This is a genomic window from uncultured Cohaesibacter sp. (genome assembly GCF_963556055.3).
Taxonomy (GTDB): domain Bacteria; phylum Pseudomonadota; class Alphaproteobacteria; order Rhizobiales; family Cohaesibacteraceae; genus Cohaesibacter.
In genome coordinates this window covers 346,029-460,627 of sequence record NZ_CAUVYE020000008.1, presented here as the reverse complement: position 1 = coordinate 460,627, position 114,599 = coordinate 346,029, and the positions used below count along the sequence as shown (strand labels likewise).

Here is a 114,599-nt window from a genome sequence, read left to right as displayed (position 1 = left end):
AGAAAAATGAAACCCGTTACCGCCCGGCCACAGAAATGGTGCATGGGGGCGTGACACGCTCGCAGTGGGGGGAGACATCCGAGGCTCTGTTTTTGACGCAAGGCTATGTCTATGACAATGCCGAAAGTCAGGAAGCCCGCTTCAAGGGCGAAGAGCCGGGCTATGTCTATTCTCGCTATGCCAACCCGACCGTTTCGATGTTCGAAGACCGGATGGCGCTGCTCGAAGGAGCGGAAGCTGCGCGCGGCACGGCGTCTGGCATGGCGGCTGTCAATGCGGCGCTTCTGTCCTGCGTCAAGGCAGGGGATCATGTGGTGGCGGCAAGTGCGCTGTTCGGTTCCTGCCTCTATATCGTCTCGGAATTGCTGCCCCGCTTCGGTGTGGAATGCACATTGGTGGATGGCACCGATCTTGAGGCATGGAAAGCGGCGATGCGACCCAACACACGCGCCTGCTTCCTTGAAAGCCCGACCAATCCCGTTCTTTCCGTGATCGACATTGCCGCCGTTGCCGATATCGCCCATGAAGCGGGCGCCAAACTCGTGGTCGACAATGTCTTTGCCACGGCCCTCTGGCAGAGCCCCCTGGCGCTCGGGGCCGATGTGGTCATCTATTCGGCGACCAAGCATATCGATGGTCAGGGGCGATGTCTGGGCGGCGTGGTCCTGTCCTCGGAACAGTTCATCCTCGAAGAATTCCAGAATATCTATCGCCACACAGGCCCGTCGCTCTCGCCTTTCAATGCCTGGCTGATGCTCAAGGGTCTTGAGACCTTCCCCTTGCGCGTCAAGGAGCAGACCGCAAGCGCGGCCATTTTGGCAGACCGGCTTGCAACCCACAAAGCCATCGATCAGATTTTTTATCCCGGTCGGGATGACCATCCGCAGGCGGAGATTTGCAAACGCCAGATGCGTGGTGGCTCGACCATGGTGGCGCTCAATGTCGCGGGCGGCAAGGGCAAGGCTTTCGAGCTTGAAAATGCCCTCAAGGTGATCAAGATTTCCAACAATCTGGGCGATGCCAAGAGCCTGATCACCCATCCGGCAACCACCACGCACCAGCGTCTTGATGATGATCAGCTCGCTGCTGCCGGGATCGGACAGGGAACGCTGCGCCTGTCGGTCGGGCTTGAGGATGTCGAGGATCTCTGGGAGGATTTCGAGCAGGCACTTGCTCAGCTCTGATTTGCAACTCAGCATGAACATGAACAGATTATTGGCAGGGCTTTCCTCAAAGTCCTGCCTTTGTCTTGAAGCTGTGGTCAATCCTCGTTTAGACTGGGACCAGTATGTCCAAAAGGCAGATTGAAATGTCCCCAGTCCTCCCTCCGGAAAAAGATCCCACCATTCCCTTTGAAATGCCGATCCAAGTGCAGCCTTCTGATATCGACATGATCGGCCATGTCAACAATACCGTCTATCTGCGCTGGGTGCAGGAAGCGGCCACCAGCCATTGGGACGCCGTTGCCCATGAGGATGATCACGCGACGATGTTCTGGCTGATCACGCGCCATGAAATCGACTATAAGCGTCCGGCCTTTGAAGGAGAAAAACTCATCGCCCGCACATGGGTGGGCTATTATGAGCATCACAAATGCGAACGCTTCACGGAAATCATCCGGGTGAGTGACAATCGCATTCTCATCAATGCGCGAACGATCTGGTGTCCGGTCTCGCAGGAGACCAAACGCACGGTTCGCCTCACTGAGGAGCAGATTGCTCGCTACTCCAAGGGGCACAAGCCTGACTAACCCGGCCGCACTGGCCCTCTCCTTCCAAAGTCAATCCCAGGATCCGGGCAGACAAGTCTCCGCCCGGCCATCGGTGTAATCCTGTCGCAGCACCCCCGTCACTTGGCCGGCGGCACCAGCGCACAAAAGGCCGCGTTCGAGGCTTCTCCCGAGCCAAAGGCAAGGGCTGCGGGCGCAGCATATGGGTTGAGAGCGGTGCAGTTCCCAAGATCGAAGATCACAAGCGCGAACAGCACAAGCAAGGTTGCAAAGGCGGGCACAGCCCGTTGATTGAGACGTGTCATTTCAGCCCTCCAGTCCGAGTGGTTTTCGCAGGCGAATGCCAAGGAAAGACCCGGCAAAGGCAGCGATGAACCATGCCCAGCCATGCAGACTGCCGGTCGAGATGCCTGAGAAGAATGCCCCGACATTACAGCCAAGCGCCAGGCGGGAGGCATACCCCAAGAGGAACCCGGCAAGAATGGTTGTGACCCATGCCTTTGCGGGCAATCTGGGCAAGCCGGACTTGAGATCCGAGCGCCACAATGCAACGAGGAAGGCCCCCAATATGATGCCAAGATCGCTGAGCGAGGTAACATCTGTCAAAAGGCTTTGCTGCAAGCGCTCCTGATGAACCGCGTTTGCCCAATAGGCGGACTGGGTGAGATCGGCCCCAAGGGCCGTTGCCAGCTTGGCGCCCCACAGACCCAGACCATAGACAACACCCCAAGGCTGACCGGAGACCACAAGATTGGCAAGGGCAAGGGTAGCCAGCAGCAGAGCTGCAATCACGAGCCGCCGCGGAATCCGTCGAGCAGATGGCGGCGCAAGCCACCAGACAAAGGCGGCGATGGCACCAAGCGCGGCGAGCGTGATGACAAGCCCCGAATTGCCTTCGAACACAATGAGTGGCAGGGCACCCAGTCCCGTCCACCACAACAGATGATAGGATCCGGCGAATGCCCCGATGATGAAGAAAGGCAAGGCCACAACGCTCACCGGATTGCCGCTGCCCGCATTGACCAATGTGCCCGATCCGCAACCAAGCACCAATTGCATGGCTGCGCCAAAGACAAAGGCCCCGCCAACCATGGCCCAGCCAATCGAGGCATGGGCACCGATCAGTTCGGGATGGTCGCCAGCCAGCCACGGGAACGCAAAAAGAGCGACCAGAGCGATAGCCCCGAGCTGGGCAATGAGACCGGCAGGCTCGCGGCGCAGGATCATTGCCCGCCACGGTCCGGCAAAGCCGAAACGCAGACCTTCAAGGGTGAGGCCAAACCCGATGCCGATGGCAAGGATCAATCCATAGCGCACACCGGCAGCAGCCATCAGAGCCAGAATGGAAATCAGGGAGAGCCCGCTGAAGAAGGCAACGCCCAAAAGCCGAGACCCCTTTGCAGGGGTCTCGATTGCAGTCACACTATCAGCCAAAGACTCAGCCCCCGGTTACCTGATTTATCAGGTTCTTGACGAGGCCCGGCGTATTCTCAAGTTTGTATCCCTTGTTTGAATAGCCGACCAGAGATTCAGGATAGAGTTTGACATTGTCAAGTTCGGCAAGCTCGGACAAGGCAAACCAGTTGGTTGCCGCCCAATGGCCGGTGTTGCAGAAGCTGACCAGTTCTTCTCCACCGGTAAAGCCTGCCTTGTTGGCCAACGCCTTCACTTTGCTCGCATCGGCAATAACGGGTTTGTTGTCAAACCAGCTGGAATGAACGAAATATTCCGATTGCGGCAAGGTGCCGGGGCGGGCTGCTGCGGGGTGTTTTTTCTCACCTTTCCAGAATTCTTCGGGACGCGCATCGACCAGACGGGCCTTTTGCTTTCCATCAACGATGTTCAGGATCTCGTCCGTGGTAGCGAGCCAATCGCTGGAAAAACTGACGTCGATCGTCGTCTTTGCAGGTGTTACCGCTCCGGTTTCAAGGGCGAGCCCCGCTTCGGTCCAGTTATTGATGCCGCCATTGAGCAGCGAGAGGTCTTTGAAACCGGCAGACTTGAGCGTCCAGTAGACGCGGGCAGCCGAGCCGAAATCAGAGATGTTGGCACCCTGATAGACAACCACGGTGGCGCGATCCTTGTCGGCCCCGATATCTCCGAGCACTTTTTCAAGCTGCTCTTCGGTCACCAGTTCACCGGGATTTTCCTTTGGGCCGCGAAACAGGGCATAGGGAGCGTTGACGGACCCTGCTATGTGACCCTGTTCGAACAGGCTCGCACCCTCTTTGGACTGACCGCGAATATCGATGATCAGGGGAGAAATTGCGGCAGATTGAGCGGAAAGCTCTTGTGGTGTTACAAGCGGGCCAAAGCTGGAGGCAAAGGCCGGAATGGCAAACAACCCGAAGGCTGCGGTGGCAAGGGATAGAAGTCGTTTCATAAATGGCTCCATGATCCGCAAGCCCGGAATCCTTTTTCATTCTTTGAGGCTTGCACTTTGTTTTATCCTTGCGGTTCAATCGAAATCTGCTGCGACCCCGAATGTCCGACATTGGCCACAAGTGTGCTGTCTCTGCCTGGATTTTGAAAGAAACCGCATCTCAAAGTTTTTTCCATTAGAAGAAAATCTTCCCATCATTCCATGTCAAATAGACAATTTATTACCACCCTCACCAAATGAACGAGCTGATTGTAAAAATAATTTCTACTCTCTCACTTTACCCGCGGATAAAGTGCCGCCCTATTTTCTCGCACCAGTTCTGCTAAACTCAAAGCGAATCATGTTGCTTGTCATGGAGGCACCAAATGGATCCACGTATTTCACTGATCACCCTGGGAGTTCGCGAACTTGAGCGGTCCGTGCGGTTTTATCGCGACGGTCTCGGCTGGCCGACAAGCTACGAGCCGGGACAAGGCGTTGCCTTCTTTAAAAGCTGGGGAACGGTTCTTGCTCTTTATCCAATCGACAAGCTGGCCGAAGAAATCCCCGATGGCAGCTATCAGCCTCAACCGGGTGGTTGCGGCATCACCTTGGCCCATAATTGCCGGGAAAAAAGCGAAGTGGATCAAGTGCTGGATATGGCGCGCAAGGCCGGAGCGACCATACGAAAAGACGCGTCAGACACTTTCTGGGGTGGTTACAGCGGCTATTTTTGCGATCCTGATGCCTATTTGTGGGAAGTGGCCTATGGTGCCTTCCCCATCGGGGAAGACGGCCATCTGATTCTGCCCTGAAGTTGAAACCGGTGTGCATTCCCATTCGGGATGCGGGATCATTCTGCGCAATCGTCCGACCCGGTCTGGACAGTCCCGAAAAGCTTGATCGCGAGCAGAATACGGGAAATTGTCGTCACAGACGTAATCGCTGCGAACAGATAGGCAAGCACGGGAAAATGACCCGGTAACAGGCAGAAAGCGGCGAAAAAGGCAAAGGTTTCGCCTGCTTCTGCCAAACCTCCGGTAAAGTAGAGCGACTTTGACCCGTGACTCGTGGTCGAGATCTGACGCTTCTCGGCCATGATGGCAAAGCTTAGGAAGCTGGCTCCATTTGCATAGAAGGCCATGAGAAGAACGGCCGCGGGCAAGGCATTCACACTCCGATCCGCCAGTGCGAAACCGAGCGGGATCAATCCGTAGAAAATGAAGTCGAAGACGATGTCCAGATAGCCACCAAGATCGGTCTTCTGCCGGGCGCGGGCAACGGCGCCATCAAGCCCGTCCATCAGGCGCGAGATGAGCAGAAACAGCAAGCCCGCCAGATAGGCCTTTGCCACGATAAGGCCAGCTGCCAGACACCCCAACAACAACCCCGCAACAGTGATCTGATTGGCCGTGACGCCAACTCCGGCAAGGGCTTTGCCAGCTCTGTCCAGCACGGGGTCGATATGTTGTTTCAATTTGGCATCAAACATGGATGGTCTCTGGCCAGATGCTGACGCTTCATTTTAAAGCATCAGGAGTTTCAAGGTGAGTTATCAGTCAGGAAAGCTAACAAGTTTAGGTAATTGTAAAATACTCTTATAAGTTGTTATCTTCTCAAGCCCGCGACTTTTCTATATATGTATATGGGTGTTAATATGGCAAATCACGTCAAATTCTTGCGAGATTTGTTTGATACCCCGCTCGAAGCGGGATTGCTCAGTTCTTATCTGACATTTGACGTCAGTCGGCACCCTGAGGGATCAAGAGGACCAAGTGCGGAAATACACAGCGATCACTGGATCAATACAGGTCAAGGTGGAACCGGAATACAAGCCGGATCAGTCAACTCCAGACAGAGGACAGCATGTCTGGGCCTATCACGTCGAAATACTCAATATGGGTCAGTCGGACATCCAGTTGCAATCTCGCTATTGGCGCATTGTTGATGCACAAGGGCGTGTTCAAGAAGTTCATGGCAGAGGCGTTGTTGGGGAACAGCCGCTCATCGAGGCTGGCGAATGCTATAGCTATAGCTCGGGCTGCCCGCTTGAAAGCCATTCGGGATTCATGTCGGGGCATTATGAAATGGTCTTTGATGACGGGACACCCTTCACGGTCACGATTCCAACTTTCTCGCTCGATATCCCGGATCAGGTGGTCACTCTCAACTGAGTTGGGCTCATCGCAAAGTGTGGAACGCCATACCACCCGCTCTGCCTCCCACTCTACCACCGGCATCTGGGCGGCCGCAAACAGGCAAAGTGATCGGTTGCGGCGATCCAAGCTCCGAGCGACAGGATCGCTCCCTTCAAGGCTGCGCAGGCAGACAGGTGAAACGGGGCCTGTTTCATCCACATCAAAAAGTTGCCCCCCCTGTGGTCGGCAGAATGGCAATTTCCCGCTTTTGTCATGCTTCTGTCACCGCCTTGTGGCCTAGCTCTTTCTCTATGTGCGCCCAATTTTCCATGTGTGCCAAAGAAACACCGGTACTTGTTCTTCAGACATCGAAATGGAACAATGTTCTTATATACATCTTTGTCGCCAAATGATTGATAGTGGCACCGCACCTGTAAATGTGTAAGGATTCACCCAGCCAAGGCTCTTTTCCCCCGCCAGATCAGATTAAGTGGAACGAAAGATGGCATTTGAAAATGGCAGACTCAGCCAACTGAAAAGCAGCGAGATGGATCGGCTGATCGCCGCCGGGCCGGTCACCCGATTGTATTTCGCACGCTGGACGTTGCTCATTACCCTATTGGGACTGATCTGGCTCCATAATACGGAGATGGCACTTTGGCGCGTGATTCTGATCCTGATCGCAATCATCCTTACAACGATGCTGTTTCCACGTCGACGCAAGGTGACCCGCCTCAAGGCTCGGGCAGAAGCCCGGCGCAAGACCATCGTGCCAGACATTCACATGCGCAAGATGGCGTCAGCCCTGCCCGACCCCTGCTTCATTCTGGATCGCCGCGGTATTGTCCGCTTCACCAACCAGGCCGGTTCAACGATCTTTGGCAGCGTCAAGGAAGGGGATCCGCTGTCCTTTCGGATCCGCCAGCCCGACATGCTCGCAGCGCTGGACAATGTGCTGGACGGCGGTCCGATCGAGAAGGTGGATTATTCGCTCAAGAGTCACAGCGAGCGGTTTTACGAGGCCTGGGTTACCCCCATTCATCTGACCAATGATGCGGCACGGCCCGACTTCATCCTTCTGTTGCTGCACGACCAGACCGAACAGAAGAATATCGCGCGCATGCGCGCTGACTTTGTTGCCAATGCGAGCCATGAACTGCGCACGCCGCTTGCCTCGGTCATCGGCTTTATCGAGACGCTGCAAGGCCCTGCCAAGAATGACGCCGAGGCAACAGAACGGTTTCTGGGCATCATGCTTTATCAGGCCGAACGCATGTCGCGGCTGGTGTCCGATCTGTTGTCTTTGTCGCGAATCGAAATGCGGGCCCATGTCCTGCCCGATTCGGAAGTTGACCTCAGCAAAATCCTTCGCCATGTGGTCGACAGCCTTTCTCCACTGGCATCAGACCTTGGGGTGGAGATTCGTAACACGATTTCCGACCAGGAATTCTGGGTCTCCGGCGAGCGGGACGAGTTGGTTCAGGTTTTTGAAAACCTGATTGAAAATGCCCTCAAATATGGGCAGGACGGCAAGGCAGTCGACTTGTCCAGTGAACAGGTCATCGATCCGGCGGACGGGCTGCGCTATTTTGCGATTTCCGTCAAGGACTACGGACCGGGAATCCCTCAGGAACATCTGCCCCGCCTCACCGAGCGCTTCTATCGCGTCGACGTGGCGTCCTCGCGGGAGCAAAAGGGCACCGGCCTCGGGCTTGCCATTGTGAAACATATTCTCACCCGGCATCGCGGCAAGCTGCTCATCGAGAGCAAACCGGGCGACGGAGCAACCTTCCAGGTCCGGCTTCCTGTAAGCACAAATGCAGATTTGTGACACCTTTTTGAAAGCTGAAAATTTTACCCTGCAATTTCAGTTGCTTGCAATGTCACAAAACTGAAACACATATGTCATATACCCATCACATCCGAGGGATAGGTTCGCGCATGTCCCGGCCTTCTGATCAAGGCGCTCGCACATATTGGTGAAGGGTGTCAGGAACGGTCGGCATATTCATGAGCGAACCTTCGAAACCAATTATCTGGCTCGTTTGCTCGAAAAATACTGACTTATGGAGAGGTCAAGTGAAATTCGCATCTTTTGCTAGTGCAGCTGCCATTGCTGCAACCGCCGTTCTCGCTGGTACCGCAGCACAGGCTCGTGACCAGGTTCAGGTTGCTGGTTCTTCCACCGTTCTTCCTTATGCAACCATCGTTGCTGAAGCTTTCGGCGAAAACTACCCAGATTTCAAAACCCCAGTTGTTGAATCTGGCGGTTCTTCTGCTGGTCTGAAAGAATTCTGCAAAGGCAACGGTGAAGAAACCATCGACGTTGCCAACGCTTCTCGTAAGATCAAAGACAAAGAGATCGCAACTTGCGCTGAAAACGGCGTGAAAGAGATCATGGAAGTCAAAATCGGTTACGATGGCATCGTGTTCGCTTCTGACGTAAACGGCCCAGACTTCGCTTTCGAACCAATCAACTGGTTCAACGCTCTGGCTCCGAAAATCGTCAAAGACGGTGCACTGGTAGACAACTCCAACACCAAATGGTCCGACGTTGACGCTTCTTTCCCAGAGTGGGAAATCGCTGCTTACATCCCAGGCGAAAAACACGGTACTCGTGAAGTTTTCGAAACCAAAGTTCTGGAAGCTGGCTGTAAAGCTGCTGGTGCCTACGACCTGTATATCGCTTCTGGTCTGGACAAAAAAGCAGCTGAAAAAGAATGCTTCAAAGTTCGCAAAGACGGCAAATCTGTTGACATCGACGGCGACTACACCGAAACCCTCGCTCGCATCGACTCCAACAAAACCGGCTTCGGCGTCTTTGGTCTTGCTTTCTATGAAAACAACACCGACAAGCTGAAAGTTGCGACCATGTCCGGTATCGCTCCTAACGCTGCTGTTATCGCTGACGGTTCCTACCCTGTTTCCCGTCCGCTGTATTTCTACGTCAAAAAATCTCACCTCGGTGTTATCCCTGGCCTGAAAGAATATGTTGACTTCTTCATGTCCGACGATATGACCGGTGAAGGTTCCCCAACCGTTGAATACGGTCTGGTTGCTGCTCCAGAAGCAGAACGTGAAGCAATCAAAGCTGCTATTGCTGAAGGCAAAACCCTCTAAGGTTTAGACTTCCCCGGCCATGCGCGGCTTTACTCCGCGCATGGCCTTTTTTTTAAAAATTCGTCAGGTGCGTTTGTTTGTCTCTGGCTGGCTTTTAAATGAACAAGGCCCTGTCTTCTTCTGGCGGAATGGCTTTTGACGGCGGGGTGGATCAAGTCGATTTTCTCCGTTGGTTCTGACTTTCTCATCCCAGAAGAAAGCCGCGACAAATACGCCAAGAAAATCCTTTAATTTCTAATGCGATATTGAAATCGCTTAAGGGGCAGATCGCTATGAGCCCGTTATGGCTTCTAGCAGCTATCATCATCGTTGCACTGGTCGGTGCCTTTTTGGGGCGGACACGTGCTATTTCGAGCGTCAACGGAAATGTAGCTGCACTTCACTCGCGTCCTGGATATTACGGTTCCTATGTTTTGATCTGGACCGCACTTCCGGCAATTTTCTTTATGATCGCTGTGCTCATCGCGCAGCCTTTTTATAATCATTCGGTCATCGACAAGGAACTGCGCACCGGTTACACCGAAGCCTGCGCCACGGAAATGTCCCGGATTGCTGATGATACCGATGCAGAACAGCCTCAGATCTGCGCCGATAAGGAAGAGTATGAAGCTCTTGAAACACGCCGAGGTCTGATGCAGAGCGTGGTCGGGAATGTCGCCACAGGCCTTACGCTGCTGGACGCGGAAACGAACAAGAAGCTCCATACCGGTCTCGTGGCAGTTCGCCCCACTCTCAAGACCGTGGGCGTGCCTCTTGCCGAGGACGTGCCGAAATCCGTTGTTGATGCCGCCTATAAACTCAATAGCACCAAGGCAACCGGCAACTTGATCCTGATGATTGGTGTCGGCGTTCTTCTCGTTGTCAGCCTTGTCTTTTCCTATTTGCGCATTTCACCGAAATTGCGTGCCAGAAATCTGGTCGAAGGCAATATCAAGGTCGCGCTGATCGCGGCATCCTCGATTGCCATTCTGACCACGATCGGCATCGTGCTTTCGATGCTGTTCGAAGCCTTGCATTTCTTCCAGCATGTCAATCCGCTCGACTTCTTCTTCGGCACACAGTGGGATCCGCGTTTTACCTCCGCTGGTCGCGAAGGTGGTGGCGACGGCACATTCGGCTTGCTGCCTCTGCTGTGGGGTACTCTTTATATTTCAATCGTGGCTCTTGTCGTTGCGGTGCCGATTGGTCTGTTCGCGGCCATCTATATGGCTGAATATGCGACAAATACCGTGAGGGCCCTCGCCAAGCCGCTGCTTGAAATTCTCGCCGGTATTCCGACCATCGTCTACGGTTTCTTCGCGATGGTAACGGTTGGCCCGTTCCTGAGGGACGGCGGTGCGCTGATCGGCCTTGATATTTCGGCTCGTTCGGTCCTGACCGCCGGTTTTGTCATGGGCATCATGCTGATCCCGTTCATTTCCTCGCTGTCTGACGATATCATTACCGCTGTACCGCAAGCCTTGCGCGATGGCTCTCTTGGCCTTGGAGCAACCCGCTCGGAAACAATCAAGAGAGTTATCCTGCCTGCCGCTCTGCCCGGCATCGTCGGCTCGATCCTTCTTGCCGCCTCTCGCGCCATCGGTGAAACGATGATCGTGGTTCTGGGGGCCGGGGCTGCCGCCAATCTCACAGGCAATCCATTTGAAGCCATGACGACCGTGACCGTCAAGATCGTCAACCAGCTCACAGGTGACCTTGAGTTCAACTCGCCACAAACCCTTGTGGCCTTTGCGCTCGGTATCACCCTGTTCGTCATTACGCTGGGGCTGAACATTTTCGCTCTGCACATCGTGCGGAAATATCGGGAGCAGTATGACTGATGACTGATGTAACTCAAAATTCGGGCAATGTTGTTGCGTCGAACCACCACCGTGATCTGGGATTGAGATCCCGTTATGGTTCTGAACGTCGCTTCCAGTCCTATGGCGTCATCGCAATCGGCCTTGGCGTGCTTTTCCTGATCCTTCTGTTCTGGTCGATCATTTCCAAGGGTTATACTGCCTTCCAGCAGACCAAGATTAATCTTGAACTGGAGCTGAGCGAGCAAATCCTGGATCCCTCGGGCAACAGAGCTCGCGAACAGTTGCAGATGGCAATCCGCTATAACAAGATCATCGAGCCGGCATTCTACAAGGCCCTTGGCATCAACCCCAAGGACAAGACCAAACGCCAGGACATGAAGGAAGCCAAGAAACTCATTTCTCGCGGGGCCTCGATCGAACTGCGCGACATGGTTCTTGAAAATCCTGATCTGGTCGGCCAGACGATCAATATCTGGATTGTTGCCGACGGTGACACCGACAGCTTCGTCAAGGGACAGATCCCGCGCGACGTGCCTGAGTCTCGCCGCCAGATTACCGACCAGCAGATCGGATGGATCGACAGCCTGATGGAACAAGGCGTCATGGCCAAGAAATTCAACTGGGGCCTGTTCACCTATGGGGCATCTTCCCGCGCGGAAACCGCCGGTATCGGCGCGGCTGCTGTCGGGTCACTCTTCATGATGCTGATCGTGTTGGTTCTTGCCTTGCCAATTGGTGTTGCCGCCTCGATCTATCTGGAGGAATTCGCTCCCCAGAACCGCTGGACTGACCTCATTGAGGTGAATATCAACAATCTGGCAGCCGTTCCCTCCATCGTGTTCGGTCTCTTGGGCCTTGCGGTCTTCATCAACTTTGCTGGTCTGCCCCGTTCCGCCTCGGTTGTGGGGGGGCTTGTTCTGACGCTGATGACCCTGCCAACGATCATCATCGCAACCCGCTCTGCCCTCAAGGCTGTGCCTCCTTCCATTCGCGAAGCCGCCCTCGGGATCGGAGCCTCCAAGACCCAGGCCATTTTCCACCATGTGTTGCCACTGGCCGCTCCGGGCATCCTCACCGGTACCATCATCGGTCTGGCCCAGGCACTTGGTGAAACGGCTCCGCTGCTGATGATCGGCATGGTGGCCTTCGTGAAGGACTATCCGGTTACCCCGCTTGATCCTGCGACCGCGCTGCCGGTTCAGATCTACATGTGGGCAAACGCTGCGGAACGTGCCTTTGTGGAACGGACCTCGGCCGCGATCATGATCCTTCTGGCATTCCTTGCCGTGATGAATATTTCTGCGGTGCTTTTGCGTCGCCGCTTCGAGCGTCGCTGGTAGTCAGCGGCGCATTGAACATTTTTGGTTTATACGGTCGGCGCGTCGCTTCATGAGACGTGCTGGCACATAGGACAAGAAAGCATTTAACCATGCAGGATACCAACAAAACCCTTCAGGATAGCAATATCCGCTCCAACCCGATCAAAATGTCGGGCGAGAAAGTGACCGTTCACTATGGCTCCAAGCAGGCTCTGTTTGATGTTGATCTGAAAATTGAAGAAAATCAGGTCACCTCGCTCATCGGCCCGTCAGGCTGCGGCAAGTCCACTTTCCTGCGCTGCCTCAACCGCATGAACGACACGATTGACGTATGTCGCGTAGGCGGCACCATCAAGCTTGGCGACAATAACATCTATGATCCCGATGTCGATGTGGTCGAGTTGCGCGCTCGCGTTGGCATGGTATTCCAGAAGCCGAACCCGTTCCCGAAAAGCATTTTCGAGAATGTCGCCTATGGCCCACGGATCCACGGTCTTTGCCGGAACAAGTCGGAAATGGAAGAAATCGTCGTTTCCTCCTTGCAAAAGGCAGGTCTGTTCGAGGAAATCAAGGACCGTCTTGATGAGCCGGGCACAGGCCTGTCCGGTGGTCAGCAGCAGCGTCTGTGCATCGCACGCGCGATTGCCGTGAGCCCGGAAGTCATCCTGATGGATGAGCCCTGCTCCGCGCTTGACCCGATTGCAACCGCGAAAGTCGAAGAACTGATTGACGAATTGCGTGAGAATTACACCATTGTCATTGTGACCCACTCCATGCAGCAGGCTGCCCGCGTGTCCCAGCGCACGGCCTTCTTCCATCTGGGCAATCTGGTTGAAGAGGGTCCGACCGACCAGATCTTCACCAACCCGGTTGATCAACGGACCCAGGATTATATCACCGGCCGCTTTGGCTAAGCATTTCGTTCGCCTTCTGCTGATGGGAAAAACATTTATCCTGTCGGCAGATGCGCGAATGCAAGGAGAGATTCGAAATGACTCAACATACCGTCAGCTCTTATGATGACGACCTTCGCGACCTGACCGGTCGCATCGCCGAAATGGGCGGACAGGCCGAACGCATGGTGGAAGAATCCATCAAAGCCCTTGTGCGTCAGGACGTGAATGCGGCCCATGCAACCGTCGCCAAGGATTCGGCCATCAACCGACTTGATCAGGAAATCGAGGAAAAGGCTGTCCTGATCATTGCGCGACGCCAACCGGTTGCTCAGGATCTGCGCCAGATCGTTGCCGCCCTGCGAATTTCCACCGATCTGGAACGGGTTGCCGACCTTGGCAAGAATATTGCCCGGTCCACTGTCGCTCTGGAAGGCAAGACCCCTCCCAAGCAGCTCTTGCACGGTATCGAGCATATGGCCGAAATCGCGCTTGATCAGCTCAGAATGGTGCTTGATGCCTACACCGCTCTTGACGAGAGTGCCGCGATTGCCGTGGTCAAGCATGACGATGAAGTGGATGCGCTCTACAAATCCCTGTTCCGTGAATTCCTGACCTACATGATGGAAGACCCGCGCAACATTTCCTATTGCGCCAATCTTCTGTTTGCAGCCAAGCATCTGGAACGCGTTGGCGACCACGCGACCAATATCGCCGAGACGATTTACTACATCAAGACCGGTAAAACGATGGAAGACCGCCCGCTTTAGTGCCGGGTGGATTTGACGGTTCGGGCTGCCTCAGCCCGGACCATTCGTCCGTTCCCTTCAGGGAACATTCCTCAAGAGCATTGGCCCCGATCGGTCATGTGCTCTCATCGAAGGCCAGATCCGAGCGACAGCCCTTTTTGTCTTGTCAGCCGTCCGGATCCAATAATGCGGAAAAATGGTTATGAGCCCCAAAGTCATGATCGTTGAAGATGAAGAGGCCCTCAGTCTTCTTCTTCGTTACAATTTGGAAGCCGAAGGTTATCAGGTCGAAGTGATCGCCCGTGGCGACGAGGCCGAAAACCGTCTACAGGAAACCCTGCCAGATCTGCTGTTGCTGGACTGGATGCTGCCCGGCCTCTCGGGCATTGAGCTTTGCAGACGTTTGCGCGCAAAGCCCAAGACCGTCAAATTGCCCGTCATCATGCTGACGGCACGAGGCGAGGAATCCGAGCGGATCCGTGGCCTTTCCACCGGCGCAGACGACTATGTGGTCAAACCCTTTTCCGTGCCGGAATTGATGGCCCGTGTGCGCGCGATTCTCAGACGTGCAAGTCCCGATCTGGTGGCCACCATTCTCAAGGCCGGAGATCTGGAACTCAATCGCGAAACACATCGCGTCAAGCGTAATAATCGCGAGGTCAATCTGGGCCCGACGGAATATCGCCTGCTTGAATTCCTGATGCAGAATCCCGGTCGTGTCTATTCGCGCGAGCAGTTGCTTGACGGCGTCTGGGGACATGATGTCTATGTCGACGAACGGACCGTCGATGTGCATGTCGGACGTCTGCGCAAGACGATCAACAGAGGCCGCGCCAAAGACCCGATCCGAACTGTGCGTGGCTCCGGTTACAGCTTTGATGATCAGTTTTCCGCCGAGTGACTGAAAGCAAGCCAGACTGTCTTTCTTTCCTGACGGCCTCTCGGCGACCTTTAGGCACCTGACCTTTCGGCACCCATATGAAAAGAGCCCTCATCCGGTAAGGATCGGGGCTCTTGTCGTTTCGCTCGTCAGTTGTCTGTAGGAGCACAATGCTTGCAGGATCTGGTAACCATAGGCCCTGCCGGATGTTGTTCATCTGCACGTGGCACAGTGAACATAGCTGATGTCTTCCTTGCCTCCCCAAGCGGGCCGAGATCACTCTTCGCTGCTGCGACGGATCAGGGAGAAGATGGTCTTGCGCTTGGGCTTGTCTGATGTGCTGGTGCTGGTTGCGACCTTCACGGGCTTTTTCTTGACAACTCTTGACGCGGAACTGACGGCTGCTTTTGACGGCATCCGCGTTTTTGTCAGGACAATGAAATCCGTCCCCACATCGGTGGTCTCGCGACTCATGCCACGGTCGGAAATCGTGATGGATGATCCGCTTTTGACCAGATGATTGATCTGGGCGCGAATTTCATCGGGAATGACCAATCGGTCGAGAACCTCTCCGGTATCGACCAGAGCATCCTTTTCAGGATCGAACTGCAAGCCGAGCTGCTCGTTAAGGGAAGCGGAATAGCGATCATAGAGATTGACCGAGAGCCAATCGAGTTTGCCCGCCTGTTCGAGAGACCGGTTGGCGGTCAGCAGATGGGCGCCCAATGGTCGGCTCGGATCCTTGATCGTGATGGGGGCATCAAACAGCGGTTTGAAATTCGAGCGGACATAAATATGCCCGGTCGGCACTTCGCCTTCCCCGGCAGCGGTATAAAGAGATGCAAGCAACTGTTTGTTGATCACCGCCTTCATCGACATTGTACGGGATTCGATGCTGCCTTTCTTGGCGTCAAGAAAGGCCCGGATAGCGCCATAGGTTGCTGATCCGGCCAAACCATCAGGCTCACCGGCATCAAAACCCAATTGATTGAGCTTGACCTGAATATCGCGCACGAGGTTGCCCTTTGGCTGGCGCGTGATGAAAATGCGGATCGGTGCGTCGCTCTGCTTGACCTGATCAAGCATGTTCAGGCGCAGCGCCACCTGTTCGGCAATCGGGTCACCCGTTGGTCGGTCCGAGAGCAGGGAAATCTTGCCGTGGGCTCTCAAGGGCTTGACCGGGCCGAGGCTGAGGGATGAAATCTTGTTTGCAAGATCCGTCAGCTCCGGCTGGAACAGATTGCCGCTTTCGATCCGCATCGGTTCAACCTCACGGCTGGCGATGATCACATGAGCGCCACGTTCGGTGAGCGAAAAGAGCTCTTTGGCGAATGCCGCTGGCAGCCTTACGCAGCCATGCGAAGCAGGATAGTTGGGAACCGAATTGGATTCGTGCAAGGCAACGCCGGACCATGTGAGGCGCTGCATATAAGGCATTGGTGCACTGTTATAGAGGTTCGAAAAGTGGGTCCGCCGCTTTTCCAGAATGGAAAAAACACCGGTTGGAGTCGAGTGTCCGGCCTTGCCAGTCGAGACCCGTGAGGTTGCGATCACCTCTTGCCCACGAAAGACCCGCAGGGTCTGGTCCTTGCGAGAAACGATGATCTGAAGCGGTGCGTCCTCCGGCTCAATGGCAATCGTGCTTGCCCCGGCAGCCCCCGGCTCGGCAATCGAGATCTGGTTTAAAGGTGCCTCATTGGCCAGTGCCAGATTCGAGCCAGCAAGAACGACGGCACAAGTCAAAAATAATTCGCTTCGTAATGTCATTTGTTTCCTCGGATACCCCACATGCAACACCTGAAAACACTATGAATAAAGGATCCTACCATTCCGTTATGGTTACACTAATACAAAGGCCATCCCGGCGCGAGCGCGTTAATCGGCCTAATCTTCAAATCAATTCACGAAATCTTGATCGCTCATATCCTGCAAAGCTGTCATTCTGCCAGCGACGACTTGCCGCCGGTCTGTCACCCTTATGTTGGGTATTCGCATGAATGAGCACCTTATTTCCGCCAAGAATGAGCCCTAGACTCGCTAACACTCTTTCTACTTGCCTCTATGGAAAGAAACAAGACCAAAGACTTGGGCGCCAGTAAAAATTAAGTACTAGCAAACTCAAGTCAACTATTGGCATTTCTCATCGCAGTTCAGAAAAGTATCTGCAACGAAAGTGACCATCTGACTCAATAAAATGCAGATATTTTAGGCATTTGGATTTTTTGAAAGTTTTTTTGTTTATTTCTCCGAAATTCTCACTATTTTTTAGAACTTCTTAAGTCATGATGTCGGCTGACCCTCCCACAGCTTAACGCAGTCAGCCGGGTCATGGACCCCCAGCGCGAAAGGAACGCGCAAAAAACAGGGCCATATTGTCAAACCGGGCAAGCCCGCCCGGAGGCAATGGCTCAACTATGGAGACCGGAATGACAATAAAAATCTCCCCCACCGGCATTGAAAAACGATTTGGTGATTCCGAAATTCTTGTGAGCAGAACGGATAAAACTGGCCATATCACCTATTGCAACGCGTTTTTCCGGGATTTCACCGGATATGAAAGCCAGTCCCTTCTGGGACAGCCGCACAGTTGCATGCGCCACCCAGACATGCCGCGCGCAATTTTCAAGATCATCTGGGATACGCTGGAAGCCAACACGGAGGCTTTCGCCTATGTCCAGAATCTGACCACCAGTGGTGATCACTATTGGTGCTTTGCGCATATGACACCACTATATGACGACAAGCTCGAGCTCTCAGGTTATCAGGCTTCGCGCCGGGTGCCGAACCATACAGTGGTGCGCGATACCATCGAGCCGCTCTATCAGGAACTTCGAACCATAGAGACGAAAATCAAGGACAAGAACGAGGCGCTTCAAGCCAGCACCGAGCATCTCGAAACCCTTCTCAAGGACAAATCGACCTCCTACAGAAACTTCATCCTCTCGCTTTAGGCGGAAATGACAGGGGATTTGCCCCAAGGGTAAGCAGTTTGAAGACCGGCATACTCAATGCCGGTCTTTTTTGATGATTCCAAACAATGCCCTTGGACAATATCGAGCATTTTACGTACTTCCGTGATTGACTTCACCGGCAGGTTGCTTATGGTCTGCGGCGAATACCAAGGCATTCGAGACCCGTCTTCCCATCTGGTCGATTGCCGTTCCCATTGAAACAACCATTTGATTATCGAAAGCGAATGACATGACCCCTGTTGACTTGACTGCGCTTCAAAATGTGATCGAAGAGGGATTTGACGCCCGCGATACCATTTCGAACAATACCACCGGTGAAATTCGCGATGCGGTCGAAAAGGCCCTGACACTGCTCGACAATGGCCATTTGCGTGTCGCCCAAAAGGAAGCTGACGGCGAATGGGTTGTCAACCAGTGGCTCAAGAAAGCGGTTCTGCTTTCTTTCCGCCTCAATGCAATGGAAGTCATCAAGGGTGGTCCGAATGATGCGACCTGGTGGGACAAGGTGCCATCCAAATTCGAAGGCTGGGGCGGTCTGGACTTCGAGAAGGCCGGTTTCCGCGCTGTCCCGAACTGCACCGTTCGTCGCTCGGCTTTCATCGGCAAGGGCGTGGTGCTGATGCCGTCCTTCGTCAATCTGGGGGCCTATGTTGATGAAGGCACCATGGTCGACACCTGGGCAACGGTCGGCTCCTGCGCCCAGATTGGCAAGCATGTGCACATCTCGGGTGGTGCTGGCATCGGCGGCGTTCTGGAGCCGCTTCAGGCCGGTCCCGTGATCATCGAAGACAACTGCTTCATTGGTGCTCGCGCCGAGGTGGCCGAAGGTGTGATCGTGCGCGAAGGCTCCGTTCTGTCGATGGGCGTCTATCTTGGTGCCTCCACCAAGATCATCGACCGGACCACCGGTGAGCTCTTCATGGGCGAAGTTCCGCCCTACTCTGTTGTCGTCTCGGGCACCATGCCGGGCAAACCGCTGCCTGATGGCACACCGGGCCCGAACCTCTATTGTGCCGTTATCGTCAAACGCGTCGATGAGCGGACCCGCTCTAAAACCTCGATCAACGATCTTCTGCGCGACTGACCTCTGCAAAAACCAATCATGCCGTTCATCCCGCCTTCCCTTGAAGGCGGGATTTTTTTTGAAGTCTGCTCTTGACCTAGAGTGCGCTCTAGCAGCTAAATAGTTTTGTCGGTACTTCCACTGATTTCTTTCAGGAGACAATGATGACCGACATCAAGCTTTCTGGTCTGACCGATCCGGCCGCAATGCTCGCCATTGCCTACCGGCCCGGCATGCGGGCAACGCGCGCCTTTTCGCCACCTGCACCCAACAGACTTGCGACCCGCTCCGCCGGGCAAGCACCAAGCTGTGACCATTCTCACGCTTGCCCGTCCCTGCCCCTCACACCTTCGAGAGATTGCCTGGAGACCCTTTATGAAAATTGGAGATCTGTCCCGCCATTGCGGTTTATCGATCCATAGCATCCGCTATTACGAAAAGATCGGCCTCCTTCCTCCCGCGCATCGCGATGCAGGAGGCCGCAGGCAATATAGCATGGAGATTGCCGGCTGGCTGTCATTCCTGAAGTCTCTCAAGGCAACGGGGATGGGCATTTCAGACATGGTGCGTTATGCCCAGCTGCGCGAAATGGGACCTCAGACGGCGCGTGAACGCCGGCAGATGCTTGAGCGTCAAAGGATCAAGGTTCTTCGGCAGATCGACACTCTCAAAGCAACATTGCCTGTTCTGGACACCAAGATTGAAACCTATCTGGATTTGGAAAAAGCCAGCATGATGGAGGCTGATCATGAACAGCAAACAAACACAATCCCTCTTGTCGGCAGAGCAAAATGACGCTCTTTCGAGAGGGCGGGCCTATTGCGCGGATCATCATCCGCATCTGGAAGCGATGCTTTCGGACTGGTTCGATGACATGCTGCCGGACTTTTCCGAAAGCCTCATCGAATGGGCCTATGGGCGGCACTATTCGCGTCCGGGGCTCGATACCAGGACCCGCCAACTTGCCACGCTCGCCGCGCTTACAGTTCTGGGCGGGCAGACCGCACCACAATTGAAAATCAATATCGAACACAGTCTCGCAGTCGGTGCGAGCAAACGGGAAATCGTCGAGGTCATTTGGCAAATGGCCGTCTATGGCGGACTGCCTGCGGCGATCAATGGCCTATCCGTTGCAAAAGAAGTCTTTGCCGAACACACGCCTTGATCGGACAATGGCCAAAAGGGCTGGCGCCCTGCATTTTCTTTCGAATGCGGGGCGCTTGGCTGACCTCTCGGCATGCTTGTCCCCCTCACTTTTGTCTAGCATGGCCTTAAAGACTTTGGCTTTCATTGCCCAGCACCGCACCACAGGCTACGATGACAGCCAACGGCAGGATATGGCTGCTGGTCGCATTGCCGTAATGGCGCAATCTCAGAGCATATGCGGGGGGTCTGGCATGACATTTGACGGCTTGTTGTTCGACAGCAGGGGAGAGATCGGGCGCAAGGCCTTCTGGCAGGCGCATCTGATCCTGTTTCCCATGGAAGCGTTCGCGGCCGTGCTGTTCCGCGTGCATGAAAATGCCCTGTGCACGCAGGACCCCGCGACAGCACTTGGCAAGGTCTATTATGGCGCACTTGGCGTCATGGCCCTCACTTTCCTGTTCATGTGGTATTGCGTCGTGATCAAGCGCCTGAGGCAGATGGGCCGGGGACATGCGAGCTTCTTCGCCTATGCGGTCCCGATCCTGCTGACGCTTTCCGCTCTCGCCCCGCATGTGCCGCTTTCCTGTTCCGTCGGCTTTTCAGACCGGTTGATCTATCTCACTCCGATCATTCCTTTCTGGCTGATCTACTTTTACGATCTGGGCGTGCGCACGCGCAAGACACGCCAAAGTGAACAGTCCGATAGCCAAAGTGAGTTAACGGCCCCACCCGAAAATGATAGGGATGTGCCCAACGCAAACGGGACACAGGAGGCTTAAGTCAGACTATGAAACGCAGAGACTTCATTGGCTACATGTTCAGTGTGACGGCAAGTGCTGTCTTGACCCCACGTGGCGCCGTCGCGGCTCCGTCGGAGGCGTTCGAGATTGAAAAATCCGAAGAGGAATGGCGCAAGATCCTGACGCCGGAGCAATTCGCGATCCTGAGGGAACAGTCGACCGAGCGTGCCTTTTCCAGTGTGCTTAACGACGAGAAGCGAGACGGCACGTTTCATTGCGCGGGCTGCGATCTGCCGCTCTATTCCTCCAAGGCAAAATATGACAGCGGCACCGGATGGCCCAGCTTCTATGAAGCTTTGCCCGATGCGATTGGCACATCGACCGATTTCAAGTTGATTTACCCTCGAACAGAGGTGCATTGCCGGCGCTGTGGCGGGCATTTGGGCCATGTGTTCAATGACGGGCCGAAACCGACAGGCAAACGCCATTGCATCAACGGCGCTGCCATGACCTTCAAGCCCGCCAACCAGTCGTGACGCCGGACATGTAATGCGCGGCATTCACACAGATAAATTGAGTGGCGCGCGTTTGTCCGCCCCCTCTGTGAACCGGCGTTGCCTCGGCACAAGGGCCCTGGGCGTGAAGGCCATGCACTCGGAAAGTCCCGCCTATATTGTGTCAATAGGTCTGCATTTGGTGGAAAGCGAGTTGAAGCTTTTTCAAAGCTTGCTATGCTCTGGGTAAAATCGGCTCCCAAACCACGTGGGGAGCCTTCTTAGTTCATGTCTATAGATTCCCCCCAAATCGAGTGCTTCCACGTCATGACCAACACCCCTTCTGCAACCGACCTTGCCATTTCGCTCATCCAATGCCCAAGCGTAACCCCCAACGAGGGCGGCGCTCTGGCTTTCCTTGATCGGGTCCTTTCCCCTCTGGGGTTTGAGGTGCACCGTCCAACATTTTCCGAAGAAGGTTATCCGGACGTCGAAAACCTGTTTGCCAAGATCTCCGAGGGAGACGGCCCGCATCTGACCTTTGCCGGGCACATCGATGTGGTGCCCACTGGCGATGAAAGCCTGTGGAGCCTTCCACCTTTTGGCGGAGAGATCAAGGATGGCATGCTGTATGGCCGGGGTGCGGCAGACATGAAAGGCGGTGTGGCGGCCTTCGTTGCGGCAGTGCTGAAATTCATCGAACGCCATGGCGAGCCCAAGGGCACGGTTTCCTTTCTGCTTACCGGCGATGAGGAAGGACCGGCCCGCAACGGAACCGTCAAGCTTCTGAAATGGTGCAGCGAGCGGGGCGAACGCTTCTCAGACTGCGTGCTCGGTGAGCCAACCAATCCGGACAAGCTTGGCGAAATGATCAAGGTCGGTCGCCGGGGCAGCCAGTCGGGCACTCTGACGCTGGTCGGCAATCAGGGTCATGTGGCCTATCCGCATCTGGCCCATAACCCGCTGCCTGTTCTGGCCAGAATTGTCGAGCATGTCAGCAAGACACCGCTTGATCATGGCACCGATTTCTTCCAGCCATCCAATCTGGAATTCATTTCCCTTGATACCGGAAACCAGACATGGAACCTCATTCCCAAAGCTGCCACCGCCCGCTTCAATGTGCGCTTCAATGATTTGTGGGATGCCCAGAAGCTGGAGGCTTTTGTTCTGGCGGAAGCGGAAAAATGCCTTCCATCCGATGACTTCAAGCTCAGCATTGCCGTGGAGCCGGACGGCAGCGAGGCGTTTCTGACCAAGTCGGACCTGCTGATCAACCGGTTTTCGGATGCGGTGAAAAGCGTCACCGGCATGACGCCCGGAAAATCCACCGACGGGGGCACCTCGGACGCGCGTTTCATCAAGGATTATTGCCCGGTGATCGAATTCGGCCCCGTGGGCAAGACCATGCACATGATCGACGAACATGTTGCGGTGGAGGATCTTGAACGCCTTTGCGATGTCTATTACGAATTTCTGGTAAATTACTTCCTGCTCAAGGGCGAGAAGTAGAAAAGACACTTCCTGTGCGTGGGGGGGGGCTTGTCTCCCCAACGCTCACATCGCGATCGATCATTCAGGACATTCCGCTCACATGGCCTATATTCTTTATCATCTGGAACTTGTCTGGAGCTTTGTGCGCGGGGATGACGAGGCACTTTACCGGATTGATTCAACACCCCGCGGTGTCGTGCTGTCTTTTCTGGCCATGATCATTGTCGAACCACTGAGCCTGTTTTATGCGTTTCTACTCGGCTTTCTGGACAAGGTGCTGTTCTTTCGCGATGGTGGCCTGCCCTACTATTTCCTGCAATTGCTGCTCGATTGGGGGCTCGCGCCCCTGGTGCTTTATCTTTTCTGCATCCTGTTCGGCTTCCGCGACCGGATCATCCCGCTTATCGTCAGCTACAATTGGCTGAGCGTCATCGTGCTGATGATCACGATCCTGCCCGGCGCTCTGATGACATCGCAACTTGTGGCGGCCCCGATGGCTGTTCTTCTGATGCTCGCAATCTATGGCTTTGCACTCTGGATCGCCTTCCGGCTCTATCGCTTCGTGCTCGCCTGCCCTGCCTCGATGGCCGTGGGGCTTGCCGTCCTGATGCTGATCATCGGAATTTCGTCGGCGGTGTGGCTACAGGACCTGGTGAGCAACAGCCTCGGGGCATGAAGCGCTCTGGGCATCACCCACCATTCCGGACAGACGCAGACACAGTGACACGGGCAAACTGACACGGGCAAAGGATCAGTCCTTCCTGTGCCCCTTCCATGGCTCTTCCGCAATCACGTAATCAACGTCTTCGGGGTAATCGACCTGAGTGAGATAAAGGCCGTCAGGGGGGGCAACCGGCCCACAGGCGCGGCGATCCCGCGCCTCAAGGATCTCGGTGATCCACTCGACCGGCTTGCGCCCGGCACCAACCTCGACCAGCGAGCCAACAAAGGAGCGGATCTGGTTATGCAGGAAGGATCTCGCCATGGCGTCGAGATAAACCCATTCCCCTTCGCGGCTGACGCAGAGTTTTTCCATCGTCCGCCAAGGGCTTTTGGCCTGACAGGCGGTGGCGCGGAAGGTGGTGAAATCATAATGGCCGACAAGACGATCCGCACCCTGTTGCATCACCTCGATATCGATGGGGAAGCTATATTGCCAGGCGCGGCCCATCTCGAAGGTAAGCGGCGCGCGGCGATTGCAAACCCGATAGCGGTAATAGCGCTTTTTTGCCAGAAAGCGGCTATCAAACTGCTCGGTCACCTTCCAGACCTTGAGGACAGCCACACCGGTTTCCTTGAGAAAGAAATTGAGAGCCTCGGTGATTTTCTGGCTGTGCCAGTCGCGCTCAAGATCGAAATGAGCCACCTGCCCGATAGCATGAACACCGCTGTCCGTGCGACCCGCGCCAAACAGGGTGACCCGTTCATGGCTGAAGGTGAACAGCGAATCCTCGATGAGCGCCATGACGGAGGGGGCATTGTCCTGCCTCTGCCACCCTGAAAAGGGTCGTCCGTCATATTCGATCAATAGCTTGTAGCGTGGCATTCTGGCTAAGCGCCCTGTTGTTAGATGATGGTGTCGCCAACCTTGAGATCGGCACCACGCAAGAAGTCATTGGCCTTCATGGCGCCCTTGCCTGCCCGCTGCAATTCGGTGAGCCGGATCGCACCCTCGCCGCAGGCGATGGTCATTGCGTCATCAAGCAGGGTACCTGGCTCGCCTGCTCCATCGGCCAGTTCCGAGCGCAGCAGCTTGACGCGCTGGGCCTTGCCGCGGATCACCATTTCAACCCAGGCACCGGGGAAAGGAGAGAGGCCGCGAATGAGATTATGGATTGTCGCTGCCGGTTCGGCAAAATCAATGCGGGCCTCGGCCTTGTCGATCTTTTTGGCATAGGTCACCCCGTCCTCGATCTGAGGCTGGCACCCCAGCGAGCCACGGGAAAGCGCGGCCAGCGCCCGGACCATCAGGTCGGCACCAAGCACCATCATGCGATCATGAAGATCCTGTGCTGTCATCTGATCCGAGATGGCAATGGTCTCGGACATGCAGATATCGCCAGTATCAAGCCCCTCGTCCATGCGCATGACCTGAACACCGGTTTCCCTGTCACCGGCCATGATCGCACGCTGAATGGGGGCAGCACCGCGCCAACGCGGCAGAAGCGAGCCATGCAGATTGAGACAACCTTCGCGCGGCGCATCGAGAATGGCTTTGGGTAGCAACAGGCCGTAGGCCACGACCACAGCCACATCGGCATCAAGGGCGCGAAAGGCTTCCTGCTCTTCCTCGGATTTGAGTGATGCGGGAGTGAAAACCGGAAGGCCAAGCCGGTCTGCGGCCTGGTGCACCGGGGTCTTGCGCTCTTCCATGCCGCGCCCGGACGGGCGAGGCGGCTGACTGTAGACGGCAACCACTTCGTGGCCCTGTCCGACAATTTCCATCAGGGTCGGGACGGAAAAATCCGGGGTTCCCATAAAGACGACACGCAACATGCTCGGACCTCCGGTCGTTGAAAAGAATTCGATATCCCTGGCGAATGCCCTGTGCTGTTCTGCCGGGCACGTGCCGCTCAAAGGATGTTCTTTTCTTTCTGTTTGGCCAGTTTGGCAAATTTCTTGATCACCCTATCCCGACGCAGCTTGGACAGATAATCGATGAACAGGGCACCATTGAGATGGTCGAATTCATGCTGGGCGCAGGTTGCCCCGACTTCGTCCAGCTCCATCTGCTGTTCCTTGCCGAAGCGATCCAGAAATTTCATAGTGACGATTTTTGGGCGCTCGACCTCGGCATAATAATCGGGAATGGAAAGGCAGCCTTCTTCATGCACATTCAATTCCTCGGACCGGGTAATGATCTCGGGATTGATCATGCAAATAGGATTATTTTCCTCGCGCGAGACATCCATCACGAAGAGACGACGGTCGACGCCAACCTGTATACCCGCAAGGCCGATGCCCGGGGCTTTATACATTGTCTCCAACATGTCATCGATCAGACGGCGCAGATCATCATCAATGCGCTCAACCGGCAGAGACTGCTTTCGCAGGATCGGATCCGGCAATGTTATAATATCCATCACAGCCATGACAGGTGATGTAAGGGTTTCAGCGAAGGGCGTCAATCACAAAGGCGCTCATTTCAGGCGAATTGCAGCTCTTTTCCATGAATAAGCTTACCGATCAAATTTTTGGATTTGTTCCTACTTTGTTTCTTCTTGCGTTCGAATCACCCTATAGTCCCTGGCATGAACGAGATTGTCATTACCCTTGGCCAGCATGGCCTTAGCTTTTTCGAGGTCCTGATGGGGGCGCTGGCCCTTGTCGGGCTTTTGCTCATCTGGCTGCTTGTCAGCTTTTCGCGACAAAATCATGTGCGCGAACAGGAATTGTTCGACGCCCAGCAGCAGGCAAGGGCGCAGCAGGCGCAAGTCGAGGAATTGTCCCGCCTGCAAGCGGAAATGACGGGCCGGATGCAAACCATGTCGGAGATTTTTTCCAGCAGGCAAAGCGAGATGGCCCAGGCTCTGACAAATCGCATGGACGGCATGGGCCATCGCCTGACACAGACCGTGACCAAAAGCCTTACCGACCAGCAGAAGGCGACGGGGGAAAATCTGCGTGCCTTGCATGAGCGGCTGGCGGTCATCGACAAGGCGCAGGGCAACATCACGGAACTGTCTGGCCGGGTTGTCGAATTGCAGCAGATCCTTGCCAACAAACAGACCCGTGGCACCTTCGGGCAGGGGCGGATGGAAGCGATCATCGAGGATGCACTGCCACCGCAATCCTACGATTTCCAGTTCACGCTTTCCAACAAGAACCGGCCCGATTGCGTCATCCATATTCCCAATGACAATGCGGTGTTGGTGATCGATGCCAAATTCCCGCTCGAAGGCTGGACGGCGGTCAAGGAAGCGGCCAATCCGGACGAGGACAAGGCTGCGCGGACGCGGTTCCGCAATGATGTGAAAAAGCATATCAAGGATATTTCCGAGCGCTATTTCATTCCCGGTGAAACGCAGGATACCGCTTTCATGTTCGTGCCTTCCGAAAGCCTGTTCGCCGATCTTCATGAACAGTTTGACGATGTGGTGCAGATTTCCCACCGGGCGCGGGTGGTGATCGTCTCACCTTCTCTGCTGACCCTGTCGATTCAGGTGATTCAGTCGATCCTGAAAGACGCCCGGATGCGCGAGCAGGCTCATATCATTCAGCGTGAAGTGACCTTGCTGGTGGAAGATGTGATGCGGCTTGATGATCGGGTGAGCAAGCTCCAGAACCATTTCACCCAGACCCAGAAGGATGTCGACCAGATTCTCACGTCAACCGGCAAGATCGTCAAACGAGGTCGCAAGATCGAGGAGATCGATGTCAGCGAGGCCGAGCTTGCAGCCATTGCCAAGGAGCTGGAAGAAACGGCCAACGCGAAGCAGGACGAAGGGATCGCAGAGATCGACAAGGCCCTTAGTGCGCCGCTTGCCGCCTCGTCGCAAGCTTCCAAGGCCCAACAGGGCCCTTACGGGATTGCAGGGCCGAAGCCAGAGACAAAAAGCCTGTTTGGTGAGGAGTGACGGAGGCGCAAGCATTGCGCCTGGCAGCAGCTTTCAGTTTACCGTTACTGGAATTCCTTGCGGCTTCTGATCGCCTGCAACAGAGTGCCTTCGTCAAGATAGTCAAGCTCGCCACCGATGGGAACGCCATGGGCGAGTTGTGAGATCTTGATCGGCTCATAGTCGGGATGACTTGCCTTCATTTCCCTGGCCTGCGCCTGTAACTGGTCGGTGATATAGTGCGCGGTGGTCTGGCCTTCGACGGTGGCATTGACCGCCAGAATGATTTCCCTGATTTCGCCGCTGGCGGTGCGTTTGAGGAGACCGGCAATGTTGAGATCATCCGGGCCTACACCATCAAGGGGCGAGAGGGTTCCCCCCAGCACATGATAGGGCGCATTGATGACCGATGCGCGCTCGAGGGCCCAGAGATCAGAGACATCCTCCACGACCACAAGGACAGAAGGATCACGGCGGGCATCTGTGCAGATGGTGCAGGGGCTGGCGCTGTCGACATTGCCGCAAATCTCGCAAACGCCGATTTTCTCGACCGCGGTTGCCATGGCCTCCGAAAGCGGGACCATCAATTGGTCCTTGTTCTTGATCAGATGCAGCGCCACGCGTCGGGCCGAGCGCGGGCCCAGCCCCGGCAAGCGCGACAACAGCTTGATCAGTTTTTCAATTTCCGGACCAGCAACAGAATTGGCCATGATGTTCTTTCCTGCTTTCAGTGAACCCTTTCGGGCATTCACTTTCTGCCAAGAGTACGGCGGTGGGGCGATTGCTGCCCCCTGATTCGCTTGGCAAAGCGCATCAGAATGGCAGATTCATGCCCGCTGGCAGACCCAGATCGCCGGCCATTTCCTGCATCTTTTCCTGCATCATGGCTTCGGCCTTGGCTTTTGCGTCATTGTGGGCAGCGATGATGAGATCTTCCAGAATTTCGGCATCGTCGGCGTTGATCATGGACGGATCGATGGAGAGACCTTTCATTTCGCCCTTGCCGGTCAGTATCACCTTGACCATGTCACCACCGGCAACCCCGGTTGCTTCCATCTGGGCAACCTGTTCCTGCATTTCGGCCATTTTGGATTGCATCTCCTTGGCCTTCTTCATCATTTTCATCATGTCCATGGGACTGTCCTCTTAAAGTCTGTGCTTTTTGGATTGTTCGATAGAATGTCGTTACCGAGCGGGGGGGTCACCGGTCTTCGTCAATACCCAGATCATTGGCATCATCGACCAGAAGCACGGCATCGCCCTCTTCTTCGGGATCTTCAATGACGGGAGCGAGAAACTCCTCTTCGAATTCCCTATTGATTCGCACGTCAACAACCTTGGAGCCGGGGAACATGTCCCTCACCGCATCAACGAGGGGATGGTGGTCGGCCTCTTCGCGGGCCTGCCTTTCCCATTCCTGCTTGCGTTCATGGACGGTGGCTCCGCCGCCATCTTCGACGAGATCGACATACCATCGCTCGCCCGTCCACTCTGCCAATTTGCGCACGAGCTTGTTCTGCAAGGTCTCGCTATCCGCCCCGTCATAGGCGATGACCACGCGCCCCTGTTCGATCTTGACCGGGCGCACGGCCGATTCCAGCGAGTATTTCAGCGCGATATCACGATGCTGCTTGGCGAGCGAAATAAGATCTTCAAAGCGACTGATCACGGGCTTGAGATTGGGCTCCTCTCCGAGCCTGTTCCCGGCGCGGCCCTTGCCCTGATTGGCCTGTCGCGCCATTTTCAATTCGCTCTGACTGGAAACAAGGCGCAAACGGCTGCCGTCTGCCCTGGCTGGCGCGGCCTCGGTGTTTGAAGGTGTGATCTCTTCGGATTGCACCGGCTCGACCTTGCCAACGAGTCTTTCATCCTGTTGGCTGGCACCTTGTGCGCCACCGACCTGCAACATGGCTCTGGGACCACCTTCATCGGGTGGAGAAGCCGGACCTGTTTGTTGTCCCATGGCTTGCGGGGGAGCATTCTTTGCCGGCGGAATGATGGCGTCGGGTGGCGTGGAAGGACCAGACCCGGCCCCGGTGGGCATGGGTGGCCGAAAATCGCGATTGGCGAGCAGGCGCAGAGCTTCATCCGGGCTCGGCAGATCGGCAACATAGGCAAGGCGCACCAGCACCATTTCGGCGGATGCCAACGGACGGGGGGAGGATTGCACCTCGGCCAGACCCTTGAGCAGCATCTGCCAGGCACGAGAGAGAACGCGCACGGAAAGCTTGCCTGCAAAATCGCGCCCCCGGGTCTTTTCCGCCTCTGTTGCCGCTGCCTCGGATGATGCATCGGGGGTCAGCTTCAACCGGGTGACCAGATGAACGAAATCGGCCAGATCCGACAGCACGACGGACGGCTCGGCACCAATGTCATATTGGGCCTTCAATTCTTCGAGCGCCTTGGCGATATCGCCTTCCATGACGGCCTCGAACAGATCGATGATGCGGGCGCGGTCTGCAAGGCCGAGCATTTGCCGGGTGGTCTCGGCGGTGATCTTGCCAGCCCCGTGGGAAATGGCCTGATCCAGAAGAGACAGCGAGTCGCGGGCCGATCCCTCACCGGCCCTTGCAATCATCTGAAGGGCATCTTCCTCGATTTCGACATTCTCCCGGCCGCACAATTTGAGCATATAGTCCGCCATTTCGTGGGCATTGATGCGGCGCAGGTCAAAGCGCTGGCATCGGGAGAGCACCGTGACAGGAACCTTGCGGATCTCGGTCGTCGCGAAGATGAATTTGACATGCTCGGGTGGCTCTTCCAGCGTTTTCAGCAGCCCGTTGAAGGCTGCGGTAGAGAGCATGTGAACCTCGTCGATGATATAGACCTTGTAGCGCGCGGTTACCGGCTTATATTGCGAAGCCTCGATAATCTCGCGAATGTCGTTGATCGAGGTATGTGAGGCGGCATCCATTTCCATGACGTCGACATGATTGCCTGACATGATGGCCTTGCAATGGGTGCCTAGCGCAGACATCTCAATCGTCGGTTCGCTGATTTCGCCGGGAATTTCATAATTGAGCGCACGGGCCAGAATGCGGGCAGTGGTGGTTTTGCCAACACCACGGACACCGGTCAGCATATAGGCCTGAGCAATGCGCCCGGTCTTGAAGGCATTGGTCAGGGTGCGCACCATCGGCCCCTGCCCGATCAGATCGTCAAAGCTCGCAGGGCGATATTTTCGCGCCAATACGCGGTAGCCTTCAACGCTCTGGTGGTCCTGACCGTCCATCTGGGAAATCCCTAAGTGTTCTTGAAATCATGTTGTTGGCTATCCATAGCAGAGGAGAGCGCACCCCGTCACCCATCTTGTCACCTTCAATGCCCCTGTTGTTGACAGGCATCAGCTTGCCAGCCCATCTGCAAGGGAGCAATGCGCAATACAGGAATGGAGTGAGAAGAGACAAAGGGCTAATATTCTCTTCACAATGAAGAGCTAAACCACACAGAACAAGGAGGGAAGTGGAAGGCTGAACAGATGACCCGCTCAAAACTCGTTAGGGCTGCTTCCTTCCGGACCTGACCCGGTTGGCGAGGGGAACGTCCATTGCCAACCTTCCGCCTGTTCATATGTCATTTGTTTGACCGATATGCAAGAGCTAGAAGAGAATCAGTGTAAAAATGCTTCGAATCTTTTACCCGCCCGTCTCTGACAAATTGCAGTAAAACTCTGTAATTAAAAACATATATTCTCCAAGACCGGTTATTTTCCGTGTCATTGGATGCGTCATATTTTGGTAGTAGGAGGACCTTTCATGGCCACATTCACACTCGATCCGCAACTGGAAGCCGACAGCCTGCCGCTCGCCGACCTTGAGCTTTGCACCGTGCGGCTGATGAATGACGCCAACTTTCCATGGCTGTTGATGGTGCCCCGCTGTGATGGCCTTGCCGAACTCATTGATCTGGACCGGACCAAGCAGCATATCCTGATGGACGAGATCGCGCGAATTTCGTCGGCGCTCAAATCGGTTACCGGCTGTGACAAGCTCAATGTTGCCAATCTTGGCAACCAGGTTCGGCAATTGCACATTCATGTCATCGCCCGATTCGAGGGCGACGCGGCATGGGCCGGGCCTGTCTGGGGCAAGCTGCCAGCCAAACCCTACGAGGCAACGGCAGCCGAAGAGCTGATCGAGGCGATCCGCAACGCCCTTGACTGACGCCCTGGATCCCGTCTTTCGACCTTGAGAAAGATACGCAACCATAAAGCGGTCAAACATTTAGAATTGGACCCGTGCCACCATGGACGACTTTTGTTTTTCTGATACAGACTATTTTTCCTCCACCCGCTCCCTGCCCTCCTTTGAAGGGGTCGGCTTTCTCGACAATCGCCTCGATCGCGATACCGAACACCGGACCGAGACCTGCCTTGACGACAATCTGGCTCACAAACAGGCGGGGCTCTATCTTCTGTCGGGTGACACATTGCTGCTGAAGGAGACCGAGACCGGGGGACGTCATCAGGCCATATTCAGCCTTGAAGACGCAAAGGCGCTCGGTGCCGACCTTGACTGTGCCATTTTGCTTGGCACGGATCCGGCCGAAGCGGATGCACCAAGGCTCGCAGCCCCCCTGACAGAGGACGCGGTTACGCGTCTTGAGGGCGAGAAGGGCCAGGCGAGCCTTGAGCTCATGAGCATTCGTCATGTCGGCCTCAACGGCCTTTTGCCGCCTGACCAGTTGGGAGCCGTTGCACAGGCCCGCAGCCTTCTTACCTGGCATGCCAATCATGTCTATTGCGCCAATTGCGGTTCGAAAACCGTGGTCTCCCTCGGTGGAGCACGGCGAGACTGTCCATCCTGCTCGGCCATGCATTTCCCGCGCACGGATCCGGCTGTGATCATGCTGGTCCTTCATCGTGACGAAGAGGGAGTAGAGAGATGCCTGCTTGCCCATCACACCCGTTTCAGCGGACCGATGTATACGACGCTTGCGGGCTACCTGGAGCAGGGTGAGACGATCGAGGCGGCGGTGCGCCGTGAGGTTTTCGAGGAATCCGCGATCAGAGTGGGCGCGGTGCGCTATATGGCGAGCCAGCCATGGCCTTTTCCCTCTTCTCTGATGATCGGCTGTTATGCCGAAGCCCTTTCGACAGAGATCACGGTAGATCCAACCGAGCTGACCGATGCCCGCTGGTTCACGCGGCAGGACGTCCGCACCCTGATGTCCCGGCATGTGGGAGCGGAAGAGCCGCATATTCCGGGCCGCTTTTCCATCGCTGCATGGCTGATCGGAGGATGGGTTGAGATGGGCGACTAGTTGTGAGACGCAGCTGTTCCACGCTCGATGATTTTGGAGTCCCTTGCAGGTGAACGCCGCACCAATGCCAGAATGATCTGGCGGCAAGGGGCTTCGAAATATTTCGCGGACAGATATGCAGTCGTGACTGAAACAACAATCGCGAATATCATCAAGGGAGTGAAGCCGCCGATCTGGCGCGGCTCCAGAAAGTGCATCCATCCCAGCCCGAAAATCGAAATTGCAAAGACCGGGTGCCACATGTAAATCCCGAAAGAAACAAAGGAAATGGGCATCAGGGGCTTTAGATAAGCGGAGCTTTTGGGCGCATTGATTTCCACCTGTGCCGCGATGTAAAGCGCGAAGGCAATAGCGAAAATAGACCAGTATCCCCACGACAGGTCTGCCAACATGACGCCAATGGCCAGTGCCAGTGCCGCCCAGGCAAGCACGTGACTTTTTATCGTCAGCAGCTTCTTAAATGCAAGATTGGCAATGATGGCCCCCAGAACAAAGTCAGCGAAGACCCGATAGGCCCCCCATGTATTGGCTTCCAACCATGTCGGGAATGGCATCAGGCCCCAATAGGTGAGACCTTCCAGAAGGGCCACGACCACAAGCAAAAGAGCCACAAGCCCCTTGAGGCCCGCTTTGCGAAACAGAAAGACAATAAGGGGAAACAAGAGATAACAGAACCACTCTGCCGAAAGAGACCATGACACAAAATTGAATGTCAGGCTGTCGGAAAACCCCCATGCATTGACGAGAAGGAGCTGTTTCATCAGTTCCGACAAGGAATAGTTTTCAACCAGGTTTGTCTCGACAATCCCCGTCGCGGCAACAGCCCAGGCCAAACAGAAGACGGACAGGGTGGCAATGTGAAGCGGATAAAGGCGCGCCAGTCTTCGCAGCACAAACACGCGATAATCTGCCCAACTCGTCAGTTTATCCGAATAATGCACCCAAATGAGCAGGCCGGAGCCGATGAAAAACAAGTCGAGCAAGGGGGAAAGACGTATCATGCTGTCACAGAAGCTTTTCCACGCCGGAGGACCGAATTCGCCGAAATGAAAAAACATCACAAGCAATGCTGCCAGGAGGCGCCAGACCGCAAAAAGCGCAAAAACCGGCCTTTCCTTTTCACTCACCGGCATGCATGTTTCTGATTGTGTCGCGTTCTCAACCACTGGATTTCACATCCCTTCTGGAGCGTGTATCAATATTTCCCACAATTACAAATAATTGCTTTGAATAAAGTTAAGCGCTGACCAGAAAAAGCGGATAAAGGCAGACACATTCTTTCCTTGCACATCTTGAACCACGAAATGCCTTGAACTCGTGGCCAAGCTGCAAACTAGGCAACGTGATTATTTTGGACTTGCACTGAAAGCTGAAGATGATGCTTGAGGAAATCATCCCGGTTCATGGGTTTGGAGAAGGCGTATCCCTGAAGACGGTCAACGCCCATGATACGCAGAATCTCAGCATGCTCCATGGTTTCGATGCCTTCGGCCACTGTGCCAATACCAAGGGTCCTGCCAATATTGATGATGGAGTGGACCAGCTCACGCTGATTTTCGTGGCTGGTGACCGGCAAGATCAATTCGCGATCGATCTTGAGCCGGTTTGGCAGCAAATGTGTCAGGCTGACAATCGACGCGTAGGCTGTGCCAAAATCATCGATTTCGATATCGATCCCCATGTCCCGCAATTGACGGATGTTGGCGGCCACCTGCGCATCGCTTCTATCCAGGAATGTCGATTCAACCAGTTCGAAGGTGAGACCCGTCGGATCGAAATCAAGCTTTTTCAAACTGGGTATCAGATCCGGGTTGCCAAGCCGCTTGGCCGACACATTGACTGAAATCCGTTTGATTTCCAAGTCCTGTTCGGCCCAGTAGTTTCTGGCTTCAAGCGCCTGATCCATGATCAAGGCATCAATCTCGCCGGTAATGCCCATACCTTCGGCCAGTTCGATAAACTGGTCCGGGAAAATCAGCCCGCGCGTTGGATGGTTCCAGCGCGCCAGCGCTTCCGCCCCGATGAGCTTATGGGTCTTGGCGCAATATTGTCCCTGGAAATGAGCGACAAACTCTCTTTCCTCGATACCGCGCATCAGATCGTCGGTCAGTTTCTTGTGATCGCGAGCCTTGTTGAACAGCGGCTGACTGAAGAAGGTATAGCGTGCCTTGCCGCTTTGTTTGGACTGATATAGGGCCAGATCGGCATTGGACCGCAATTTGTCAGGATCGCCCTTCGCATCTGCCCAGTTGGCAATGCCAACGCTGGCGCTCAACCGACAGGCCAGCCCCTTGTAATAATGGGGTTCCTGCAACTCCTGAATAAACTGTTCGGCCAGTTCCTGAGGGCGCTTGCGATCGGTTTTGCTATCGCACAGGAGGACAAATTCATCCCCTCCGACGCGGGCGATGAATTCTCCTTGTCTGCTGATGCGACGCAGGATGTCAGCGGCAAGGATCAACATCCGATCACCAGCGGCGTGACCGAAGCTGTCATTGATCTCCTTGAATCCGTCAAGATCGATCTTGAGGACCCAGCTGTCCGGATCGGGCCCCACGAGGTGGCCCTCTTCCCCTTCCCCGTTCAGATACTGATCAAGATAGCGACGGTTCGGCAATCTGGTCAGGAAGTCATGGCGGGAATTGAATTCAATTCGTGTCTTGGCCTGTTCAAGTTCTCGATAGCGGCGTTCGCTCTCCCCACGCGCCTCGCTCAAGGCCTTTTCTCGTGCCACCTGATCGCTGATGTCCCAGTTGACACCGATGAATTTCTTCAATCCATCGGGACCAGTCCAGCAGAAAGCGGCAATCTTGACGGTCTTGTGTTTTCCATCCGGCGTATGAATGCGGAAAACCGAGCTGAATTGCTTGCCTTGGCCGAGCAGCTTGAAGCCATGCATCGCCACCCTTTCAAGGTCTTCGCCAAGAAATTGTGTTTTCCAGCTACCATTATTGGGATCGTAACTCTCTGAGCGCCCGAAGATCTTCTTCATGCGCAAATCCCATTCGAGATGTTTGGTCGATGCATCATATTCCCAGATGCCCAGCTGCACGGCATCAACCACCAATCCGAGCCGCGTCGTCATCTGGTTCAATTCCGTCTGGCTACGGATGTGCTTGTTCAAATGAGCGACACGTTCCCGCATCAAGCTCGTTACAAACCCGATAGGAACAACGACCAGCAAGAAGGCGATGCAGGCAACAGACCTGATCAGCCAGAAGACACGCGACGGAACGACCCATCCCTCTTTTGGAACCGCAAGCAGCTGCCACTCGCCATAGGCAAGCCTGACTTTCACATAGACCGGATTTTGGTCAAGAATGGCACTGGTGCCAAAAAACAGATCACCGTCAACCCCCTTGCCATCCTTGCCCAGGAAGGCAAAATCGAGATCGTTGTTTCTATAGATACCGGCAAAGCGGTAGATGTTGTCCATGTCAATAACGGAGGACACGACGCCCCAGAAGCTCTTCTCATCTTCCCCGTTTTTTGTAAAGACCGGATACCGGATGATGACTCCACTGCCGCCTTGCACAAGCTTGACCGGGCCTGCAAGGGTGACGCTGCCGGTATCCCTTGCCTTCAGGACCATGTCGCGTTGTTCCTTTGCCTTGCGATAGTCCAGGCCAATTACCCCCTCATTGCCCATGCGTGGGTAAATCTTGTCGACAACCAGGTTCGGAGCCGTTGCGATGGCCCTCATTGACGAATATTCATGAAACAGGCGGCTCGCAAGCTCGTTGAAGCGCTTCTCATCCATGTTCGGCTCTGTCGCAACAACACTGGAAAAGACGCGACCGCTTTCGAGATTTGCGACGAAAGCTCCCCCCAAGGTCAAAGCAATCTCATTTACGCGTTCATGAACATCATTGCGCATCATTTGAAGATATGTTTTTTTACTTAGATTTTCCGCAACCACAGTCACCACGAGAATGGCAATGGTTGCTATCAACACAGGCAGGCTGGCTACATTCCAAAGACGATGTTTAATATTTGACCAGCTTTGAAAGACGGTTTTACTTCTGAATTTCATCTGTTCTTTGGCCCTGTTTTTTTATCTAACTTCGCAGGGTAAGATTAAAAGGTTGAAAAATTGTGAGTTTCACAATTCTCCATGGAAACCGCCCTTTTTACAGCCGTTAGCATGCTGTTTACTTGTAATAATATTTGGTAAATATTTGATTTTGTGCCAGTTTCATTTGCTTTGGCTATAATTATTCTACTTGTTAGTTTTAACTAACAATCACTACAACTTTTTAGTTAGTCTTCAATCAACTTCTCTTTTCAATTTCTCAAGACGCCGGATGAAGACAGAAATCGCCATCCAAAGGTTGGCTTGTGCGCCATTGCGGTACTGCTCCCGCTGCAAACTCGATCCTCCATCGGGTGCAACCGACATTCAAGGCGTTGCCGACCCGGCGGTGTCTCTGAAACAGGTCATGCCAGACACCTGTTTCGTGGGCGTTTTGTCACCGTGTCAGACAAATAGATATCTCAAGATTTCTTCTTGTTTCTGCGTGTGCATGATAATCTGGCCATATTGGTTTGGCTTCAAAGGAAATGGCCCGATGAAATTGCATGGATTAACATTTAGACACTTTTCAAGTTTGCCTGCACTGCTCGCCCTGATCATCCTGTTTTCCGGTGGTGCATTTGTCAGTTCGGCCAAGGCGGATAGTTGCTGGTGGCATAATGGCTCGCTCATGCGGCTGGTCGCCAGCGGCAATCAACGCTGGTTCTATTATGAAAGGCCGCGGGCAGGCCTTGCCGTACAGCCTGGCACGCTGCTGTTCAACGGCACGAACCGGAATGGCTATTATGTCGGCACCGCCAGAGTTTTCTCCAAATACTGCCCCGGCACACCTTTGGCCTATGCTGTCGAAGGACCTGTTTCGCCCGATCAGCTTGGCGTCTTCATGCGCGGCAATCGCGAAATCCATAACCGTTGCAGACCGACCGGACGTTGGACCACGGACAATCTGGAATTCCGCTATTCCCATCGCTGCTGATTACGCTGCGATGTCATGATGTTTGCAAGATCGGACATCGCTTCAGGGTGATGCGAGCATCTTGCATGAAATTCCGACAAACAGACAAAGGCCCCGAGAGCCATCTTGCAGGTCTCGGGGCCTTTTGGTTTATCGAAGTCGCCTTCCGGCAGCGAACAGCTCAGAGATCTGGGCTTGGCCGCAATTCTCGGTTTGCTTCCGGTTCCTGATTGGTCTGACGATACTGGTGAGCGGGGTAGATGCCGAGGATCTTCAACTCGGCGGAGAAAAAGCGAAGCTCTTCGAGCGCCAGAGCCACACCGGGATCATCCGGGTGGCCTTCGATGTCGGCATAGAACTGGGTTGCAAAGAACTTGCCGCCGGTCTGATAGCTTTCCAGCTTGGTCATGTTGACACCGTTGGTGGCAAAACCGCCAAGCGCCTTGTAAAGTGCAGCCGGCACGTTGCGGACTCGGAAGACGAAGGTGGTGACCACCATTCCGTTGCCCCGGTCTGCCTTGATCGGGTATTTGGACAGAATGATGAAGCGGGTGGTGTTGTGGGTCTCGTCTTCGATATCGGCCTTCAGGATATCGAGATCATAAATCTCTGCTGCCAGCTCCGAGGCAATCGCCGATTGGGATTTGTCGCCTTGCTGCGAAATCTGATGGGCCGAACCTGCGGTATCAGCTCCGACAATGGCCCGGAAGCCCTTCTCCCTGATGATCTTGCGACACTGCCCAAGGGCCATGACATGGCTTTGCACCGACTTGATGTCTTCAAGCTTTGCGCCGCGCAGGCCCAGCAACTGATGATGAATGGGCAGAAAATACTCGCCGATGATATGCAGATCCGATGTCGGCATCAGATGATGGATATCGGCGACCCGACCGGCAACCGAGTTTTCGATCGGGATCATGGCAAGATCGGCCTTGTCATTCTGAACAGCATTGAAGCAGTCTTCAAAGGTTGCCATCGGAATCGCTTCTGCGTCAGGAAAAACATTGTTGCAGGCCGTGTGTGAGTTGGCGCCAGGTTCTCCCTGGAAAACAACTTTCTTGGCAATCATGATGGCTCCTTACCGGGCTCCACACAGAGCCCATTTTTAATACTGTTTCTTCTCGTTATACTGCGTTCTTGTCAATTTTGCGGATTTTCATGCGCATGGATCAGGACTTGCCGTCGAGCATGGTCCGCGCTTTTTCCAGATCATGTCTGGTGTCGACACCCAGCGGGATGTCATCCACCTGCACCACCTCAATGCGCATGCCCGCTTCGAGCGCGCGCAGCTGTTCGAGCTTCTCGCGCTTTTCAAGAGTGGAGACAGGCAGAGAGACATATTTCTCGAGCGCCCGACGACGATAGGCATAGAGGCCGATATGGTGATAAAGCGGGCCATCACCATAGGGGGCGGTGGCGCGGGTGAAATAGAGTGCGCGCATATGGCCATAACCCGTCGGCGTGCCGACGATCTTGACCACGTTCGGATTTGTCTTTTCCACTTCATCGGTGATCTCGACGGTCAGCGTCGTGATGTCGACCTCCGGGTTCGAGAAAGGCTCAAGGCAGGAGCGGATCGTGGTGGGATTGATGGTCGGCAGATCCCCCTGAACATTGATGACAATGTCGAAGTGCTTGTCGGGATCGAACTTCTCGACCGCTTCGAAAATCCTGTCCGATCCGGATGGATGATCCGGATTGGTCACCACCGCATTGCCGCCCGCATCGCGGATTGCCCCGGCAATTTCCTCGCCATCGGTCGCCACGACAACCGGCGCAATGTCGGCTTCTATCGCGCGCCGCCAGACCTGCACAATCATCGGTTCACCAGCAATGTCGAGCAATGGCTTGCCGGGCAAGCGGACGGACGCCATGCGAGCAGGAATTAAAATGATCGGATTTGTCCTATTCTTGCTGGTGGACATAAGCATTCCCCCTAATGTTGTTGAAAAGGGCCCGATCTATTGCGAAAGTCGAGCCATCTTAGCCGCTATTCCTATGGACATTTATCTCGAAAAGCTAGTAGTTTTGCGCAAAGCAATCTATTGCATTCGCAAGAAATTTTGCTTGGAGACCTCAAGCAACACGTCCTTCAATAGACCGGGAGCAAGGACCAATGAACTTTTCAGAACTGAGCAAGCTTGCCGTCATGATTGTCGGAGCTGTTGTTATGGCCCTGATTTTTGTCGGTGTGACCGGTGCGGCAACCGGCTTTATTTTCAAGGCTGAAACGCCAGAAAAGCCTGGATATATCATCGAAGTCGCCGACGCATCGGGTGCTTCCCCTGCCAAGGAGGAAGAGAAAGAAGCGGACTTTGCCACCCTGCTGGCATCAGCCGACATCGAAAAAGGCGAGAAAGTCGCCAAGAAATGCGTTGCCTGCCACAGCTTCGAAGCCGGGGGCGGCAACAAGACCGGGCCAAACTTGCATGGCGTTGTTGATCGCGCCGTTGCAACGATTGGGGATTTCAAATATTCCGAAGCGATGACTTCCTTCGGTGAAGGCAAGAACTGGACCGCCGAACAGCTCGACGTCTATCTGGCCAAGCCCAAAGACCTCGTTCCGGGAACGAACATGGCTTTTGCGGGTCTGAAGAAGGTCAGCGATCGTGCCAATCTGATTGGCTATATCTCGAGTCTTTCGAAATAGCTTGAAGAGCATCCTTGAAATGAATTTGACAGAAGGCCGGATAATCAGTCCGGCCTTTTTGTTTTTGTGCAAGCCTCAACTGGTTTTTGTGTCCAATTTTTGCTTTATTCAAGGGAGCTGTCTTTAGCGTTTAAAGGATCCTGCCATGGACATTTCTGTGCACCACGCGCTCATTATCATCGACGTTCAAAATGATTTCTGTCCGGGAGGGGCACTTGCCGTGCCGGGCGGCGATGCGGTCGTCGCTCCCATCAACCAGATGCAGCAGGCATTTTCGCACATCATTTTGACCCAGGACTGGCACCCTGTCGGTCACAGCTCCTTTGCTTCCAGTCATGACAACAAGTCGCCCTATGACATGGTCGAAATGCCTTATGGACCTCAGGTCCTCTGGCCCGATCATTGCGTGCAGGGCAGCGACGGAGCAGCCTTTCACAAGGATCTGGAAACCGTCCGGGCCGACCTCATCCTGCGCAAGGGGACAAATCGCGAAATAGACAGTTACTCGGCCTTTTTCGAGAATGACCGCCAGACGGCAACCGGCCTTGAAGGCTATTTGCGTGAACGGGGCATCATTTCTCTGAGATTGGTGGGACTGGCAACCGATTTCTGTGTTCGCTATTCAGCGGTGGATGCTGCCAAGCTCGGCTTCGATGTCACGGTCGACCTCTCCGCCTGCCGGGCGATTGATCTTGATGGCTCGCTCGCCGAGGCGCTTGAAGACATGCGTCGACATAATGTGAGCATTCTCGGCGCGTAAGAGATCAATGCAGTGTGAGTCGTGCCTGTAAAAAAAACTTGCAACCGACCCGCTGCTGGTCCAGCCTAGGCGCACCATTCTGATTTTGCAGGTTAATTCATGACCATAGATCTCGCCTCCCGCGTTTATAGCCACCGCTGGAAAATTGACCCGATTGTTCGCTCTCTGATCGACACCGATTTCTACAAGCTGCTGATGGCGCAGCTCGTCTTTCACTACAAACCGGATGTTCAGGTCACATTCAGCCTGATCAACCGCTCCAGGCATATTCCGCTTGCAGACCTCATTGACGAGGGCGAGTTGCGTGCGCAGCTTGACTATATCCGCGGACTCAAGCTTTCACGCGGAGAAAGCACCTGGCTTCGCGGCAACATGTTTTATGGCAAGCGGGCGATGTTCCACCCCGATTTCATGGAGTGGTTCGAAAATCTGACCCTGCCCCCCTATCATCTCGAACGGGTTGGCGATCAGTATGAACTGACCTTCGAGGGCTCTTGGCCTGCGGTCATGCTTTGGGAAATCCCTGCCCTGTCGGTGATCATGGAATTGCGCTCCCGCGCCGTGCTGCACAAGATGAAGCGGTTCGAGTTGCAGATCCTTTATGCCCGCGCGATGACACGGCTCTGGGAAAAGGTGGCACGCCTGAGAGAGGTCGGCGATGTCAAGGTTGCCGATTTCGGCACCCGGCGACGCCATTCCTTCCTCTGGCAGGACTGGTGTGTGCAGGCGATGCAGGAAGGGCTTGGCGAGAATTTCATCGGCACATCGAACTGCCTCATCGCCATGCGGCGTGAAATGGAGGCTATCGGCACCAACGCGCACGAATTGCCGATGGTCTATTCCGCACTGGCTTCGAATGACGAAGAGCTGGCCTATGCCCCCTATCGCGTGCTGGAAGACTGGCAGCGCGAACATGACGGTAATTTGCGCGTCATCCTGCCCGACACCTATGGCACCGAGGGCTTTCTTGAGCGGGCTCCGGACTGGCTCACGAGCTGGACCGGTATCCGTGTCGATAGCGGTCAGCCTGAAAAGGCGGCAGAGACGGCCATCGATTGGTGGACGTCACGGGGCGAAGATCCAAAAGACAAGCTGATCATTTTTTCCGATGGTCTGGATGTCGATGAGATCGCTTCGCTCTATGAGAGTTTTCACGATCGGGTCCGCGTCTCCTTCGGCTGGGGCACGTTGCTGACCAACGATTTCCGCGATCTGGTTCCGGACAACATGCTTTCGCCTTTCTCGCTTGTCTGCAAGGCGGTGGCTGCCAATGGCCGACCAACTGTCAAGCTTTCGGACAATCCGAACAAGGCAATGGGGCCAGAGGACGAAATTGCGCGCTACAAACGCGTCTTCAAGGTCGGTGAGCAGGAAGCCATCGACGTTATTGTTTAACACAATGGATTGATTTTACTATATTTTCAAATTTCGGAGTTTACCAGAAAATGGCAAAGAAGAAGAGCTCGAAGGATCGGGTTCAGGAAGCACTTGTTGCTCTTGGACTTGAGAGTGAAGTGGTCACGATGCCCGCGACCACCCGCACGGCAGAAGATGCGGCCAAGGCCTGCGGCTGCGAAGTGGCACAAATCGTCAAGAGCCTCATTTTCGAACGGCATGACACGCACCAACTGGTTTTGCTGCTGATTGCAGGCAACAACCGGGCGGACATGGATCTGGCGGCGAAGGTCATCGGATCAACGCTCGACAGGGCCGACCCCAAGAAGGTCCGCGCCGAGACCGGGTTTGCCATTGGCGGGGTTGCACCCGTCGGCCATCTTTGCGAAATGGCCGTCTATATGGACCCCGACCTCATGGCATTTGATGATGTCTGGGCCGCGGCAGGCGCCCCCAATGCGGTCTTTCGAATCGACCCTCATTCCCTGTCGCAGGCAACAAAGGCCGAGCCCCTGGCGCCATCTTGATTCAGAATAGGCTGATTACGCTTGCTTTGTTGATTTTCCTTACGAAAATTTCATAATTTCTGCGTGATTGTTGCCATAATGCAGTCCAAATGATCATAAATCTTGCGGCCAAATGACAATCCATTTTGGCTCGTCCCTGAAAGACCGATTTGGACATCGTGAAGGTGACCCGACACGCCATTATCTTGTGCTTGCAAAAACCGGCAAGCCGAACAGACGTGAAGATCGAAACCGCACTCTTGCCCGTCGCACGAAACGGATGTGACCAGAGGAGAAAAGCCGTGCCCAATTTCCCGCTCTCTCATTGCCTTCAGATGGTGAAGGTTCCCCTTTTGGCGCTCATGCTGGTGGGGACCGGGGCCCTTGGGGCCCTTGATGGAGACGGAAGGGCCATGGCAGTGCCATTCGAGACATGGGTCAGCGGTTCCTCGCTGATGGGAGAGCCGAAATATCAACCGGGCTTTGAGCATTATGAAACCGTCAATCCGAACGCGCCCAAGGGCGGGACGGCTCGGCTTGCCACGGTTGGCAGCTTTGACAGTTTCAATCCCATCCTGCCCAAGGGAGAAGTGGCAAACGGTATCGGGCTGCTTTATGAGACCCTGTTCACCTCTTCTTTTGAAGAACCATCAACCAGTTATGGCCTTTTGGCAGAAGCGATGTATGTGGGGCCCAATTTCTCCTACGTCAAATTCCGCCTGCGCGAAAATGCCCACTGGCAGGATGGCGAGCCGATCACACCGGAAGACATGCTCTGGTCCTATGAACAGCAAACGACGCTCAACCCGCAAAGAAAATTCTACTATAGCCACGTCAAGTCTGCCGAGATCAGCGGCGAGAGGGAAGTCACCTTTACCTTCGACCAGACTGGCAACAGGGAGTTGCCTTTCATCGTTGCCGAATTGATCGTATTGCCCAAACACTGGTGGACAGGCAAGGATGCCAAAGGCAATCAGCGCGATATCTCCAGCGCGACACTTGAGCCACCATTGGGATCAGGCCCTTATAAAATAAAGGATTTCTCTGCTGGCAAATATGTCGAATATGAACGGGTGAAAGACTATTGGGGCAAAGATCTCAACGTCAATGTGGGCTCGAACAATTTTGACCTGATCCGCTACGAGTTTTTCCGTGACGATACCGTGATGTTCGAGGCCTTCAAGTCAGGGGCCTATGATTTCCGCATTGAAGCCGTCGCGAAAACCTGGGCAACGGGGTATGATTTCCCGGCGGTCAAGGATGGTCGCGTGGTGCAAAACCTGTTCCCCGATACTTCATCGGGTCTCGGCCTTGGCTTCATTCCCAATCTTCGGCGTGCAAAATTTCAGGATCTCAACGTCCGCAAGGCCATGAATTATGTCTTCAATTTCGAGGAAATGAACCGAACCCTGTTCTATGGTCAATATAGCCGCGTCAACAGCTACTATTTCGGTTCGGAGCTTGCTTCCTCGGGCAAGGCCGAAGGCGATGTGCTCGCCCTGCTTGAGCCCTTGCGCGACCAGATCCCGGCCTCGGCCTTCGAAGACTATACCAACCCCAAGGTGGAGAGCCGCGAAGATCTGCGCGACAATCTCAAAAAGGCGCTTGAGCTGTTCAAGAAGGCCGGTTGGGAACCCAAGACCGAGGTTGACAAAGACAAGAAGGAAACCGGATTTTTCCATCGCCTGATGGTGTCGGTCGGACTTGCCAGTGACCCCACCAGAATTGTCATGCGCAATGAGAAGGGCGAACCGTTCGAAATCGAGTATCTTCTCAATGGCCAGTCATTCGAGCGTGTGGCGCTGAGGCTTCAGGCTTCTTTCGAGCGGGTCGGAATCAAGCTGATCCCGCGCGTCGTTGACAGTGCCCAATATGTCAACCGAATCCGCAGCCGCGATTTTGACATGATCTATCTCGGCTGGGGACAGAGCCTGTCGCCGGGCAACGAACAGCGCGAATATTTCGGCTCGGTTGCGGCCGACAGAGACAGCTCGGCCAACTATGCCGGAATCAAGAATCCGGCGATCGATGCTCTTATCGACAAGGTGATCTATGCCAAGGACCGCGAAGGTCTCATAGCGGCCACCAAGGCGCTTGATCGGGTTCTTCTGGCCAATCACTATCTTATTCCGGGCTGGACCATGGCCGCGCATCGGCTGGCCTATTGGGACAAGTTTGGCCATCCAACCCCCTTGCCGATGATGACAATCGGATTCCCGACCATCTGGTGGTGGGATGAGGCCAAGGCAGCCAAGGTTGCGGCCAACTAGGATCATCGATCAAAGAGCTTTCGCCAATGCCGAGTGTGCATCTGGGACATAACAAACCGTCTTCATGGCCCTTGCCATGCAGAGCGAAGCAGAAAATGGAGAGATAATTGGGCGCTTATATTTTGCGACGTCTTCTCTTGATCATTCCGACCCTGATCGGAATCATGGCGATCAATTTTGCCGTGATCCAGTTTGCCCCCGGTGGTCCGGTTGAACGAATCATCGCACAGGTGACCGGTACCGATGTGTCTGCCACGGCTCGCATATCGGGCAGTGGCGGCGACTTTGCCGGCACCGGGCTTGGCGGCTCCTCGGGCGGCGACGATATCACCTCAAAATATCGCGGTGCGCAGGGGCTTGATCCCGACTTCATCAAGGATCTGGAAAAGCAGTTCGGCTTTGACAAGCCCCCCCTTGAACGCTTCGGCACGATGCTGCTCAACTATGCCAGCTTTGATTTCGGCGACAGCTATTTCCGCGATATCAGCGTGCTTTCGCTGATCAAGGAAAAAATGCCGGTCTCCATTTCTCTTGGCCTTTGGATGACGCTTATTTCCTACCTGATTTCTATTCCCCTGGGCATTCGCAAGGCGGTGTCTGACGGCTCGAAATTCGATGTCTGGACCAGTGCTGTCGTCATTATCGGCTATGCCATTCCGGGCTTTCTGTTCGCGGTGTTGCTGATCGTGCTGTTTGCAGGCGGCAGCTTCTTTGACTGGTTCCCGTTGCGCGGCCTTGTTTCGGACAATTGGGCGGAGCTGTCCTGGCCGATGCGAATTCTCGATTATTTCTGGCATCTGGTGTTACCGCTCACCGCCATGGCACTCAGTGCCTTTGCGACAACGACATTGCTCACCAAGAACTCGTTTCTGGATGAAATCCGCAAGCAATATGTGACCACGGCACGGGCCAAGGGGCTTTCGGAGCGGCAGGTGCTTTATGGCCATGTGTTCCGCAACGCAATGCTGCTCATCATTGCCGGTTTTCCCGGTGCGTTTATCGGAGCCTTCTTTGGCGGCTCGCTGCTCATCGAAACCATTTTCTCGCTTGATGGGCTGGGGCTTCTGTCCTTTGAAAGCGTGATCAACCGCGACTATGCGGTGGTCTTTGCCACCCTCTACATCTTCTCGCTGATGGGGCTTCTGATCAGCCTTGTCTCGGACGTGACCTATATGCTCATCGATCCCCGGATCGATTTTGAAAGCCGGGAGGTGTAAAGATGAGCGAGACGACCATGACCAGCCCGGCAAAAGCCAAAGCGCAAAAAGAACGGTTCTATGATCGGCTATCACCGCTCAATCAGCGGCGGCTGAAGAATTTCAAGGCCAACAAGCGCGGCTATATCTCGCTTTGGCTGTTCCTCATTCTGTTTTTCGTCACTTTGTTCGCCGAACTGATCGCCAATGACAAGCCGCTTTTGCTGTCCTACAAGGGCGAAATCCTATCGCCGCTTCTCACGGATTATCCCGAAACCAAATTCGGCGGCTTCCTGCCCAATACCGATTATCGCGACCCCTTCATCGAGGACGAAATCGAGGCCAATGGCTGGATTCTCTGGGCACCGATCCGATACAGCTATCGCACCGTCAATCTGGATTTGCCGACCCCTGCCCCGGCCCCTCCAAGCTGGATGCTCGACAAGGCAACCCGGTGCGCGCCCTTCGAGGAAGGCGTCAATGATCGCAATTGCACCATCGGCAACTGGAACTGGATCGGTACCGATGATCAGGGCCGCGACGTGCTCGCCCGTCTCATTTACGGCTTCCGTATTTCGGTGCTGTTCGGGCTAACGCTGACCTTTTTCTCCTCGATCATCGGGGTGACTGCGGGTGCTGTTCAGGGCTATTTCGGCGGGCTTACGGACCTTGTGTTCCAGCGTTTCATCGAAATCTGGACCTCTGTGCCGCAGCTTTATCTGCTGTTGATCATCGCCGCCATCATTACCCCGAGCTTCTGGATTCTGCTCACTATCCTGCTGCTCTTTTCCTGGGTGGCGCTGGTGGGCGTGGTGCGGGCGGAGTTTCTGCGCGCCCGTAACTTCGAATATGTATCCGCGGCAAGAGCGCTGGGCGTCTCCAACCGAACCATCATGATGCGGCATCTGCTGCCAAACGCCATGGTGGCAACGCTCACCTTCATGCCCTTCATTCTCAACGGCTCGATCACGACGCTGACCTCACTCGACTTTCTTGGCTTCGGGTTGCCGCCCGGCTCGCCCTCGCTTGGCGAACTTCTGGCGCAGGGCAAGAAGAATATCGAGGCTCCTTGGCTCGGGATCACCGGCTTCCTTTCCATTTCCATCATGCTGAGCCTGTTGATCTTCATCGGCGAAGCGGTGCGCGATGCCTTTGATCCGCGCAAGACATTCCAATAGGGGGCGGTGTGATGACCAGGACTTCTTCTCCCAAACCGCTCCTCATGGTCGAGGATCTTTCGGTTGCTTTCCGGCAGGATGGCGAGCAATCGCTGGCCGTGGACCGGATTTCCTTCAGCCTTGAGAAAGGCGAGACGTTGGCGCTGGTGGGCGAGTCCGGTTCGGGCAAGTCTGTCTCTGCGCTCTCGATCCTCAAACTGCTGCCCTACCCGGCCGCTTCGCACCCCTCAGGCCATATCTGGTTTGATGGCACGGATCTGCTCAATGCCGACGACAAACAGCTGCGCTCGGTGCGGGGCAACCGGATATCCATGATCTTTCAGGAGCCGATGTCTTCGCTCAATCCGCTTCACACGGTGGAAAAGCAGATTGGCGAGGTGCTGTCGATTCATCATGGCATGAGCGAACAACAGGCGCGGGCACGGGTGCTTGAGCTTTTGAATGATGTGGGCATTCGTGAGCCGGAAAAGCGGCTCAAAAGTTATCCGCATCAGCTTTCGGGCGGTCAGCGCCAGCGCGTCATGATCGCCATGGCTCTGGCCAACGAGCCGGAATTGCTGATTGCCGATGAGCCGACGACCGCCCTTGATGTCACAGTTCAGGCGCAAATTCTCGAGCTCTTGCGCAATTTGCAGAAAAGCCATGGCATGGCCCTGTTGTTTATCACCCATGATCTCGGCATCGTTGAAAAGCTGGCGGACAAGGTTTGCGTGATGACCGCCGGCAAGATTGTCGAACATGGACCAACCGCCGAGATTTTTGAGCATCCACAACACAGCTATACCAAGCATCTGCTCTCCTCGGCCCCCAGTGGCAAGGCGAGACCCGTGGCAAAGGATGCACCGGTTTTGCTCAAGACCGACGAGCTTAAAGTCTGGTTCCCGATCAAACGCGGTTTCATGCGCAAGACCGTTGGCCATATCAAGGCAGTGGATGGCATTTCGCTTGAAATTCGTGCCGGGGAAACGCTGGGCATTGTCGGGGAATCCGGCTCAGGCAAGACAACGCTGGGACTGGCGCTGCTGCGCATGATTTCCTCTGAAGGACCGATCGTCTTTCAGGGATCGAAGCTCGACGGGCTCAACAACCGCGCCATGCGCGACAAACGGGGCGACATGCAGATTGTCTTTCAGGATCCCTTCGGCTCCCTCTCCCCGCGTATGTCGATTGCGCAAATTGTGGCGGAAGGCCTCTCCATCCATGCGCCGGATCTCACCGACGAGGAACGCGACGCCAAGGTGGTTGCCGCGCTCAGGGAAGTGGGGATCGACCCGGAAACCCGTCACCGCTATCCGCACGAGTTTTCCGGCGGACAGCGCCAGCGCATTTCCATTGCGCGCGCCATGGTGCTGGAGCCGCGCTTTGTCATGCTTGATGAGCCAACCAGTGCGCTGGACATGAGCGTACAGGCGCAGGTGGTGGATCTGTTGCGGGATTTGCAGGCCCGTCACGGCCTGACCTACCTGTTCATCAGCCATGACCTCAAGGTGGTGCGGGCGCTTTCCAACCGCGTGCTTGTGATGCGTCATGGCAAGATTGTCGAACAAGGCGATGCGGAACAGATATTCAATGCTCCGGCGACCGACTATACCAAGGCCTTGATGGCAGCGGCTCTCAGAATGGAAACCGCTCCTGAAGGGGTGGTTGCGGACTAGTATTTGCAGACTGGAATTTCCAAGCCGCTTTTGCTATGGGCCTTGCAAGGGCTCATGGCAAAAAGTCGGTTCCTCGCTTCTTGCCCCCTTTTCTCCATTGTGCCATTTTTCATTGCATAGCTTTCGTTGCTGCCTGCCTTCCATGTCGAACAAGGACTTTGACTCCCATGATCATCGCACTCACAGCCAAAGGCTGGGATATTCCTGCCTGGGTTGAAAATCTAACCGCCCAGCTGCCCGAGGCCGAAATCCGTCTTTCCGATAATCTAGGCGATCTGTCCGAAATCGAATACGCATTGGCGTGGAAGGGTGACACCGATTTCCTCAAGGCGCTACCCAACCTCAAGGCGATTTTCTCGCTCGGTGCCGGGGTGGAATTCCTCACGCAGATTGATGACCTGCCAGAGGTGCCGGTTGTGCGCGTGGTTGGTGATGATCTCACCGCGCGGATGTGTGAATATGTGGTCTGGCAATGCCTGATGCATCATCGCCGTCAGCTGCATTGCCTCGAGATGCAGAAGCAGAAAATCTGGGACCAGACAGCCGATGCCGCAGCCAGTGATTTCCGGGTCGGCATCATGGGCATCGGCGTTCTGGGCGAAGCTGCTGCGCACAAGCTCAAGATGATGGGCTATCAGGTGTCTGGCTGGAGCCGCTCGCCAAAAACCATTGAGGGCATAGACACCTATCACGGGCCGGACGGGCTTGATGTGATGCTGGCAAAAACGGATATACTGGTTACCCTGCTGCCCCATACGCCCCAAACCGAGGGCATTCTCAATCTCGACCTGTTCAGGAAACTGGCGAAAGACGGGCCACTTGGTGGCGGGGTCGTCATCAATGCCGGAAGAGGCAAGTTGCAGGTCGAGGAGGATATTGCCACGGCCATCCGCGAAGGCATTTTGGCTGGTGCTTCGCTCGATGTGTTCGAGAAGGAACCGCTTTCGCCGGATAGTCCGCTCTGGGATCTGCCCAATGTGATCCTCACATCCCATATTGCCGCCATCAGCGCACCCAAGGCGACCACGATCCACATCGCCGAACAGATCCGCCGCAACGAGGCGGGCGAACCGATGACCGGTATCGTCGATATGAAGCGGGGATATTAGGGATAGGAAACTATCGGTATTCAGGCCACCGGTTGCCTGATGATGGTTTTCCATTTTGCCGGGTCGGCGCGGCGGGTGTCTGATAGATAGATTTCGTGATGCTTGCCGGTGCGCCCAAGACCGCTTTGCTCAATAAAGGCATGCAGCTTTTCAACGGTTGGCCCTTCCTCTGTGAAGGGGCCAACATGCAGAATCTGCGCCGCCCTGCCCTCACCGAAGGCTTCGAACCTCACTTTTCCCAAGGCGGTGGGAGATTTCTTTCTCTCGACCTCGGCAAAGGCGTCTCCGACCATGGCTTTGGTGATGAAGTCCGGCTGCATCATCATCAGTGTCCATTGCCAGCCATCCTTATTCTCGACGCTGAAGGCTGACATATCCTCAACCCACCACAGCCCCTCCAACGGCATGACACCGTAATCCTTGCCTATTTCGCCCTTTTTGACCATGAATTTAAGGGTATAAGAAAGGGAATAGAGCGCTTCAATGGCATCCTGGAAGGCCTGCGCCTTATTGGGGTCGCCCTCCCCGTCAATCATCAGGAAATTGAATTGAGGAACCTCTACAAACTCCACTCTCTTGGCCGATGGCTTATAGAGCGTCTTGTAGATCTTTTTGAAATCAACTTTTTCCATAGCCATGCCCCCGAAGGATGGATTGCTTCTTAGCTAAAGACTTTTCAAAGCTTCGAAGACCTCACGATACGCTGGCAAGGCAAGCCTTGGCAAATCGCCCGCTTTGTCGAAATCAACCCAGAGCAACTCAACATGTTCATCGCCAAGATTGGCAATTTCATCCTGCCATTCTTCCACGACAAACAAGTGAAAGGCGACCTCCCGATCCTTCAAGACGTCCAGAGGATAAAAACGCGTGGCCTGAACCCCGATTTCCTCAACAAGTTCTCGCACCAAAGCGCCATGCAATGTCTCGCCATCTTCCACATGACCACCTGGAAAGCTCCAACTATTCGGGAAGTTCTTGCGTTGCGGAGAGCGTAACGCCATCAAAACCTGCCCCTGCCGGATCAGAAGGCCATTGACGATATCGATCATTTTCACCTCGCATATCAGCTTACAGACCTAACCGCCGCACCGTTCGTAGGTCGCCATATTCATTGGCCGAAATGCGTTTGATGGCTCCGGCCAGTGGCTCGCTGGCAACGGCCATATGGTGACCATTGGCATGAAGGAGGGTTTCGGGGTCGGTCATGACGCCGACATGGCCGGGCCAGAAAATGAGATCGCCGCGTTTGAGGTCAGGCAGACCTGCCGAGATATCGAGCGCTTCACCGGCTTCTTTCTCCTGCATGGACGCGTCCCTGAGCATTTCGATGCCGGACATGTCACAGGCGAGCTGCACGAGGCCGGAGCAATCGATCCCGAGCGAGCTTTTGCCACCCCATAGATATGGAGTGCCCATCAGGCTTTCGGCGACAGAGACAAAATCATCGGCCTTTTCGGAGATTTCCGACACATGCTGCGCCACAACCCAGCCCGCCTCCCCGTTGGGGGTTGGCAGATTGAGGAGCTTACGATATCGGGTGCCGCGGGTCTCGACCTCTTCCCCCAGGATCAGCCCAGCCCCAAGAGACAGAAATGTAGCGGCCGGATATTTGAGATCCGGCCCCGGATAGACAAAGGTACGCACGGCGCTGACCATGTGAGTGGGGGAACCCGAGAGGAACTCGTCATTCAATGGCCCACCGAACGGCCCCAAGGCTTCACTTGGCATATAGCCCACATACCCGTCCCGTTCCAACTGGACCCAGCTCCAGCCGGTGTCTTTCTGCTCGAACACCTTGACAACTTCGCCAAGCAGGGCCTGACTGTCCAGCCCGCTGCGCCCGTCGGGGCTCGATTTCAAGGGAGCGAGGGGAAGCCGCACGCGCATGACGACCGGATCGACAAAGCGCTCGGCGTCTATCTGGCCTTCAAGACGTTTGTCGGCAAGATCGGGACGATAGGCATTCAGGGACGGGTTCAGCATGAAAAATCCTTTGATCCGGACGCATGTCATCCGGTACTACTCTATATCTGACCCGCCAGAGCATAGTCCCCTTGGGCGCGTCAGTCAGCAATCATACGAGAGGTTTCTACGATTTTGTGGCCCAGCTTTTCAACATAGAGCGCTCCCTTGACCGTACGAAGGACCACGACATTGCGCTTGTCCTTGTCATCGCGGCGGCGGGTCAGCAGGCCATGACGCCCCATTGTATCCAATGCTCTGGTAATGGCAGGCTTTGTAACCCCGAGTTTGGCCGCAAGACCACGCACCGTATGCGGTGGCGTTTCGAGATAGACCGTCAGCAACACCATCATTTGCCTTGCAGACAGATCACTTTCCTCTTCGCGGACCAGAGTGTGAGTCACATCGTGCCATAATTTCAGCGCCTGACCAGCGCAGATATCCATTGCCATAGCCTAGTTGCGTCTCCAAGAGCTGTTGCGTCCCCGACAAGTTCCGACACATACAATCGGTTTCCAGTTTCGGTTCCGTTTCAGTTAATCCTGATTCACGCGCATCAGGCAAGCCAAGGGGACAGGGCGTTTCGCCCAATCCCCCTCTATTTGCAACTTTTCGAACTATTGTTCTGTTATGGCTAACTAACCGGGTACTGCTTTCGTATATGAGCGTAAAGTGCCCGGATTCCCTGAGCTTCCCCTCCTTTGGGGCTTGCTGGCCCGGCCGCAGGCGTCCATCCATAGATGTCAAAGTGAGCCCAGCTTTTCGCCTTCGAAACGAACCGGCGCAGGAACAGGGCTGCGGTAATGGAACCCGCAAAGCCGTCTGAGGAGATATGGTTCACATCAGCAATATCGGAGGAAAGCTTGCTATCATAGGCTTCCCACAAAGGCATGTTCCAGAGCGGATCCCATTCCTGCCGACTCAGTTTCGTCATGCTTTCGATGAAAGCTTCATCCTCGCTATAGAAAGGCGGAAGATCGGGACCGAGAGCAACGCGGGCCGCACCGGTCAATGTGGCCATATCGATCAGAAGATCCGGCTCTTCCTCATCTGCAAGCGAAAGGGCATCGGCAAGGATCAGGCGTCCCTCGGCATCGGTGTTGCCGATTTCAACGGTCAGCCCCTTATGGCTTTGCAACACATCCCCCGGACGGAAGGACGCACCCGACACCGAGTTCTCGACAGCAGGAATGATAACCCGTAACCGCACCGGTAATTTGGCTGCCATGATCATGGATGCAAGACCAAGCACATTGGCGGCCCCGCCCATATCCTTTTTCATCAGGCCCATGGAACCGCCCGGTTTGAGATTGAGACCGCCGGTATCAAAGCAGACTCCCTTGCCGACCAGCGTCACTTTCGGATCCGTTTCCTTGCCCCAGACAAAATCCAGCAGGCGGGGCCTGCGCGGAGAGCCAACGCCCACGGTATAGATCATGGAAAGTTTCTTCTCGAGCAGCTCTTCATCAAGCGTCACCTCGAGTTTCGCACCGTGAGTATCGACCAGACCGCGGGTTACGGCCTCCAGTTCATCCGGCCCCATGTCATTGGAGGGGATATTGATAAGATCGCGGGCCAGCGTGCTGCCCTTGACCTGACGCAGGATCTCTTCGCTATCGACGCCTTCGGGCCAGTCCAGTTCAGGCCGCGGGGTTGCGTTTTCTTTATAGCGATCAAAGCGATAGGCTCCAAGATGCCATGCCAGTGTGGCCAGAAACAGGGCTTGTGGATCGTCATTGACGGTTTTGAAATCAGCGAAATGATAGCGACCCTGTGGCAATTTCTGGGGCAGCAGTCCGGTCAGGAAAGGAGAGACCGATTTCTGGTCCTTCTTGCCAAGTCCGAACAGCACCGCTTCAAGACCACCATCCTCGGACGGAATGAGGCAAAGCTCCCCTTGCTTGGCCGCAAAGCCGACCGTTTCCACCCAGTGGGTCGCGATTGCAGACAACGCAGTGGGAAGGATTTTTTCGTCATGGCTATAGACTAAATGGATAGGACAGGACCTGGCTTGCTCTGACATTGGCTTTCTTTCTCTTTGTTATGTCTGCGCTGTTTCTTGTTGGCTGTTCGTCCGGCTGGAATGCATGAATTCCATTCAGCGCCCTTCCTCTAGATGGGCCCCATTCTCCCCGGAATCAATCCGTTCTTTTCGCAAGAGCCTATAACAATCGTCATGGGTTGCAAGAGCCTCGGCAAAGCAGGGTATCGGAGGGCCAATTCCATGGCGTTTATGTCCCGTTTCTTTGCGTTGAAGGCTGTTGCAAATTGCCCGAATTAACCAAGCATTAGGGTTAATACTTTATTTCTAAAGGAAAGTTCGGTTTCAAGCCGCAGCGGAATGCCAACCCTTTCGCCGCCCGTTTGTATTTGTGAGGTAATTCATGAAGGCCCTGTCCCACCTTAAAAACGCGTCTCGCAAAAGAGTGATCACAGCGACCGCTATAGTGCTGGCTCTTGCGATCTCGGGCTGTTCATCCAACAAGAAGAGCGTTTCATCCTCTTCGCATCAGGGCAGCGGCTATGCCAGCGAGCAAGCCTTGCAGGAATCGGTCACCTATTGGGAGAAGCGCTATCGCAACAATCCCGACGAGGTGAAAACGGCCCTCAATTATGGCCATTCCCTGAGACTTCTGGGGCGACATGAGCAGTCTTTGGCGGTGCTTGAAAAACTGGCGACCCGGCATTCCAAGGATCGCGTCGTGCTTGCTGCCTATGGCAAATCGCTGGCAAGCGTGGGACGCTTTCAGCAGGCTCTGAACGTGCTTGAAAAAGCCCAGACACCGACAACGCCGGATTGGCGCCTCTATTCGGCGATGGGTGCCATTCATGACCAGTTGGGATCATTCTCCTCGGCCCGTGCCTATTATGACAAGGCCCTGCTGATGGCGCCGGGCGCTCCGAGCGTTCTGAGCAATTATGGTCTTTCCTATCTTCTGGAAGGCGATCTCAAATCGGCTGAGGGCTATTTGCGGGAAGCGGCGAAAAATCCCAAGGCCGACAGCCGCGTTCGCCAGAATCTGGCGCTCGTGCTTGGTCTGCAAGGGCGCTTTCAGGAAGCCGAATCCATCGCCAACAATGAGCTATCGCCTCAGCAGGCAGCCGAGAATATGGCCTACCTCAAAAGCATGCTGAAGGAACGCAACAGCTGGGCGCAGATCAAGAAACAGGGCTAGTACGGTTCTGCATCGGCAACAGGCTGGACGGTCCAATTCAAATGCAAGCGATTGAAGTGTTACAAGACCTCTCTTGTAGGACTGCATCGCCTGCATTTGCCAACAAACCTGTTTCAAGTAGCTTTCCTTTCCGGAAATACTTCACCGCTTTCATAAACGACCCTATCAGCTCAAGACCGAGAGCCCCCTTCAAATTTCTCCAAATTTGTTATACAATTTAAAGGTGTATGTTTTTCGTTGGGGGAGAAACGGAAATGCTAAGGTCGATTTTCTTGATTTTTGCCGCAATAGCCATGGTTCAACCAGCCTATGCAGCAGACACAATACCAAGTAAATTTGTTCAACATAGTGGATCTCTAGCTGCAATCGCGGCGGCTGTTCACAACCTAGAGTGCAGTGAATTGCTGATTTTCGAAGAGGTTAGTGACCCTTATCCAGGGTTCAAAGAGGAAAAAGGTGAGGCAGACACCTACCTTTCCATTACTTGTCATGATGAAGACGGTTCAGGAGGTGTTGGCATCGGATATCACGAAGTCGAAGGATACGTGTCTCCAAGCTATTTTTACGAATTTCCATGAGCATTGTCATTCCACCTCTTTGGGATCTTTCTCACCTTGATGGAGCAGTTTGAAAGATCACCAGATCAGTGTTGATTTTGCGTCTTGAAGACTGGCAGCCCACGTGAATGGCTGCTTAATTCGCGTGGGTTTGCCATAGCAACCGTGGCTATCGGCTACACGATCAAGCTATGCTAGGTGCCAATCAATCTCTTGAAAATGATGCTAGCAAAGCGGCGCGATGATTGCCGGAGCATTTTTGTCGACTAGCCTTTCGCAAGGCCATCGAATGCACCGTCGAGATAGGGCTCGAATTTTTTCCAGGCCTGCGAGCTGTTCCTGTAGATTTCCTGCCTGACTTGTGCGTTCGAAGCGGTCCTTGCCACTCTTCTGTTCTTGTGCGGGGCAAGACAGGCCTCTTCCCACGGCAGGCCCAGATGATCGATGAGCCGTCTGATTTCCTCGTCCGGTTCAACCACAAGAGTGTCATAGTCAAAATCGAAGAGTCTGTCTCCAAACATGCCGTGCCAGTGTTCCATAAGTTCCTGGTAGAGCCGATAATAGTGCCGTACCGTTTTCAGATCATAACTGTAGCCAAGCTTGTCATTCGGGAAATGCAGTTTGAAATTGGACCAGCAAACGGCCGCAGCATCGCGCTGCATGTGAATGATTTTCGCGTCAGGAAAGGCGCTGCAAATGAGGCCGACATGGAGGAAGTTCATCGGCATCTTGTCTGTCACAAAGGGCTTATTATCCGATAGCGCCGTCACCTCTTCGAGATAGGCGCGCCTGAAAGCCACAAGCGCCTCTTTGCTGGCCGGCTTGATCCCGCAGGAGATATCAAGACCCAGATCATGCACGAAATTCAGCTCCCCCGCTCCCTTGACTTGGGAATGGCAGGACAGGATCTGTTCGACCAGCGTTGTACCAGAGCGCGGCATGCCAAGGATGAAAATCGGCGTGGCTTGCCCATCGTCCCGTTCTTCATCAACCGACATGCCCCTCAGGTCCGACGAGGTGGCTTTTATATCCGCAAACAGCTTGCGGTCGGTCTCGAAATCGTATCGCAGCAGCTTCTGGCGGGCCTGCCCGGCGGCTTGATAAGCGTCGAACGCTTCCTTGAGATTACCGATATCCTCCTGCATTTTTGCCATGGCAAAATTGAGAAGACATACGCTGTTGTCATCAAGATCCTTGCGCTTGAGAAGCGCTTTCACCGTGCCAATCCGGTCATCGTCGGCGCTGAACTTGATCATGCTGCTCAAGGTGAAGTGGGCTTCGGCAGACCCCGGCATGATGGTCAGGGCCTTGTTCAGCGCCTCAAGGGCTTTTTCCTTATTGCCCTGTTCCTTGTGAAGCTCGCCAAGCTCACACCAGATCTTGACGGATTTGGGCTCCACCTTCAGAGCTGTTTCGAAGGCCTTGATCGCAGCTTCGGCATTTCCAAGCATCTTGTAAAGGATCCCCAACCGATGGAAACAGCCGGGAAATCCGGGATTGAGCCGGATTGCGGTGCCAAAGGCCTGCTCGGCCTGGCGGAGTTTGCCAGCCTTGACCAGAGCGTCTCCCAGATAGTGATGGGCCTCGGGATGGCGCGGACTGCGCGAAAGGGCCGATCTGAAGCAATTGATCGCTTCATCGATCTGGTTCTTTCTCTGGTATGCGATGCCGAGATTTACATCTGTCTGAATGTCTGTCGGGTTCAATTGCCTTGACTGTTTGAAGGCCGTGATCGCTTCGTCGAGCTGTCCCAGATTGACGCTGGCGATACCGAGAAAGTCCCAGGCGGGCACCATGTCGGGATGCTGCTCGATCAAGCCCCTGGCAAGGGTCGCAACCTCCGCAAACTTGCCCTGAGCCAGTTTCCCGTTCAGCCTGTCAAGCACCTCGACCGGAGTAAGCGGGCGCGTTGTGGGGGCCAGTTTGTCAAGCTCTGCCAACCCCTGTTGCGCACGCTTGTTCTGCGGGAAGCTCTCCAGGATCAGGGCATAGTGCTGTCTTGCCTCGTCTATCTCTCCCTGCTTTATCAGGGCTTTTGCCTTTTTCAAAAGCTGATCGATACGCAACTTTGCCATGGGAGAGATGAACCCTTCTTGAGCACGGAATTACCGCAAGATCTGAATGATACCGGAGACCGGGGCGACATTGCTTCACGTTAGGCCAAGCGTAACCTGCGCGTCCAGAAAGGAATGTTGCTCCTCCTCAGTTTCTGCCCCACCTGCCAACGATGCCTGTCGAGGGGCGGGCTGCCACGGGCAAAAGACAACAGGCCTATCCCGAGGAAAAGAAAAAGGCCCCTTGCAGGGACCTCTCTGAGAGATTGTTACAGCGATGATGCCGGGTGCTGTCCGGCTCCTAGTGGGTCGTGAAATATTGCACGGCGATGGGGCCAAGCACGATGATGAAAATCGCGGGCAGGAAGAACAGGATCATCGGCACGGTCAGCTTTGGAGGCAGGGCTGCTGCCTTCTTTTCAGCGGCGGTGAGGCGCAAGGCCCGGTTTTCTTCGGCCATGACACGGATAGCATCACCCAGCGGCGTACCATATCGCTCGGCCTGAATGAGCGAGGTCATGACGGCACGCACGCCCTCCATGCCGGTTCTCTCCGCGATATTCTCATAGGCTGTGCGTCGGTCCTGCAAGTAGGACAGTTCCGCAGTCAGAATGGTCAGTTCTTCGGCCAGTTCGACACTCGCGGTCCCGATCTCGGCGGCGACCTTCTGGAACCCGGATTCGGCTGTCATCCCCGCTTCGACGCAGATCAGCAGAAGATCCAGCGCATCAGGCCAGGCCTTGGTGATCGAGGCCTGCCGCTTGGAACGCTGGTTTTGCAGATAGAGGATCGGCGCATAGTAGCAGGCATAGGCAAAGAGCAGCGACAGGAACAGCTTGACCATCGGAGGATAGTCCGGCTTGGCAACCAGAAAGATATAGAAAGCCGCAATTGCAAACCCCGCCATGGGCCCGACGATACGCGCGAAGGTGTAGGTCATGACGTGTTTTTCGAGGCGGTAGCCAGCCTGTTTCAGCTTCTTGCGGGTTTCCTTGTCCGTGAAGGCATCACGCATCTTGAACCGGTCAACAATGTTGGTGATCAGTTCTTTGGGCTCCTGGCGCAGGGAAATACGCCCATCCGTTCCACTGTTCAGGATTGCCCTCTCGCGTTTGCGGATACGTTCCCGTTCGTTCGCCACCTCTTTCATGCGCTGGCCAAGCTTGTCATTTTCAAGAAACGGCATCGCCGCGGCAAGAATTGACGCGACAACCGCAACGGCGGTGAACACTGCAAAAATGTCCTGAACGTCAAATCCCATCATGTGCGAAACCCTTATCCTTCGGCTTGCTGTTTGTCTTCGTTTGTCTTTGTCTATACCCGTCTGGACGCTAGATATCGAAACTGATCATTGTCTTCATGACCAGAACACCGATCAGCATCCAGGCAAGAGCGGCGCCCAGCATCATCAGTCCCATTGTTTCCTCGAACATGATCATGATGAAAGACGAGTTGGTCAGATAGATCAGAAAGGCGATAACGAAAGGCATGGCACCAATGATCGCCGCCGATGCCTTGGCTTCCATCGACATGGCCGACACTTTTTCCTTCATCTGCGCACGGGCCCGGAGCACGCGCGAGAGATTGCCCAGCGCCTCGGACAGAGAGCCGCCGGCCTGTGTCTGGATGATGATGACGATGGCGAAAAAGTTGGTTTCGGGAAGCGGAATGCGCTGATGCAGTCGCGGCACCACCTTGGCCAAAGGCAAGCCCATGGCCTGCTCGTCAACCAGACGTCTGAATTCGCTGCGCACGGGTTCGGAGGTTTCAGAAGCTGCAATGACAAGACAATCGCCAAGTGGCAGACCGGTCTTGATCCCGCGCACAATCACGTCGACAGCATTGGGAAACTCGGCAATGAAACGCTGAAGCCGTTTCTTGCGTTTTCGTGCAACCCAGAAGTGGGGCAACCCGACAAGGCCGACGATGCCGACGCCGAGAGCAACAATCGTGTTGAGCCCGCCAAGGAGCGCACCAAGGAAACAGACAGCGCCCGATATCATGCTGTAGATCCAGAATTGCCGGGTCGTGATCGTCAGTCCTGCCTGATCGAGGCGCGAGGAAAGGCTCTGCTTCTTGTTCTTGCCTTTCTTCTGCTGATTTTCCATCTGCTTGAGGTTGGCTTCGATATCCTTGCGGCGGTCGGCGCTTGCCGCCCGCATGCGCTTGTCGGAAATCTGCACCCGGCTCAAAGCTACCGCCTGCATGCGCTGGTCACGGCTGTAATTCTTGGACAATTTCGGATAAAACAAACCCCAAGCGATGCCCAGAACCGCAAAAACCACCAGCAGAAACAGAGCGATGGTAAAAATCAGATCACTGCTGATAAAATCCATGATCCCTGCTCCCGTTAAAAGCTCTGAGGCTCGACATTGGCAGCATCAAGGGCGGCGGCCAATGCGCTCTCTTCGTTATAGTAGCGTGCGCGTTCCCAGAAGGCCGGCCGACCGATGCCGGTCGAGCGATGCTGACCTATGATCTTGCCATTGGCGTCTTCGCCCATCATTTCGTAGAGGAACAGATCCTGGGTGGTAATGACATCCCCCTCCATGCCTGTCACTTCCGTGATATGGGTGATGCGGCGCGACCCGTCACGCAGGCGCGAGGCCTGAATGATCACGTCGATCGAGCCGACGATCATCTCGCGGATTGTCTTGGTCGGCAGGTTGTAACCACCCATTGTGATCATGGCTTCGAGACGGGAAAGCGCCTCACGCGGCGAGTTGGCGTGCAGGGTCCCCATAGAGCCGTCATGACCGGTATTCATGGCCTGCAAAAGGTCGAAGGCCTCAAAGCCGCGAACCTCACCGACGATGATCCGTTCGGGACGCATACGCAGACAGTTTCTGACCAGATCGGTCATGGTAATCTGTCCCTCGCCCTCAAGGTTTGGCGGGCGGGTTTCGAGGCGCACCACGTGGGGCTGCTGAAGCTGCAATTCGGCCGCGTCTTCACACGTGACGATGCGTTCGTCATTCTCGATATAGTTTGTCAGACAGTTGAGCAGCGTCGTCTTACCCGAACCGGTACCGCCGGAAATGACCACATTGCATCGGACCCGACCGATGATCTTGAGGATCTGGGCGCCTTCTGGCGAGATGGAGCCAAAGCGCACCAACTGGTCAAGGGTGAGCTTGTCTTTCTTGAATTTACGAATGGTCAGCGTCGGGCCATCAATGGCGAGCGGCGGCGCGATCACGTTGACACGCGAGCCGTCGGGAAGACGGGCGTCACAGATCGGACTCGATTCATCCACGCGGCGACCGACCTGGGAGACGATCCGCTGACAGATATTCATCAATTGACCATTGTCGCGGAAACGGACGTTGGTCAGATAGACCTTGCCTTGTGTCTCGATATAGGTTTTCTCGGCGCCATTGACCATGATATCGGCGATGTCATCGCGCGCCAGAAGCGGCTCGAGCGGACCATAGCCCAGCACATCGTTACAGATATCATCAAGCAGGTCTTCCTGCTCGGCGATGGACAGAACGATATTTTTGAGCGCGATGATTTCCGAGACGATATCCCGGATTTCCTCGCGCGCCGTTTCGGCATCAAGGCGGGCCATCTGAGCGAGGTCGATCGTGTCGATCAACGCGCCGAAAACGGATGTCTTGATATCGAAATACTGTTCGGAGCGACCCGAGGACGTGCTGTCCTCGATCGGCTGATAGTTCACTTCGACGGCCTGCTTGTAACCCTCCTCCTCTTTCTTGGGAGCGGGTTTCGCAGAAGCCGACTTGGTGGCTACAGCCTTGGCCTTGCCTGTGGGTGCCATGATCGGGGCACCTTCTGTTCCACGTTTTCCGAACATATCTTACTTACCAAAACCTATTTTACTTTTTCAGTTTCCCCAACAGCGGGGCAAACAGGGATTTGCTCGTCTTGACCACTTCCGAACGGCCAGTGATATCGGATGCAAGCTTGTCGAAAAGATCGGCAGTCTTGCTGCTTGATCCCAGCTCACTGATCATCTGGCCATTGTTGGCAGCTTGCCCGAATGTCGGGGCGTCAAATGGAATTTCGATATAATCATCCCGCTCCAGCGCCGCGGCGAAATCCTTGGGTTTGATTTCGGGGCGCTTCTGCATGCCGCACTTGTTGATGATCAGGAAGGGCTGGCGCTCGCCATGGCGTTCATTGGCGATCATGTCGAGGATGTTTTTGGCATTGCGCAGGTTGGCCAGATCCGGCTCGGCGGTGAGCACGATGTCATCGGCTCCCAGCAACAGGCGTTTGTTCCACTCGCTCCAGATATGCGGCAAGTCAAGCACGGTATAAGGGGCGCTGTTCTGAAGCAGTTCGACCATCGGATTGAAAAAATCCCCGTCAAAGTCGCTGGTATGCTCCAGCACTGCCGGTGCCGTCAGCAAATGCAGCCGTTCGCTGCATTTTGTGAGCAACCGCTCCAGATATTGATCATCCAGACGTTCCGCCGCCTTGATTGCATCGGCGATGGTCTGGGGAGGATCCTCGTTGAAGTCCAGCCCGGCCGTCCCGAAGGCAATGTCAAAATCGGTGATGATCACGTCCTGCTGATTGCTGGAAGAAATCGACCAGCCGATATTGTGTGCGATGGTGGAGGAGCCAACGCCGCCCTTGGCACCGATAAAGGCGATTGTCTTGCCCAGAGGATCGGTTTCCGGGCTCATGAACAGATCGCTGAGGGCCTGGATCAACTCGATCTGCCCAACCGGAGCCACGATATATTCGGACACCCCGCGACGCACCAGATCGCGATACATCTGCACGTCATTGATATGGCCGATCAATACCACCTTGGTTCCCACGTCACAGACTTCGGCCAGACGATCCAGGTCCCTGATCAGCTGTTCATAATCATCACCAACCTCGAGAAGGATGAGATTGGGGGTCGGGGTATCGGTGAAAAACTCGATTGCCGATCCGATGCCACCCGAGACCGATTTCATGTGAACACGGGACAAGCGACGGTCATGACCGATGGCCTCTACAGTCGCCTGTATGTTCGGAGACACACAGAATGCACTGATCGAGACACGCGGCAAGGGCCGAATATCCAGAAGACGAGAATTGTCGACCTCTGAGAATTCCTGCTCGAAGGCATGCAGATCTTCGTTTTCACCGAAGCCGGCGGTTGGAATCGGTTGCTCACTCATTTGCTTACCCCCGAGCTGGTTCCAACCTCACTGCCCAAAGCCTCGGACCAGGTTGGTTCTCCGCTACGATAGTGCTCGGTGACAGTGGTCCGACGCATTGAGTCGCGTGGCTCCCACCCTCTCGGCTGAATCAGATCCTCGGGATTTGCGACCATGGCCGCGAAATTCTGTTGAGAGGCACAACCGAAATTGTAACTGCTGACATTCTTGATTGCCTGCAACCGGGTGTCCGGATGAACTTCACAGGCCGGAGACGTCGCGACAACGCGCGGATAGGCCAGTCTGATCGGAGCATCCTCAGCATCGGTTGCGGTGTATGCCACGGTGTCGATCTGGCCCTCGTGCAGACCGTCGCGCAGCAAGTGAAGCCTTACTTCTCTCGCCATCTTGTGGGCGCTGGCCTCATTCTTCGCCCCGGCGGGCACCATGATCTGAACCGCGGTGGCATTTTCAATCTTGAACTCGCGGGCAAAGGCAGAAATCGCCGACTGTGACGAGGGGGTCAGTTTCACGGAGTGAATGCCGACCGGAATATCGATCACCCTTGCGGACTGTTGCAAGGTGATGGGATGTCTCAGCCGATAGTCGTCAGGATAGGAGCCGGTTATCTGCTTGGTAGATTTGCATGCGACCAGCAACAATGCGCAGGAAATGACCGCCGTTATGCGGACAATCGATGCGGATCTGGCAGCGCGCCTCTTTGTCTGTTGCATAGGCTGGATCTCGCCTTGATTGAACATTGCCTCGCCTCACTCGTAACTATAGCCAAATCGGCCATTATATTTCTGGTTCCGCCCCTTGGCGCCGGAGATGTCATAACGCCGGGTCAATGCCCCCCAGAAAATGTCATTCTTGTCTGTGGACACATGCACATTCTCGGTGGGCAATGCCGCCTGTGACCGGGCAATCGGCTGAACGATGTAGGGGGTTACAAAGAACACCAGTTCGGTCTGGCTGCGCTTGTAGTCGCGGGAGCGGAACAATGCGCCAAGAACCGGCAGATCTTTCAAATAGGGGAAGCCATCGATATTCTTGCGGACTTCATCTCGCAGCAGGCCAGCCATCACCATCGTTCCGCCGGAGGGAAGTTCCAGCGTCGTCGAAGACCGGCGGGTCTTCAACCCGGGGATCGTGATGGTGGAGCTTGAATCGCCAACCGTAACGGTCGTATCTGAATCGATCTCCGACACTTCGGACTTGATCTGCATGCTGATGCGGTTTTCAGACAGCACGATCGGCCGGAAGGCGAGCGAAACACCGAATTCCTTGAATTCGACCTGAACCTTGCCATCTTCAACACCGACCGGAACCGGGAATTCACCACCGGCCAGGAAGTTTGCCTTCTCGCCGGAAATCGCCGTCAGATTGGGCTCTGCGAGCCGACGGACCAGACCATTGCGCTCCATTGCCTCGATTGCCGACGCAATCGAACCGGAGCTGCCCGTCAGACCAAGTCCCAGAGATGTGCTTGACAGGCTCTGCAAAGCAACCGAGAAGGGGTTGGATATGACACCACTGCCCGAAAAATTGCCACTGGCAAAGTCTCCGCCAAGGCTGACGCCCAGCTGCTTGATAACGGTGCGCTGAACTTCTGCCACGGTGACACGTATCTGAACCTGTTCGCGGGCCTCGACCGAGATATAGTTTGAAACCTTTTTGCGGTCCCCAACATAGTTAGCGGCTATATCCATGGCCTTTTCCGCATCGGCAGGCTTGCGGACGGAGCCGGAAAGCGCGACCCCTTCGCCGATGCCATCGACTTTGATGTTGGACCCCGGAATCATGCGACGCAGAAGGGCGGCAAGCGATGAATTGTCACGCGCCACATTGACGTCGAAGCTGGCAATCTGATTGCCCTTGCCGTCGAAAAGGATGACGTTGGCCTGGCCGATCTGCATGCCCAGAATATAGATGCGACGAGGCGTGCGAACCACAGCGTCGGCAACGGACGGGCTGGAGACCAGAACGTCCTTTACGTCCCGCGGCGTTTCAATGACAACGGACTTGTTAAGGCCGACGTCGATATTGCGCCCATTGGCGCTTGCTGCCTGAAGACGCATTGTAGAAGCGGCCTCAGCTTCGCCAAAGGGCAGCATGAGACCTGTTGCAAGAAGGCAGAAAATCGCGAGCAGAATGATGCGCAGCCTGTAGTGAACGCGTTGCGGACCGGCGAAAGCGAAATGATCCTGAAATCCGAGCCGAAGCCGATCTGCGTGATCTGCGCCGTCAGAAGCGCGATCATGGGGCATATTGCAGACTTGAGAAACTTCAATCATTGCTTCACGGTCCTTTTACTCATCATACCGGATCGCACCAAGATGATGGTGCCTGTGCTTGTCTGGGCGATGTCCTGTTCTTCCTCGGCATCTTCAAGGGAACGCAGAACCAGAGAAATCGAGCCCTCGGCCTGAGCGGCTGTCAGCGTCTCGACCTGTTGGGGAAGCAGTTCAAGGGTTGCCGTCTCGCCAACGACGACCTTGACGCCATCTTTCTCTTCGGTTGTCTGGTCAATGGCCAGAACTCTCACATTCTTCAGGATGGTCTCGGAGGACACGCCCTTTTTGTTCTGATCGGTCAGGATCACGTCAACCCGATCCTTGGGGAGGATGAAACCGCCGGCGCTGGTTTCTGCCGAAATCGATGTCGCAACGGCGCGATAGCCTTTTGGCAGAACCGAGGACATCATGCCCTTGCCGCCAATGGCCAGCTTTGCTTCGTTGATCGGCTCGCCTTCAAGGAAGGACCCGCGGGCCACCGCCCCAACCAGTTCGCTATCCGCTTCAGGTCGACCATCGCGGATGATATAACCGGGGCCGGTGCTTTCCTTTGGCCATTTGCGCCAAACGAACAAGTCCGCCGTGAGACTGGTTCCCAGCGAAACATTCTTCGATGCGGTCAGGACTTCAACCAAATCAATCGAAGCCTGCTTTTGAACAGGCTCGACTTTGACAACCTGCTTCTTGCCACCCATGGTCTGGGCCAGGATGAGCGCAAAGAGTCCTGCGATCAAAGCTACGGCAATTACGGCGATACGCGCTACTTTCATGTCCAAGTTCCCAAGCTGTTCAGGCATCAGACGCATTCCGAGCGCAAGGGCGCCCGGCCTTAGTCTCCACCACTTATGGTTAACGACAAGTAAGCGGGCAGGATTAATATCGGCTTAATTTTGCAAAAAGAGTGAATTCTGTCATTTGGCTACAATTCCGTCGACGATTTCGAACAATGACTTATGCGCGGTCCTCTGCTGGCTTTGCCCTCCTGCACATGTACCGGGTTCGTCCGGATTGGCGTCGAGGATACCGAGGGAAGGCCTCGGGCGCCTTTGGTCCAGGAAGAGAGCGGGTTTCAGCGCTTTCAGAGCCTTTCGTCCACGATCAGTCTGTTTTTTGAAGTTGACACAAAGAACCTTGCGGCAGGGCTCGATGCGGCCTGCAACAGAGAAGGCCGCTTTGTCACAGTCCGTTCAGGCCATGCAAACCTAACTCTCGGAAACATGGCAGATGCCATGAAAAAAGGCCGGTTGAACCGACCTCACCGACCTTCATACAGTCTTTCAGGGACACACCAATAACGGGTAGGGCCAAATTTTCCGATCAGGAGAGCGCCAGACGGATACCGGTTTCCATCCAGTTGGACATGGAGTAGATGTGAAGACCGGCAGCAGCAAGGGCCAGACCATAGGGGACGCGTTTGACCGAGTAGAGCCGGAAGGCCCAATCCATCTTGAGCAGAAAGGCTGGCATGAAGCGCGAGCGGAAAAGAATGATGAAGATCGTCATGACCGCTCCATAGATTGAGGCCATGGCGAAGAAGACAAGACCATATTCAGGCCCCATCCAGACACCGGCAACGGCGGCAAATTTGGCATCGCCACCACCAATCCAGCCGAAATTCCAGAAGATAAAGGACACGAGAAGCGTAAGAACTCCGACGCCGACATGGGTCATGCCATCGTAAAGACTGAGCCCGGCCCCATAGGCAAAAACCGGAAAGGCAAGAAGAAAGACAAGGGCAAGGCGATTGGAAATGCGCATATTGAAGAGATCCGAGCTGCCCGCATAGGCAAAGACGAGCGGCGCAAAAAGCAGCAGACCCCATGCAAATACGGTATTCATCATCTCTTCATCCCCTTTTCGAACAGACCTGATGGCATCAACTGCCCCTGCTCATTGAGCGTATCAAGCACATTTCCGATGTTTCGACTATCCCTGAAAATGATTACCAAATAATTGAAATATATGATAAAATTTGCTTTTCATGCGCAAAAAGAAGGCCGCCGTTAGGCAGCCTTCATAGAATTCCGAATTCTTCTCAAGGAAGAATACTGACGATTATTCGCCGACGGTAACGCCTTCGAGTTCTTCTTCGATGTTACCGAACAGGGTGTTGATTGCGTCGCCGAGGTTGGTTGCTGCGGTGACGATGCCAACACCGATAAGACCTGCAAGCAGAGCGTATTCGATAGCGGTTGCACCAGATTCGTCGTTAAGGAAGTGAGCGAATTTTTTCATTTTGGACTCCTAAAAATTCCACAATTTGACAGCTCTTTGACCGGAGGGCTCTATGATTTTTTTGTTATGCAATTGCCTTTCGGACACGGGTAGATTTATCAATTAAGTGTTTCTATTCTATTAAATCAAAGGTCAAAATTCTATACAACTGCGATGCTTCTGTGTTTTGGTTAAAAAAATTTAAATATAATTTCCGCAATCACAAAGTTAATCATTCAATAATATTAAGAAAAATAGACATGCTAAGAAATTATACTATGTATAACATGGATAACAAAGTGATAACACTGACAATTTTCTTAGTTCAATTCAACATTTACGCAAAAAATTGAATTCAATATTACCTGAACGACCAAACGGAATGACATAGCGCAGCAGCCTGAAAGCCTGCCTTAAGGCTTCCTTCACCATTTTTGTCCAGTGTAGCTCAGTGATAGTGGTTTGCTGCTTGCGTAAACCAGCCCCGTTTATGGAGACGAATAATGAAATTCGTATCGACTTTGTCTGGATTGCTCATTGTCGGTTGTCTGTTGGCCCCTTCTGCCAAGGCAGAACAGTCCTATCCGGTGATCGATGTGAAGATGGACCGGGCCAAGGTCATGCGTGTTTCACGTCCGGCAGCCATGATCATCATCGGCAACCCGTCCATAGCGGATGCGACAATCAAGGACAGTCAGACCCTGATCATCACCGGCAAGCAATATGGTACGACCAATCTCATTGTTCTTGATGCGGCTGGCGAGCCCATTGCCGATGAGCTCCTGAGTGTCTCGGCTGCCAAGGACAACAATGTTACAGTCTATAAAGGCCTGGCTCGAAGCACTCTGCATTGCTCGCCTGATTGTGAACCGGTCTATCGGTTGGGCGACGACAAGTCCACTCTCGAGGCTCTGGCTGGTGGCATCCAGTTCTATAGCAAAGTCTCCAAGGGTGAAGAAGTCAGCCCGGAACCGAACTGACAGATCAAGACCATATCATTGATATAGTCCCCTCTCTCGCCCGGCCCAACCGGTGTGCTGAGAAGTCGTTAACCAGTTTTCCCAATTATTCATAAAGGCTTTTATGTCATTGTTGTCCCATATATTGGATGCAGCTTTGGCGCGAGTGATCCCGTCCAGCGGCACGACCTGCTTGTTCAATGGCCTTTAGGAACCTCCCATGCGACAGTTTTTTCGATCGCACATCAATAGATTGACGGACAGTCTGCGCTTGAAACCCGTTCACCAACGCAAAGGTTTCATCACGGATTGTGACGGCGCGACTGCGGTGGAATTTGCGATCCTGGCGCTGCCGTTTCTGGCCTTCCTCTATATGCTGATTGCCATGGGCTATGTCTATCTGGCCAACACGACGCTTGAAGATGCGACCCAACAGGCCGGACGCCAGATCCGGGTGGGCGCGGTCGCCTCGTCCAATCTTTCGAAAAGCGGGTTCAAGTCTCTTATTTGCGATGGCGTGGCCATTTCAACCAGCGACTGTCTGTCCAGCATCATTGTGGATGTGACCAGCAGCGAGGATATTTCCGATCTTGATCTCAAGGCGCCGATGACAGATGGAGCGCTCGATATCGGTCAGGAGACCTATGATCCGGGTGAAGCCAGCGATTATGTCATGGTCAAGGCCTATTTGCCGATGGCGGCGGTCAATCAGATCTTCTCTCTGCTTGACTCCGATGCCAGCCCCAATTTCATCCTCTCCTCCGTCATGGTCTTTCGAAGTGAACCCTATGAGTAAACGGATGGCCTTGCCCTCGTCTTTCCCTCACCTGTCAATGGGGTGGTAGATCATGCAGATCAAACACTTGCCTTTCCTGTCCTTCCTGCGCTCCAGTCTCGCCGATTTTTCCAGGGATGAACGGGGCGTTTCGGCCATCGAGTTTGCTATCGTGATCCCGGTGATGTGTCTTCTTGCCGTTGGCTCATGGGAAGTTACCAAGGCAGTCTTGACCAAGAGAAAAACCGCCCATCTTGCAACCTCCATTGCCAACCTGGCCAGTCAGGATGACTATATCACAGTCAGCGATCAGGCGACCTTTGAGGATATCGCCGAGAAAATCCTGTTTCCCTACAATGGCTTCACCCATCGGATTGGCATCATGGGTGTCGAAGTCGACAGCGATGGCGACCTGAATGTCAGCTGCCAGTTCGGGGATGCAGAGATCGACAGCAACACGATCCCTGAAGGTCTGAGGGTTGCAAACACATATTATGTCCTGTCAGCCGTTGAAGTGGAATTCAAGGCGCTGAACAAGGATGTTTCTTTTCTTGGCAGCAAGATCGGACTGACCGACATGACATTCCGGGACACGGCCCTGTTTTCACCCAGAAGCGATGCAGAGCTCAATTGCGAAGAGTGACAGACCTTCGCAACAGTTCTCCGGCAGCTGATCTGAATTGTCCCGACCCCGTTTCCTTCGGGATCATTTGGTCGTTGCAATCTCGATCAGGGGTGCATAGTCGCTGAGGTCGACACTGCGAAAGCCACCACTGTGATAGCGCTCTATGGCGTCATAGGCTTCAGGGTCGCGTTTGTTCATTTCCTTCAAGGCCGTCACAAGATCGGCCTTTTCCTGTTTGGGCAGGTCATTGTGAATGGCATGCGGCCCTGCGGGGATTGCCGGAGAATGCCAGATGGAAACGAAATCCAGTCTCGCCCCATCGCTCGCCCCCTTGCCATCCTGTTCAACAAAGGAGGCAACCGCTCCCCTTCTGGAAAAGAGAAACTGATTATACCTGGTGCTCGACCAGACAAGAGCAGCGTCGACCACGCCGTCCCTAAGCAGTGTCAACGCCTCGGCCGGGTCGGATCTGGCAACAAGCGAAGACAGGTCACGATCCGGATTCAGGCCCGCTTTCTTCAACTCATTCAATGCCATGAAATAGGGCACAGCCCCGTTTTTCGATGACAGGGCCATGGTCCGCCCCGCCATGTCGGAAAGGCTCTTGATGCCGCTTTCTCCGCGCACCACCAACAGCATATAGGTGCCGTCCGGTGCTTCCTTTGAAACCGGTGCGACAATTGGCGTGAGACAGCCGCAAGATGCATAAGCCATGGCAAAAACACCTGCCGGATAGACCGAGTAATCGATCTGGTGACCGATATGGGCAGCCATCAGAGACCGCATCGTGTTGAAGGCTATGACTTCGACGGGGCGAGACAATGTTTCCTGAAGATAGGAACGGAACGGCTCGATCCGGGCCTGAAGATAAATGGTTCCCCGCTCGGCCACGAGCCCGATCCGCAGGGGTTTCCTGGGTTCGGACAAGTCGATGACATTTGCCGAATCCCCGTCATCAGCCGCCTCCGCAAGACCCGATGGCTCGCCATGTTCGGCTTCCTCGGCACTCTTGGGCATCGGCTGGGCAGTCGCCGCATTGTCCTCTGACGCGGCCGGTTGTTGCAAGGGAGCCGACTGCGCTGGAGATTGCAGCGGCTCAAGTGTCCGTCTCTCGACCGCCTCTTGAGCAAGGGCCGCACCGAGCATGCAAAAACCGAGACTGGCTGACAGCATGCTTTTCATCAGGCACCCGACCAACCGCTTCATGACATCTTGCCTTTTTGCAACCAGACCGCTTGAAGATTGATACCGCATTGACTAACGCTATCCCCCAGAAACAATTTTTTTCGAATCATATATAGGTCATCTTGCGATGCTATGTCATCATGATCAATCGCAAGCAGATGAAAGACGAAAAGAGAGCTTCCAATGACACAGAATCCAACAATTGTTGTTTTTGACATCGGCAATGTGTTGATCCGATGGGACATGCATTATCTTTATGAATCGTTTTTCGCTGACAGGGAGCAGAGTCAGGCATTTATCGACGAGACTGGCCTTCAGGACTGGAATCTGCAACAGGATTTGGGACGCGACTGGCGAGAAGCGGAAGATGATCTGATCGCCAAGTTCCCGCATTTTGAAAGGGAAATCCGTGCCTTTCGCGCCCGTTGGCATGATATGGTGCCCGGCGTTATTGCCGGCAGCGTACTGATCAAGGAACGACTTCAGGAAATGAATGTTCCGATTTATGCGATCACCAATTTCGCCGCCGACACCTTTGCAGAATGTCAGGAGCGCTTTCAGACCCTCAAGCAGTTCCGCGATATTGTTGTTTCGGGAACCGAGCAGGTGATCAAACCGGATGCAGGGATTTTCAACATTCTGCTGGAGCGGAACAATCTCTCGGCGAAGGATTGCCTCTTCGTGGATGACAGCCTTGCCAATATCGAGGGTGCGCGCAAGGTTGGGATGCACGCCCATCATTTCAAAAGCCCCTACCTGCTGGCGGAAGCCCTGCGCGGCTACGGGTTCGATCTCTAGGAAAGGGAGAGCCTTTTTGCCGGACCGGCAGAAGGGCTTCAGCTTCCCAAAATCAGTCGGCCGTGCTCCATCTTGAGAGTCTTCAGTTTGCGTAGAAAGCTCATGCCCATCAAGGTCTGATCGAGAGCGCCTTCAGGTGCGATCAACACATCGACATCGTGGACTTTGACCGAGCCTATGCGAATGGTTCGGACATGAGCGCGGGCATAATGCACGAGGCCGTTGGCGGTGCGCACTTTGGCAGTGTAATCGCTTTTTTGCGGGGCCAAGCCCAGACGACGCGCGTCTTTGTTGGTCAAAGACACAAGCGTTGCCCCGGAATCGATGAGAACCCGTATTTTCTTGTTGTTGAAAAAGGCACTGGCATAATAATGCCCTCCCCGCCCCGGCTTGAGCACCACGCGATGATACCCCGCGCTGCCGGAAGAAGAATCCGATGGCTCGCCGGCCGAAAGGATCTGGTCATCACTTGGGGAAAGTGCCCCGTCCTCGGTCTGCTCCATATAGCCATTTTTGACGAGCCAGTCGGTTGCAAGGCCCGGCAGTGTCACAAAGACAGCAATGGCAAGAAGGGCAAAAAGAACGATCCGCGCCATGGGAGACTTTCTCCAGATTTGAGCATCGAGCCCAAGATGCCAGAGATTTGCCTCCCAGAGGTTAAAACTCACAAGCGTCAAAGACGGTTTTTGCCTGCGCTGGTAAACAAGACCTGAAATAGCGCCCCGATCCTGTTTACCAAAAGGGACACAAGGCTATTTGGTGCCGTACATGCGGTCACCCGCATCGCCAAGACCGGGGAGAATGTAGTTTTTCTCATTCAGCTTCTTGTCGATTGCGGCGGTGATGACAGGGACGTCCGGGTGTGCCTTGGTGAAGGCCGCGATGCCCTCGGGCGCAGCCAGAAGCGAAACAAAGCGAATATTCTGTGCACCGCGCTCTTTCAGCTTGTTAATGGCCAGCACGGCAGAATTGGCGGTTGCCAGCATCGGGTCGACAGCAATGACCAGACGGTCTTCCATGTCGTCGGGTGCCTTGAAATAATATTCGACTGCTTCAAATGTGACAGGATCGCGATAAAGCCCGACATGAGCGACACGGGCGGCGGGCACCAGATCGAGCATGCCTTCAAGCAGGCCGTTGCCAGCACGCAGGATCGAGGCAAAGACCAGCTTCTTGCCTGCAAGGGTCGGCGCTCTCATTTCCATCAAGGGGGTTTCGATCCGCTTGGTGGTCATTTCCAGTTCGCGCGTTGCCTCATAGCAGAGCAGATGGGCGATTTCCCGCAGCAACTGGCGAAAAGACGCGGTAGACGTTGCTTTGTCCCGCATGATGGTAAGCTTGTGCTGGACAAGCGGATGATCGACGACAGTAACCTGCTGCATGGCCCGAATCCCTCGAAAGATTGTAAAATTTCGCTCGTTTTAGCCTATGCGGCATGAGAAGAGCAAGCAACTGGGTCCTTTGCAGGGTCGTTGATAAACGGTTTTTCCAACTCAGGCTTAATCAACTGGTCCCGTGCTGCCGTGAGAGCTCAGGCAAGGCGGCGAAGAAGTCCCGCTCTGGTTTCATCATCGATGAAGGCAGCCTCAAGCGAGCGGCGGGTGAATTGCTCCATCTCCTGACTGCTCCAGCCGGTTTGGGACTGGAAAAGATCATACTCCCTGCCAATCGAGCTTGCGAAAAAGGGAGGATCATCGGAGGAGATCGTTGTCTTCACCCCGGCTTGCATCAGGCTTTCAAGCGGATGCTCGGCAAGGGACGGATAGAGGCCAAGGGCGATGTTGGATTGCGGGCAGACCTCAAGCGTTATGTCTTCGTTCCGAAGGCGTTTGAGCAGATCGGGATCCTCGACAGATCGGACCCCGTGTCCGATGCGGGTGACCGGCAGGTGATCAAGCGCATCGATAACGCTTTGCGGTCCGCCGAACTCGCCTGCATGGGTGGTGCATTGAAGGCCGGCCTGATGGGCGATTGCGAAAGCTGGCGCAAAAGCCTGCTGGGAGAACAGGCGTTCATCGCCTCCCATGCCAAAGCCGGTAACGAGCGGATGCGGCTTTGCGGTGACCCGCTCGGCCACCTTGATCGCAGCTTCCGGCCCCATATGTCTGAGGCAGGTGACGATGAAGCGTGCCTCGATGGGAAAGCCATCGGCCAAGCTTCTTGTCCTGGCTCGTTGATAGCCCTCGCTCACCCCTTCCATGAGATTATCATAGCTCATGCCAAGCCGGGCGACATGATCAGGCGAGAGGAAGAATTCCGTATAGAAACAGCCCTCTGCGGCATTGCGCAGAAGATAGTCTTCGGTCAGATCCGCATAATCCTCCGGCGTACAGATGACGTCTGCAACCTGATCGTAGCATTCAAGGAAGTTGGTGAAATCGGACCAGATATAGCTGCCGTCCTTGCGCATGAAGGCGTCAAGATTCTTGCCATGGCGCGCCGCGAGCCGTGCCACCAGCTCTGGGTGGGCGGCGCCTTCAATATGAACATGCAATTCTGCTTTGAGGAGAGTTTGACCGGTCGGTTTCATCATGGTCCCTTGAAATTTCCAATTCGGCTGGATCTGTTGGCCCGTTTGAGATCAGAAGCCAGCTGACTGTCTTGTTTTCCACTGACAACGCCATGTGGGAAGGGGATAGCTCCGCTTGCATTGTACAAAGCGCCCACAGGGGTGTTTGGCGGTCAGCTTGTTCGCTTGCATGGCAAGCGCATTGGCCCGCGGCCAGAGTTGCCGTGCAGCCTCGTCCGGATTGGTGGGGCAGGCTTTCTCTCCCCCCGTCTCGGCCAGTGCCGGGGTGGAGAGAAGGAGCCAAAGACTGCAAAGGCCAGCGGCTCTGATGCCCTGTCTGTCCATCGTTTCGCGCCTCCGGCCTACAGCTTCAGAAAGCTCTTTCCATGCTCGCCCGGAGCAAGCCCCAGATGTTCGGCAACCGTTTCGCCAATGTCGGCAAAGGTGGAGCGCTGTCCGGCATAGCGGCCTTCGATGTCGGGGCCGAAAATCAGAACCGGAACCTGCTCTCTGGTGTGATCGGTGCCCTGCCATGTGGGATCACAACCATGATCGGCGGTCAGGATCACCATGTCGCCGGGCTTAAGCACCGCTTCCAGCTCGGGAATGCGGGCGTCGAAATATTCCAGCGCGGCGGCATAGCCGGGCACATCGCGCCGATGGCCATAATGCATGTCGAAATCGACCAGATTGGAGAAGACCAGATCGCCATCCCCTGCCTCGGAAATGGCCTTCAGGGTCACATCGAAAATCTCGGGGTTGCCCGTTGCCTTCCTTTTTTTCGTCACCCCTTGGGCGGCGAAAATATCGGAGATCTTGCCCACGGCGAACACCTCTCGCCCGGCAGCCTTGGCGCGATCCAGAAGAGTCGGTTCGGGTGGCAGGACCGAAAAATCGCGCCGGTTGCCGGTGCGCACGAAATCGGCTGGCGTCTCGCCGATGAAGGGGCGGGCAATGACACGGCCGATATTGTAGGGGGCTACGAGATCAAAGGCGATTTCGCAAATTTCATACAGGCGATCTAGGCCGAAATGCTCCTCATGGGCCGCGATCTGGAAGACAGAGTCTGCCGAGGTGTAGCAAATCGGCTTGCCGGTGCGGATATGCTCTTCGCCCAACTCGCTTATGATCACGGTGCCCGAGGCATGCTTGTCGCCAAGAATACCGGAAAGCCCGGCCTTTTCGATAAACATGCGCGTCAGCTCAGGCGGGAATGTCGGCTGCTCATCGGGGAAATAGCCCCAGTCGAAGGGAACCGGAACACCGGCAATTTCCCAGTGACCGGACGGGGTATCCTTGCCGATGGACATTTCGGAGGCGTTGGAGCAGATCCCTTCCGGGGCTCCGGCATAGTCAAGCCCTACGGGACGGGTGCCGGTCGCGCTTTTGGCAACCAGCCCCAGACCATAGCGGTCCATATTCGGCAGTTTCAGGGGGCCAGACCGCAAGCCCTCCTTGTCGCCAGCTCCCATGGCGCAAGCCTCGGCGATATGGCCAAGGGTGTCGGAGCCCTTGTCAGAAACCGGCTTGCCAAACTTGTCAGCGTCCGGCGCGTTGCCGATGCCGAAGGAATCAAGGACCAGAAGAAATGCGCGTGCCATGCGGCACCCCCTTTTTCTCGAAAAGAGCGGTCGGGATTTGCCCCGCCGCTCGACTGAATGATGTGACTGCCGGGCTCAGGGCTCGATGATGTCATAGATGCAGGGATGCTCCGCGGCTCCCTCACCAAGAGTGAAGGCGGCCTTGACCCTGACACTGGCCCTTGCAATCTCATCTTCGCTGTTGGCATAGACCCTCGCGAGCGGGCTGTTGGCATCTGCCTTTTTGCCCAGTCCCAACAGATGGTCAAAACCGACGGAATGATCAATCGGATCCGTCGCCCGCTGTCGCCCTCCGCCAAGTTCGACGACAGCAACGCCAATTTCCCGCGTGTCGATGCCGGTCACGATGCCGTCTTCATCGGCATAGATGTCGGCAACCATCGGAGCGAGCTTCAGATGACTGTCCATTTTCTCGACGAAATCGGACGGGCCGCCAAGGGCAGTGACCATTTCACCAAATTTCTCGGCAGCCTTGCCCGAGCGGAAGGCATCCTCGATTTTTGCCACTCCATCCTCGCGGCTCGAGACCAGATCGGTGATCAGCAGCATTTCCGCGCAGAGAGCAACCGTGATGTCCCAGAGGCGCGGATCGATGGCCTCACCGGTCAGAAACTGCACCGCATTTTTCATTTCGATCGCATTGCCTGCGGCACTCGCCAGCGGTTCATTCATGTCGGTGATGAGAGCAGAGGTCTTCACCCCGGCCCCATTGGCAACGGCCACGAGACTTTTGGCAAGCTTCACACTTTGCTCATGGCTTGGCATGAAGGCACCGGAGCCGGATTTGACATCAAGCACCAGTCCCTGCAAGCCAGCGGCAAGTTTCTTCGACAGGATCGATGCGGTGATGAGCGGAATGCTCTCGACCGTGGCAGTCACATCGCGGATGGCATAAAAGCGCTTGTCTGCCGGAGCCAAATCTGCCGTCTGACCGATCACGGCGCAGCCGACCTCACGGGTCACCTTTCTGAAAAGGTCATTGTCGGGTTGGGTAACATAGCCGGGTATGGAATCGAACTTGTCGAGCGTCCCGCCGGTATGGCCCAGGCCCCTGCCGGAAATCATCGGTACATAGGCGCCGCAAACGGCAAGCGCCGGGGCCAGCATCAGCGAAACATTGTCGCCAACGCCACCGGTCGAATGCTTGTCGACCACCGGCCCGGCCAGTTCGGACCAGTCAAGGGTCGATCCCGATTCCAGCATCGCCTTTGTAAGGGAGACCCGTTCATCCATGGTCATGTCCTTGAAAAAGACCGCCATGGCGAGCGCGGAAAGCTGTTCATTGGAAACATAGCCCCCGGCGATCCCGCCGATGAAAAACTGGATTTCCTCAGGGCTGAGGGTTCCGCCGTCCCGTTTCTTGCGGATAATTTCCTGTGGTAGCATCAATAACCCTCTTTTGCCTCGGCCTGTTGGCCCTCCATTGCGGCGAGCAACGCGTCAAGCACTCCGGAGGCGCCAAAACGGAAGCTTTCCGGGCTGGCCCACTCCGCACCCATATATTTCTCGGCAATGGCGAGATAGGTGCCTGCATCCTCAAGGGTCTTGACGCCGCCAGCGGGTTTGAAACCAACCGGGCTGTCGCTTTCGGCAATGACACTGAGCATGATGTCGGCCGCTTCGGGCGTGGCGTTGACAGCAACCTTGCCGGTTGAGGTCTTGATGAAATCAGCGCCCGCGTCGATTGCCATGATGGATGCCTGGCGGATAAGTTCAGGCTCTTTGAGTTCGCCCGTTTCAAGGATGGTCTTGAGCTTCGCAGGTGCAGGAATGGCGGCCTTGACCTTGGCAATCATGTTTTCAGCGAAGCCTTTGCGACCAGCCATAAAGGCCTTGTAGGAAATCACCAGATCAATTTCATCTGCTCCATCAGCCAAAGCGACGGTGGTTTCTGCCAAAACCGGCTCCAGATCCTCGCCCCCTTGCGGGAAATTGACGACGGTGGCGATTTTTATGCCGGTTCCGGCAAGGCACTCCTTGGCCTTTTTGACAAAGCGCGGCCAGACGCAAACGGCGGCGGTGTTGCCATAGGGGGTTTGAGCGCGTGCACACAGATCTTCAATCGCGGCATCATCGCAGATATCATTGAGATTGGTCAGATCGAGAAGCGAAATGGCCTTTCGGGCCAACTGTTGGGTTTCCATCTTATTCCCGTTATCAAAAAGGTTGCACACTCAAGAAGGCTCGAGGATCAAGAGGCCATGTCCTGCAAGTAGGCCTTGATCACCTTAATCAGCTTTTGGGCGCCAATGGGGCCGACCTGCTTGGTTTCCTCATGCGACAATTCAGAGCCGGTCATGCCCGCCCCATAATTGGTGATGGTGGAAATGGCGGCGACCCTGATCCCCATCCAGCGGGCAAGGATAACTTCGGGCACGGTCGACATGCCAACCGCATCAGCCCCCAGAATGCGCGCGGCCCGAATTTCGGCCGGGGTCTCGAAGTTTGGCCCTGAGAACCATGCATAGACACCGGATTTGAGCGTCACGCCAGCGCTGGCCGCAGCGCGGGTCAGGTCGGATCGCATCTGGGAATCATAAGCTTCAGTGAGGCCGACAAAGCGGTCGTCTGTTTCAATGCCGATAAGGGGGGAGCGTCCAGACCAGTTGATATGGTCGTCAATCAGCATCAGCTCCCCCGGTGCGACGTCATCGCGCAGTGATCCGGCGGCATTGGTCAGCAGGAATTGTTCACACCCCAGAGCCTTGAGCGTCGCAAGGGGCTGTTTCATGACGGTGGCATCGCCGCTTTCATAATAATGGGCACGTCCGGCAAGGATCGCGACCTTGACGCCATTGAGCGTACCGACGACCAGCTCAGAAGCGTGCGACGAAACCGAAGAAACGGGAAACCCTGGCAATTTCTGATAAGGAAAACGCTCAGCATCCTCCACTTCATCGGCCAGCGCACCAAGGCCGGAGCCAAGCACCATGCCCACTTTTACCGGGCCTTTCACCTTCTCCCGAACACGGTTGGCCGCGTCCTGGGCTAGACCTGTGATCGTCATGTCCCCTCTCCCTCCAAATTCGTTCATTCACGAGCGTCAATGCGCTCAGTACTATCCGTATCAATCCTTGTTTGACGGGCTTTTTCAACCGGAATCTAAAGATCCCTGTTTTCTTCCAGATCAAAGGCCGCAGGCAACAGATCCCCAAGCCTGAAGCTCTGGCGGATGCCGCCAAGATCCGCAGCATGGATGACCGTGTCAGCACTGCCGAATTCCTTCAGGCGCTGCCGACAGCCACCACATGGGGTGATCGGCGGGGTATGATCTGCAATTACCACCACCTCTTCAATCGACCGGCTTTCGATGGCATCGTCACTGGCCATGACCATCGCTGCGATGGCGGAGGTTTCCGCGCACCAGCCTTCCGGGTAGGACGCATTCTCGATATTGCAGCCGACATGGATACTGCCGCTTCGGGTGCGCAAGGCGACCCCGACGGGAAAGCGCGAATAGGGCACATGGGCCTTGTCCCGCGCCTTTGTTGCAAGATCGAGAAGGGCGAGACTTTGCCCGGTTACCTCAAGGGTCGGTTTGTTCATCACATGCTCCTGCCTCTGGCTCTAGCGTTCCTTGACATAAGGGGTGCCGCTGGCTTTTGGCGGAATGGACTTGCCGATGAAGCCTGCCAGCAGGATGACCGTCAGGATATAGGGCAAGGCCTGCATGGCCTGCACCGGCACCTGTCCGATGACGGGCAGAGACACCCCCTGCATGCGGATGGCCACTGCATCAAGAAAACCGAACAGGAAGCAGGCACCAAGCGCATTGACCGGCTTCCATTTGGCAAAGACAAGCGCGGCCAACGCAATATAGCCCTTGCCTGCGGTCATGTCTTTGGAGAAACCGGCGGATTGGGCAATCGAGAGATAGGCCCCAGCAAAGCCGCACAGGATACCGGTGATGATCACCGCGCGATAGCGCATCATGGCCACGGAAATACCGGCAGTATCAACCGCTCCGGGATTCTCGCCCACCGCCCGCAGGCGCAAGCCAAAACGGGTGCGGAACAGCACATACCATGTGATCGGCACAGCAATGAAGGAGGCATAGACCAGCAACGAGTGACCCGAAATGATATCGGCATAGACATCTCCCAGCACAGGGATATTTCTGGCTGCGTCAGCGAAGGGGAGCTGAATTTCGGTAAAGCGCGCCGTATTGGGCAATTGCGGGGTCTTGCCGCCACGGCTGAACCAGGCCTGCCCCAGAAGGGCGGTGAGGCCACTGGCAACGAAGTTGATCGCTACACCGGAGACAATCTGGTTGCCGCGCTGGGTAATCGAGGCATAGCCATGCACCAGCGCCAAAAAGATCGAAACAAGGATGGCTGCGCCAAGCCCGAGCCAGGCAGAGCCGGAAATGGCTGCGATGCATCCGGCAGCAAAGGCACCACCGAGCATCTTGCCTTCAAGGCCGATATCGACAACGCCCGAGCGTTCGGAATAGAGCCCTGCCAGACAGGCAAAGATCAGCGGAACGGATAGCCGAACGGCAGAGTCGGTCACGAGCATGAGTGTTTGCAAAAAGTCCATGATCCCTCTCCCTCAAGCGTCCTGAGTCGGCTCTTTCGAGCCGGATGATGTGAACAGTCGCACCAGTGCTGGCCGGAACATATGCTCCATTGCGCCAGCAAACAGAATGACCAGACCCTGAATGGAGACGATCATGTCGCGGGTGATCTTCGGCATTTCGAAGGCCAGCTCCGCACCACCCTGATAGAGCATGCCAAACAGGATCGAAGCCATGATGATGCCGACCGGATGAGAGCGGCCCATAAGGGCCACGGCGATGCCGACAAAGCCATAGCCGTTGACGAAATCGAGCAACAGCCTGTTCTGGGCTCCCATCACCTCGTTGAGTGCCATGAGGCCAGAAAGGCCACCGGAAATCATCATGGTGATGATGATGATGCGAGAGAGATTCATGCCCGCATAAACCGCTGCGTCAGCATTGGTGCCAAAGGTGCGAATGGCATAGCCAAGGCGTGTACGCCAGATCAGCAGCCAGACGAAAATGCAGGCGAGCAAGGCAACAACAAAGGACAGATTGAGCGGCGAGGATGCCATATCGATGCCGAACCAGCCAGCCACATCATGGATGAAGGGCAGACGGCCCGCTTCCAGAAAGGTGCGGCTTTCGGGCTGCATGGAGCCGGGTTGCTTGAAAACGCGCACCAGAAGGTAGGACATCAGGGCATAGGAGATGAAGTTGAACATGATCGTGGTAATCACGATGTGACTGCCACGTTTGGCCTGCAAATAGGCCGGAATGGCTGCCCAGGCCGCCCCGAACAAGGCTGCCCCCAGAAAGGCCAGAGGGAAGGTGACATACCAGGGCACGAAATGATCAAGGGCAAGACAGACAAGCGTGACGCCAAGGCCCCCGACATAGGCCTGCCCTTCTCCACCGATATTGAACAGACCCGCATGAGCGGCGACCGCAACGGCAAGGCCGGTGAATATGAAGTTGGTGGTGTAATAGAGCGTGAAGCCGATGCCTTCACTATAGCCAAGCGAGCCCTGTACCAGCCAATAGACGGCCTCGAGCGGATTTTCTCCGATCAGAAGAACGACAAGCCCGGAAACCAGAAGTGCGGCGCTGAGATTGAGAAGCGGGATCAATCCATAGTCGACCCAGCGAGGCAGTTTGCTATTTTGAGCACTCATTGTGCGCCTCCTGCGGTCTCGGTCTCACTTGATTGGGCGATTGTGTCGGTGCTGGATCCTTCGGCGATCCCGGCCATCATCAGCCCCAGTTCCTGCTCTGACGCTCCGGCGGGCTTTTCACCGACCACAGAGCCGTCAAACATCACCAGAATGCGGTCGGACAGAGAACGGATTTCATCAAGCTCAACGGATACCAATAGAACGGCCTTGCCTTCATCGCGCATGGCGATCAGGCGCTTGTGAATGAATTCAATCGCGCCGATGTCAACGCCGCGCGTGGGTTGGCCGACGAGCAGCAGATCCGGGTCGCGCTTCATTTCGCGCGCCAGCACGAGCTTTTGCTGGTTGCCACCGGAGAAATTGGCCGCCTTCAGGTTCGGATCGACCGGGCGCACGTCGAACTCCTCCATGAAATTCTGCGTTTCATCGAGGATGGCGGAGAGATCAAAGAACAGCCCTTCGCCATATTTCTTCTGGTCCTGATAGCCAAGGATCATGTTTTCCTTGGCGGGGAACTGGGTCACAAGGCCCGAGCGATGGCGATCTTCGGGCACATGGGCCATGCCGCGATGGCGCATGTCGAGCGCATCGGCCTTCTGGGTGACGTGAACCGGTTCGCCATTCAGGCTGATGCTTCCCGAGCGCGCGGTGATCATGCCCGCGATGGCTTCGAGCAACTCGCTCTGGCCGTTGCCGGACACCCCGGCGATGCCGACAATCTCGCCAGCCCGAACCGAGAAAGACACATTCTTGACCAGATCGACGCCGCGCTTGTCGCGCACGGTGAGATTTTCCACCTTGAGCACTTCGCGCCCCGGCTGGCTTTGCTGTTTCTCGACATTGAGAAGCACATGGCGGCCAACCATCATTTCGGCAAGCTGCTCCACGGTGGTCTCGGCGGTGTTGACCGTTCCGACCATTTCACCGCGGCGCATGACCGATACCTTGTCGGTAATGGCCATGATTTCGCGCAGCTTGTGCGTGATGAGCAGGATTGTTTTGCCCTGATCACGCAATTGACCGAGAATACGGAAAAGGTGATCGGCCTCGGCCGGTGTCAGCACGCCGGTCGGTTCGTCCAGAATGAGAATATCGGCACCGCGGAAGAGCGCCTTGAGGATCTCGACCCGCTGTTGCAAACCAACCGGGAGATCCTGAATGAGGGCATCGGGATCGATGCTCAGTTCATATTCGTCGGAGAGATATTTCAGCTCCTTGCGGGCGCGATCCATGCCGCCCTTCAGGGTCATGCCACCCTCGGCGCCAAGCACCACATTTTCAAGCACGGAAAAATTGTCGACCAGCATGAAATGCTGATGAACCATGCCGATGCCGACCGCGATGGCCTTTTGGCTGTCCGTGATCTGTTCGCGCTTGCCATTGACAAAAATCTGACCACCATCGGCCTGATAAAAGCCATAGACAATCGACATCAGGGTCGACTTGCCAGCACCATTCTCGCCGATAATTCCATGAATCGACCCTTTTGAAACGGTCAGATCAATATTCTTGTTGGCATAGACCGGACCGAAACGCTTTTCGATACCAACCAGCCGAATGGCAGGCACTTCGGCGCTCATTGACCCATCGGACCCTGTCGTTCCGTGGTCATCTTCGCCTTGCCCGCTCGTTTGCTCGTCCAAGTGCAATGTTTATTCCCCAATTATCAGCCCCTCCCGCCTATTCTTTGAAAACCAAGAAACCGGGACCCGCCTGATAGCGCACTGCGTTCAAGCGGTATGGGTGGGCATTTCTCTTATCAGACCTGTTCGCAGCTCTCGTGATTGCTATCCCTTTTCGTATTCTTCTATATCGGGATGCTGTTCTTCAGTCTGGATCAAATGGATCGACAATTCGTCATATGCATGAGCCCCGCCCTGCAAGAGCATGGACGGGGCACACGGTGTCTCAATTGTCCGCCTTATCAGAACGGGCAGCTGTTGTCGGCACGATAGTCGTGAACAACAATTTTGCCATCGATGATTTCGGAAGACGCTTTGGCGACGGCATCACGCATGTCAGCGGTGATCAGATCTTTGTTGTTGTCATCGTCAGCCCATGCAACGCCATCTTCGGCCAGGCCGAGATTGTAGATACCGGACGTCCACTTGTCGTCTGCGAGATCTTTGAAGGCATTGTAGACAGCGACGTCAACGCGTTTGACCATGGAGGTCAGAACGCTGCCCGGATGCAGGCCATTCTGGTTGGAGTCAACACCGATGCCCAGTTTGCCGGCATCGGCAGCAGCCTGAAGAACGCCAGCGCCCGAACCACCTGCTGCGTGATAAACAACGTCAGCACCGCGATCGATCTGGGATTTGGTCAATTCACCACCCTTCACAGGATCGTTCCAGGCAGCACCAGTGGTGCCGATCATGTTTTCAAAGATTTCGATGTCAGGATTGGCAGCTTTGGCACCTTCTTTGTAGCCGCAGGCAAAAGCGCGGATAAGCGGAATGTCCATACCGCCAACAAAACCGACCTTGCCGGTCTTGGACGCTTTGGCAGCAAGCAGGCCGACCAGGAAGGACCCTTCATGCTCTTTGAAATTGATCGAGCGAACGTTTGGAAGATCAACAACGCTGTCGACAATCGCAAATTTGGTTTCCGGGAATTCGGGGGCGACTTTCTTCAGAGCTTCCGCATGGGAAAAGCCGATCGCGATGATCGGATTGAAGCCTTTCTGAGCGAAGCGGCGCATGGCCTGTTCGCGCTGGGCATCATTCTGAATTTCGAAATCGCGATATGCAACGCCGGTGTCTTTCAGATATTTCTCAGCGCCAAAATAGGCAGACTGGTTGAAGGACTGGTCGTTTTTACCGCCAAGGTCATAAACAACGGCAGGCTTGATTTCAGCAGCAAGGGCTGGCGCAACAACCATCATGGTTGCAAGAGCGGCAGCACCAAAAAATTGACGCAACATGTTTAACCCCTTTAATTGGTGTGGTCTCGATTGCTCATCGACCGATGAAACGATCTGTTGTTCATTATGCTTTGTCAGTTCCAATAGCGAGCTCGTGGTTCAAGGGAGACGATTTGCCTTCCCTTTCCATCTGGCTTGCGACACGGATCTGAACGAAACATTGGCGACAGTCTTGCATGGTCTTGCTTTCATTGCAGCCAGAATTTTCAGTTTTCAATACCGAGAAGCGGTCAAAACTGAAGAATCGCCACAAAGAAGTGCAAAATCGGGATTTTGGTCCGGCCTGTTCGTTAAAAGAAAAACTGATCCTCGGCAAATCTGCGAAAAGTTGGAATAATTTTTCAAAACAATCGGCCCTGATTCTCAAAATGCTCTCATTTCAAGATCATTTGAAATCAAATTGCTACCATCTGAAAAGACAATGAGTCGTTGATAACTGGGCCCGAATGCGGTGCCTTGCCGAATCTTTTGAAAATCCGAAATGACGAAGCGTTATTTGCGCGGTTTGGCGCGTCGGGTCGCCTCGGCGCTGACAGGATCATCGGGCCAGACATGTTTGGGATACTGGCCGCGCATGTCGGCCTTCACATCCTTCCAGGAGCCACGCCAGAAGCCTGGCAGATCGCGTGTGACCTGAATGGGTCTGTGGGCTGGCGAAAGCAGATGCAACAGGAGCGGAACCTTGCCGCCCATGATGGAAGGATGGTGATCAAGGCCAAACAGTTCCTGCACACGAACGGCCAGCACCGGTCCGTTTTCGGCTCCATAATCGATAGGAATTTTCGAGCCAGTGGGAACTGTGTAATGGGTGGGCAGATCTGTCTCGAGCGCCTGAAGACGGTCATAGGGAATCCGGGCCTGAAGTGCTGCCTTGAGGTCTCCTGCGGACACCTCGGAAAGTGCGGTTTTGCCGGAGAGAAAAGGCTGCAACCAGGTCTCCATCGTTTCGAGCAAGGCGCTATCGGAGAAATCGGGCCAGCCCTCGTCTCTGGCGGCGATGAAGCGGATCCGGCCCCGCCAGCGCTCAAGCTCCTTGGAGAAGGGCAGGACACGCAAGCCTTCCTTGCGTATGGCATCAATGAGAGCCGTTTCAACGGCCTCCTGAGACGGCTGCTTGAGGCGTTTTTCGGCAAGGACAATCCGGCCAAGGCAGGTTTGCAGCTTTGCGGATACGGCCCCTGTCTGGCGCTCAAAGGTGATGGCCTCTCTCTCGGAGATGAGAGAAGCTAACTCATCCTCAAGGGTCTTGCGCGCGATGGGAGCAGCAAGGGTGATGCGGGCATTGGAGGCTGCGCCCTGAAGGTCGGCCACCACAAGAAAGCTTTCCACGACCAGAGGATCATCGGGGGGCAACACGCCTCCGCGACCAGAGGCAAGCAGATAACGCCCTTCCACACCTCGCCGCATGGCGATGCGGTCGGGATAGGCAAGCGCCAATATTCGCCCTGCCTGTTCGGGATCGATTGTCTGTCGCTGATCCCCAGTGACCCAGCGCTTTGACAATGCCTTGATGTCTTTGGCACGGGGCAATTTGCCGGTAACAAGATCCTGCAACAGTCGTCGCATGTCATTGTGGCGCAACCGGCCCCCTTCGGTCAGCAGAGCTGCCATCATGGCGGCCAGTGCTTCGACGTCCAACGCACGGGCCCTGACCAGCATATGGGCAAGACGCGGCGGCAGCGGCAAGACGGCCAGTGCCCGACCGTGATCGGTCAAGCCTCCCTTGTCATCAAGGGCATGAAAGGATTGCAGCAACTTGACCGCCTCGGCCCAACCGGCAGCCGGTGGCTCGTCGAGCCATTTGAGATTTGTGGGATCGCTCTCGCCCCAAAGCGCCAGATCCAGCACCAAACGGGACAGATCGGTCTGGAGGATTTCCGGTGGCTCGAATGCAGGCAAGGCTGCTGTCTGGCCCTTGTCCCACAGACGATAGCAAATGCCGGGTTCGGTTCGGCCCGCACGTCCCTGCCGCTGGTCGGCGCTGGCACGGGATACCCGAACGGTCTCAAGCCTCGCAATCCCCAGATTCGGCTCAAAGCGCGGACGCCTTACAAGGCCTGCATCTATGATGATGCGCACCCCATCGATGGTCAGCGAGGTCTCGGCAATGGACGTGGCGAGCACGATCTTGCGCTTGCCCTTTGGCGCGGGCGCAATCGCGCGATCCTGATCCTTGCCCTCAAGGGCGCCATAAAGGGGAGCAAGGATGATATCCTTGCCCAATCCTTTTGCAAGGCGTTCCTCGACCCGATGGATTTCGGCCTGTCCGGGCAGGAAGACAAGGACAGAGCCCTCTTCCCCGGACATTGCCTGATACACCGCGGCGGTCACCGCTTCCTCGAGCCGATCATGTGGTTTGCGCGGCAAATGGCGGGTCTCCACCGGGAAGGTGCGACCCATGCTCTCTATGACCGGAGCCTCATCAAGGATCGCTGCGACGCGGCCACCATCCAGCGTTGCCGACATGACCACAAGGCGCAAGTCCTCGCGCAAGGCGGCCTGTGCTTCCAGGGCGAAAGCCAGCGACATGTCGGCGTCCAGGCTGCGTTCGTGAAATTCGTCGAACAAAACAGCGACCACACCGTCCAGTCCGGGATCTTCGACGATCATCCGGGCAAAGACACCCTCGGTGACCACTTCGATGACGGTTTCCTTCGATATGCGGCTTTCCATGCGCACACGATAGCCCACCCGATTACCCACCGGCTCACCCAGAAGCTGAGCCATACGGCGGGCGGCAGCGCGAGCCGCAAGGCGGCGCGGCTCAAGCATGATGATGCGGCCCTTGCCTTCCGCTGCAAGACGCCATGGCTGGTCAAGCAAGGCGAGTGGCACGCACGTGGTCTTGCCCGCGCCGGGCGGTGCGATCAAAACGGCACGCGTGCCTTCCTCAAGCGCAGTGAGCAAGGCGGGCAGGGCTTCTCTGATGGGCAGATCGGGCAAGGGGGTAGCAGTTGTTGCAGTCATGCCCTGCCCCTACCCGCTTGGCGGCTCAAAGGCAAGGATTTTCATCCTACAAGCCGCAAGGGTCGAGCCGAATGATGCGCCCTCCGGCTGCTTCGGCATCCATTTCATCGTGGGTTACCAGTAGGGTTGGCAACCCTTTTTGACGTGCGCGGCCAAAGACATGGGAACGAATCTGGGCTCTCAAGTCAGCATCAAGCTTTGAAAAGGGTTCGTCCAGCAGCAGCGCTTTGGGCTCGCTCAGCAACACACGGGCAAGCGCCACCCTCGCCTTTTGACCGCCGGAAAGCGTTGCCGGATCACGGGCTTCAAAGCCGTCCATATTGATGTCCGCAAGCGCTCCGGCGATTGTCTGCGCTCTTTTTTGCCGCCCTTTGCAATCGGCAGACAGGCCAAAAGCCAGATTGCCAGCCACCGAAAGATGAGGAAACAGCAGCGGATCCTGAAACAGGATGCCCAGATGGCGCTGTTCCGGGGGCAAGGATGTAATATCCTTGCCATTGAGCAGAATTCTGCCTCCGGCCCTGAAGTCCGGGGCGAGAAAGCCGCACAGATAGGCGAGCAAGGAGGATTTTCCCGAGCCGGACGGCCCCATGATCGTCACGATCTCGCCCGGAGACACCGAGAGCGAGAGGTCGATCAGGGCATGGCCCGCAAGCTTGATGTTTATCTCCTCAAGCTGCAATCCCGCTTTGCTGGTGTCTGCCTCTGGCATTGTCTGTTTCCATTCCTGACGTTGCGTATGTTCAGCGGTTCGTGGGGGCCATGTCGCGGCGGTTCCTGAACAGGATGTGAGGCACGCCCACCGCCAGCAGGAACCCCAGAAATGGCAGTAGCATTTGCAGCATGGCATAGAGCCCGATGAGACGGCGATTGCCACCGGCGCTGAGGGAGACCGCCTCGGTGGTGATGGTCTCCCAGCGCCCTCCGCCCATGAGAATCGTCGCCAGATATTGCCCGATGGAAACCGCAAAGCCAATGGCCGCCGCCGTCAGGATCGGCCGCAGCAGCATGGGCAGACGGATCCTGAACAAAATACTCCATGGCCCGTGCCCAAGACTTGCGGCAATCCCGGCAAATCGCGGATCAAGCGCGCGCCAGGGGGCTCCGAGTGAGAGAAAAATATAGGGCAGCACAAAGACCAGATGGCTCAGCACCACCGACCAGAGGGAATAGGCAACATCCAGCGAGATCGCGATCAGTTGCAAGCCGAAAAGAAAGGCCACTTGCGGCACGATGAGCGGCCAATAGAGAATGGAAAGGCTGCGGCTTGCCGGGGTGCGGTGCGCGCGGCACTCGGTCTCAAGGCAGGCGATAGTGACAAGAAGACCGATGAGGGTCGAGAGCAGGCCAATCAACAAGGCATTGAGAAGCGGCTCGCTCAGCATCGAGGCGTGGCGCATCCAGTTCTGCAAGGTCAGAGTGACCGGCATGGCGTCCGGGAAGCACCAGAGCCCGGCAATGGACCATAACGCCAGACCCGCCAGTCCCGAAAGCATGATGACGACAGCAGCAATATTGAACAAGGCGCCAAGCCAGCGTATCACACCGTCTTTTTGAAAACGGCGGCCGGTGCCGATGGCATGGGCGATAAGGTGGCTCAGGATGCGTTCCGCCAACCACCAGAGCGCCAAGGCGGCAAGGGTTACGACCAGTTGCAGCAAGGCTCCGGCCGATGCAAGCAACCGCATGGAGAGGTCGGGATCACTCATCCAGCGGACAAGCTGCACCGCCAGCGTCGGCGGGTTGGTCGGCCCCAATATGAGCGCCACATCGACAACCGAGGAAGCATAGGCGATGGTGGCAAAAACGGGCAACCGGATCTGGCGATAAAGTCTTGGCCAGACAGCATAGAGCCATGAGGCAACCTTGCCATATCCAAGGGTCCGGGCAGCCGTTGCCATCTTGCCAGCTTCTATTTGCGGCAAGGCCGCAAGAGAGACCAGCAACAGGAATGGCATTTCCTTGATCGTCAGCCCGATGATCATGGCAAGGCCAAAGGGATCATGAGGAAAAAGCCAATCCGGCGGGCGGCTCCAGCCAGTGAGATCCGGCGATATCATCCTGACCAGCCAGCCAGAGGGGGCGAACAGAAAGGCAAACCCCAAAGCAGTGGCCGCATGGGGGATGGACAGAAGCGGAGAAATCAACTGCTGCATTGAGCGAAGCAGGCGAGTATCCGACCAGCCAGCCAGCAGGCCAATGGTCAGCAGCACTGCAAGGCATGTGGCGATCAGCCCACTTGCAAGACTGAGCGCAAGCGAGCGCAAAAGACCGGGGGTCACAAACAGATCAGAAAATGGCGCAAGGGTCAGTCTCTCCTGCCCCAGAACCGGCATCCAGCCAAAGGCAGGCAGCAACACACCCAATAACCCGGCCAGAATGGGGCCGAGCATGAGCAAAAGAGCCAGAAGCGGGGCAGGACGAAAGAGCAAAGAGCCCTTTTCTGTATTTGTCATGGGCATGCGCGCCAGAAGCAGACAGTGATAATGCAACCCTACTGAACGCCGTATCGTGTCGTCCAGTCTTTCTCAAGCCGTTCCATCCATGAGGCATGTGGCTCGGGCAGGCTCGGGCCAATCTCGTCAGGCTTCAGAGTTGCAACTCCGAGATCAAGCCCATCGAAGCGTGCCTTGTCAGCTTCGTCAAGACTGTCAAGGTCGAGAACGGTCGGATCCCCCCAAATGGCAGGATCCTGCTTGCGGGCCTGCGCTTCGGGCGAAAGGAGGAAATCGGCGAGCACCAACGCACCTTCCCTGGCATTGGCATTGAAGGGAATGGCCACGAAATGGCTATTGCCAATGGTCCCCATCTCAAAACTGAAGGAACGCACCGTATCAGGTAGCTCCTGATTGGCGATGGCTGCGGAAGCATCAGACGGATTGAAGGTAAAGGCGATTTCGGTTTCGCCATCAGCTAGCAGGTTTTTCAGGCTGGAGACATTATCGGGAAAGGCCTTGGCCTTGCGCCAGAGATACGGGTGCAAGGCGTCGAGATAGGCAAACAGCTTGTCCGCCACTTGCTTGTAACGTTCATCCGTGGCAGGCTTTGCCAACAAGGACGGATCAGGGGCCAGTTCCAACGCCACCTGTTTGAGGAAGGTCGAGCCGAGAAAATCGGGCGGCTTGGGATAGGCAAAACGTCCGGGATGCGTCTTGGCCCAGTCAAGCAGCTCCGTGGCGGATCGGGGCAAATCGCTGGTAATGGCACTATCATAATAAAAGGACAATTGCGCCATGCCCCATGGGCTTTCAAGCCCATCGGTCGGGACCGTGAAGTCGGTTGTCAGCGTGGGTTTGCCTGCAATATCGGCAAAGCGATAATTGGGCAGATCGGGCGCCCAGCTCATGGGCAGGAGCAAGCCCTTTTCCTTGAGAGACGCGAAATTTTCACCGTTGATCCAGACCAGATCAACCGAGCCGCCAGTTTGCTTGCCCGCCGCCTTTTCCGCAATGATCTGGGAGACCACATTGGCGGTATCACTCACCTTGACATGCTTGAGCGTGATGCCGTGACGTCTGGAAAGCTCCTTGCCAGCCCAGTCGATATAGGCGTTGATGCGCTCTCCACCGCCCCAGGCGTGGAAATAGACGGTTTGTCCCCTGGCCTTTTCAAGCACGGACGGCCAGTCCCTGACATCCAGTTCACCGGACATGGCCACTGCGGGCAAGGCGAGCCCGGCAACAAGGCCAGACAGAGCGAGACGCATCAGATTTGTGGCTCTTGACGGTTTCTTTTTGCGGCCGTTGTCTGCTTTCCGTCTCATAGGCATGACGCTTCCTTCTTGTGGTTTTTGGAACATGATCGGTTTTTTACGGGCTCTTTGTTTCAGCTCTTTGCTTACACGGTCAATTCACAACTGGTTGAGCATTGGCACATGTCTGTTCACATCATCGAGAATGACAGGAGTATGCTGTCGATCATGGAAAAGGAAAGGCTCCGCAGCCATTCCAAGGATACGGAGCCTTTCCAATGTCTTGTCACGCGCGTTCAGAGCATCCTAGTCTTCGGCTGCCCCTGCATCTCCCGCCTGAAGCTGGGCATAGTTTTCCTTGCCAAGCGTATCAAACAGGTTCAGCTGGGTTTCCAGATAATCGATGTGGCCTTCTTCGTCCGCCATCAATTCCTCGAACAATTTCATGCTGATATAGTCGCCAGCCTCGTGGCAGACATCGCGGCCTTCCTTGTAGAGGGCGCGGGCGTCCTGTTCGCCTTCTAGGTCGCTTTGCAGGATTTCCCTGATGCCCTGGCCGATCTTCAACGGGTCAAGATGCTGAAGATTTGGATGTCCTTCGAGGAACAGGATGCGCTCGATGAACTTGTCCGCATGCTGCATTTCCTCAATGGATTCAGCGCGCCATTTGGCGGCCATTTTGGAAAAGCCCCAATCATCGAGCAAACGATAATGCAGCCAATACTGGTTGACTGCGGTCAGTTCACTGCGCAGACCCTTGTTGAGATATTCAATGACTTTCTCGTTACCCTTCATGATAATCCTCTTCAATGAGATTTGGTGAAGCGATGTTGAATCTGCCGAAACTCGGAGATCCTGGTCCTTCCCACATGGCGATGATTTGATCGAATCCCGAAACTCGGGACTGATCCGCCACCAATTAAATTAGAACGATTCTAAATTAAGTACAGATGATAAATACGTCAAGGCCAACCGGAAAAGATTGTTAGATTTAACATGAAATGGGCGACTGAACCATCCGATATAATCAGGAAAACCCCGGACAGCTGTTGGGGGACCCATGAAATTTGCGCTCGCGCACCCTTTCCATTTCATCGCGTTCGGCGACGGCGACATCGTAACCGTTCTTCAGCAGAGTGGCCTCGATCAAGGGTCGGCAACATCCGCATTTTGCTCGGCATCCCCGCCCCCGGTAGATCTGGTTGGACCGGATTGGCTTGTCCGGACTTTCTTCAGCGAGCGTTTCTGCAATCTCCAAGATTTCCTTGTCCGTGATTTTGTTGCAGTGACAGATGATCATGAAATGCGGGCGTCCTCTGGTTGCTTCAGCCATTGTTGAGTTCATATCTCATATATATAGTCGGTCTGCCATTGGCAAATAGGCAACGGCACCATATCTTCATAAAAACAGCTCAAGCGATGGATGATCCGATGCGTAAAACACTTCTGCTGACCGGTGCGAGCCGTGGTATTGGCCATGCAACCGTCAAACGCTTTTCAGAAGCCGGATGGAGGGTGCTCAGTTGCTCGCGGCAGGCTTTTTCGGGTCGTTGCCCATGGCCGATGGGAGGCGAGAACCATATTCAGGTGGATCTCTCCAACCCGGAAACCATTGATACGGCCATCGCTGTGGTCAAACAGCGACTCGCAGAACATGGAGGACAGCTCCATGCTCTGGTCAACAATGCCGCCATCAGTCCCAAAAACGAAGAAGGTCAACGCCTTGACAGCGTCCATACGCCGCTTGAGCTGTGGCAACAGGTTTTTGCGGTCAACTTCTTTGCACCGATCATGCTGGCGCGGGGCCTGTTTGATGAACTCAAGGCGGCTCAGGGGTCCATCGTCAATGTGACGTCCATCGCGGGCATGCGCGTGCACCCGTTTGCTGGCTCAGCCTATGCAACATCCAAGGCAGCGCTCGCGGCGTTGACGCGGGAAATGGCTGCGGATTTCGGGCCCTATGGCATTCGGGTGAATGCTATTGCTCCGGGAGAGATCGATACATCCATTCTTTCGCCAGGAACGGAAAAGATCGTTGAAACCATCCCCTTGCACAGGCTCGGCCAACCTTCCGAGGTGGCCGATACCATCCACTATCTGTGCTCGGATGCCAGTTCCTACGTCTCGGGCTCGGAGATCCATATCAATGGCGGACAGCATGTCTGATTGGCTCCGCCTCTGGAGCTGATGCCTACGGACACAGGCATCGGAGCACAGGCATGGAGCACAGGCATGGAGCACCGGCATGGATCTGGTTTTATGTTATAATAAAACTTGAACTAATTAGGTGCTTTTACATGGTTAATAATTACGATATTTATCATAGTTCTAATTGATGGATGGTCGCGCTGGATCGCATTGATGAATGTCCCCACAATGTTCAATGCGGAGCAAAATCACCCGTTTCAGGAGGCCATTTTGCTGCACCAGCGGTGGGGGTCATGACATGTCATGGCCCCCAATTCTTGTTGCGAAGGTCATTCAGCCGGATGTCGTGATGCGGTGTCGCGCCTGCCATATAGCAGCCACAGGACCCCGCGCCTGAGATCGCTTCCGATGCCAAACAGGGTCGGCACAAGAAACAGCACGAATAGCGTTGCCACCGACAGGCCAAAAATCATCGTTGCCGCCATCGGCTTGAGGAACTGGGCCTGAGGCGAGCTTTCGAAAAGCATGGGAGCAAGACCGCCGATTGTCGTCAGCGACGTTAGCAGCACCGCGCGCAAACGATCACAACTTGCACCGATGGCCGCCTTTTTCAAGGCTTCCCCGTGGGCGAGACGTTCATCGAGACGGCTGACAAGAATGAGCGAGTCATTGACGAGGATCCCGGCAAGACCAAGCAGCCCGATCATGGACAGGATTGTCAGATTGTAGCCCAGCAGATAATGCCCGAAGACAGCTCCGACAAAACCGAAGGGGATGATCATCATGATGGCGAAGGGGCGCAAATAGGAGGCAAAGACCCAGGCAAGAATGATATAGATCGCAGCAAGGGCAATCAGAGCCCCCGTGCGCAGATCGCCAAAGGCATCCTGTCTTTCCTCGTCCCGACCCGAGAAGCGATAATTGATCCCGTATTTGCTGGCAATTTCAGGCAACAGGGCCTGATCGAGTTCGGCGACCAGCTCGGTTGCCGTCACAACGGACGCGTCGACATCGGCGGTCACCGAAATGGTGGTCTTGCCATCGTAACGCTGGATTGAGGAAAAGCCCTGCCGATCACTGAAGGTGACGATTTCGGTCAATGGAACATAGGTGTTCTGAGGGCTTTTGAGCCACAGGGAGCGCAGACTGTCGCGATCCTTGCGCGTCAGCTGTTGCAGCTGGATCTCGACCTCTTCATCCAGAATGGCCAACTTGCGCGCAATGCGTCCCTCGACCAGATCCCGGATCTGCTCGCCGATCGACTGGGCCGTGAACCCAAGGCTACGTCCGCGCTGGGTCAGTTCGAGCGCCAGCTCGGGCTTGCCATAGGGCATGTTGTCATCAAGCTCGCTTACTCCGGGGAAAGCGGACAGGCGTTCCTGCAATTCTAGCGATGCCATCTTGAGGGTCTCGGTCTTGGCATCGGTCAGGCGGATATCGAGATCGGCACCGGGAGGGCCGGCCCGCTGGCCCCTTATGGCGATGCGCTTGAGACCGGCCAGTTGAGGCATGTTGCGATTGAGCGCTTTCATGAAGCTACTGGTGCGGACTGTTCGTCTTTCCGAAGCGGTCAGACGCAGGCGCAGGGATGCGACATTGTCGGCGGTGGTTCGGCCAGAGCTGCCAAGCGTAGCGAAGGATGCCACGACCAGCTTTTCCCCCTTGCCCACTTCGCTCTCGGTTTCATAGACGATCTTGTCGACCTTTTCGAGAATGTCGACCGCATCCTCTTCCAGAATGCCGACATTGAATGTGAGCGCGATGGTGATCGTCTCAGATTCCGCCGTAGGGAAGAAAACGAACCCGATCCGGCCACCGGCGATCAACCCGCCAGCCAGCACCATGGAGGATACGCAAATCGCCAAAGTGGTGTAACGCCAATTATAGGATACGGTCACCAGCCAGCGAAACGGGCCATCACGAAAGGCGGCAAAGAGCCTGTCAAATCCGCGCCGGAATGCGCTTTCCTTCAAATGGGCGGAGTGGGAGCGGCCTTTTCCCTTCGGCTCGCCCCGATACCGGAAATATTCGATAAGCGCAGCAGCAGCAAAGGCAAGCGCGACAAAGACCAACATGGGGGTCGCTCCCCCCTCATCGAGCCAGTCATGCAGTGCCCGCCAGATCACTTCTGTCGCGCCAGCAAATTTGGCGACAAGATCTTCGGACAAGCTGTAGAACAGAATAAGAGGCAAGGCGATGACCAGCCCGACGCCGATCACCCGTTTGACATTCCAGCCGACATGATGGCCCGGCGTCATGGAGTGGGCCAAATGGCCGGGCAGGATGAAAAAGCACTCGATGAAGCTGGCAACCAGCACTGCAATCACCACGATGGGCAAAATGCTCATCATCTGACCGATGACGCCACCGATCATCAGGATGGGAGAAAAGGCGGCAATCGTGGTCAGAGAGGCCGCAGCCACGGGAAGCAGCATTCTGCTGCCGCCGCCCTGCGCGGCAACAGCACCCGGCTCGCCAGCCTGATAGCGCGTAGTCGTCTCCTCGCCCACGACAATGGCATCGTCCACAATCACCCCAAGCATCATGATGTAGGAGAAGATCGACATCATGTTGATCGTCTGCCCAAGCATCAAGAGCACCACACAGGAAGCCAGCATCGAGATGGGAATGCCTGCGGTGACCCACAGGGCCGTGCGCAAATTCAGGAACAGCGACAGGATCACCATGACAATGATGAGACCGGACACCGCATTCTTGACAAGAAGCAGGATGCGTTCGACCAGAGCTTCGGCCAAGGCATCATACTGGGTGATCTTCAAGGTTGGCGGATAGACGCCTTCAATCGATTTGAGATAGTCGTCAACGATTGCCGATGCTTCAAGAGAGTCTTCCGTGGGGGCTCGCTTGACAATCAGCTGAATTGCGGACTCGCCTTGCAGAAAGCCCCGGACCTGATCGGGATTGAGACGACGCTCGATCCGTGCAATGTCGTTGAGGTTAACGCTTGAGCCATCGATCTGGGACTTGATCTTGACGCCTGAAAGGCTTTCGGGGGTTTCCTCTGCCGCCAGGGTACGGATCTGTTTCTCGACGCCATCCTTGACCGTACCCGATGGCAAGTCGCGGCTGTTCATGGCAATCTGGTTGGAGATATCTTCTATGGTCAACCCCAACCGGCGAAGATCATAGTCACGCAGACCGACATAGAACTGCTCGTCTCGCAAGCCCGTGAAGTCGACCGTATCGATCCCCCTGTCAATGAGATCATCCCGCATTTCCTTGGCAAATTGCCTCAAGGCGGCTTCATCGAAAGGACCTGACAGGATCAATCGGCTCACGTCATCGCGGAACTGGCGGTAGGCAATCGAGGGATCGTCTGCAAGATCGGGTAGCGAGGTGACGGTATCGACATTGGATTCCACATCGCGCAGAGCCTGCTGCATATTGGTGCCCGGCTTGAACTCCAGCACGATCATGGCAGAGCCTTCCCGCGCAAAGGACTGGACCTGATCGACGCCATCGACAAAACGCACTTTCGGCTCGATCAGTTCGAGAATGTTGGCCTCGACATCCTCTGCGCTGGCACCGTTCCACTTGACTGAGATTTCAATCGTGTCGGAGTCGATGGTCGGAAAGAACTGACTGTTCATGCGCGAAAGCGAAAAGAGCCCGGCGACCAGCAACATGATCATCAGCAGGTTGGCGGCGTTGGGATGATGGACAAAGAAGGCGACCACTCCCCCCTTGTTCTGGGTCTCAAACCGGCTCATTGGGCTGCCCCTTGTCGTTTCCGATCAGCGGGCCGACCACCAGACATTTTCTCGGAAGCAGCCGAGGACTCACGGTCCTGCGGTTCGGTTGGTCCTCCATCAGCGCCGGGGATCACGAGCTTGAGGCCGGGTCCGGCTTCGGCAATGCGCGTGGTGACAATCTCCGCACCCGGCGCGATTCCGGCTCCGTCGATCAGGGCCGTGTCGCCAAGATAGGCGAGAACCTTGATTTGTCGCGGTGCCATGCGGCCCTTTTCATTGATATAGACCCTGTCGCCGTTATAGATCGCGGCCTGGGGAATGGAGATCGCATTGTCATAGACCTTGTCCGGCACAATGATCTCCACAAAAGTCCCGGTGCGCAGCTCCGAATTGGCCATGATGCGAGCATAGACCTCGACCCCGCCATTGGCCGCGTTCACCTCCGGTGTCACCCGTGTGATGGTTGCGGCATTGCTCCTGACCAGATCTCCCAACTGCCAGTTGACCCTTACCTTTCGGCCTATCAGATTTGCATCATCAGAAATCAGACGCCCATATTGCGCGTCAGACAGGGTGAAACGCACATCCATTTGTTGCGGATCATACAGGGAGACAAGTGTGTCGCTGGCCGAAACATTGCGTCCGACTGCCACGGATTTTGATTGCACAAGGCCGGTAAACGGGGCATTCAGCGCGGTGTTGTCGAGATTGTGCTGCGCTTGTTCAACCCGCCATTCGAGCCGATCAATGTTGGCCTCTTGCTGCTTGATCTGGGCTTTCAGGACTTGCAGATTGAAACGCGTGCTTTCTGCGGTCTGTTGTCTCTGGGAGACGATCAGCTTGCGGCTTTCGAAGGTCTGCCGTGTGAGGCTGCCCTTTTGCAGCAGGGTTTCGGCGCGGTCCAGATCATTGGTCGCGATTTCGAGTTGCTCCTCGAGCCGCTTGAGCGTGGCCTCATCGCTGTCAAGATTGACCTTGCTCGCCAGAAGCTGGGCTCTGGCCTCGGACAGGTTGGCTTTGGCCTCACGCAAGCTTCCCTGATATTCGAATGGATCGATGCGAACCAGGGGATCATTCTGCTCGATCAGATGCCCCTCGAGAAGAGAGGGATTGACCCAAACCACCTGACCGCTGACCAGCGCACGCAAATCCACCGTTCGGGCAGCCGATACCGTGCCGAAAAGACCGATATCGGGTTGCAGGGCTCCGGGCTCTGCCAACTTCACTTCAACCGCATATGTTTTCTCGCGCGGCGGACGGCGGTTGACGTCGGGTTTTGTGGCGACAATCTTCCAGGTCGCAAAAGACACCGCAGTGATGACCAGTAACGGAACCACCAGTTTCAGAATTCCGCGCAAGACAGTTGCGATATGGAACTCACTGCGCCTTGCGGACGCTTGTGGCGCTGCGCCTTTTTGCTCATTGCTGTCTGACGACGCCTCGCTAGGAGCGTGCGGGCCACCTTGATCCTCGCCTTGATGCTTCATTCTTACTGGTCCACCTTTTCAGCCGTCGCTGACTCACGCATTCAGATTTTTCAAATATCAAACACCTATTGGCCCCATCTCGCCAGATAAGGGCAATATAGTCAAAGAATGCCGGGTTACCAATGAAAGACTTGTCACTTTTCAGTAGCGCTACAGAATTGTCCTGCTGGTTCTGTCAGAACTGTTCTGCGTGTGCGAGCGCTGTCGCAACGCATATTTGGCCTTACATTTCAAATGGTTCTAAATTCCATACTCAAAAGGCGTTTCTCTTTCAGTGCACTGCAATCCCAAACACGCAAGAAGATTGCCAATTTTTAATGTTCCAACCGGGATGCAAACAGCCCCCTTGACCAAAAAGGCCACCCCGTCTCCGGGATGGCCTTTTGCCTGGTGTCACAGATGATCGGCTCGCTATCAGTCCTTGGCAGAAGCAAGCACCTCGGCAGGTTCGAATTCATATCGGGCGCTGCAAAATTCGCATGTGACTTTGATCTTGCCATCGACAATCATCTCTTCGACATCCTCGGCCTTGAAGGTGCCGAACATCTCTCCGATGCGCTCGCGGCTGCAATTGCACCGGTCATGGATTGGCATTTCCTCGAAAACCCGTGGTCCGTTTTCGTGAAAGAGTCGATAGAGCAACAGCTCGGCAGAGACAGAGGGATCCGTCAGCTCATGGTCATCAATGGTGTTGACCAGCGCTTCGCATTCACGCCATGCGTCCGCTTCGGTCACGTGATGGATCTTTTGCATATCCGGATCCGGATGATCACCCGGATGCAGGTCACGGTGTGGAATATCCTCGCTTGAATGAGGCAGATACTGGACCAGCAAACCACCTGCGAGCCATTCGGTTTTCGGACTGCCATCCTCCTGACGCGTGACCATTTCGGTTGCCGCAAGGCGAACGCGGGTCGGCAGCTGTTCGGACTGCATGAAATAGCTGTGGGCTGCTTCCTCAAGGCTTTTGCCATCGAGAACAACAACACCCTGATAGCGGTTCATGTATCGCCCCTGATCAATGGTCATCACCAGATGACCCTCGCCGAAAAGCTGCTCGGGCTTGGTCTCGCCCCTGGCGACATGCTGCTCGAGCGCGTCTGCATCAAAGCGAACATAGGCCCTGACGGCATCGGGGGCGGTATAGTCGACCACCAGCATATTCACCGCGCCCTTGGACTGGACCTGCAAAATGAGCTTGCCTTCGAATTTCAGCGACGAGCCCAAAAGGGCCGTCAGGGCAATCGCTTCGGCAAGCAGGCGATTGACCGCATCGGGATAATCATGCCGCTCGATGATGGCGGTTATGGTCTTGTTGAGCTGGACCATGCGGCCACGCACATCCAGCCCATCGACCTGAAAGGGAAGGACGCGGTCCAGGGAGACTTGGGACGAATTCAGTTCAGACATCAGGCTCACTTTCTTAAAGCGCTGCTCTCTCTGCCTCCACAATGGCGGAAGCTAGCCGGAAAGCCGTTTCTGGCCTTTTGGAATTTTGGGGCGATCCCTAGCAGAAGTCGGGACAAGAATAAAGGCAAAGGGCAAGCGGACGAAAGCTGATCATGTGCATTTTCTCACAGGATCAGATCTCTGATCATGTTTGGTGCAGAGCCCATCCCATATCGCCCGTCTCAGGGCGGGAAAGGCTCTTGCGGCTCCTGCCCATATTGGTCTTGTCTGGCCTTGCGTCAAGGTCCGGGCTTTTCCGGCCGGACCGGCCTTTCGGTCAACGCCCGAAAACTGGGCGCCAAGCAGGCACCCTGTTGTCAAAGATTGAATGGCCTTGCAGGAGGAGACCACAAAGAGCGGGCTGTGATTGGCAGGCCGGTCGCACTCCCCCTTCGGGAAAGCGACCGATCTTCAAATGCCACCCTATTTTATATCGCTGTTGGCCTGATGGAAGCACCAGGCCATAATGCCCTTTTGCGCATGCAGACGGTTTTCTGCTTCATCGAAGACCACCGACTGAGGACCGTCCATGACATCATCGGTCACCTCTTCGCCGCGATGGGCGGGCAGACAATGCATGAAGAGGGCATCGTCGTGGGCAAGCCCCATAAGCCGGTCATTGACCTGATAGGGTTTGAGAAGATTGTGACGATGCTCGGCATCTTCATCGCCCATCGAGACCCAGGTGTCGGTGATGATGAGGTCGGACTGATCGGCGGCATCCTCGGCACGATCACACATCTCAATGCGCACGCCACGGCTGCGGAGGCGATCAATCACGGAGAAATCCGTCATCAGTTCTTCCGGCACGGCAATCCGCATGGTGAAGTCGAAATGCTCGGCGGCATGCAGCCAGGAAGTCAGCACATTGTTATAGTCGCCAACCCAGGTGACCGTCTTGCCATTCAGGGAGCCGCGATGCTCCTCATAGGTCATGATGTCGGCCATGATCTGGCAGGGATGGGAATAATAGGTAAGACCGTTGATGACGGGAACCGTGGCATATTCGGCCAGTTCCTCGACCGCATGATGATCGAGAATACGGATCATGATGGCATCGATGAAACGGGACAGGACACGTGCTGTATCGGGAATGCTCTCGCCGCGGCCCAGTTGCATTTCCGCCCCGGTCAACATCATCGGCATGCCGCCCAGTTCCCTCACGCCGACATCGAAAGATACGCGGGTGCGCGTTGAAGGTTTGTCAAAGACCAGTGCAACGACCTTGTCCTGCAAGATATTGGTCATGCGGGAGGTCTTGCGGGCGTCCTTGATCGAATGGGCGGTTGCAAGAATTTCCTTAAGCGTTTCGGTCTGTTGCTTTTCCAAGTCAAGAAAATGGCGAATGGTGCTGTCTGACATGGTTTGCTGTCCCCTTTTAGTGGCTTTCCTGCTTCGCAGCGACCAGCTTGTCCAAAGCATGCTCCAAAGCCCTGAGTGCAAAATCAATTTCTTCCTGATCAATGATCAGAGGTGGCGCCAGGCGCAGAACATTGTCTCCGGCTCCTACGGTCAACAGACCTTCTGCCCGGCACGCGTTGATCAGTTCTGCTGGTGGCATTGACAATTTGAGGCCCAGAAGCAGCCCCCGGCCTCTGATTTCCTCGATATAATCGGGATAAGCGTCCTTCAATGCGGCAAGGCGCTGCTTCAGAACGAGGCCCATTTTGGCAACATGGTCCAGAAACCCGTCTTCCAGCACCACATCAAGAACCGCATTCCCTACAGCCATGGCCAGAGGGTTGCCACCATAGGTTGAGCCATGTGTGCCAGGTATCATCGCTTTTGCAACCTTCTCGGTTGCAAGGCAGGCACCCATGGGAAATCCGCCACCGATGCCTTTCGCAATGGCCATGATATCAGGTTTTATGCCCGCTTCTTCATGGGCGAAAAGGTGGCCCGTTCGTCCGACACCGGTCTGCACCTCATCGAGAATTAACAGAATGTCGGACTCATCGCACAAATCCCGAAGGGCTTTTAGGAAGGCCGGCACAATTTCCCGAATTCCGCCTTCGCCCTGGATCGGTTCTATAAGGATTGCTGCGGTTTCTTCATTGATCGATTGTTTCACCAAATCAATGTCCAGACTGGTCAGGGTTATGAAACCCGGAGCCTTTGGTCCGAAGCCTTCAAGATATTTTTCCTGTCCACCGGCCGCGATCATGCCCAGGGTCCGACCATGGAAAGCACCGGAGAAGGTCAGGACTGTGGATTTTTCGGGATGACCACAGTCATAATGATATCGCCGTGCGGTTTTCACAGCACATTCCACAGCTTCAGCACCGGAATTGGTGAAGAAGACCTTGTCGGCAAAAGTGGCCGCACAAAGCCGCTCTGCAAGCTGATGCTGGCCGGGAATGTCATAAAGATTGGAGACGTGCCAGAGCTTTTCTGCCTGTGCCTTGAGCGCCTCAACCAGATGTGGATGGGCATGACCGAGACTGTTCACTGCAATTCCGGCGGCAAAGTCAAGGAATCGTCGATTATCCTGCGTTGTAAGCCAAGCGCCTTCCCCCTTTTCGAATTTCAGGTCAGCCCGTGCATAGGTGGCATACAGCGAAGAGTCGGTCATCTTATTCATCCTCGTCCCAAGACAAAGATCTCCTTAAATATGGACATTGCGCCCTTGTTCCAGCTCCGCACCATGCGTCCGGAGTGCGCGATATCCTCTTTTCCCTCATCCCAGACCGGCACATGAGATCTTTCAAACAAGGCCGGGAATGGCGGAAACGCAACAAAAAAAGCCGCCCCAACGGCGGCTGGCGAAGGTCTCTCTTTTGCAAGAGGACATGGCATTTGTCAATCATTTCGCGCGGCAAACATTCAAAATATTATGCGTTTAATACACAAATCCACAAAATAATATGTTTCTCGATCAAACACAGCAGCGAAGGATTTCGCAATTGGTACAATTTGAGGATCAAAAAGCTGGCCTTTTCGCTCCCAAAATGATGAACTGATCGTTAAGGATAAAGACGCAGGAAGGGACCACCTGCCGTGTCTGTTTCACACCAGATGCACGAAAAATATGCTCAAAACTGGTGCAGCGCCCAGTCATGAACAGACCAGCTCACAGCGAATGACAACTGCTCGTGGCAAACCCATTGCGCCCCATGCAGCTGGTTGTTATGCAAGGCTTAACAACAGGTTTTCCACACATAATCAACAATTCGGTCTGGATAAATCAAGAAAATCATTGTCAAGCAATTTCTGGACAATCTTTGATTCGGATTTCTGGGGAAAAGGGCCAATTCCCGCCTACCTGCTGTTGCAGAGGAGTCGCCGCTTAATATAGTTTACAAATTATTAACGAAATATAAATCGTGCGGCAAAATGAAAATCCACTGAAGAAGGTCAAACCTTTGGTTGTGTGTACACAACCAATTGCGGCGTTTGGTTTGCCTTCTGTAACAGTCTAGACGGAGGCTTATTAAATGTCTTGGACTGACGAACGCGTTGAACTACTAAAAAAACTTTGGGCCGAAGGGCTCAGTGCCAGCCAGGTCGCGGCAGAACTTGGCGGCGTAACCCGAAATGCGGTAATCGGGAAAGTCCATCGTCTCGGCTTGTCCGGACGCGCAAAAACGACAACGACAGCTCCCCGGGCCAGACGTCCGCGCAGCCAGTCGAGCCGTCCAGCACGTCCCAGCAGCGGGTCTGCGGCTCCAACCGTAGGCGCAACCGCGCTCAAAGCTGACGCCCGGCCACAACCGACACCAAAACCCAAGGCCGAAGCAAATCCGGAACTGGATGCTGTTGTTGTCCCCATCTCCAAGCGGGCGACGATCCTGAGCTTGACAGAAAATACCTGCAAGTGGCCGATTGGTGATCCTGGTGATGCCGACTTCCATTTCTGCGGGTGCAAATCCGAAGCAGGATCCCCCTATTGCAAATATCACTCTGAAATTGCCTATCAGACGGGTGCGGACCGTCGTCGGGCCAGAAAAGCAGGGTAGGAATTCAAGAGAAGACACCTTCACCGCCGACACGATTTTCAAGAAAGGCCGTTCCAGTTCGGGGCGGCTTTTTCTTTGCTTAGCATCCGTCTTTTCGCCGAGCCAGCCCCCCCTCATGTCGCTCTCAACTTTGACGCAATTCTTCGCTAGAATGGGCCGCGGTGGCGGGCATTGCCCTCATCTCATTTGTTTGCCTGTTGGGGCGGCAGCGCGGGGGTCTCGAAGCGAAGCCAGATGCTCGCTTGCTGCAAGCAGCAAGCGCGATTTGGAACAACCTGATCGGGTCAAGGCCTTGCAACCTCTGCACAAGGAGCCAAACCGTAATGATCGTGCGCAGCATCAAGCTCTTTTCCTTCCTGCTTCTTCTGCTGATGGCATATGGTGTTTATGCAAGTTTTGTCAGATCCGAGACGCGTGCGGCGGCCCCTCGCCTGCGTCCCGCTGCCGAGCGAGCCGATGAAATCGTCATCTTGAAGGGCGAGCGCCGCATGATCCTTTTTCGCCAGGGACAGGAGATGAAGCGCTATTCCATCCGGCTCGGATCGTCCCCCACAGGACCAAAACAACAGGAAGGGGATGGAAAAACGCCTGAAGGGCGGTATCTGATCAACCGGCGCAATGGGGCCTCACAGTTTCATCTTTCGCTTGGCATCACCTATCCGACCGCACACCAGAGGCGGGAAGCCCGCGCAAGGGGCGTGAGCCCCGGAGGCGACATCTTCATCCACGGTCAGCCCAATGCATGGGGACGTCTCAATCTGCCAATCAGTATCCCCTTTGACTGGACAGCAGGCTGCATCGCCGTCTCGGACAACGATATCGAGGATGTTTTCTCTCGCGTGGCCATTGGCACATCGGTCACCATCAAACCCTGAGGCGGGTGTGTTCAATCGGAAAAATGCAACAAGGCAGGAAGAAATATCGCGTCGGCAGAACAAAAACTTGAAGCAGGGTGCAAATAACCCCATATTGATCGGGTCGGATGCTTGAAGCTGAGGTTCGACGCCAAGGGCGTGGTGAAAAACCGGCCCGAAGATTCGTCTTGGCACCCCTTTTGCTGATGGCCGGGATTGCGTGAGATGAATGCCATTCACCGTGAAGCATTTGCCAATGCCGAGGCGTTAACACTTGCTTTACACTTCTGGCTTCATTGTTTTCAAAGAACGAGAAGCCTCTCGCGTGTCGCTTACGAAAAGGACCGCCAATGTCTCGTATGTCTGCCTTTTCAAGTCCGTTCCTGCTCGGTTTTGATGAAGTCGAGCGCGTGCTTGACCGCGTCGCCAAAGGCGCGAATGAAGGATATCCCCCTTACAATATTGAAAGACTGGATCCAACCGAAAGCAAATTGCTTGAGGGCAATGGAGGCGGTGGTGATGTTTTGCGGATCACACTCGCCGTGGCCGGTTTCACCCGTGACCAGCTTGATGTGACACTGGAAGAAAGCCAGCTTGTCATTCGCGGTCGACAGGTTGATGACCAGAGCCGCCAGTATCTTCACCGCGGTATCGCGGCCCGTCAGTTCCAGCGCTCTTTCGTGCTGGCCGAGGGCATAGAAATTCTAGGAGCCGAGTTGAAAGATGGGCTTCTGTCCATCGATCTGGCTCGGCCGGAACCGGAGAAAGTGGTCCGTAAGATAGCCATCGACGTAAAAGAATAAGCGTGTGTTCCACCAAAGGTGTATCACTGCCCATCCTCCCGTAAACCAAGGGGCTGTGGTTCGCCAAACATGAAAGCAGATGCCATGTATGATGAAGAACTGTTCGAAAATGACGAAATGGAAGAAGGTCTCGAATCCATTATGTTGGAGCGTCGTATGGCCTATGTGCGTCAGGTGAGCATGGAAGAGGTCATGGATCTGTTTCCCGAAGCGCCGGAAATCGAAATTCCCCAAAATCAGGAATTGTGGGCCCTACTGGATGTTCAGGGGCAACCCATCGCGCTGGCAGGATCCGAATCCGCTGTCAAACTGAGCGCCATGCGCCACGATATTGAGACCGTGAGCGTACATTGACATCCTCACGATCATCTTGTGACCATCACATGGAAAGATGCTGGTTCTGAGCGGCTCCCCGTTTCAGCCCGCCAAGGACCGGCACTCCTCTCACCCCGGAGGCCTCCCCCAGTCACACCATCGACCATAGACAGGCACTCGTGCTTACGCAGCGCAACGGCCTTTTGCCGTCCTGCTTTCCCCTCTTTTCTGCATTCTTCAGTTTTTCCCGACCGTAAGTCCCCCCTTTTTTCGGAGCAGACCGCCACGCGCGATATGGGCAATATCAGGCGAGCCCCCACAAGAGGCCGAGAGCTGCCGTTACGGCAAGGCATTTGACAATCGACCATTTGCGGAAATGGATGAGATATCCGGCAAAGAGCGTCAGTGCAAAGACAAAGGGGCTAAAGCTTTCCAGTTGCGGCCCATGCAGTGTCAGCGGGCCAATCTCATGCTGATCGACCCGCTCGAACACCACATGCAGGCCAAACCAGACCGACAGATTGAGAATGACGCCAACCACTGCCGCCGTAATGGCGCGCAAGGCTTCTCGCAGGCGCGGGCGGGCGCTGATCCATTCGATGTAGGGAGCCCCGGCAAAGACCCAGAGAAAACAGGGTGCAAATGTCGCCCAGAGCGTGACCAGGGCTCCGGCCAGTCCGAGCCACAGGCTGACGCCCTCACCTGAGCGCGCGGCGGCCAGAAAGCCAACAAATTCTGTTACCAAAATCAACGGCCCCGGCGTCGTTTCGGCCAATCCGAGCCCGTCAAGCATTTCTGTGGCCCCGAGCCAGCCATGCAGCTCAACAACATCCTGTGCCATATAAGCAAGCACGGCATAGGCTCCGCCGAAAGTCACGGTAGCCAGTTTCGAGAAGAAATATCCGATCAAGGTAAAGATCTCGATGGGAGCGAGCCAGTCAAGAAGGATGAGCGGCGCGAACCAAATGAACAGCCAGATCCCGACTGTCTTGAGGCTTTGGCCAAGCGACACCGTGTGCGTCTTTTCCAGTTCATCATCGTGCGCCTTGGTCTCGCCCCTCTTGCCGAGCTTCTCCCCGTGCCAGATGCCATAGAGTGCGGCGAACAGGATGATCAGGGGAAAGGGCAACTGAAAGAAGAAAAGCGCAACAAAGGCAAAGCCGGCGATCAGCCAATGAGCCAGACCGTCCAGCGCCTTTTTCGCAACCCGCAGCAAGGCTTCGAGCACGATGATCAGCACCGCAGCCTTGATGCCCATGAAGAGCGAGGCGGCAAGCGGAGCCTGACCGAAAAGGGCATAGGACGCGGCAAGCAGAAGAATAACAAGACTTCCGGGAATGACAAAGGCAAGACCGGCCATCAACCCGCCTGCCACCCCGTGCAATCGCCAGCCGGCATAGGTGGCCAGCTGCATGGCCTCCGGTCCGGGCAGCATCATGCAAAAGGACAGCGCATTGAGAAACTGTCGCTCCGTCAACCAGGTTTTTTCATCGACGATTACGCGATGCATCAGGGCGATTTGTGCAGCGGGTCCACCAAAGGACAAGAAGCCGATGCGCCACCAGACCCTGGCCGCCTCGCTGAAAGGCGGCATGCCGGGCCCTGTCTCTTTCATCTTGTCATTGAAACCCGGCTGCATTGGCTTTTCCCTCTTGGCCCTGATAGCAGATTGCTCAAAAGCCCGCGCACCCTTTTGCGCGGACCCTGCATCTGCTCTACATGCTCCGTAATCTTGACGATAAGATTACAAGAATTCCAATATCGGGGAAAAGGTTGGGAGATGCCTGCCCTGTCAGGCTGCGTCCGATTCCTGCAAATGGCAGAGAATGGCACGTATGGCGTCGGCTTCGGTTGCAGCTCGCAATTTGGCAAGAATATCCTCGTTGCGCAAAACCCGTGCGATGCGAGCCAGTGCCTTGAGATGATCTGCACCTGCCCCTTCGGGAGCGAGCAGCAAAAAGACGACATCAACAGGCTGATCGTCCATCGCTTCAAAATTCACCGGCTTGTCGAGCACAGCGAAAATTCCATGGATCTTGTCCAGTTCAGGCAGTTTGCCGTGTGGTATGGCCACACCCTGGCCCACTCCTGTCGAGCCGAGTCGTTCACGTTGGAGAAGTTTTTCGAAGATTTGGCGTTGCGGCAAACCGGTCAGCCGGGCCGCGCGCTCCGACAACTCCTGAATCACCTGCTTCTTGCTGCTTGCCTTGAGCAGAGGCACAATCGCTTCAGGAGCGAGTAGATCGTTCAGTTCCATGAAACTCTCATGTTTCAAACGCCTCGCACGGACATGGATGGTCGAGACGAAGGGTTCGGGTTTCTTGAAATGATCAACCTGCCCCATGGGTTTCACCCCTTGAGGCAGGTCAGTCTTGAGCGAACACCAACGGCGCTTCTTGCCTTGTTGGCTCAGCGCTACTCAAAGGGTAAGTCTGTCCCCTTCAATGCGCCCTTGACTTCAGTTGAACGGCGCCAGAGACGAGATATTCCCGCCATGGCGCCTGTTCCAATCATTTGGTCAGTGCCGGGTTGATCCAGCCAACATGACCATCCTTGCGTTTATAAACGACGTTAATAGCATTATCTCCCGCATTACGGAAGACCACAACCGGTTCGCCAGACAAATCCAAGGCAACAACCGCATCACCAACCGTCAAGGTGCGGATTGGAGAGGTGCTTTCTGCGATGACCACGGGCGAGAAATCTTCCGGCACCTCATCCTGGGTCGCCGGGTTTTGTAAAACGCCATAGGCAACTTCAATCGCTTCAGGGCTTTCGCGGAAATCATTACGATGGCTTTTCAAGCGTCTTTTATACCGGCGAAGCCGCTTGTCGATATGCTCAACAGCATTGTCGAAGCTTTTTTGAGCATCTGGATCAGAACCACTTGCCTGCATCACCATCCCAGTATCGAGATGGAGTACAAGGTCACTCTTGAAGCCGATGCCTTCCTTTTCCAAGGTCATCTGACCACCGAAACCGCCGTCGAAATATTTTTCAACCGTTTCGGCTACCCGATCTTCCGCATAAGCGCGGAGCGAATCGCCAACATCAACTTGTTTGCCTGATACACGAAGCGTCATGGAACCCCCTACTTGATTATGGGCCTACGAAATGACCGACTAGAGTCTCTAACAATGACGCTGGAAATTACGGCCATACCAGTGACAGGCCGCAAAGAGCCCCGTCATTTCATCAATAGAAGCCTGGTCGGCCATATGCATGGAACCAGTCCCTGCAAAGCATCAACACAGCTTTGAACCGCGCCCTCATAAGCGCTAGACAGCCAAATGTCAATGCTATGGAATAGTCTGTCACGCATAGTTCAAGTGTGCCAAATTTATTGGGATTTGACCAGAAGACAGAACAATCTTTGGCACGAAATTCGGAACTTTACGTATTTATCCACTGAGAAGCGATCATGCAATTAACAAACACATAATCTTAATTTTTGTTAATAAAATTACTCAAAGAAATCATATATCAAAATATAATTTCAATTTCGGCATTCCAGGGTCCTTTTGCGCCTTGCATCAAAGACGTCCTTGACGAAAGTTCAGTCCATGTTTCACATCATGCGGGCAGGCCTTGCGCCACAGTCCGCAACGGCCCCGGCCATCTGTTGACATTTTCAGCCCAGAGCCGCTTTCTTCTCCCTCCTGCGCTGCACCGATGAAGGGATATTCATCGCCTCTCTGTATTTGGCGACCGTGCGGCGGGCAATGTCCACCCCTGCCCCTCGCAACTGTTTGACCAGCGCATCATCGGACAGAATGTTATTCACGCTTTCCCCGTCAATCGCCTGCTTGATTCGATGCTTGACCGCTTCTGCGGAATGATTGTCACCGCCAGAGGTCGCGGAAATGGCCGAAGTGAAGAAATATTTCATTTCGAATGTGCCGCGGTTGGTCGCGATATACTTGTTCGAGGTCACGCGGCTGACCGTGCTTTCATGCATCTGGATGGCGTCGGCGATCGTGCGAAGATTGAGCGGTTTGAGATGGGTCACACCATATGCAAAAAAGGCATCCTGCTGTTTGACGATCTCGGTTGCCACCTTGAGGATGGTTTGTGCACGCTGGTCAAGGCTCTTGATCAGCCAATTGGCACTTTGCAGGCAATCGACGAGAAATTCCTTTTCCTTCTTGCCGGTCGCATTTTCGGTAATCTGCGAATAATAGCTTCGATTGACCAGCACGCGCGGCAAGGTTTCGCTGTTCAATTCCAGATTCCAGCTACCATCTGCCGCCTGCCTGACGAACACATCAGGCACGACAGGTTGAACCGTCAAATGACCGAAGGCGCTGCCGGGGCGTGGATTGAGCGCTCTGATTTCGCTGATCATCTGCGCCATATCATCGTCATCGACATTGCATAGCTTGCGCAAGGCCACGTAATCGCGCTTTGCCAGCAGCTCCAGATTGTCAAGAAGGGCGGCGATTGCCGGATCGTAGCGATTCTTTTCCTTCAGCTGCAACGCCAGGCATTCGGCAAGCGAGCGCGCAAACACTCCTGATGGCTCGAAGGTCTGTAAAATATCCAGAACATCAGCGACCTCCGCTTCCTCGACACCAAGCCGATTGGCCACCATGGCCAGATCTGTCTGGAGATAGCCGAAATCGTCCAGCTCGTTGATCAGGAACTGCCCGATAATTCGGCCTCTCTGGTCCTGAATGCTTGTCATCAACTGCTGCTCGAGATGATCGGAGAGAGACGTTTCACCAGCCAGCACAGCCTCGAGATCATAGTCGGGATTGGCCCCGCCATTGCGCATGGGCGTGGACATCCACGGATCATTCAGGCTCGGCCCGGTTTGCTCGGCAGAGCCTGCATCATCTGGAAAGACATTGTCCAGACGCGCATCAAGATCATTGGAAATGGCATCCATCTGTTCAGGGCGTTCATCGCCAAGCTGCTCGGACAGATCCGGGGTCGGAGCCGCTTCACCAGAGCTTTCAGCCATGTTGGCATTGTCTGATCCGGCTCCGGCATCGGAAAGATCCCGTCCGCTGTCGTCCGTACCAGCCATGTCTGGCCCCATCGTCTCCCTGTCGCTTGGATAGTCATCACTGACCGCTTCAAGCAAGGGGTTGCTCTCCAGCTCTTGCTGAACATAGGCGACGAGATCGAGATTGGACATTTGCAGCAACTGAATAGCCTGCATCAGTTGCGGCGTCATTACCAGCGACTGGCTCTGGCGCATATCCAGTCTGGGTGTCAAAGCCATAGTTAAGTGGGTCCCTACCTGTTCAAAGCCTTGCAGCGTTGATGTTGTTCACGCTGGTTTCCTTGATTTTGTCTTTGTGTGTTTCAGGCCGTTCTTCATGGACGCAAAGGTGAATTTGCCGAAACCCTGCCCCTTGCCGTTATTTTACCGACATTTTCAGACAAAACGCTCATATCACGTAAACTTCATCACATATGCCGAACATAATCGGCCAAGTATCGGTAATTGGTACAAGTCTTGCTTGCTACTTATATCAGTCTTGTTACCGTTTGCATATTCAAAATGTCACATCAAGAAAAATATCGAGATTTCATATGCTTGATTGTTGGATATCGAGGATATCGGGGCAAAGAACGCCTACGGTCGGGTCTATGCCCTATCGTGCCCTACATGGAGAAACTCTCGCCAAGATAAAGTCGGCGCACATCACTGTTTGAAATGATTTCATCGGGCGTACCGTTTGTCAGAACATTGCCCGAATGAATGATATAGGCCCGGTCGATGAGGCTGAGCGTTTCCCGAACATTATGGTCGGTGATAAGCACGCCGATGCCGCGTGCGGTCAAGTGGCGAACCAGCTCCTGAATGTCGCCGACAGCAATCGGGTCAACACCGGCGAATGGCTCGTCGAGCAGCATGAAAGAGGGGCGCGAGGCAAGGGCACGGGCAATTTCAAGACGCCGTCTTTCCCCGCCCGAAAGCGCAATGGCCATGGAATTGCGCAAATGGGCGATGGAAAATTCTTCCAGCAACTGATCAAGCTGTTCCTTGCGGCGCTTGCGCTTGGGTTCGACCAGCTCCAGCACCGCCATGATATTATCCTGCACGCTGAGCCCGCGGAAAATGGAGGCTTCCTGTGGCAGATATCCGATGCCAAGGCGGGCACGCCGATACATGGGAAGTCTGGTAATATTGTAGCCATCGAGCGAGATATAGCCCTTGTCCGGACGGACAAGGCCCGTAATCATGTAGAAAATGGTGGTCTTGCCCGCTCCATTGGGGCCGAGCAGTCCAACCGCCTCGCCACGCTGAACCGCAAGAGACGCAGAGGTCACGACCGTCCGCTTCTTGTAGCTTTTTCCGATATTGTGCACGACCATCCAGCCCATGCCGTCCTGTTCGAGCGGATCGAACGGGGCTTGTCGGTCTTCTGCCACGTCGGCATTGGTCAGATCGTCAAACTCTTGCATGAGCGGTTATACACTTTTCCCTAAGCGCTACACCTGTTCAGCCGGATCGGCCAATCACGAGCAGCGCCATGATTCCACAGGATCGCAACATCCTAACCTTGCCAGACGGTGAAGAGCAACATCAAGCCCCGGATCCGGGACCAGTCGTCGGGCTTGCCCGACCACACTAACAGATTGCAATTTCCTTGTCCGCACCAACCTTTGCGAGCCATGTTTGCTAACAAAGATCTGTTTCTGCATCATCCGGATTTCCAGCTCTCCTGCCCGCGATTTCCAGAGCGGTGACCATCGTAAATGCAAGGCTTTACCTATTGAAAAAGCTCTTAAATGCAATTGCCTTGATTGTCGAGCCAGTTTGCCGATCTGTCGCTATTTTTTTGGCTTCCTGTTCGGGATGAAAAGCCCCTGAACACGTTTTTTGGTCCCTGTTGCGCCCTGCGGCACCTGATCGGATACCAATTGGGCAGCACCGTTGCGCATGTTGACAATCAACTTCTTGCCGCGCAGCACATTCTGGCCCTGAGTGAGGACGACGTCACCGTTGAGAATGATGATTTCCTTGTCCATGTCGACAGAAGCGGAGTTGCCGCTTGCCTGCTGATCAAGCTGGATAACCTTCACGCCGCCATGGGCCTCAAGGCGCGTAATCGATTGGGCCGTGCCCGCACCTCCCCCTTCATAATGAATGGTCAGTGTCGCCGTGAGCAGGGTCGTATCGCCCTGCACGGCGCGAACATCGCCCTTGAAGATGGCAACCTTTTCCTTGTCATAGATATCGAGCTGATCGGCCTCGATCTCGATCGGTGCGTCGGGGTCGGTACGCAAGCCCGAAGCAACATCTGCCATGCCCTGGGCATTGGCCCCCTGCGGCAACAGAAGCAATATAAGAAACACCCAAAGACAGAGGGGCAGAAACAGATTGGCCCATTGCCGTTTTCTGTTGGTTGCCGGAGAAGACAAACTCGGCATCATTGGCTTTTTTCCTTTGTCTCAGCAGACTTCCCGTTTGCAGCCTCGGCGGAAATATGAAGGCGCACGTTGCCCTTGAAAGTCACATGCTCGCCATTGTTGAAAGCGGTCAGACGCTTCGCCGTCAGCCTGATATCCTTGGATGTGATCTCTACCGGCGTCCGGGTTTGCAGCCATCCCTTTTTCATTCTCACATTGACGACTTCGGTCTTGAGCTGATAGCCCAGCGATGAGTTGACATCGACCGCGCCTTTCAGATCGAGATATTCCTTGTCCTGATCAAATCGACCGGTCCTGGATGTAACCGTCATCCATTGCTTTTTTTCATCGGTAATGCGCGCATCAACCTGTTCAAGATTGATGATGTTGGGCTTATCCGCTTTTTGCGTTGCTCTGGCAGCAATCACCTGATAGGCGCGATCATCGGAATAGCCGTTAAGATTGGGGTTGAGCATGACAAGTTCCTGCTGTTTGAAACTTGCCTCCTTGATCTGGATTTCTTCATTGGACTCGGCGGGCTTCTGTTCGGTGACCCAGACGATGAAGCCGATGACGACAATGATATTGATCATCGGCAAGCTCCACTTCATGAGCTTGACGAAAATCGAGTGCCGCTTTGCCCGTTTGAAGGCGCGCTCCTGCTCATGCGCGCTGATGATGCGGGCTCTGGTTGCCTGATCGCGCATGGCGCCAAACTCAGCCGAACCACGCAAAGCGCGTGCATCCCTTCTCTCCGGTTCTTCATGGAACTGGGCATTCCGTTTGCGCTTGTCCATTTCCAATGACCCCTTTTTCGAATGCTTCGATCACTGAATAGGAAAAACGGCAAAATTATGCAATGGCACAATCAAACTGGGGGTATCAAAGGCGGGGACGAGGCAGACCTCAGCCGCTGGTCTGCCACCGGTTTCTAGCTCTTTCTGAACACATGTCGTGCGTGAGGCCAGATTCGCCTCAGGAATGGGCGAAGATGTCCATT

The 114,599-nt window shown here is 55.1% G+C and carries 108 protein-coding genes and 1 other RNA gene (2 of these 109 cut by a window edge); 45 read left to right on the top strand and 64 right to left on the bottom strand.

What is annotated here, in order from left to right; translation table 11 throughout:
- Positions 1-1,184 carry the 3' portion of an O-succinylhomoserine sulfhydrylase gene (locus ACHZB8_RS04250; protein WP_316858890.1) on the top strand. 13 nt of this gene lie to the left of the window's left edge, so the window shows 1,184 of its 1,197 coding nt (coding positions 14-1,197); its start codon lies off the left edge, out of view; its stop codon occupies positions 1,182-1,184.
- 125 nt (positions 1,185-1,309) lie between these two features.
- On the top strand, positions 1,310-1,750 hold the full coding sequence (locus ACHZB8_RS04245) for an acyl-CoA thioesterase (protein ID WP_324292907.1): 441 nt from the start codon (positions 1,310-1,312) through the stop codon (positions 1,748-1,750).
- Positions 1,751-1,848: 98 nt separating this feature from the next.
- Here ACHZB8_RS04245 and ACHZB8_RS04240 read toward each other — a convergent pair whose 3' ends face one another.
- The 3 genes from ACHZB8_RS04240 to ACHZB8_RS04230 are packed head-to-tail and all read right to left on the bottom strand — an operon-like array spanning position 1,849 to position 4,112.
- A complete protein-coding gene (locus ACHZB8_RS04240) occupies positions 1,849-2,034 on the bottom strand; it encodes a hypothetical protein (RefSeq protein WP_316858888.1) in 186 nt (61 codons plus the stop codon).
- A gap of 1 nt (position 2,035) precedes the next feature.
- Positions 2,036-3,163, bottom strand: coding sequence for a YeeE/YedE family protein (locus ACHZB8_RS04235; RefSeq protein WP_316858887.1), 1,128 nt, complete (start codon positions 3,161-3,163; stop codon positions 2,036-2,038).
- Positions 3,164-3,167: 4 nt separating this feature from the next.
- Entirely contained in the window at positions 3,168-4,112 is a 945-nt protein-coding gene (locus ACHZB8_RS04230; protein WP_316858886.1) for a rhodanese-like domain-containing protein, read from the bottom strand.
- A gap of 365 nt (positions 4,113-4,477) precedes the next feature.
- Between ACHZB8_RS04230 and ACHZB8_RS04225 the strand changes: the two genes are divergently transcribed.
- Positions 4,478-4,906: a VOC family protein gene (locus ACHZB8_RS04225; RefSeq protein ID WP_316858885.1), complete on the top strand. Its 429-nt coding sequence runs from the start codon at positions 4,478-4,480 to the stop codon at positions 4,904-4,906.
- A 38-nt stretch (positions 4,907-4,944) separates the two neighbouring features.
- On the opposite strand, the gene ACHZB8_RS04220 is transcribed toward ACHZB8_RS04225, so the two are convergent.
- On the bottom strand, positions 4,945-5,583 hold the full coding sequence (locus ACHZB8_RS04220) for a CDP-alcohol phosphatidyltransferase family protein (protein ID WP_316858884.1): 639 nt from the start codon (positions 5,581-5,583) through the stop codon (positions 4,945-4,947).
- 283 nt (positions 5,584-5,866) lie between these two features.
- Between ACHZB8_RS04220 and apaG the strand changes: the two genes are divergently transcribed.
- The 8 genes from apaG to phoB all read left to right on the top strand — a co-directional run bounded on the left by apaG (position 5,867) and on the right by phoB (position 15,013).
- Positions 5,867-6,265 (top strand): Co2+/Mg2+ efflux protein ApaG, encoded by a 399-nt coding sequence (apaG, locus tag ACHZB8_RS04215; protein ID WP_316858883.1) that lies wholly within the window; start codon positions 5,867-5,869, stop codon positions 6,263-6,265.
- A gap of 466 nt (positions 6,266-6,731) precedes the next feature.
- The gene (locus tag ACHZB8_RS04210) at positions 6,732-8,060 is read left to right on the top strand and encodes an ATP-binding protein (protein ID WP_316858882.1); all 1,329 of its coding nucleotides are present in this window, start codon (positions 6,732-6,734) and stop codon (positions 8,058-8,060) included.
- A gap of 248 nt (positions 8,061-8,308) precedes the next feature.
- Positions 8,309-9,349 carry a substrate-binding domain-containing protein gene (locus tag ACHZB8_RS04205; RefSeq protein WP_316858881.1) on the top strand — a complete coding sequence of 347 codons (1,041 nt, stop codon included), beginning with the start codon at positions 8,309-8,311 and terminating at the stop codon, positions 9,347-9,349.
- A 272-nt stretch (positions 9,350-9,621) separates the two neighbouring features.
- On the top strand, positions 9,622-11,169 hold the full coding sequence (pstC, locus tag ACHZB8_RS04200; protein WP_316858880.1) for a phosphate ABC transporter permease subunit PstC: 1,548 nt from the start codon (positions 9,622-9,624) through the stop codon (positions 11,167-11,169).
- Positions 11,169-12,491 carry a phosphate ABC transporter permease PstA gene (pstA, locus tag ACHZB8_RS04195; protein ID WP_316858879.1) on the top strand — a complete coding sequence of 441 codons (1,323 nt, stop codon included), beginning with the start codon at positions 11,169-11,171 and terminating at the stop codon, positions 12,489-12,491. The genes pstC and pstA overlap by 1 nt, the downstream gene beginning before the upstream one ends.
- 89 nt (positions 12,492-12,580) lie before the next feature.
- Entirely contained in the window at positions 12,581-13,384 is an 804-nt protein-coding gene (gene pstB / locus ACHZB8_RS04190; RefSeq protein WP_316858878.1) for a phosphate ABC transporter ATP-binding protein PstB, read from the top strand.
- Between the two features lie 77 nt (positions 13,385-13,461).
- Positions 13,462-14,133 carry a phosphate signaling complex protein PhoU gene (gene phoU, locus ACHZB8_RS04185; RefSeq protein ID WP_316858877.1) on the top strand — a complete coding sequence of 224 codons (672 nt, stop codon included), beginning with the start codon at positions 13,462-13,464 and terminating at the stop codon, positions 14,131-14,133.
- 181 nt (positions 14,134-14,314) lie between these two features.
- Positions 14,315-15,013, top strand: coding sequence for a phosphate regulon transcriptional regulator PhoB (gene phoB, locus ACHZB8_RS04180; protein WP_316858876.1), 699 nt, complete (start codon positions 14,315-14,317; stop codon positions 15,011-15,013).
- A 255-nt stretch (positions 15,014-15,268) separates the two neighbouring features.
- Here phoB and ACHZB8_RS04175 read toward each other — a convergent pair whose 3' ends face one another.
- Positions 15,269-16,759: a L,D-transpeptidase family protein gene (locus tag ACHZB8_RS04175; RefSeq protein ID WP_316858875.1), complete on the bottom strand. Its 1,491-nt coding sequence runs from the start codon at positions 16,757-16,759 to the stop codon at positions 15,269-15,271.
- Positions 16,760-17,418: 659 nt separating this feature from the next.
- Between ACHZB8_RS04175 and ACHZB8_RS04170 the strand changes: the two genes are divergently transcribed.
- From ACHZB8_RS04170 to ACHZB8_RS04130, 9 genes are all read left to right on the top strand, one after another.
- On the top strand, positions 17,419-17,943 hold the full coding sequence (locus tag ACHZB8_RS04170; protein ID WP_316858873.1) for a PAS domain-containing protein: 525 nt from the start codon (positions 17,419-17,421) through the stop codon (positions 17,941-17,943).
- A gap of 250 nt (positions 17,944-18,193) precedes the next feature.
- On the top strand, positions 18,194-19,048 hold the full coding sequence (dapD, locus tag ACHZB8_RS04165; RefSeq protein ID WP_316858872.1) for a 2,3,4,5-tetrahydropyridine-2,6-dicarboxylate N-succinyltransferase: 855 nt from the start codon (positions 18,194-18,196) through the stop codon (positions 19,046-19,048).
- A 143-nt stretch (positions 19,049-19,191) separates the two neighbouring features.
- The gene (locus ACHZB8_RS04160) at positions 19,192-19,449 is read left to right on the top strand and encodes a hypothetical protein (RefSeq protein ID WP_316858871.1); all 258 of its coding nucleotides are present in this window, start codon (positions 19,192-19,194) and stop codon (positions 19,447-19,449) included.
- A complete protein-coding gene (locus ACHZB8_RS04155; protein ID WP_316858869.1) occupies positions 19,403-19,822 on the top strand; it encodes a MerR family transcriptional regulator in 420 nt (139 codons plus the stop codon). Before ACHZB8_RS04160 ends, ACHZB8_RS04155 begins: the two co-directional genes overlap by 47 nt.
- Positions 19,776-20,192, top strand: coding sequence for a carboxymuconolactone decarboxylase family protein (locus ACHZB8_RS04150; protein WP_316858868.1), 417 nt, complete (start codon positions 19,776-19,778; stop codon positions 20,190-20,192). Before ACHZB8_RS04155 ends, ACHZB8_RS04150 begins: the two co-directional genes overlap by 47 nt.
- 232 nt (positions 20,193-20,424) lie before the next feature.
- Positions 20,425-20,952: a DUF805 domain-containing protein gene (locus tag ACHZB8_RS04145; RefSeq protein WP_316858867.1), complete on the top strand. Its 528-nt coding sequence runs from the start codon at positions 20,425-20,427 to the stop codon at positions 20,950-20,952.
- An 8-nt stretch (positions 20,953-20,960) separates the two neighbouring features.
- Positions 20,961-21,449 carry a peptide-methionine (R)-S-oxide reductase MsrB gene (msrB, locus tag ACHZB8_RS04140; protein WP_316858866.1) on the top strand — a complete coding sequence of 163 codons (489 nt, stop codon included), beginning with the start codon at positions 20,961-20,963 and terminating at the stop codon, positions 21,447-21,449.
- Between the two features lie 285 nt (positions 21,450-21,734).
- Positions 21,735-22,916, top strand: coding sequence for a succinyl-diaminopimelate desuccinylase (gene dapE, locus ACHZB8_RS04135; protein WP_316859197.1), 1,182 nt, complete (start codon positions 21,735-21,737; stop codon positions 22,914-22,916).
- Positions 22,917-22,998: 82 nt separating this feature from the next.
- The gene (locus ACHZB8_RS04130; protein WP_316858865.1) at positions 22,999-23,574 is read left to right on the top strand and encodes a hypothetical protein; all 576 of its coding nucleotides are present in this window, start codon (positions 22,999-23,001) and stop codon (positions 23,572-23,574) included.
- A gap of 75 nt (positions 23,575-23,649) precedes the next feature.
- Here the strand turns inward: ACHZB8_RS04130 and truA are convergent, their stop codons facing one another.
- The 3 genes from truA to def all read right to left on the bottom strand — a co-directional run bounded on the left by truA (position 23,650) and on the right by def (position 25,990).
- Positions 23,650-24,444, bottom strand: a complete 795-nt coding sequence (gene truA, locus ACHZB8_RS04125; protein ID WP_316858864.1) for a tRNA pseudouridine(38-40) synthase TruA — start codon at positions 24,442-24,444, stop codon at positions 23,650-23,652.
- A 20-nt stretch (positions 24,445-24,464) separates the two neighbouring features.
- Complete coding sequence (fmt, locus tag ACHZB8_RS04120; protein ID WP_316859196.1) at positions 24,465-25,391, bottom strand: methionyl-tRNA formyltransferase; 927 nt, start codon at positions 25,389-25,391, stop codon at positions 24,465-24,467.
- Between the two features lie 80 nt (positions 25,392-25,471).
- Positions 25,472-25,990: a peptide deformylase gene (gene def, locus ACHZB8_RS04115; protein ID WP_316859195.1), complete on the bottom strand. Its 519-nt coding sequence runs from the start codon at positions 25,988-25,990 to the stop codon at positions 25,472-25,474.
- Positions 25,991-26,149: 159 nt separating this feature from the next.
- Here def and ACHZB8_RS04110 point away from each other — a divergent pair, with 159 nt between their 5' ends.
- Positions 26,150-27,475: a DNA recombination protein RmuC gene (locus ACHZB8_RS04110; protein WP_394706083.1), complete on the top strand. Its 1,326-nt coding sequence runs from the start codon at positions 26,150-26,152 to the stop codon at positions 27,473-27,475.
- 44 nt (positions 27,476-27,519) lie between these two features.
- Here the strand turns inward: ACHZB8_RS04110 and recR are convergent, their stop codons facing one another.
- From recR to ffs, 4 genes are all read right to left on the bottom strand, one after another.
- Positions 27,520-28,164, bottom strand: a complete 645-nt coding sequence (gene recR, locus ACHZB8_RS04105; protein ID WP_316858863.1) for a recombination mediator RecR — start codon at positions 28,162-28,164, stop codon at positions 27,520-27,522.
- A gap of 103 nt (positions 28,165-28,267) precedes the next feature.
- Complete coding sequence (locus ACHZB8_RS04100; RefSeq protein WP_316858862.1) at positions 28,268-28,588, bottom strand: YbaB/EbfC family nucleoid-associated protein; 321 nt, start codon at positions 28,586-28,588, stop codon at positions 28,268-28,270.
- A gap of 67 nt (positions 28,589-28,655) precedes the next feature.
- Positions 28,656-30,686 (bottom strand): DNA polymerase III subunit gamma/tau, encoded by a 2,031-nt coding sequence (locus ACHZB8_RS04095; protein ID WP_394706082.1) that lies wholly within the window; start codon positions 30,684-30,686, stop codon positions 28,656-28,658.
- 230 nt (positions 30,687-30,916) lie between these two features.
- Positions 30,917-31,013: signal recognition particle sRNA small type (gene ffs, locus ACHZB8_RS04090), an RNA gene on the bottom strand.
- A 196-nt stretch (positions 31,014-31,209) separates the two neighbouring features.
- Here ffs and ACHZB8_RS04085 point away from each other — a divergent pair.
- Together ACHZB8_RS04085 and nudC are read left to right on the top strand one after the other, a co-directional pair.
- On the top strand, positions 31,210-31,617 hold the full coding sequence (locus ACHZB8_RS04085; protein ID WP_316858860.1) for an HIT family protein: 408 nt from the start codon (positions 31,210-31,212) through the stop codon (positions 31,615-31,617).
- 82 nt (positions 31,618-31,699) lie between these two features.
- Positions 31,700-32,716 (top strand): NAD(+) diphosphatase, encoded by a 1,017-nt coding sequence (gene nudC / locus ACHZB8_RS04080; RefSeq protein WP_316858859.1) that lies wholly within the window; start codon positions 31,700-31,702, stop codon positions 32,714-32,716.
- Here nudC and ACHZB8_RS04075 read toward each other — a convergent pair.
- Both ACHZB8_RS04075 and ACHZB8_RS04070 read right to left on the bottom strand, forming a co-directional pair.
- Positions 32,713-33,849: an acyltransferase gene (locus ACHZB8_RS04075; protein ID WP_316858858.1), complete on the bottom strand. Its 1,137-nt coding sequence runs from the start codon at positions 33,847-33,849 to the stop codon at positions 32,713-32,715. The two genes, nudC and ACHZB8_RS04075, sit on opposite strands and share 4 nt — an antisense overlap.
- 200 nt (positions 33,850-34,049) lie before the next feature.
- On the bottom strand, positions 34,050-36,596 hold the full coding sequence (locus ACHZB8_RS04070; protein WP_316858857.1) for an EAL domain-containing protein: 2,547 nt from the start codon (positions 36,594-36,596) through the stop codon (positions 34,050-34,052).
- A gap of 727 nt (positions 36,597-37,323) precedes the next feature.
- Here ACHZB8_RS04070 and ACHZB8_RS04065 point away from each other — a divergent pair.
- Positions 37,324-37,725, top strand: a complete 402-nt coding sequence (locus tag ACHZB8_RS04065; protein WP_316858856.1) for a hypothetical protein — start codon at positions 37,324-37,326, stop codon at positions 37,723-37,725.
- Between the two features lie 160 nt (positions 37,726-37,885).
- On the opposite strand, the gene ACHZB8_RS04060 is transcribed toward ACHZB8_RS04065, so the two are convergent.
- Together ACHZB8_RS04060 and ACHZB8_RS04055 are read right to left on the bottom strand one after the other, a co-directional pair.
- The gene (locus ACHZB8_RS04060) at positions 37,886-38,773 is read right to left on the bottom strand and encodes a prephenate dehydratase (RefSeq protein WP_316858855.1); all 888 of its coding nucleotides are present in this window, start codon (positions 38,771-38,773) and stop codon (positions 37,886-37,888) included.
- A gap of 100 nt (positions 38,774-38,873) precedes the next feature.
- Complete coding sequence (locus tag ACHZB8_RS04055; protein ID WP_316858854.1) at positions 38,874-39,629, bottom strand: 3-deoxy-manno-octulosonate cytidylyltransferase; 756 nt, start codon at positions 39,627-39,629, stop codon at positions 38,874-38,876.
- Positions 39,630-39,820: 191 nt separating this feature from the next.
- On the opposite strand from ACHZB8_RS04055, the gene ACHZB8_RS04050 reads away from it, so the two are divergent.
- The 9 genes from ACHZB8_RS04050 (at position 39,821) to ACHZB8_RS04010 (ending at position 50,423) form a co-directional block, all read left to right on the top strand.
- Complete coding sequence (locus tag ACHZB8_RS04050; protein ID WP_316858853.1) at positions 39,821-40,354, top strand: cytochrome c family protein; 534 nt, start codon at positions 39,821-39,823, stop codon at positions 40,352-40,354.
- A gap of 145 nt (positions 40,355-40,499) precedes the next feature.
- A complete protein-coding gene (pncA, locus tag ACHZB8_RS04045) occupies positions 40,500-41,114 on the top strand; it encodes a bifunctional nicotinamidase/pyrazinamidase (protein ID WP_316858852.1) in 615 nt (204 codons plus the stop codon).
- Between the two features lie 99 nt (positions 41,115-41,213).
- Complete coding sequence (pncB, locus tag ACHZB8_RS04040) at positions 41,214-42,509, top strand: nicotinate phosphoribosyltransferase (protein ID WP_316858850.1); 1,296 nt, start codon at positions 41,214-41,216, stop codon at positions 42,507-42,509.
- A 50-nt stretch (positions 42,510-42,559) separates the two neighbouring features.
- Positions 42,560-43,036, top strand: coding sequence for a YbaK/EbsC family protein (locus ACHZB8_RS04035; protein ID WP_316858849.1), 477 nt, complete (start codon positions 42,560-42,562; stop codon positions 43,034-43,036).
- Between the two features lie 281 nt (positions 43,037-43,317).
- Entirely contained in the window at positions 43,318-45,285 is a 1,968-nt protein-coding gene (locus ACHZB8_RS04030; protein WP_316858848.1) for an extracellular solute-binding protein, read from the top strand.
- Between the two features lie 107 nt (positions 45,286-45,392).
- On the top strand, positions 45,393-46,502 hold the full coding sequence (locus tag ACHZB8_RS04025) for a microcin C ABC transporter permease YejB (protein WP_316858847.1): 1,110 nt from the start codon (positions 45,393-45,395) through the stop codon (positions 46,500-46,502).
- 17 nt (positions 46,503-46,519) lie between these two features.
- Positions 46,520-47,659: an ABC transporter permease gene (locus tag ACHZB8_RS04020; protein ID WP_316859194.1), complete on the top strand. Its 1,140-nt coding sequence runs from the start codon at positions 46,520-46,522 to the stop codon at positions 47,657-47,659.
- Between the two features lie 11 nt (positions 47,660-47,670).
- Positions 47,671-49,314 carry an ABC transporter ATP-binding protein gene (locus tag ACHZB8_RS04015; RefSeq protein ID WP_316858846.1) on the top strand — a complete coding sequence of 548 codons (1,644 nt, stop codon included), beginning with the start codon at positions 47,671-47,673 and terminating at the stop codon, positions 49,312-49,314.
- 167 nt (positions 49,315-49,481) lie between these two features.
- The gene (locus tag ACHZB8_RS04010; protein ID WP_316858845.1) at positions 49,482-50,423 is read left to right on the top strand and encodes a glyoxylate/hydroxypyruvate reductase A; all 942 of its coding nucleotides are present in this window, start codon (positions 49,482-49,484) and stop codon (positions 50,421-50,423) included.
- 20 nt (positions 50,424-50,443) lie between these two features.
- Here ACHZB8_RS04010 and ACHZB8_RS04005 read toward each other — a convergent pair whose 3' ends face one another.
- From ACHZB8_RS04005 to ACHZB8_RS03985, 5 genes are all read right to left on the bottom strand, one after another.
- Entirely contained in the window at positions 50,444-51,055 is a 612-nt protein-coding gene (locus tag ACHZB8_RS04005; protein WP_316858844.1) for a GyrI-like domain-containing protein, read from the bottom strand.
- A 33-nt stretch (positions 51,056-51,088) separates the two neighbouring features.
- Positions 51,089-51,472, bottom strand: a complete 384-nt coding sequence (locus ACHZB8_RS04000) for an NUDIX domain-containing protein (RefSeq protein ID WP_316858843.1) — start codon at positions 51,470-51,472, stop codon at positions 51,089-51,091.
- Positions 51,473-51,491: 19 nt separating this feature from the next.
- A complete protein-coding gene (locus tag ACHZB8_RS03995) occupies positions 51,492-52,406 on the bottom strand; it encodes an NlpC/P60 family protein (RefSeq protein ID WP_316858842.1) in 915 nt (304 codons plus the stop codon).
- 80 nt (positions 52,407-52,486) lie between these two features.
- Positions 52,487-52,837, bottom strand: a complete 351-nt coding sequence (locus tag ACHZB8_RS03990) for a MarR family transcriptional regulator (RefSeq protein ID WP_316858840.1) — start codon at positions 52,835-52,837, stop codon at positions 52,487-52,489.
- Positions 52,838-53,019: 182 nt separating this feature from the next.
- Entirely contained in the window at positions 53,020-54,408 is a 1,389-nt protein-coding gene (locus ACHZB8_RS03985; RefSeq protein ID WP_316858839.1) for a leucyl aminopeptidase family protein, read from the bottom strand.
- 361 nt (positions 54,409-54,769) lie between these two features.
- Between ACHZB8_RS03985 and ACHZB8_RS03980 the strand changes: the two genes are divergently transcribed.
- Positions 54,770-55,561 carry a tetratricopeptide repeat protein gene (locus ACHZB8_RS03980; protein WP_316858838.1) on the top strand — a complete coding sequence of 264 codons (792 nt, stop codon included), beginning with the start codon at positions 54,770-54,772 and terminating at the stop codon, positions 55,559-55,561.
- A gap of 254 nt (positions 55,562-55,815) precedes the next feature.
- Positions 55,816-56,139, top strand: a complete 324-nt coding sequence (locus ACHZB8_RS03975) for a hypothetical protein (protein ID WP_316858837.1) — start codon at positions 55,816-55,818, stop codon at positions 56,137-56,139.
- 245 nt (positions 56,140-56,384) lie between these two features.
- Here ACHZB8_RS03975 and ACHZB8_RS03970 read toward each other — a convergent pair whose 3' ends face one another.
- The 10 genes from ACHZB8_RS03970 to ACHZB8_RS03925 all read right to left on the bottom strand — a co-directional run bounded on the left by ACHZB8_RS03970 (position 56,385) and on the right by ACHZB8_RS03925 (position 67,824).
- A complete protein-coding gene (locus ACHZB8_RS03970; RefSeq protein ID WP_316858836.1) occupies positions 56,385-58,193 on the bottom strand; it encodes a sulfotransferase in 1,809 nt (602 codons plus the stop codon).
- A 280-nt stretch (positions 58,194-58,473) separates the two neighbouring features.
- Positions 58,474-59,436 carry a type II secretion system F family protein gene (locus ACHZB8_RS03965; protein ID WP_316858835.1) on the bottom strand — a complete coding sequence of 321 codons (963 nt, stop codon included), beginning with the start codon at positions 59,434-59,436 and terminating at the stop codon, positions 58,474-58,476.
- Between the two features lie 67 nt (positions 59,437-59,503).
- Positions 59,504-60,508, bottom strand: a complete 1,005-nt coding sequence (locus tag ACHZB8_RS03960) for a type II secretion system F family protein (protein WP_316858833.1) — start codon at positions 60,506-60,508, stop codon at positions 59,504-59,506.
- 14 nt (positions 60,509-60,522) lie between these two features.
- The gene (locus ACHZB8_RS03955) at positions 60,523-61,989 is read right to left on the bottom strand and encodes a CpaF family protein (RefSeq protein WP_316858832.1); all 1,467 of its coding nucleotides are present in this window, start codon (positions 61,987-61,989) and stop codon (positions 60,523-60,525) included.
- A 22-nt stretch (positions 61,990-62,011) separates the two neighbouring features.
- On the bottom strand, positions 62,012-63,313 hold the full coding sequence (locus ACHZB8_RS03950; RefSeq protein ID WP_316858831.1) for an AAA family ATPase: 1,302 nt from the start codon (positions 63,311-63,313) through the stop codon (positions 62,012-62,014).
- Entirely contained in the window at positions 63,310-64,026 is a 717-nt protein-coding gene (locus ACHZB8_RS03945) for a CpaD family pilus assembly protein (RefSeq protein WP_316858830.1), read from the bottom strand. The genes ACHZB8_RS03950 and ACHZB8_RS03945 overlap by 4 nt, the downstream gene beginning before the upstream one ends.
- Before the next feature lie 36 nt (positions 64,027-64,062).
- Positions 64,063-65,589: a type II and III secretion system protein family protein gene (locus ACHZB8_RS03940; RefSeq protein WP_316858829.1), complete on the bottom strand. Its 1,527-nt coding sequence runs from the start codon at positions 65,587-65,589 to the stop codon at positions 64,063-64,065.
- The gene (gene cpaB, locus ACHZB8_RS03935; protein WP_316858828.1) at positions 65,586-66,359 is read right to left on the bottom strand and encodes a Flp pilus assembly protein CpaB; all 774 of its coding nucleotides are present in this window, start codon (positions 66,357-66,359) and stop codon (positions 65,586-65,588) included. The genes ACHZB8_RS03940 and cpaB overlap by 4 nt, the downstream gene beginning before the upstream one ends.
- A 547-nt stretch (positions 66,360-66,906) precedes the next feature.
- Complete coding sequence (locus ACHZB8_RS03930) at positions 66,907-67,431, bottom strand: prepilin peptidase (RefSeq protein WP_316858827.1); 525 nt, start codon at positions 67,429-67,431, stop codon at positions 66,907-66,909.
- Between the two features lie 213 nt (positions 67,432-67,644).
- The gene (locus ACHZB8_RS03925) at positions 67,645-67,824 is read right to left on the bottom strand and encodes a Flp family type IVb pilin (protein WP_316858826.1); all 180 of its coding nucleotides are present in this window, start codon (positions 67,822-67,824) and stop codon (positions 67,645-67,647) included.
- A gap of 482 nt (positions 67,825-68,306) precedes the next feature.
- On the opposite strand from ACHZB8_RS03925, the gene ACHZB8_RS03920 reads away from it, so the two are divergent.
- The 3 genes from ACHZB8_RS03920 (at position 68,307) to ACHZB8_RS03910 (ending at position 70,180) form a co-directional block, all read left to right on the top strand.
- Positions 68,307-68,783 (top strand): pilus assembly protein N-terminal domain-containing protein, encoded by a 477-nt coding sequence (locus tag ACHZB8_RS03920; RefSeq protein ID WP_316858825.1) that lies wholly within the window; start codon positions 68,307-68,309, stop codon positions 68,781-68,783.
- A gap of 199 nt (positions 68,784-68,982) precedes the next feature.
- Positions 68,983-69,558, top strand: coding sequence for a TadE/TadG family type IV pilus assembly protein (locus ACHZB8_RS03915; protein WP_316858824.1), 576 nt, complete (start codon positions 68,983-68,985; stop codon positions 69,556-69,558).
- Positions 69,559-69,610: 52 nt separating this feature from the next.
- Complete coding sequence (locus ACHZB8_RS03910) at positions 69,611-70,180, top strand: TadE/TadG family type IV pilus assembly protein (RefSeq protein ID WP_316858823.1); 570 nt, start codon at positions 69,611-69,613, stop codon at positions 70,178-70,180.
- Positions 70,181-70,243: 63 nt separating this feature from the next.
- Here the strand turns inward: ACHZB8_RS03910 and ACHZB8_RS03905 are convergent, their stop codons facing one another.
- Complete coding sequence (locus ACHZB8_RS03905; RefSeq protein WP_316858822.1) at positions 70,244-71,368, bottom strand: PhnD/SsuA/transferrin family substrate-binding protein; 1,125 nt, start codon at positions 71,366-71,368, stop codon at positions 70,244-70,246.
- Positions 71,369-71,530: 162 nt separating this feature from the next.
- Here ACHZB8_RS03905 and ACHZB8_RS03900 point away from each other — a divergent pair, with 162 nt between their 5' ends.
- Positions 71,531-72,145, top strand: coding sequence for an HAD family phosphatase (locus ACHZB8_RS03900; RefSeq protein ID WP_316858821.1), 615 nt, complete (start codon positions 71,531-71,533; stop codon positions 72,143-72,145).
- 38 nt (positions 72,146-72,183) lie between these two features.
- On the opposite strand, the gene ACHZB8_RS03895 is transcribed toward ACHZB8_RS03900, so the two are convergent.
- The 19 genes from ACHZB8_RS03895 to ACHZB8_RS03805 all read right to left on the bottom strand — a co-directional run bounded on the left by ACHZB8_RS03895 (position 72,184) and on the right by ACHZB8_RS03805 (position 92,842).
- Positions 72,184-72,741 (bottom strand): TIGR02281 family clan AA aspartic protease, encoded by a 558-nt coding sequence (locus ACHZB8_RS03895; RefSeq protein ID WP_316858820.1) that lies wholly within the window; start codon positions 72,739-72,741, stop codon positions 72,184-72,186.
- Between the two features lie 156 nt (positions 72,742-72,897).
- The gene (gene upp, locus ACHZB8_RS03890) at positions 72,898-73,527 is read right to left on the bottom strand and encodes a uracil phosphoribosyltransferase (protein WP_316858819.1); all 630 of its coding nucleotides are present in this window, start codon (positions 73,525-73,527) and stop codon (positions 72,898-72,900) included.
- Between the two features lie 149 nt (positions 73,528-73,676).
- Positions 73,677-74,678 carry an adenosine deaminase gene (locus ACHZB8_RS03885; RefSeq protein ID WP_394706081.1) on the bottom strand — a complete coding sequence of 334 codons (1,002 nt, stop codon included), beginning with the start codon at positions 74,676-74,678 and terminating at the stop codon, positions 73,677-73,679.
- 48 nt (positions 74,679-74,726) lie between these two features.
- A complete protein-coding gene (locus ACHZB8_RS03880) occupies positions 74,727-74,999 on the bottom strand; it encodes a hypothetical protein (protein ID WP_316858818.1) in 273 nt (90 codons plus the stop codon).
- A 17-nt stretch (positions 75,000-75,016) separates the two neighbouring features.
- Complete coding sequence (locus tag ACHZB8_RS03875; RefSeq protein ID WP_316858816.1) at positions 75,017-76,255, bottom strand: phosphopentomutase; 1,239 nt, start codon at positions 76,253-76,255, stop codon at positions 75,017-75,019.
- Positions 76,256-76,330: 75 nt separating this feature from the next.
- Positions 76,331-77,641 (bottom strand): thymidine phosphorylase, encoded by a 1,311-nt coding sequence (gene deoA, locus ACHZB8_RS03870; protein WP_316858815.1) that lies wholly within the window; start codon positions 77,639-77,641, stop codon positions 76,331-76,333.
- The gene (gene deoC / locus ACHZB8_RS03865) at positions 77,641-78,399 is read right to left on the bottom strand and encodes a deoxyribose-phosphate aldolase (protein ID WP_316858814.1); all 759 of its coding nucleotides are present in this window, start codon (positions 78,397-78,399) and stop codon (positions 77,641-77,643) included. The genes deoA and deoC overlap by 1 nt, the downstream gene beginning before the upstream one ends.
- A 47-nt stretch (positions 78,400-78,446) precedes the next feature.
- A complete protein-coding gene (locus tag ACHZB8_RS03860) occupies positions 78,447-79,256 on the bottom strand; it encodes a purine-nucleoside phosphorylase (RefSeq protein ID WP_316859191.1) in 810 nt (269 codons plus the stop codon).
- 101 nt (positions 79,257-79,357) lie between these two features.
- Positions 79,358-79,801, bottom strand: a complete 444-nt coding sequence (gene cdd, locus ACHZB8_RS03855) for a cytidine deaminase (protein ID WP_316858812.1) — start codon at positions 79,799-79,801, stop codon at positions 79,358-79,360.
- Positions 79,802-79,822: 21 nt separating this feature from the next.
- Entirely contained in the window at positions 79,823-80,794 is a 972-nt protein-coding gene (locus ACHZB8_RS03850) for an ABC transporter permease (protein ID WP_316858811.1), read from the bottom strand.
- Positions 80,795-80,806: 12 nt separating this feature from the next.
- Entirely contained in the window at positions 80,807-81,928 is a 1,122-nt protein-coding gene (locus tag ACHZB8_RS03845) for an ABC transporter permease (RefSeq protein WP_316858809.1), read from the bottom strand.
- Positions 81,925-83,508: an ABC transporter ATP-binding protein gene (locus ACHZB8_RS03840; RefSeq protein WP_316859190.1), complete on the bottom strand. Its 1,584-nt coding sequence runs from the start codon at positions 83,506-83,508 to the stop codon at positions 81,925-81,927. Before ACHZB8_RS03840 ends, ACHZB8_RS03845 begins: the two co-directional genes overlap by 4 nt.
- 344 nt (positions 83,509-83,852) lie before the next feature.
- A complete protein-coding gene (locus tag ACHZB8_RS03835) occupies positions 83,853-84,851 on the bottom strand; it encodes a BMP family ABC transporter substrate-binding protein (protein ID WP_316858808.1) in 999 nt (332 codons plus the stop codon).
- Between the two features lie 492 nt (positions 84,852-85,343).
- Positions 85,344-87,818 (bottom strand): ATP-dependent helicase HrpB, encoded by a 2,475-nt coding sequence (gene hrpB / locus ACHZB8_RS03830; RefSeq protein WP_316858807.1) that lies wholly within the window; start codon positions 87,816-87,818, stop codon positions 85,344-85,346.
- Positions 87,819-87,864: 46 nt separating this feature from the next.
- Positions 87,865-88,530 carry an ATP-binding cassette domain-containing protein gene (locus ACHZB8_RS03825; protein ID WP_316858805.1) on the bottom strand — a complete coding sequence of 222 codons (666 nt, stop codon included), beginning with the start codon at positions 88,528-88,530 and terminating at the stop codon, positions 87,865-87,867.
- A 31-nt stretch (positions 88,531-88,561) separates the two neighbouring features.
- Positions 88,562-90,274, bottom strand: a complete 1,713-nt coding sequence (locus tag ACHZB8_RS03820; RefSeq protein WP_316858803.1) for an ABC transporter permease subunit — start codon at positions 90,272-90,274, stop codon at positions 88,562-88,564.
- 38 nt (positions 90,275-90,312) lie between these two features.
- On the bottom strand, positions 90,313-91,524 hold the full coding sequence (locus tag ACHZB8_RS03815; RefSeq protein WP_394706116.1) for an ABC transporter substrate-binding protein: 1,212 nt from the start codon (positions 91,522-91,524) through the stop codon (positions 90,313-90,315).
- 291 nt (positions 91,525-91,815) lie between these two features.
- A complete protein-coding gene (gene bfr, locus ACHZB8_RS03810) occupies positions 91,816-92,304 on the bottom strand; it encodes a bacterioferritin (protein ID WP_316858800.1) in 489 nt (162 codons plus the stop codon).
- Positions 92,305-92,536: 232 nt separating this feature from the next.
- On the bottom strand, positions 92,537-92,842 hold the full coding sequence (locus ACHZB8_RS03805; protein WP_316858799.1) for a hypothetical protein: 306 nt from the start codon (positions 92,840-92,842) through the stop codon (positions 92,537-92,539).
- 86 nt (positions 92,843-92,928) lie between these two features.
- On the opposite strand from ACHZB8_RS03805, the gene ACHZB8_RS03800 reads away from it, so the two are divergent.
- Positions 92,929-93,675, top strand: a complete 747-nt coding sequence (locus ACHZB8_RS03800) for an SDR family NAD(P)-dependent oxidoreductase (RefSeq protein WP_394706080.1) — start codon at positions 92,929-92,931, stop codon at positions 93,673-93,675.
- Positions 93,676-93,986: 311 nt separating this feature from the next.
- On the opposite strand, the gene ACHZB8_RS03795 is transcribed toward ACHZB8_RS03800, so the two are convergent.
- From ACHZB8_RS03795 to ACHZB8_RS03775, 5 genes are all read right to left on the bottom strand, one after another.
- Positions 93,987-97,388, bottom strand: a complete 3,402-nt coding sequence (locus tag ACHZB8_RS03795) for an efflux RND transporter permease subunit (RefSeq protein ID WP_316858797.1) — start codon at positions 97,386-97,388, stop codon at positions 93,987-93,989.
- A complete protein-coding gene (locus ACHZB8_RS03790; RefSeq protein ID WP_316858796.1) occupies positions 97,385-98,857 on the bottom strand; it encodes an efflux RND transporter periplasmic adaptor subunit in 1,473 nt (490 codons plus the stop codon). The genes ACHZB8_RS03795 and ACHZB8_RS03790 overlap by 4 nt, the downstream gene beginning before the upstream one ends.
- Positions 98,858-99,271: 414 nt before the next feature.
- Positions 99,272-100,267: an Hsp33 family molecular chaperone gene (locus ACHZB8_RS03785; RefSeq protein ID WP_316858794.1), complete on the bottom strand. Its 996-nt coding sequence runs from the start codon at positions 100,265-100,267 to the stop codon at positions 99,272-99,274.
- 462 nt (positions 100,268-100,729) lie between these two features.
- Positions 100,730-101,668, bottom strand: a complete 939-nt coding sequence (gene argF, locus ACHZB8_RS03780; RefSeq protein ID WP_316858793.1) for an ornithine carbamoyltransferase — start codon at positions 101,666-101,668, stop codon at positions 100,730-100,732.
- Between the two features lie 16 nt (positions 101,669-101,684).
- On the bottom strand, positions 101,685-102,878 hold the full coding sequence (locus ACHZB8_RS03775) for an aspartate aminotransferase family protein (protein WP_316858792.1): 1,194 nt from the start codon (positions 102,876-102,878) through the stop codon (positions 101,685-101,687).
- A gap of 862 nt (positions 102,879-103,740) precedes the next feature.
- Here ACHZB8_RS03775 and ACHZB8_RS03770 point away from each other — a divergent pair.
- From ACHZB8_RS03770 to ACHZB8_RS03755, 4 genes are all read left to right on the top strand, one after another.
- Complete coding sequence (locus ACHZB8_RS03770; RefSeq protein ID WP_316858791.1) at positions 103,741-104,262, top strand: GcrA family cell cycle regulator; 522 nt, start codon at positions 103,741-103,743, stop codon at positions 104,260-104,262.
- Between the two features lie 323 nt (positions 104,263-104,585).
- Positions 104,586-105,137, top strand: coding sequence for a L,D-transpeptidase family protein (locus ACHZB8_RS03765; RefSeq protein ID WP_316858789.1), 552 nt, complete (start codon positions 104,586-104,588; stop codon positions 105,135-105,137).
- A 329-nt stretch (positions 105,138-105,466) separates the two neighbouring features.
- Entirely contained in the window at positions 105,467-105,919 is a 453-nt protein-coding gene (locus ACHZB8_RS03760) for an Hsp20 family protein (RefSeq protein ID WP_316858787.1), read from the top strand.
- A gap of 69 nt (positions 105,920-105,988) precedes the next feature.
- Positions 105,989-106,273 (top strand): DUF1150 family protein, encoded by a 285-nt coding sequence (locus tag ACHZB8_RS03755; protein ID WP_316858785.1) that lies wholly within the window; start codon positions 105,989-105,991, stop codon positions 106,271-106,273.
- Between the two features lie 265 nt (positions 106,274-106,538).
- Here ACHZB8_RS03755 and chrA read toward each other — a convergent pair whose 3' ends face one another.
- Together chrA and ptsN are read right to left on the bottom strand one after the other, a co-directional pair.
- Positions 106,539-107,873, bottom strand: coding sequence for a chromate efflux transporter (gene chrA / locus ACHZB8_RS03750; protein WP_316858783.1), 1,335 nt, complete (start codon positions 107,871-107,873; stop codon positions 106,539-106,541).
- Between the two features lie 153 nt (positions 107,874-108,026).
- Positions 108,027-108,491, bottom strand: a complete 465-nt coding sequence (ptsN, locus tag ACHZB8_RS03745) for a PTS IIA-like nitrogen regulatory protein PtsN (RefSeq protein ID WP_316858782.1) — start codon at positions 108,489-108,491, stop codon at positions 108,027-108,029.
- Positions 108,492-108,500: 9 nt separating this feature from the next.
- Between ptsN and ACHZB8_RS03740 the strand changes: the two genes are divergently transcribed.
- Positions 108,501-108,767 (top strand): hypothetical protein, encoded by a 267-nt coding sequence (locus ACHZB8_RS03740; RefSeq protein ID WP_316858780.1) that lies wholly within the window; start codon positions 108,501-108,503, stop codon positions 108,765-108,767.
- On the opposite strand, the gene hpf is transcribed toward ACHZB8_RS03740, so the two are convergent.
- The 6 genes from hpf to ACHZB8_RS03710 form a co-directional block, all read right to left on the bottom strand.
- Positions 108,745-109,317, bottom strand: coding sequence for a ribosome hibernation-promoting factor, HPF/YfiA family (hpf, locus tag ACHZB8_RS03735; protein WP_316858778.1), 573 nt, complete (start codon positions 109,315-109,317; stop codon positions 108,745-108,747). The genes ACHZB8_RS03740 and hpf overlap by 23 nt on opposite strands.
- A gap of 548 nt (positions 109,318-109,865) precedes the next feature.
- Positions 109,866-111,461 (bottom strand): RNA polymerase factor sigma-54, encoded by a 1,596-nt coding sequence (gene rpoN / locus ACHZB8_RS03730; RefSeq protein WP_316858777.1) that lies wholly within the window; start codon positions 111,459-111,461, stop codon positions 109,866-109,868.
- A 386-nt stretch (positions 111,462-111,847) separates the two neighbouring features.
- Positions 111,848-112,651, bottom strand: a complete 804-nt coding sequence (gene lptB / locus ACHZB8_RS03725) for an LPS export ABC transporter ATP-binding protein (RefSeq protein ID WP_316858776.1) — start codon at positions 112,649-112,651, stop codon at positions 111,848-111,850.
- A 369-nt stretch (positions 112,652-113,020) separates the two neighbouring features.
- Positions 113,021-113,623 carry an LptA/OstA family protein gene (locus tag ACHZB8_RS03720; protein WP_316858774.1) on the bottom strand — a complete coding sequence of 201 codons (603 nt, stop codon included), beginning with the start codon at positions 113,621-113,623 and terminating at the stop codon, positions 113,021-113,023.
- Positions 113,620-114,396 (bottom strand): LPS export ABC transporter periplasmic protein LptC, encoded by a 777-nt coding sequence (gene lptC, locus ACHZB8_RS03715; protein WP_316858772.1) that lies wholly within the window; start codon positions 114,394-114,396, stop codon positions 113,620-113,622. The genes ACHZB8_RS03720 and lptC overlap by 4 nt, the downstream gene beginning before the upstream one ends.
- 178 nt (positions 114,397-114,574) lie before the next feature.
- A protein-coding gene (locus ACHZB8_RS03710; RefSeq protein WP_316858771.1) for a ribonuclease D crosses the window boundary here: on the bottom strand, positions 114,575-114,599 show its 3' portion. It continues 596 nt past the right edge of the window; the window shows 25 of its 621 coding nt (coding positions 597-621); its start codon lies beyond the right edge, outside the window; its stop codon occupies positions 114,575-114,577.

Bases quoted from the DNA above. Each gene is read 5' to 3' on its own strand.
- ACHZB8_RS04150 (WP_316858868.1), top strand. From the start codon at position 19,776: ATGAACAGCAAACAAACACAATCCCTCTTGTCGGCAGAGCAAAATGAC.
- ACHZB8_RS04010 (WP_316858845.1), top strand. From the start codon at position 49,482: ATGATCATCGCACTCACAGCCAAAGGCTGGGATATTCCTGCCTGGGTT.
- rpoN (WP_316858777.1), bottom strand. From the start codon at position 111,461: ATGGCTTTGACACCCAGACTGGATATGCGCCAGAGCCAGTCGCTGGTA.
- ACHZB8_RS04240 (WP_316858888.1), bottom strand. From the start codon at position 2,034: ATGACACGTCTCAATCAACGGGCTGTGCCCGCCTTTGCAACCTTGCTT.
- pstB (WP_316858878.1), top strand. From the start codon at position 12,581: ATGCAGGATACCAACAAAACCCTTCAGGATAGCAATATCCGCTCCAAC.
- deoA (WP_316858815.1), bottom strand. From the start codon at position 77,641: ATGCTACCACAGGAAATTATCCGCAAGAAACGGGACGGCGGAACCCTC.
- ACHZB8_RS03760 (WP_316858787.1), top strand. From the start codon at position 105,467: ATGTCTCGTATGTCTGCCTTTTCAAGTCCGTTCCTGCTCGGTTTTGAT.
- ACHZB8_RS03895 (WP_316858820.1), bottom strand. From the start codon at position 72,741: ATGGCGCGGATCGTTCTTTTTGCCCTTCTTGCCATTGCTGTCTTTGTG.
- ACHZB8_RS03775 (WP_316858792.1), bottom strand. From the start codon at position 102,878: ATGACCGACTCTTCGCTGTATGCCACCTATGCACGGGCTGACCTGAAA.
- ACHZB8_RS03880 (WP_316858818.1), bottom strand. From the start codon at position 74,999: ATGGACAGACAGGGCATCAGAGCCGCTGGCCTTTGCAGTCTTTGGCTC.
- pncB (WP_316858850.1), top strand. From the start codon at position 41,214: ATGACCATAGATCTCGCCTCCCGCGTTTATAGCCACCGCTGGAAAATT.
- ACHZB8_RS04015 (WP_316858846.1), top strand. From the start codon at position 47,671: ATGACCAGGACTTCTTCTCCCAAACCGCTCCTCATGGTCGAGGATCTT.
- def (WP_316859195.1), bottom strand. From the start codon at position 25,990: ATGGCTGTGATGGATATTATAACATTGCCGGATCCGATCCTGCGAAAG.
- ACHZB8_RS04160 (WP_316858871.1), top strand. From the start codon at position 19,192: ATGACCGACATCAAGCTTTCTGGTCTGACCGATCCGGCCGCAATGCTC.
- ACHZB8_RS03990 (WP_316858840.1), bottom strand. From the start codon at position 52,837: ATGGCAATGGATATCTGCGCTGGTCAGGCGCTGAAATTATGGCACGAT.
- ACHZB8_RS03970 (WP_316858836.1), bottom strand. From the start codon at position 58,193: ATGGCAAAGTTGCGTATCGATCAGCTTTTGAAAAAGGCAAAAGCCCTG.
- hrpB (WP_316858807.1), bottom strand. From the start codon at position 87,818: ATGACTGCAACAACTGCTACCCCCTTGCCCGATCTGCCCATCAGAGAA.
- chrA (WP_316858783.1), bottom strand. From the start codon at position 107,873: ATGCAGCCGGGTTTCAATGACAAGATGAAAGAGACAGGGCCCGGCATG.
- hpf (WP_316858778.1), bottom strand. From the start codon at position 109,317: ATGACGCTTCGTGTATCAGGCAAACAAGTTGATGTTGGCGATTCGCTC.
- cdd (WP_316858812.1), bottom strand. From the start codon at position 79,801: ATGAACAAACCGACCCTTGAGGTAACCGGGCAAAGTCTCGCCCTTCTC.
- ACHZB8_RS04230 (WP_316858886.1), bottom strand. From the start codon at position 4,112: ATGAAACGACTTCTATCCCTTGCCACCGCAGCCTTCGGGTTGTTTGCC.
- dapD (WP_316858872.1), top strand. From the start codon at position 18,194: ATGACCCCTGTTGACTTGACTGCGCTTCAAAATGTGATCGAAGAGGGA.
- ACHZB8_RS04075 (WP_316858858.1), bottom strand. From the start codon at position 33,849: ATGCCGGTGAGTGAAAAGGAAAGGCCGGTTTTTGCGCTTTTTGCGGTC.
- ACHZB8_RS04145 (WP_316858867.1), top strand. From the start codon at position 20,425: ATGACATTTGACGGCTTGTTGTTCGACAGCAGGGGAGAGATCGGGCGC.
- ACHZB8_RS04070 (WP_316858857.1), bottom strand. From the start codon at position 36,596: ATGATGCGCAATGATGTTCATGAACGCGTAAATGAGATTGCTTTGACC.
- ACHZB8_RS03975 (WP_316858837.1), top strand. From the start codon at position 55,816: ATGCTAAGGTCGATTTTCTTGATTTTTGCCGCAATAGCCATGGTTCAA.
- recR (WP_316858863.1), bottom strand. From the start codon at position 28,164: ATGGCCAATTCTGTTGCTGGTCCGGAAATTGAAAAACTGATCAAGCTG.
- pncA (WP_316858852.1), top strand. From the start codon at position 40,500: ATGGACATTTCTGTGCACCACGCGCTCATTATCATCGACGTTCAAAAT.
- ACHZB8_RS03945 (WP_316858830.1), bottom strand. From the start codon at position 64,026: ATGCAACAGACAAAGAGGCGCGCTGCCAGATCCGCATCGATTGTCCGC.
- ACHZB8_RS04170 (WP_316858873.1), top strand. From the start codon at position 17,419: ATGACAATAAAAATCTCCCCCACCGGCATTGAAAAACGATTTGGTGAT.
- pstC (WP_316858880.1), top strand. From the start codon at position 9,622: ATGAGCCCGTTATGGCTTCTAGCAGCTATCATCATCGTTGCACTGGTC.
- ACHZB8_RS03950 (WP_316858831.1), bottom strand. From the start codon at position 63,313: ATGAGTGAGCAACCGATTCCAACCGCCGGCTTCGGTGAAAACGAAGAT.
- ACHZB8_RS03995 (WP_316858842.1), bottom strand. From the start codon at position 52,406: ATGCTGAACCCGTCCCTGAATGCCTATCGTCCCGATCTTGCCGACAAA.
- ACHZB8_RS03770 (WP_316858791.1), top strand. From the start codon at position 103,741: ATGTCTTGGACTGACGAACGCGTTGAACTACTAAAAAAACTTTGGGCC.
- lptC (WP_316858772.1), bottom strand. From the start codon at position 114,396: ATGGACAAGCGCAAACGGAATGCCCAGTTCCATGAAGAACCGGAGAGA.
- ACHZB8_RS04085 (WP_316858860.1), top strand. From the start codon at position 31,210: ATGGCCACATTCACACTCGATCCGCAACTGGAAGCCGACAGCCTGCCG.
- ACHZB8_RS04035 (WP_316858849.1), top strand. From the start codon at position 42,560: ATGGCAAAGAAGAAGAGCTCGAAGGATCGGGTTCAGGAAGCACTTGTT.
- ACHZB8_RS03795 (WP_316858797.1), bottom strand. From the start codon at position 97,388: ATGAGCCGGTTTGAGACCCAGAACAAGGGGGGAGTGGTCGCCTTCTTT.
- cpaB (WP_316858828.1), bottom strand. From the start codon at position 66,359: ATGAAAGTAGCGCGTATCGCCGTAATTGCCGTAGCTTTGATCGCAGGA.
- dapE (WP_316859197.1), top strand. From the start codon at position 21,735: ATGACCAACACCCCTTCTGCAACCGACCTTGCCATTTCGCTCATCCAA.
- upp (WP_316858819.1), bottom strand. From the start codon at position 73,527: ATGCAGCAGGTTACTGTCGTCGATCATCCGCTTGTCCAGCACAAGCTT.
- ACHZB8_RS04005 (WP_316858844.1), bottom strand. From the start codon at position 51,055: ATGGAAAAAGTTGATTTCAAAAAGATCTACAAGACGCTCTATAAGCCA.
- ACHZB8_RS04130 (WP_316858865.1), top strand. From the start codon at position 22,999: ATGGCCTATATTCTTTATCATCTGGAACTTGTCTGGAGCTTTGTGCGC.
- ACHZB8_RS03845 (WP_316858809.1), bottom strand. From the start codon at position 81,928: ATGAGTGCTCAAAATAGCAAACTGCCTCGCTGGGTCGACTATGGATTG.
- ACHZB8_RS03910 (WP_316858823.1), top strand. From the start codon at position 69,611: ATGCAGATCAAACACTTGCCTTTCCTGTCCTTCCTGCGCTCCAGTCTC.
- ACHZB8_RS03835 (WP_316858808.1), bottom strand. From the start codon at position 84,851: ATGTTGCGTCAATTTTTTGGTGCTGCCGCTCTTGCAACCATGATGGTT.
- ACHZB8_RS03785 (WP_316858794.1), bottom strand. From the start codon at position 100,267: ATGTCTGAACTGAATTCGTCCCAAGTCTCCCTGGACCGCGTCCTTCCC.
- ACHZB8_RS04095 (WP_394706082.1), bottom strand. From the start codon at position 30,686: ATGGACGGTCAGGACCACCAGAGCGTTGAAGGCTACCGCGTATTGGCG.
- ACHZB8_RS03875 (WP_316858816.1), bottom strand. From the start codon at position 76,255: ATGGCACGCGCATTTCTTCTGGTCCTTGATTCCTTCGGCATCGGCAAC.
- ACHZB8_RS03720 (WP_316858774.1), bottom strand. From the start codon at position 113,623: ATGATGCCGAGTTTGTCTTCTCCGGCAACCAACAGAAAACGGCAATGG.
- ACHZB8_RS03825 (WP_316858805.1), bottom strand. From the start codon at position 88,530: ATGCCAGAGGCAGACACCAGCAAAGCGGGATTGCAGCTTGAGGAGATA.
- ACHZB8_RS04100 (WP_316858862.1), bottom strand. From the start codon at position 28,588: ATGGACATGATGAAAATGATGAAGAAGGCCAAGGAGATGCAATCCAAA.
- phoU (WP_316858877.1), top strand. From the start codon at position 13,462: ATGACTCAACATACCGTCAGCTCTTATGATGACGACCTTCGCGACCTG.
- ACHZB8_RS03755 (WP_316858785.1), top strand. From the start codon at position 105,989: ATGAAAGCAGATGCCATGTATGATGAAGAACTGTTCGAAAATGACGAA.
- truA (WP_316858864.1), bottom strand. From the start codon at position 24,444: ATGCCACGCTACAAGCTATTGATCGAATATGACGGACGACCCTTTTCA.
- nudC (WP_316858859.1), top strand. From the start codon at position 31,700: ATGGACGACTTTTGTTTTTCTGATACAGACTATTTTTCCTCCACCCGC.
- ACHZB8_RS04055 (WP_316858854.1), bottom strand. From the start codon at position 39,629: ATGTCCACCAGCAAGAATAGGACAAATCCGATCATTTTAATTCCTGCT.
- ACHZB8_RS03980 (WP_316858838.1), top strand. From the start codon at position 54,770: ATGAAGGCCCTGTCCCACCTTAAAAACGCGTCTCGCAAAAGAGTGATC.
- pstA (WP_316858879.1), top strand. From the start codon at position 11,169: ATGACTGATGTAACTCAAAATTCGGGCAATGTTGTTGCGTCGAACCAC.
- ACHZB8_RS04020 (WP_316859194.1), top strand. From the start codon at position 46,520: ATGACCAGCCCGGCAAAAGCCAAAGCGCAAAAAGAACGGTTCTATGAT.
- ACHZB8_RS03925 (WP_316858826.1), bottom strand. From the start codon at position 67,824: ATGAAAAAATTCGCTCACTTCCTTAACGACGAATCTGGTGCAACCGCT.
- ACHZB8_RS03920 (WP_316858825.1), top strand. From the start codon at position 68,307: ATGAAATTCGTATCGACTTTGTCTGGATTGCTCATTGTCGGTTGTCTG.
- ACHZB8_RS03955 (WP_316858832.1), bottom strand. From the start codon at position 61,989: ATGTTCGGAAAACGTGGAACAGAAGGTGCCCCGATCATGGCACCCACA.
- ACHZB8_RS03905 (WP_316858822.1), bottom strand. From the start codon at position 71,368: ATGAAGCGGTTGGTCGGGTGCCTGATGAAAAGCATGCTGTCAGCCAGT.
- ACHZB8_RS03885 (WP_394706081.1), bottom strand. From the start codon at position 74,678: ATGATGAAACCGACCGGTCAAACTCTCCTCAAAGCAGAATTGCATGTT.
- ACHZB8_RS04210 (WP_316858882.1), top strand. From the start codon at position 6,732: ATGGCATTTGAAAATGGCAGACTCAGCCAACTGAAAAGCAGCGAGATG.
- ACHZB8_RS04110 (WP_394706083.1), top strand. From the start codon at position 26,150: ATGAACGAGATTGTCATTACCCTTGGCCAGCATGGCCTTAGCTTTTTC.
- ACHZB8_RS03740 (WP_316858780.1), top strand. From the start codon at position 108,501: ATGTTTCAAACGCCTCGCACGGACATGGATGGTCGAGACGAAGGGTTC.
- deoC (WP_316858814.1), bottom strand. From the start codon at position 78,399: ATGGAAACCCAACAGTTGGCCCGAAAGGCCATTTCGCTTCTCGATCTG.
- ACHZB8_RS04245 (WP_324292907.1), top strand. From the start codon at position 1,310: ATGTCCCCAGTCCTCCCTCCGGAAAAAGATCCCACCATTCCCTTTGAA.
- ACHZB8_RS03790 (WP_316858796.1), bottom strand. From the start codon at position 98,857: ATGAAGCATCAAGGCGAGGATCAAGGTGGCCCGCACGCTCCTAGCGAG.
- ACHZB8_RS03765 (WP_316858789.1), top strand. From the start codon at position 104,586: ATGATCGTGCGCAGCATCAAGCTCTTTTCCTTCCTGCTTCTTCTGCTG.
- ACHZB8_RS03820 (WP_316858803.1), bottom strand. From the start codon at position 90,274: ATGACAAATACAGAAAAGGGCTCTTTGCTCTTTCGTCCTGCCCCGCTT.
- ACHZB8_RS04060 (WP_316858855.1), bottom strand. From the start codon at position 38,773: ATGATTGCCAAGAAAGTTGTTTTCCAGGGAGAACCTGGCGCCAACTCA.
- ACHZB8_RS03800 (WP_394706080.1), top strand. From the start codon at position 92,929: ATGGATGATCCGATGCGTAAAACACTTCTGCTGACCGGTGCGAGCCGT.
- msrB (WP_316858866.1), top strand. From the start codon at position 20,961: ATGAAACGCAGAGACTTCATTGGCTACATGTTCAGTGTGACGGCAAGT.
- ptsN (WP_316858782.1), bottom strand. From the start codon at position 108,491: ATGGAACTGAACGATCTACTCGCTCCTGAAGCGATTGTGCCTCTGCTC.
- ACHZB8_RS03985 (WP_316858839.1), bottom strand. From the start codon at position 54,408: ATGTCAGAGCAAGCCAGGTCCTGTCCTATCCATTTAGTCTATAGCCAT.
- ACHZB8_RS03815 (WP_394706116.1), bottom strand. From the start codon at position 91,524: ATGCGTCTCGCTCTGTCTGGCCTTGTTGCCGGGCTCGCCTTGCCCGCA.
- ACHZB8_RS04225 (WP_316858885.1), top strand. From the start codon at position 4,478: ATGGATCCACGTATTTCACTGATCACCCTGGGAGTTCGCGAACTTGAG.
- ACHZB8_RS04050 (WP_316858853.1), top strand. From the start codon at position 39,821: ATGAACTTTTCAGAACTGAGCAAGCTTGCCGTCATGATTGTCGGAGCT.
- ACHZB8_RS04175 (WP_316858875.1), bottom strand. From the start codon at position 16,759: ATGACATTACGAAGCGAATTATTTTTGACTTGTGCCGTCGTTCTTGCT.
- ACHZB8_RS03850 (WP_316858811.1), bottom strand. From the start codon at position 80,794: ATGGACTTTTTGCAAACACTCATGCTCGTGACCGACTCTGCCGTTCGG.
- ACHZB8_RS03805 (WP_316858799.1), bottom strand. From the start codon at position 92,842: ATGGCTGAAGCAACCAGAGGACGCCCGCATTTCATGATCATCTGTCAC.
- ACHZB8_RS03960 (WP_316858833.1), bottom strand. From the start codon at position 60,508: ATGGATTTTATCAGCAGTGATCTGATTTTTACCATCGCTCTGTTTCTG.
- ACHZB8_RS03900 (WP_316858821.1), top strand. From the start codon at position 71,531: ATGACACAGAATCCAACAATTGTTGTTTTTGACATCGGCAATGTGTTG.
- ACHZB8_RS03940 (WP_316858829.1), bottom strand. From the start codon at position 65,589: ATGATTGAAGTTTCTCAAGTCTGCAATATGCCCCATGATCGCGCTTCT.
- ACHZB8_RS03915 (WP_316858824.1), top strand. From the start codon at position 68,983: ATGCGACAGTTTTTTCGATCGCACATCAATAGATTGACGGACAGTCTG.
- argF (WP_316858793.1), bottom strand. From the start codon at position 101,668: ATGTCAGACAGCACCATTCGCCATTTTCTTGACTTGGAAAAGCAACAG.
- bfr (WP_316858800.1), bottom strand. From the start codon at position 92,304: ATGAAGGGTAACGAGAAAGTCATTGAATATCTCAACAAGGGTCTGCGC.
- lptB (WP_316858776.1), bottom strand. From the start codon at position 112,651: ATGCAAGAGTTTGACGATCTGACCAATGCCGACGTGGCAGAAGACCGA.
- ACHZB8_RS03840 (WP_316859190.1), bottom strand. From the start codon at position 83,508: ATGAGCGCCGAAGTGCCTGCCATTCGGCTGGTTGGTATCGAAAAGCGT.
- ACHZB8_RS04155 (WP_316858869.1), top strand. From the start codon at position 19,403: ATGAAAATTGGAGATCTGTCCCGCCATTGCGGTTTATCGATCCATAGC.
- ACHZB8_RS03965 (WP_316858835.1), bottom strand. From the start codon at position 59,436: ATGATGGGATTTGACGTTCAGGACATTTTTGCAGTGTTCACCGCCGTT.
- ACHZB8_RS04220 (WP_316858884.1), bottom strand. From the start codon at position 5,583: ATGTTTGATGCCAAATTGAAACAACATATCGACCCCGTGCTGGACAGA.
- ACHZB8_RS03930 (WP_316858827.1), bottom strand. From the start codon at position 67,431: ATGATGAATACCGTATTTGCATGGGGTCTGCTGCTTTTTGCGCCGCTC.
- phoB (WP_316858876.1), top strand. From the start codon at position 14,315: ATGAGCCCCAAAGTCATGATCGTTGAAGATGAAGAGGCCCTCAGTCTT.
- ACHZB8_RS04000 (WP_316858843.1), bottom strand. From the start codon at position 51,472: ATGATCGATATCGTCAATGGCCTTCTGATCCGGCAGGGGCAGGTTTTG.